Annotated in this window: 104 protein-coding genes and 7 tRNA genes (2 of these 111 cut by a window edge); 83 read left to right on the top strand and 28 right to left on the bottom strand. The window is 73.0% G+C overall.

Annotation, left to right across the window (positions count from 1 at the left end; translation table 11 throughout):
- From ABT345_RS25295 to ABT345_RS25275, 5 genes are all read left to right on the top strand, one after another.
- Positions 1–305, top strand: partial view of a DUF488 domain-containing protein gene (locus tag ABT345_RS25295; protein ID WP_345092047.1) — the 3' portion only. The gene continues 88 nt to the left of window position 1, outside the view; 305 of the gene's 393 nt are visible here — the last part of the coding sequence; the start codon falls outside the window, past its left edge; its stop codon occupies positions 303–305.
- Between the two features lie 276 nt (positions 306–581).
- Positions 582–2009, top strand: a complete 1428-nt coding sequence (argH, locus tag ABT345_RS25290; RefSeq protein WP_345092044.1) for an argininosuccinate lyase — start codon at positions 582–584, stop codon at positions 2007–2009.
- Positions 2010–2147: 138 nt separating this feature from the next.
- Positions 2148–2699, top strand: coding sequence for a TetR/AcrR family transcriptional regulator (locus tag ABT345_RS25285; protein ID WP_345092041.1), 552 nt, complete (start codon positions 2148–2150; stop codon positions 2697–2699).
- Positions 2696–4282, top strand: a complete 1587-nt coding sequence (locus ABT345_RS25280) for an MFS transporter (protein WP_345092038.1) — start codon at positions 2696–2698, stop codon at positions 4280–4282. The genes ABT345_RS25285 and ABT345_RS25280 overlap by 4 nt, the downstream gene beginning before the upstream one ends.
- 543 nt (positions 4283–4825) lie before the next feature.
- Complete coding sequence (locus tag ABT345_RS25275; protein ID WP_345092035.1) at positions 4826–6787, top strand: bifunctional metallophosphatase/5'-nucleotidase; 1962 nt, start codon at positions 4826–4828, stop codon at positions 6785–6787.
- Positions 6788–6847: 60 nt separating this feature from the next.
- Here ABT345_RS25275 and ABT345_RS25270 read toward each other — a convergent pair whose 3' ends face one another.
- Positions 6848–7516, bottom strand: coding sequence for a lysophospholipid acyltransferase family protein (locus ABT345_RS25270; RefSeq protein WP_345092032.1), 669 nt, complete (start codon positions 7514–7516; stop codon positions 6848–6850).
- Positions 7517–7792: 276 nt separating this feature from the next.
- Here ABT345_RS25270 and ABT345_RS25265 point away from each other — a divergent pair, with 276 nt between their 5' ends.
- Both ABT345_RS25265 and ABT345_RS25260 read left to right on the top strand, forming a co-directional pair.
- Entirely contained in the window at positions 7793–8965 is a 1173-nt protein-coding gene (locus ABT345_RS25265) for a glycerophosphodiester phosphodiesterase (protein WP_345092029.1), read from the top strand.
- A gap of 377 nt (positions 8966–9342) precedes the next feature.
- Positions 9343–9846 carry a GNAT family N-acetyltransferase gene (locus ABT345_RS25260; RefSeq protein WP_345092026.1) on the top strand — a complete coding sequence of 168 codons (504 nt, stop codon included), beginning with the start codon at positions 9343–9345 and terminating at the stop codon, positions 9844–9846.
- Between the two features lie 57 nt (positions 9847–9903).
- On the opposite strand, the gene ABT345_RS25255 is transcribed toward ABT345_RS25260, so the two are convergent.
- Entirely contained in the window at positions 9904–10344 is a 441-nt protein-coding gene (locus ABT345_RS25255) for a hypothetical protein (protein WP_345092024.1), read from the bottom strand.
- A complete protein-coding gene (locus ABT345_RS25250; protein ID WP_345092021.1) occupies positions 10337–10705 on the bottom strand; it encodes a hypothetical protein in 369 nt (122 codons plus the stop codon). The genes ABT345_RS25255 and ABT345_RS25250 overlap by 8 nt, the downstream gene beginning before the upstream one ends.
- A gap of 677 nt (positions 10706–11382) precedes the next feature.
- Between ABT345_RS25250 and ABT345_RS25245 the strand changes: the two genes are divergently transcribed.
- The 8 genes from ABT345_RS25245 to ABT345_RS25210 all read left to right on the top strand — a co-directional run bounded on the left by ABT345_RS25245 (position 11383) and on the right by ABT345_RS25210 (position 23289).
- Entirely contained in the window at positions 11383–12453 is a 1071-nt protein-coding gene (locus ABT345_RS25245) for a methionine ABC transporter ATP-binding protein (protein ID WP_345092018.1), read from the top strand.
- Entirely contained in the window at positions 12450–13199 is a 750-nt protein-coding gene (locus ABT345_RS25240) for a methionine ABC transporter permease (RefSeq protein ID WP_345092015.1), read from the top strand. Before ABT345_RS25245 ends, ABT345_RS25240 begins: the two co-directional genes overlap by 4 nt.
- A 74-nt stretch (positions 13200–13273) precedes the next feature.
- Positions 13274–14128: a MetQ/NlpA family ABC transporter substrate-binding protein gene (locus ABT345_RS25235; protein ID WP_345092236.1), complete on the top strand. Its 855-nt coding sequence runs from the start codon at positions 13274–13276 to the stop codon at positions 14126–14128.
- A 176-nt stretch (positions 14129–14304) separates the two neighbouring features.
- Positions 14305–14937: a GNAT family N-acetyltransferase gene (locus ABT345_RS25230; RefSeq protein ID WP_345092012.1), complete on the top strand. Its 633-nt coding sequence runs from the start codon at positions 14305–14307 to the stop codon at positions 14935–14937.
- A 180-nt stretch (positions 14938–15117) separates the two neighbouring features.
- Entirely contained in the window at positions 15118–16344 is a 1227-nt protein-coding gene (gene cbiE, locus ABT345_RS25225; RefSeq protein ID WP_345092010.1) for a precorrin-6y C5,15-methyltransferase (decarboxylating) subunit CbiE, read from the top strand.
- Positions 16345–16594: 250 nt separating this feature from the next.
- Positions 16595–20764, top strand: coding sequence for a nicotinate-nucleotide--dimethylbenzimidazole phosphoribosyltransferase (gene cobT / locus ABT345_RS25220; protein ID WP_345092007.1), 4170 nt, complete (start codon positions 16595–16597; stop codon positions 20762–20764).
- Positions 20765–21155: 391 nt separating this feature from the next.
- Positions 21156–22391 carry a uroporphyrinogen-III C-methyltransferase gene (gene cobA, locus ABT345_RS25215; protein ID WP_345092004.1) on the top strand — a complete coding sequence of 412 codons (1236 nt, stop codon included), beginning with the start codon at positions 21156–21158 and terminating at the stop codon, positions 22389–22391.
- A gap of 52 nt (positions 22392–22443) precedes the next feature.
- Positions 22444–23289, top strand: a complete 846-nt coding sequence (locus ABT345_RS25210) for a TrmH family RNA methyltransferase (protein WP_345092001.1) — start codon at positions 22444–22446, stop codon at positions 23287–23289.
- Between the two features lie 136 nt (positions 23290–23425).
- Here the strand turns inward: ABT345_RS25210 and ABT345_RS25205 are convergent, their stop codons facing one another.
- Positions 23426–24259: an alpha/beta fold hydrolase gene (locus ABT345_RS25205; RefSeq protein WP_345091998.1), complete on the bottom strand. Its 834-nt coding sequence runs from the start codon at positions 24257–24259 to the stop codon at positions 23426–23428.
- Between the two features lie 204 nt (positions 24260–24463).
- A complete protein-coding gene (locus ABT345_RS25200) occupies positions 24464–24937 on the bottom strand; it encodes a hypothetical protein (protein WP_345091995.1) in 474 nt (157 codons plus the stop codon).
- A gap of 174 nt (positions 24938–25111) precedes the next feature.
- Between ABT345_RS25200 and ABT345_RS25195 the strand changes: the two genes are divergently transcribed.
- Together ABT345_RS25195 and ABT345_RS25190 are read left to right on the top strand one after the other, a co-directional pair.
- Positions 25112–25651 (top strand): CGNR zinc finger domain-containing protein, encoded by a 540-nt coding sequence (locus ABT345_RS25195; protein WP_345091992.1) that lies wholly within the window; start codon positions 25112–25114, stop codon positions 25649–25651.
- Positions 25652–25863: 212 nt separating this feature from the next.
- Positions 25864–27087, top strand: a complete 1224-nt coding sequence (locus ABT345_RS25190; RefSeq protein WP_345091990.1) for an IS701 family transposase — start codon at positions 25864–25866, stop codon at positions 27085–27087.
- On the opposite strand, the gene ABT345_RS25185 is transcribed toward ABT345_RS25190, so the two are convergent.
- Positions 27063–29018, bottom strand: a complete 1956-nt coding sequence (locus ABT345_RS25185; protein ID WP_345091987.1) for a helix-turn-helix domain-containing protein — start codon at positions 29016–29018, stop codon at positions 27063–27065. The two genes, ABT345_RS25190 and ABT345_RS25185, sit on opposite strands and share 25 nt — an antisense overlap.
- 95 nt (positions 29019–29113) lie before the next feature.
- Between ABT345_RS25185 and ABT345_RS25180 the strand changes: the two genes are divergently transcribed.
- Both ABT345_RS25180 and pabB read left to right on the top strand, forming a co-directional pair.
- Entirely contained in the window at positions 29114–30100 is a 987-nt protein-coding gene (locus tag ABT345_RS25180) for a methyltransferase domain-containing protein (protein WP_345091984.1), read from the top strand.
- A gap of 62 nt (positions 30101–30162) precedes the next feature.
- On the top strand, positions 30163–32331 hold the full coding sequence (gene pabB / locus ABT345_RS25175; protein WP_345091981.1) for an aminodeoxychorismate synthase component I: 2169 nt from the start codon (positions 30163–30165) through the stop codon (positions 32329–32331).
- A gap of 137 nt (positions 32332–32468) precedes the next feature.
- Here pabB and ABT345_RS25170 read toward each other — a convergent pair whose 3' ends face one another.
- The 5 genes from ABT345_RS25170 to ABT345_RS25150 form a co-directional block, all read right to left on the bottom strand.
- Positions 32469–33602, bottom strand: coding sequence for a transaldolase family protein (locus ABT345_RS25170; protein ID WP_345091978.1), 1134 nt, complete (start codon positions 33600–33602; stop codon positions 32469–32471).
- Positions 33603–33869: 267 nt separating this feature from the next.
- Complete coding sequence (gene metF, locus ABT345_RS25165) at positions 33870–34772, bottom strand: methylenetetrahydrofolate reductase [NAD(P)H] (protein ID WP_345092233.1); 903 nt, start codon at positions 34770–34772, stop codon at positions 33870–33872.
- A 41-nt stretch (positions 34773–34813) separates the two neighbouring features.
- The gene (gene metK, locus ABT345_RS25160) at positions 34814–36025 is read right to left on the bottom strand and encodes a methionine adenosyltransferase (protein WP_345091975.1); all 1212 of its coding nucleotides are present in this window, start codon (positions 36023–36025) and stop codon (positions 34814–34816) included.
- Positions 36026–36067: 42 nt separating this feature from the next.
- Positions 36068–37369: an MFS transporter gene (locus ABT345_RS25155; RefSeq protein ID WP_345091972.1), complete on the bottom strand. Its 1302-nt coding sequence runs from the start codon at positions 37367–37369 to the stop codon at positions 36068–36070.
- A gap of 147 nt (positions 37370–37516) precedes the next feature.
- Positions 37517–38341, bottom strand: coding sequence for an AfsR/SARP family transcriptional regulator (locus ABT345_RS25150; RefSeq protein WP_345091969.1), 825 nt, complete (start codon positions 38339–38341; stop codon positions 37517–37519).
- Between the two features lie 318 nt (positions 38342–38659).
- Between ABT345_RS25150 and ABT345_RS25145 the strand changes: the two genes are divergently transcribed.
- The 11 genes from ABT345_RS25145 (at position 38660) to ABT345_RS25095 (ending at position 49878) form a co-directional block, all read left to right on the top strand.
- The gene (locus ABT345_RS25145) at positions 38660–39340 is read left to right on the top strand and encodes an HAD family hydrolase (RefSeq protein WP_345091966.1); all 681 of its coding nucleotides are present in this window, start codon (positions 38660–38662) and stop codon (positions 39338–39340) included.
- Between the two features lie 96 nt (positions 39341–39436).
- Complete coding sequence (locus ABT345_RS25140; protein WP_345091963.1) at positions 39437–40663, top strand: transaldolase family protein; 1227 nt, start codon at positions 39437–39439, stop codon at positions 40661–40663.
- A 48-nt stretch (positions 40664–40711) separates the two neighbouring features.
- Positions 40712–41464 (top strand): sulfotransferase-like domain-containing protein, encoded by a 753-nt coding sequence (locus ABT345_RS25135; protein ID WP_345091960.1) that lies wholly within the window; start codon positions 40712–40714, stop codon positions 41462–41464.
- Positions 41461–42192 (top strand): SDR family NAD(P)-dependent oxidoreductase, encoded by a 732-nt coding sequence (locus ABT345_RS25130; RefSeq protein ID WP_345091957.1) that lies wholly within the window; start codon positions 41461–41463, stop codon positions 42190–42192. The genes ABT345_RS25135 and ABT345_RS25130 overlap by 4 nt, the downstream gene beginning before the upstream one ends.
- Positions 42193–42223: 31 nt before the next feature.
- Positions 42224–43366, top strand: a complete 1143-nt coding sequence (locus ABT345_RS25125) for a hypothetical protein (RefSeq protein ID WP_345091954.1) — start codon at positions 42224–42226, stop codon at positions 43364–43366.
- Positions 43367–43471: 105 nt separating this feature from the next.
- Entirely contained in the window at positions 43472–44242 is a 771-nt protein-coding gene (locus ABT345_RS25120) for a class I SAM-dependent methyltransferase (protein WP_345091952.1), read from the top strand.
- A gap of 51 nt (positions 44243–44293) precedes the next feature.
- Positions 44294–45601 (top strand): MFS transporter, encoded by a 1308-nt coding sequence (locus tag ABT345_RS25115; RefSeq protein ID WP_345091949.1) that lies wholly within the window; start codon positions 44294–44296, stop codon positions 45599–45601.
- 52 nt (positions 45602–45653) lie between these two features.
- Positions 45654–46214: an adenylyl-sulfate kinase gene (gene cysC / locus ABT345_RS25110; RefSeq protein ID WP_345092230.1), complete on the top strand. Its 561-nt coding sequence runs from the start codon at positions 45654–45656 to the stop codon at positions 46212–46214.
- On the top strand, positions 46211–47197 hold the full coding sequence (gene cysD, locus ABT345_RS25105; protein WP_345091946.1) for a sulfate adenylyltransferase subunit CysD: 987 nt from the start codon (positions 46211–46213) through the stop codon (positions 47195–47197). The genes cysC and cysD overlap by 4 nt, the downstream gene beginning before the upstream one ends.
- 2 nt (positions 47198–47199) lie before the next feature.
- Complete coding sequence (locus ABT345_RS25100) at positions 47200–48471, top strand: sulfate adenylyltransferase subunit 1 (protein ID WP_345091943.1); 1272 nt, start codon at positions 47200–47202, stop codon at positions 48469–48471.
- Positions 48472–48474: 3 nt separating this feature from the next.
- The gene (locus tag ABT345_RS25095) at positions 48475–49878 is read left to right on the top strand and encodes an FAD/NAD(P)-binding protein (RefSeq protein ID WP_345091940.1); all 1404 of its coding nucleotides are present in this window, start codon (positions 48475–48477) and stop codon (positions 49876–49878) included.
- Between the two features lie 91 nt (positions 49879–49969).
- On the opposite strand, the gene ABT345_RS25090 is transcribed toward ABT345_RS25095, so the two are convergent.
- Positions 49970–51349 (bottom strand): serine/threonine-protein kinase, encoded by a 1380-nt coding sequence (locus ABT345_RS25090; RefSeq protein ID WP_345092227.1) that lies wholly within the window; start codon positions 51347–51349, stop codon positions 49970–49972.
- A gap of 664 nt (positions 51350–52013) precedes the next feature.
- Here ABT345_RS25090 and ABT345_RS25085 point away from each other — a divergent pair.
- Positions 52014–52223: a hypothetical protein gene (locus tag ABT345_RS25085; RefSeq protein WP_345091938.1), complete on the top strand. Its 210-nt coding sequence runs from the start codon at positions 52014–52016 to the stop codon at positions 52221–52223.
- A gap of 266 nt (positions 52224–52489) precedes the next feature.
- Here ABT345_RS25085 and ABT345_RS25080 read toward each other — a convergent pair.
- From ABT345_RS25080 to ABT345_RS25060, 5 genes are all read right to left on the bottom strand, one after another.
- Positions 52490–52561, bottom strand: a tRNA-Val gene (locus ABT345_RS25080).
- A gap of 40 nt (positions 52562–52601) precedes the next feature.
- Positions 52602–52673: transfer RNA gene (locus tag ABT345_RS25075), tRNA-Val, on the bottom strand.
- Positions 52674–52698: 25 nt separating this feature from the next.
- Positions 52699–52770: transfer RNA gene (locus ABT345_RS25070), tRNA-Val, on the bottom strand.
- Position 52771: 1 nt separating this feature from the next.
- A tRNA-Cys gene (locus ABT345_RS25065) sits at positions 52772–52845 on the bottom strand.
- 35 nt (positions 52846–52880) lie between these two features.
- Positions 52881–52953 (bottom strand) — tRNA-Gly (locus tag ABT345_RS25060).
- A 177-nt stretch (positions 52954–53130) separates the two neighbouring features.
- Here ABT345_RS25060 and ABT345_RS25055 point away from each other — a divergent pair.
- The 3 genes from ABT345_RS25055 to ABT345_RS25045 are packed head-to-tail and all read left to right on the top strand — an operon-like array spanning position 53131 to position 55887.
- On the top strand, positions 53131–54201 hold the full coding sequence (locus ABT345_RS25055; protein WP_345091936.1) for a chorismate-binding protein: 1071 nt from the start codon (positions 53131–53133) through the stop codon (positions 54199–54201).
- Complete coding sequence (locus ABT345_RS25050) at positions 54198–55022, top strand: aminotransferase class IV (protein ID WP_345091934.1); 825 nt, start codon at positions 54198–54200, stop codon at positions 55020–55022. Before ABT345_RS25055 ends, ABT345_RS25050 begins: the two co-directional genes overlap by 4 nt.
- 34 nt (positions 55023–55056) lie before the next feature.
- Positions 55057–55887, top strand: coding sequence for a GNAT family N-acetyltransferase (locus ABT345_RS25045; RefSeq protein ID WP_345091932.1), 831 nt, complete (start codon positions 55057–55059; stop codon positions 55885–55887).
- A gap of 8 nt (positions 55888–55895) precedes the next feature.
- On the opposite strand, the gene ABT345_RS25040 is transcribed toward ABT345_RS25045, so the two are convergent.
- A complete protein-coding gene (locus ABT345_RS25040; protein WP_345091929.1) occupies positions 55896–56432 on the bottom strand; it encodes a DsbA family protein in 537 nt (178 codons plus the stop codon).
- 171 nt (positions 56433–56603) lie between these two features.
- Between ABT345_RS25040 and ABT345_RS25035 the strand changes: the two genes are divergently transcribed.
- On the top strand, positions 56604–57056 hold the full coding sequence (locus ABT345_RS25035) for a hypothetical protein (RefSeq protein WP_345091926.1): 453 nt from the start codon (positions 56604–56606) through the stop codon (positions 57054–57056).
- 68 nt (positions 57057–57124) lie between these two features.
- Complete coding sequence (locus ABT345_RS25030; RefSeq protein WP_345091924.1) at positions 57125–57280, top strand: hypothetical protein; 156 nt, start codon at positions 57125–57127, stop codon at positions 57278–57280.
- 24 nt (positions 57281–57304) lie between these two features.
- Here the strand turns inward: ABT345_RS25030 and ABT345_RS25025 are convergent, their stop codons facing one another.
- The gene (locus tag ABT345_RS25025) at positions 57305–57871 is read right to left on the bottom strand and encodes a CGNR zinc finger domain-containing protein (RefSeq protein WP_345091922.1); all 567 of its coding nucleotides are present in this window, start codon (positions 57869–57871) and stop codon (positions 57305–57307) included.
- 225 nt (positions 57872–58096) lie between these two features.
- Positions 58097–58510, bottom strand: a complete 414-nt coding sequence (locus tag ABT345_RS25020) for an SsgA family sporulation/cell division regulator (RefSeq protein ID WP_003959770.1) — start codon at positions 58508–58510, stop codon at positions 58097–58099.
- Between the two features lie 465 nt (positions 58511–58975).
- On the opposite strand from ABT345_RS25020, the gene ABT345_RS25015 reads away from it, so the two are divergent.
- From ABT345_RS25015 to ABT345_RS25005, 3 genes are all read left to right on the top strand, one after another.
- Positions 58976–59047, top strand: a tRNA-Val gene (locus ABT345_RS25015).
- Between the two features lie 85 nt (positions 59048–59132).
- Complete coding sequence (locus ABT345_RS25010; protein ID WP_345091919.1) at positions 59133–59594, top strand: SRPBCC family protein; 462 nt, start codon at positions 59133–59135, stop codon at positions 59592–59594.
- A 127-nt stretch (positions 59595–59721) separates the two neighbouring features.
- A tRNA-Val gene (locus ABT345_RS25005) sits at positions 59722–59793 on the top strand.
- Between the two features lie 101 nt (positions 59794–59894).
- Here ABT345_RS25005 and ABT345_RS25000 read toward each other — a convergent pair.
- The gene (locus ABT345_RS25000; RefSeq protein WP_345092225.1) at positions 59895–60620 is read right to left on the bottom strand and encodes a 3'-5' exonuclease family protein; all 726 of its coding nucleotides are present in this window, start codon (positions 60618–60620) and stop codon (positions 59895–59897) included.
- Between the two features lie 451 nt (positions 60621–61071).
- Here ABT345_RS25000 and ABT345_RS24995 point away from each other — a divergent pair, with 451 nt between their 5' ends.
- Both ABT345_RS24995 and thrS read left to right on the top strand, forming a co-directional pair.
- Complete coding sequence (locus tag ABT345_RS24995) at positions 61072–62217, top strand: hypothetical protein (protein WP_345091916.1); 1146 nt, start codon at positions 61072–61074, stop codon at positions 62215–62217.
- 216 nt (positions 62218–62433) lie between these two features.
- Positions 62434–64413 (top strand): threonine--tRNA ligase, encoded by a 1980-nt coding sequence (gene thrS / locus ABT345_RS24990; RefSeq protein ID WP_345091913.1) that lies wholly within the window; start codon positions 62434–62436, stop codon positions 64411–64413.
- 76 nt (positions 64414–64489) lie between these two features.
- Here the strand turns inward: thrS and ABT345_RS24985 are convergent, their stop codons facing one another.
- Positions 64490–65131, bottom strand: a complete 642-nt coding sequence (locus tag ABT345_RS24985) for an ion channel (protein ID WP_345091910.1) — start codon at positions 65129–65131, stop codon at positions 64490–64492.
- A gap of 67 nt (positions 65132–65198) precedes the next feature.
- Between ABT345_RS24985 and ABT345_RS24980 the strand changes: the two genes are divergently transcribed.
- From ABT345_RS24980 to ABT345_RS24970, 3 genes are all read left to right on the top strand, one after another.
- Entirely contained in the window at positions 65199–65756 is a 558-nt protein-coding gene (locus tag ABT345_RS24980; RefSeq protein ID WP_345091907.1) for an HIT family protein, read from the top strand.
- Positions 65757–65882: 126 nt separating this feature from the next.
- Complete coding sequence (locus tag ABT345_RS24975) at positions 65883–66644, top strand: polysaccharide deacetylase family protein (protein ID WP_425584434.1); 762 nt, start codon at positions 65883–65885, stop codon at positions 66642–66644.
- Positions 66644–67837, top strand: a complete 1194-nt coding sequence (locus tag ABT345_RS24970; protein ID WP_345091901.1) for a YncE family protein — start codon at positions 66644–66646, stop codon at positions 67835–67837. Before ABT345_RS24975 ends, ABT345_RS24970 begins: the two co-directional genes overlap by 1 nt.
- Positions 67838–67963: 126 nt before the next feature.
- Here ABT345_RS24970 and ABT345_RS24965 read toward each other — a convergent pair whose 3' ends face one another.
- Both ABT345_RS24965 and ABT345_RS24960 read right to left on the bottom strand, forming a co-directional pair.
- The gene (locus ABT345_RS24965; RefSeq protein WP_345092222.1) at positions 67964–69640 is read right to left on the bottom strand and encodes an AbeC-like domain-containing protein; all 1677 of its coding nucleotides are present in this window, start codon (positions 69638–69640) and stop codon (positions 67964–67966) included.
- Positions 69641–69761: 121 nt separating this feature from the next.
- Complete coding sequence (locus ABT345_RS24960; protein WP_345091898.1) at positions 69762–71939, bottom strand: elongation factor G-like protein EF-G2; 2178 nt, start codon at positions 71937–71939, stop codon at positions 69762–69764.
- Between the two features lie 216 nt (positions 71940–72155).
- Here ABT345_RS24960 and pgsA point away from each other — a divergent pair, with 216 nt between their 5' ends.
- The 15 genes from pgsA to ABT345_RS24885 all read left to right on the top strand — a co-directional run bounded on the left by pgsA (position 72156) and on the right by ABT345_RS24885 (position 87599).
- Positions 72156–72812 carry a phosphatidylinositol phosphate synthase gene (gene pgsA / locus ABT345_RS24955; protein WP_345091896.1) on the top strand — a complete coding sequence of 219 codons (657 nt, stop codon included), beginning with the start codon at positions 72156–72158 and terminating at the stop codon, positions 72810–72812.
- Positions 72809–73738: a phosphatidylinositol mannoside acyltransferase gene (locus ABT345_RS24950; RefSeq protein WP_345091893.1), complete on the top strand. Its 930-nt coding sequence runs from the start codon at positions 72809–72811 to the stop codon at positions 73736–73738. The genes pgsA and ABT345_RS24950 overlap by 4 nt, the downstream gene beginning before the upstream one ends.
- Complete coding sequence (locus ABT345_RS24945) at positions 73735–74907, top strand: glycosyltransferase family 4 protein (RefSeq protein WP_345091890.1); 1173 nt, start codon at positions 73735–73737, stop codon at positions 74905–74907. The genes ABT345_RS24950 and ABT345_RS24945 overlap by 4 nt, the downstream gene beginning before the upstream one ends.
- Positions 74908–74985: 78 nt before the next feature.
- A complete protein-coding gene (locus ABT345_RS24940) occupies positions 74986–75531 on the top strand; it encodes a LemA family protein (protein WP_345091887.1) in 546 nt (181 codons plus the stop codon).
- Between the two features lie 120 nt (positions 75532–75651).
- On the top strand, positions 75652–76563 hold the full coding sequence (gene pdxS, locus ABT345_RS24935) for a pyridoxal 5'-phosphate synthase lyase subunit PdxS (RefSeq protein ID WP_345091885.1): 912 nt from the start codon (positions 75652–75654) through the stop codon (positions 76561–76563).
- 8 nt (positions 76564–76571) lie between these two features.
- Entirely contained in the window at positions 76572–77162 is a 591-nt protein-coding gene (pdxT, locus tag ABT345_RS24930) for a pyridoxal 5'-phosphate synthase glutaminase subunit PdxT (protein WP_345091882.1), read from the top strand.
- Between the two features lie 61 nt (positions 77163–77223).
- Positions 77224–77976, top strand: coding sequence for a YebC/PmpR family DNA-binding transcriptional regulator (locus ABT345_RS24925; RefSeq protein WP_345091879.1), 753 nt, complete (start codon positions 77224–77226; stop codon positions 77974–77976).
- 193 nt (positions 77977–78169) lie between these two features.
- Positions 78170–78745, top strand: a complete 576-nt coding sequence (gene ruvC / locus ABT345_RS24920) for a crossover junction endodeoxyribonuclease RuvC (protein WP_345091876.1) — start codon at positions 78170–78172, stop codon at positions 78743–78745.
- Positions 78742–79356, top strand: a complete 615-nt coding sequence (ruvA, locus tag ABT345_RS24915; RefSeq protein WP_345091873.1) for a Holliday junction branch migration protein RuvA — start codon at positions 78742–78744, stop codon at positions 79354–79356. Before ruvC ends, ruvA begins: the two co-directional genes overlap by 4 nt.
- Positions 79357–79442: 86 nt before the next feature.
- Positions 79443–80531, top strand: a complete 1089-nt coding sequence (gene ruvB, locus ABT345_RS24910; protein WP_345091870.1) for a Holliday junction branch migration DNA helicase RuvB — start codon at positions 79443–79445, stop codon at positions 80529–80531.
- Between the two features lie 165 nt (positions 80532–80696).
- Positions 80697–81197 carry a preprotein translocase subunit YajC gene (yajC, locus tag ABT345_RS24905; RefSeq protein ID WP_345091867.1) on the top strand — a complete coding sequence of 167 codons (501 nt, stop codon included), beginning with the start codon at positions 80697–80699 and terminating at the stop codon, positions 81195–81197.
- A 148-nt stretch (positions 81198–81345) separates the two neighbouring features.
- Positions 81346–83136: a protein translocase subunit SecD gene (gene secD, locus ABT345_RS24900; RefSeq protein ID WP_345091864.1), complete on the top strand. Its 1791-nt coding sequence runs from the start codon at positions 81346–81348 to the stop codon at positions 83134–83136.
- A gap of 1 nt (position 83137) precedes the next feature.
- A complete protein-coding gene (gene secF, locus ABT345_RS24895; RefSeq protein ID WP_345091861.1) occupies positions 83138–84244 on the top strand; it encodes a protein translocase subunit SecF in 1107 nt (368 codons plus the stop codon).
- Positions 84241–84789, top strand: coding sequence for an adenine phosphoribosyltransferase (locus ABT345_RS24890; protein ID WP_345091858.1), 549 nt, complete (start codon positions 84241–84243; stop codon positions 84787–84789). Before secF ends, ABT345_RS24890 begins: the two co-directional genes overlap by 4 nt.
- Positions 84790–84974: 185 nt before the next feature.
- Positions 84975–87599: a RelA/SpoT family protein gene (locus ABT345_RS24885; protein ID WP_345091856.1), complete on the top strand. Its 2625-nt coding sequence runs from the start codon at positions 84975–84977 to the stop codon at positions 87597–87599.
- 79 nt (positions 87600–87678) lie between these two features.
- Here ABT345_RS24885 and ABT345_RS24880 read toward each other — a convergent pair whose 3' ends face one another.
- Both ABT345_RS24880 and ABT345_RS24875 read right to left on the bottom strand, forming a co-directional pair.
- Positions 87679–88908 carry a DUF349 domain-containing protein gene (locus ABT345_RS24880; RefSeq protein WP_345091854.1) on the bottom strand — a complete coding sequence of 410 codons (1230 nt, stop codon included), beginning with the start codon at positions 88906–88908 and terminating at the stop codon, positions 87679–87681.
- A 213-nt stretch (positions 88909–89121) separates the two neighbouring features.
- The gene (locus ABT345_RS24875) at positions 89122–89943 is read right to left on the bottom strand and encodes a peptidylprolyl isomerase (RefSeq protein ID WP_345091852.1); all 822 of its coding nucleotides are present in this window, start codon (positions 89941–89943) and stop codon (positions 89122–89124) included.
- Between the two features lie 269 nt (positions 89944–90212).
- Here ABT345_RS24875 and ABT345_RS24870 point away from each other — a divergent pair, with 269 nt between their 5' ends.
- The 4 genes from ABT345_RS24870 to ABT345_RS24855 all read left to right on the top strand — a co-directional run bounded on the left by ABT345_RS24870 (position 90213) and on the right by ABT345_RS24855 (position 94663).
- Complete coding sequence (locus ABT345_RS24870; RefSeq protein WP_345091849.1) at positions 90213–90926, top strand: MBL fold metallo-hydrolase; 714 nt, start codon at positions 90213–90215, stop codon at positions 90924–90926.
- 11 nt (positions 90927–90937) lie between these two features.
- Positions 90938–92200, top strand: coding sequence for a histidine--tRNA ligase (hisS, locus tag ABT345_RS24865; protein ID WP_345091846.1), 1263 nt, complete (start codon positions 90938–90940; stop codon positions 92198–92200).
- A 368-nt stretch (positions 92201–92568) separates the two neighbouring features.
- Complete coding sequence (locus tag ABT345_RS24860) at positions 92569–93210, top strand: vitamin K epoxide reductase family protein (protein ID WP_345091843.1); 642 nt, start codon at positions 92569–92571, stop codon at positions 93208–93210.
- Between the two features lie 91 nt (positions 93211–93301).
- Entirely contained in the window at positions 93302–94663 is a 1362-nt protein-coding gene (locus tag ABT345_RS24855; protein WP_345091841.1) for a replication-associated recombination protein A, read from the top strand.
- Positions 94664–94721: 58 nt separating this feature from the next.
- On the opposite strand, the gene ABT345_RS24850 is transcribed toward ABT345_RS24855, so the two are convergent.
- Positions 94722–95477, bottom strand: a complete 756-nt coding sequence (locus ABT345_RS24850; RefSeq protein ID WP_345091838.1) for a DUF2470 domain-containing protein — start codon at positions 95475–95477, stop codon at positions 94722–94724.
- Positions 95478–95659: 182 nt separating this feature from the next.
- On the opposite strand from ABT345_RS24850, the gene rpsD reads away from it, so the two are divergent.
- The 15 genes from rpsD to nusB all read left to right on the top strand — a co-directional run bounded on the left by rpsD (position 95660) and on the right by nusB (position 110222).
- Complete coding sequence (rpsD, locus tag ABT345_RS24845; protein WP_030278547.1) at positions 95660–96271, top strand: 30S ribosomal protein S4; 612 nt, start codon at positions 95660–95662, stop codon at positions 96269–96271.
- Positions 96272–96571: 300 nt separating this feature from the next.
- Complete coding sequence (locus tag ABT345_RS24840) at positions 96572–97006, top strand: DUF948 domain-containing protein (RefSeq protein ID WP_345091835.1); 435 nt, start codon at positions 96572–96574, stop codon at positions 97004–97006.
- Between the two features lie 8 nt (positions 97007–97014).
- Positions 97015–97362, top strand: a complete 348-nt coding sequence (locus tag ABT345_RS24835) for a DUF6167 family protein (RefSeq protein WP_345091832.1) — start codon at positions 97015–97017, stop codon at positions 97360–97362.
- Positions 97362–100031, top strand: coding sequence for an alanine--tRNA ligase (gene alaS, locus ABT345_RS24830; RefSeq protein WP_345091829.1), 2670 nt, complete (start codon positions 97362–97364; stop codon positions 100029–100031). The genes ABT345_RS24835 and alaS overlap by 1 nt, the downstream gene beginning before the upstream one ends.
- A gap of 14 nt (positions 100032–100045) precedes the next feature.
- Entirely contained in the window at positions 100046–100510 is a 465-nt protein-coding gene (gene ruvX, locus ABT345_RS24825; RefSeq protein WP_345092219.1) for a Holliday junction resolvase RuvX, read from the top strand.
- A 121-nt stretch (positions 100511–100631) separates the two neighbouring features.
- A complete protein-coding gene (gene mltG / locus ABT345_RS24820) occupies positions 100632–102443 on the top strand; it encodes an endolytic transglycosylase MltG (protein ID WP_345091826.1) in 1812 nt (603 codons plus the stop codon).
- Between the two features lie 10 nt (positions 102444–102453).
- On the top strand, positions 102454–103281 hold the full coding sequence (locus tag ABT345_RS24815; RefSeq protein WP_386459837.1) for a shikimate dehydrogenase: 828 nt from the start codon (positions 102454–102456) through the stop codon (positions 103279–103281).
- Between the two features lie 109 nt (positions 103282–103390).
- Positions 103391–104575, top strand: coding sequence for a chorismate synthase (gene aroC, locus ABT345_RS24810; protein WP_345091820.1), 1185 nt, complete (start codon positions 103391–103393; stop codon positions 104573–104575).
- The gene (locus ABT345_RS24805; protein WP_345091816.1) at positions 104572–105126 is read left to right on the top strand and encodes a shikimate kinase; all 555 of its coding nucleotides are present in this window, start codon (positions 104572–104574) and stop codon (positions 105124–105126) included. The genes aroC and ABT345_RS24805 overlap by 4 nt, the downstream gene beginning before the upstream one ends.
- Positions 105123–106214, top strand: coding sequence for a 3-dehydroquinate synthase (gene aroB / locus ABT345_RS24800; RefSeq protein ID WP_345091813.1), 1092 nt, complete (start codon positions 105123–105125; stop codon positions 106212–106214). The genes ABT345_RS24805 and aroB overlap by 4 nt, the downstream gene beginning before the upstream one ends.
- Positions 106215–106287: 73 nt before the next feature.
- A complete protein-coding gene (aroQ, locus tag ABT345_RS24795) occupies positions 106288–106728 on the top strand; it encodes a type II 3-dehydroquinate dehydratase (RefSeq protein ID WP_345091810.1) in 441 nt (146 codons plus the stop codon).
- Between the two features lie 275 nt (positions 106729–107003).
- A complete protein-coding gene (locus tag ABT345_RS24790) occupies positions 107004–107942 on the top strand; it encodes an AAA family ATPase (protein ID WP_345091807.1) in 939 nt (312 codons plus the stop codon).
- 103 nt (positions 107943–108045) lie between these two features.
- Positions 108046–109152, top strand: a complete 1107-nt coding sequence (locus ABT345_RS24785; RefSeq protein ID WP_345091804.1) for an aminopeptidase P family protein — start codon at positions 108046–108048, stop codon at positions 109150–109152.
- 66 nt (positions 109153–109218) lie between these two features.
- Entirely contained in the window at positions 109219–109785 is a 567-nt protein-coding gene (gene efp, locus ABT345_RS24780) for an elongation factor P (RefSeq protein ID WP_345091801.1), read from the top strand.
- A 2-nt stretch (positions 109786–109787) separates the two neighbouring features.
- Entirely contained in the window at positions 109788–110222 is a 435-nt protein-coding gene (nusB, locus tag ABT345_RS24775; protein ID WP_345091798.1) for a transcription antitermination factor NusB, read from the top strand.
- Between the two features lie 213 nt (positions 110223–110435).
- On the opposite strand, the gene bldD is transcribed toward nusB, so the two are convergent.
- Entirely contained in the window at positions 110436–110936 is a 501-nt protein-coding gene (gene bldD / locus ABT345_RS24770) for a transcriptional regulator BldD (RefSeq protein WP_030278578.1), read from the bottom strand.
- Between the two features lie 328 nt (positions 110937–111264).
- On the opposite strand from bldD, the gene pyrR reads away from it, so the two are divergent.
- The 5 genes from pyrR to carA all read left to right on the top strand — a co-directional run.
- Positions 111265–111807, top strand: coding sequence for a bifunctional pyr operon transcriptional regulator/uracil phosphoribosyltransferase PyrR (pyrR, locus tag ABT345_RS24765; RefSeq protein WP_386459905.1), 543 nt, complete (start codon positions 111265–111267; stop codon positions 111805–111807).
- Between the two features lie 98 nt (positions 111808–111905).
- Positions 111906–112889: an aspartate carbamoyltransferase catalytic subunit gene (locus tag ABT345_RS24760; protein ID WP_345091792.1), complete on the top strand. Its 984-nt coding sequence runs from the start codon at positions 111906–111908 to the stop codon at positions 112887–112889.
- A 2-nt stretch (positions 112890–112891) separates the two neighbouring features.
- Positions 112892–114178 (top strand): dihydroorotase, encoded by a 1287-nt coding sequence (locus ABT345_RS24755; RefSeq protein ID WP_345091790.1) that lies wholly within the window; start codon positions 112892–112894, stop codon positions 114176–114178.
- Positions 114175–114768 (top strand): PH-like domain-containing protein, encoded by a 594-nt coding sequence (locus ABT345_RS24750; RefSeq protein ID WP_345091787.1) that lies wholly within the window; start codon positions 114175–114177, stop codon positions 114766–114768. The genes ABT345_RS24755 and ABT345_RS24750 overlap by 4 nt, the downstream gene beginning before the upstream one ends.
- Positions 114765–115343 carry the 5' portion of a glutamine-hydrolyzing carbamoyl-phosphate synthase small subunit gene (carA, locus tag ABT345_RS24745; protein ID WP_345091784.1) on the top strand. It continues 561 nt past the right edge of the window, so 579 of the gene's 1140 nt are visible here — the first part of the coding sequence; its start codon is at positions 114765–114767; its stop codon lies beyond the right edge, outside the window. Before ABT345_RS24750 ends, carA begins: the two co-directional genes overlap by 4 nt.

The raw sequence follows: 115343 nt of genomic DNA, 5'->3' as shown, positions 1-115343 counted from the left end.
GGGTGCTGGTCGACCGGCTCTGGCCGCGGGGGCTCTCCAAGGAGGACGCGCAGCTCACCGAGTGGTGCAAGCGCGTCGCGCCCTCGACGGACCTGCGCCACTGGTACCGGCACGAACCCGAGCGGTTCGCGGAGTTCGCCGATCGCTACCGCGAGGAGCTGGCGCGGGACGCGGACGCGGGCGAGGCGCTGCACCATCTGCGCGAGCTGGCCGCCGAGGGCCCCATGACTCTGCTGACCGCCACGAAGGACCTCCCGCACGGCCATGTGCAGATCCTGCTGGAGGAGCTGCGCTCCGCCGGCTGACGCTCCGCGGCGCACCCGGGGCCCGGCGCCCCGCCACCCCTCCACATTGACGAATCATGCAGTCCACTGCATAATTATGCTCACCAGCGTAGGGATCGCGCAGAGCGAGCCGGGGCCGCGCGCCTCGTGCCCGCCCGCTCCGGCGGCCCGTCGCGGATGTGGCCGGGCGCGACCTCGTCCGGCCCGGCTCGTTACCCACTCGACCTTCGTACGACGGCCGTCCGCCCGCCCCGCGCGGGCGGACGGTGGTACCTCACCACCCTTCGAGGAGCAGCAGTGAGCAGCAACAGCGGTGACGTCCGGCTCTGGGGCGGACGGTTCGCCGACGGTCCCGCCGAGGCGCTGGCCCTCCTGTCCGCATCCGTCCACTTCGACTGGCGGCTGGCCCCCTACGACATCGCCGGCTCGCGCGCCCACGCCCGCGTGCTGCACAAGGCGGGACTGCTCACCGCCGACGAGCTGAAGCGCATGATCGCCGGACTCGACCAGCTGGAGGCGGACGTCGCCGACGGCTCGTTCACCGGCACCGTCGCCGACGAGGACGTTCACACCGCCCTGGAGCGCGGACTGCTGGAGCGGCTCGGTCCCGACCTCGGCGGCAAGCTGCGCGCCGGGCGCTCCCGCAACGACCAGGTCGCCACGCTCTTCCGGATGTACCTGCGCGACCACGCCCGGATCATCGGCGGGCTGCTCGCCGACCTCCAGGAGGCGCTGGTCGGCCTCGCCGAGGCGCACCCGGACGTCGCCATGCCGGGCCGCACCCACCTCCAGCACGCCCAGCCGGTGCTCTTCGCCCACCACGTGCTGGCCCACGTCCAGTCGCTGTCACGGGACGCCGAGCGGCTGCGGCAGTGGGACGAGCGGACCGCCGTCTCGCCGTACGGCTCCGGCGCGCTGGCGGGCTCCTCGCTCGGCCTCGACCCGGAGGCGGTCGCCGCCGACCTCGGCTTCGAGCGCGGCAGCGCCGGGAACTCCATCGACGGCACCGCCTCGCGGGACTTCGTCGCGGAGTTCGCGTTCATCACCGCGATGATCGGCGTCAACCTCTCCCGGATCGCCGAGGAGATCATCCTGTGGAACACGAAGGAGTTCTCCTTCGTCACCCTCCACGACGCCTTCTCCACCGGCTCGTCGATCATGCCGCAGAAGAAGAACCCGGACATCGCGGAGCTGGCGCGTGGCAAGTCCGGCCGGCTGATCGGCAACCTCACCGGGCTGCTGGCGACGCTCAAGGCGCTGCCGCTCGCGTACAACCGCGACCTCCAGGAGGACAAGGAGCCGGTCTTCGACTCCTGCGACCAGCTGGAGATCCTGCTTCCGGCGTTCACCGGCATGATGGCGACGCTCACCGTCAACCGCGAGCGGATGGCGGAGCTGGCGCCGGCGGGCTTCTCGCTCGCCACCGACATCGCCGAGTGGCTGGTCAAGCAGGGCGTGCCGTTCCGGGTGGCGCACGAGGTCGCCGGCGAGTGCGTGAAGGTCGCCGAGGCCGAGGGCAAGGAGCTGGACGAGCTGACGGACGAGCAGTTCGCGAAGATCTCCGCCGAGCTGACCCCCGAGGTCCGCACCGTCCTCAACGTCCCCGGCGCGCTCGCCTCCCGCAACGGCCGCGGCGGCACCGCCCCGTCCGCCGTCGCCGTCCAGCTCGCCGAGGTCAAGTCCGACCTCACCGTCCAGCAGCAGTGGGCCGCGGCCAAGCGCTGACCCTTCACCCGTACGTGTCGGCGGCGGCCCTTCCTGCGGGGAGGGCCGCCGACGCCGTTTCCGTGGGAAGGGGCGGCCGCGCGAGATACACAACGCCTGAATGAGACAATCACGTCTCATTCGGCTAAGGTGCGTCTCATGGCTGTGGACCGTTCCCATGTACTCACCGCCGCCGCGGCGCTGCTCGCGCGGCGGCCCACGTCCTCCATGGACGAGATCGCCCGCGCCGCCGGAATCGGCCGCGCCACGCTGCACCGCCACTTCGCCGGGCGCGACGCGCTAATCCGCGCGCTGGAGGAGCTGGGCATCGAGCAGCTCACCCGCGCCCTGGACGCCGCCCGGCTCGACGAGGACGACGCACCGGCCGCGCTCCGGCGGCTCGTCGCCGAGACCGAACAGGTCGCCGGCGTCCTCGCCTTCCTCTTCACCGAGAACCAGCTCTTCGAGGGCGCGGAGATCAACGAGGGCTGGGCCCGCCTGGACGCCCGGATCCACGCACTGTTCCGCCGCGGTCAGGAGGAGGGCGACTTCCGTATCGACCTCGGCGCGGCCTGGCTGACCGAGGCGCTCTACGGCCTGGTCGGCGCCGGTGCCTGGGCGGTTCACGACGGCCGGGTGGCCCGCAACGACTTCACCCACTCGATCGCCGAGCTGCTGCTCGGCGGCGCACGACGGAGCATGGAGAAATGACCGAGAGCGCACCGGTGGGCGCCGGTTCCGCCCATGAGGACCACCCCCGCCCGGGACGCTGGCTGGCGCTCACCGTCCTCGTGCTCGCGGTGCTGCTGGTCGGCGTCGACGCCACCGTCCTGGGGCTGGCCACCCCCTACCTCAGCGAGGACCTCCAGCCGTCCGGCACCCAACTGCTGTGGATCGGCGACATCTACTCGTTCGTCATCGCCGGTCTGCTGGTCTCGATGGGCAGCCTCGGCGACCGCATCGGCCGCAAACGGCTGCTGCTCATCGGCTCCGTGGCGTTCGGCGCGATGTCGGCGCTGTGCGCGTACGCGACCAGCCCGGAGATGATGATCGCGGCGCGGGCGCTGCTCGGCGTGGCCGGGGCGACGCTGATGCCGGCCACCCTCGCCCTGATCCGCAACCTCTTCCACGACCCCAGGGAGCGCAGCCTGGCGGTCGGTATCTGGGGCGCGATGGCCTCGGCGGGCACCGCCGTCGGCCCGGTCCTCGGCGGCTTCCTACTGGGCCACTTCTGGTGGGGCTCGGTCTTTTTGATCAACCTTCCCGTGATGGCGCTCCTCGTGGTCGTCGGCGCCCGGGTCATCCCCGAGTCGCGCAACCCCGAGCCGGGCCCGTGGGACCTGCCCAGCGTCGCGCTCTCCCTCGTCGGCATCGTCGCCGTGGTCTACGCGATCAAGGAGGCGGCGGTGGTCGGCTTCCGCTGGGACATCGCGGTGGCCGCGGTCGTCGGCGTCGCCGCGCTGGTGGTGTTCGTCCGCCGTCAGTACCGGCTCGACTCGCCGCTGCTGAACATGAAGCTCTTCCACCACCGGGGCTTCTCCGGCGCGGTCCTCGCCGATCTGCTGACCATCCTCGGCCTGTCCGGACTGGTCTTCTTCCTCTCGCAGTTCCTCCAGATGGTGCAGCTGCGGCCGCCGCTCAACGCCGGACTCGTCGAACTGCCCGCGGCGGTCGGCGCGGTGGGCGCGGGCCTGGCCGCGGGATATGTCGCCCGGCGGCTCTCCGTCCGCGTCGTGGTGGCGGGCGGGCTCGCCGTCGTGGGCCTCGCGCTCGCCGGGTGCACCGCCCTGCACGCCGACACCTCCACCCTCGCGCTGACCGTGATCCTCTTCGTCGTCGGCGTCGGCGCCGGGTTCGCCTTCACCGTCACCGCCGACGTCATCCTCTCCAGCGTCCCCAAGGAGGAGGCGGGTGCCGCCTCCGCGGTCTCCGAGACGGCCTACGAACTGGGCGCCGCGCTCGGCATCGCCCTGCTCGGCTCCATCGTGACCGGCATCTACCGCGGCTTCCCCGACCCGGCGGGCGTGCCGGGCGCCGCGTCCGCCGCGGCCCATGAGTCGCTGGGCGGCGCGGTGGAGGCGGCGCGGACGCTGCCGCCGGCGCAGTCCGACGCGCTGCTGCACTCCGCGCAGGACGCCTTCGTCGAGGGCCTGGACGTCGCGGCGGGCATCGGCGCCGCGCTGCTGCTGACCGCCTCGGTCGTCGCATGGTTCCTGCTGCGCGGCCAGAAGCTCGGCGACAACCCGGAGGAACCGGCCGCCGGCGGGCAGCGGGGCACGGGCGCGACGGCATAGCACGGGGCCGTACGGGCTCGCTGCCCGTACGGCCCGCCTCGGGCCCGCGCGGGTGGCTCCGTGGCCTGGATACGGGTCTGCGACCGTGCGGCGTTCGCCTCGGGCCCGCGCGGGTGGCGCACGGACCGGCAGCTGTCAGGGAGGCTTCCTGACAGCTGCCGGTCCGTTCCCGGGTCCGGGCACCTTTCAGGAAGGCTTCCTGAACCGTCCGGCCCGCCCGTCCTGTGCCCCCGTAGCCATCAGGAAGCCTTCCTGACCGCTGCCCGCCCCACCGCCTCCGCGTCCCCCGCGTCCGTACCTGCCCGGCCGTCCGGTTTGGGTGCGGATGGGGGACGCGGGGCGGGGCGGGGGCGTGTCGGCGCCGGGGCGTCGGCGGGGTGGCAACCATGATCAACATGGCGCGCCGGGCGTTCCGGCGGCCGACGGGCCGATGTCCGCCGCCCGTTCACGTCCGCGTCGCGTGGCGGAGATCGGGCGGCCCGCCCTGCCCGCTTGACTCTCCGTCCGTTCCCTTCCGCCCGGGACTCCCAGGAGAGTGACGCAGTGCGCGAGATCGGACGACGTTCCTTCCTCACCGCTGCCGGGGCGCTGGCCACCACCGGCGCCCTCGGCACCCCCACCTACGCCACCGGCCACGCCCGTGACGCGGCCACCGCCACCGAGTACGTCGACGTCCAACTCCTCAACATCACCGACCTGCACGGCTATCTCCAGGGCGCGCCCGGCGGAAACTCCGTCATCACCGGCGCGGGCGGCCGCAGATACACCGTCGGCGGCGTCCCCTACATGGCCGCGCACCTCAACGCGCTGCGCGCCGGACACGCCAACTCCGTCTTCTTCGCCCCCGGAGACCTCTTCTCCGGCTGGGAGTTCGACGTCGCGGCCTTCGCCGACGAGCCCACCGTCGAGGCGCTCAACGCCATGGGCCTGGACTTCGCGTCCGCCGGCAACCACGAGTTCGACAAGTCGGCGCGGTACCTCACCACCCACATGGTGGGCGGCCAGCCCTTCCCCGTCGTCGACCGCGACGACGCCTTCAAGGACTCCACCGGCAAACGCTTCAAGGGCGCCAACTTCCCCTACTACAGCGCCAACGTCACCTACGGCGCCAACGGGAAGACCGTGCTCGCGCCGTACAACGTCGTGCACGTCGACGCGGGCGGCGGCCGCACCCTGCCGATCGGCTTCATCCACCTCACCGCCATCGGCACCGAGGCGTTCCCCGGCTCCTACCAGCCCGGGCTGCGCACCCTCGACGAGCTGGAGACCGCCAACCGCTGCGCCGCCGAACTCAAGGCCCAAGGCGTCCGCGCCATCGTCCTGAGCATGCACGACGGCGCCGTCGCCGGCTCCGACTTCAACAGCGGCACCAACCCCTCGGGCCCCGCCTACGAACTCGCCCTGCGCGTCTCCTCCGACATCGACGCCATCGTCACCGGCCACTGGCACTGCGCCTTCTCCATGATGCTGCCGGACCCGTCGGGCCGGCCCCGCCCGTTCGTCGAGGCGGGCTGCTACGGCCAGCTGATCAACGAAATCACCCTGCGCCTCGACCCCGCCACCGGCGAGGTCGTCCGCGAGCTGACCACCACGACCAACCACCCCAACACCCGCGACATCACCCCCGATCCCGTCCTCCGCGAGATCGCCGACTACTGGGCCGGATACGCCGACCGCCGCGCCACCGCCCCGCTCGCCACCCAGACCGCGTCCTTCACCCGCACCCGCAAGGACACCGGCGAGAGCACCATGGGCAACCTCGTCGCCGACTGGGCGCTGTGGGCCGGACGCCAGCCCCTCGACCCGATGGCCGACCCGGGCGGCCCCGCCAACACCCCCGCCGACCTCGCCCTGATCGTCGTCGCGCCCCGCCAGGGCCAGTCCGTCATCGCCGCCGACCTGGTGCACGACGCGGAGAGCGGCGGCACCGTCACCTTCGGCGCCGCCTGGAACGCCGTCGGCTTCGGCGACCCCGTCATGACCGTCACCGTCACCGGGCGCCAACTCCACGACGCGCTGGAGGAGCAGTGGGCGCCGGTCCCCGGCGGCGGCCTCGGCTTCGCCCCGCTCGCCGTCTCCGGCAACGTCCGCTACACCTTCGACGCCACCGGCCCGGCCGGCAAACGCGTCGACCCCGCCGAGGTGTTCATCGACGGCGAGCCGCTCGACGAGAAGCGCACCTACCGCCTCGCCGCGCCCTCGTACACCCTCATCAACCAGGACGGCTTCAGCGCCTTCCTCGGCTTCACCGAACCGGTGCGCCACACCCGCGACTTCGAGAGCTTCATCGCCTTCGTCCGGCAGACGAAGAAGCTGTCCCCGGCGGCGACCGACCGGGTCCGGGTGAAGAACGCCACCGCGCCCGGCGCCCGCACCGGCACCGTCACGGAGCAGCCCCGCCCGCTCCTGTACGACGGCACCGCCGTGCCCCGCCCCGAGGCGGCCCTGATCAGCGCCCGCGGCAGGGGCCGGCGCGCCGCCGGCGGCTTCCGCATTCCCTGCTGAGCGCGCACACGACGACGGGCCGCACCCCCGGAGGGATGCGGCCCGTCGTGCGGCGTGCGGTCAGGCGGCGCGCGCCTTGGTGGCGTACACGTCCACGTACTCCTGGCCGGACAGCTCCATCACGTCGCTCATCACCTCGTCGGTGACGGCCCGCAGGACGTAGCGGTCGCGGTCCATGCCGTCGTAGCGGGAGAACTCCAGCGGCTCACCGAAGCGGACCGTCACCTTCGCGATGCGCGGCACGCCCTTGCCGCCGGGCTGCACCTTGTCCGTGCCGATCATCGCGAACGGGACGACAGGCGCGCCGGTCATCAGCGTCAGCCGGGCGATGCCGGTGCGGCCGCGGTAGAGACGGCCGTCGGGGGAGCGGGTGCCCTCCGGGTAGATGCCGAACGCGTGGCCCTCCTCCAGGACGCGGCGGCCGGTCATCAGCGCCGCGACCCCGCCGCGCCCGCCGTCGCGGTCCACCGGGATCATCCCGGAGCTGCGGAAGAACCACGCCATCAGCCGGCCCTTGAGCCCCTTGCCGGTGACGTAGGAGTCCTTGCCGATGAAGTACACCGGCCGCTTGACGACCAGGCTGAGGAAGAGCGAGTCGATGAACGTGACGTGATTGCCGGCCAGGATGACCGGGCCGGTCTCCGGGATGCGCTCCACGCCCTCGACCGTGGGGCGGTACAGGACACGCATGACGAATCCGAGAATCGCCTTCAGCACAATGCGGGACAACGGGCCCTCCGGGCGTGACGGGTCGGCGGTGGCGGGTGGGTGTACGGAACGCTGCGGCTCAGGACGATACTCGCGGGTCACCTGTGGTCGCACACCGGGTTCATCCGGTCGCTGCACGCAGTCGGGCGTGTCTTCCTCCCGTCGGTGTCATGTTCTCCACAAAACCCCCTGCCGTCTCCCCGAACTCCCTCGTTCGTGCATACGATCGACCGGCCGTCCGGTCCGTACCCGCGGTCCGGCGCGGCAGATCAGACGACCCAAGAGCAAGGAGCGGGGATGCACCAGGGCCAGCAGCCGGGACGGCGCAAGATACTGGGGGCCGCGGCCCTCGGCGCGGGCGCGGTGGTGTTCGGCGCCGCCGGGCAGGCCGCGGCGGCGGACCGCCCCGGCGCGGCGGCGAGCGGCCACGGCGGCCACGGCGGCGTGGGCGGCGAACTGCCCGTCCCGCTGATCGTCGGCCACCGCGGCGCCAGCGGCTACCGCCCCGAGCACACCCTCGGCTCCTACCAACTCGCCCTGGACATGGGCGCCGACGTCATCGAGCAGGACCTCGTCCCCACCAAGGACGGCCACCTCGTCTGCCGCCACGAGAACGACATCACGGCGACCACCGACGTCTCCGCGCACCCCGAGTTCGCCGGCCGCAAGACCACCAAGACCGTCGACGGCGTGAAGCTCACCGGCTGGTTCACCGAGGACTTCACGCTCGCCGAGCTGAAGACCCTCCGCGCCACGGAGCGCATCCCGCAGACCCGCCAGCACAACACGCTCTACGACGGCGTGTGGGAGGTGCCCACCTTCGACGAGGTGCTGCGCTGGGCCGACCGCGAGGGCCGCCGCCGGGGCCGCCGCGTCTGGCTGCACATCGAGACCAAGCACCCCACCTACTTCCGCAAGCTGGGCCTGGGCCTGGAGGAGCGGCTGGCGAAGGCGCTGCGCGCCTACGGGCGCCACCGCCGCACCTCCGCGAACTTCCTCCAGTCGTTCGAGCCGAGCAGCATCCAGCGGCTGGGCAAGCTGGGCCTCGAGTGCCCCAAGGTCGTCCTGCTGGACGCGCCCGACACCCGGCCGGCGGACTTCGTCGAGGCCGGCGACCCGCGGACCGTGGCCGACCTCATCGAGCCCAAGGGCCTGCGCTGGATCGCGGGCTTCGCCCAGGGCATCGGCCCGGCGCTGGACCAGATCATCCCCCGGGACGCGTCCGGCAAGTCCGGCGCGCCGACCTCGCTGGTCAAGGACGCGCACGCGGCCGGTCTGGTGCTGCACCCCTACACCGGGCGCAACGAGAACACCTTCCTGCCGACCGACTACCGCCGCGGCACCGACCCCAACGCCTACGGCGACGCCCGCGGTTACTTCCGCGCCTGCCTGGCGACCGGCCTGGACGGCATGTTCTCCGACAACCCGGACACCGCGCTGCTGGTGGCCGAGGAGTTCCGCAAGGCCTGATCCGCACGGCCTGACCGGACGGCCCGATCCGGTCGGCGCCGCGCGGACCGGCCGCCGCCCGCCCCGTCACCCCGGGGCGGGCGGCGTCGGGAATGTCACAGCGGGGCGCCGGTCCGTTCCGGTGGCGGCGGCGGGCCCGCAGAATGCGAGGGCCTGCCGTCACCCTCCCGTCGCGAGGCGGGCGGGAGCGTGCCGACGGGCCTCGGCGGCGTGATTGCCGCCGGTGCATTCCGGGGAGCCCTGGAGAACACCGGCGGCGGCCACGCCGGGAGCGGCGGTGCCTGCCGGGCGCCGCCGGTCAGGGCCATCGTTCCGGGAGCCGCCACCACCCTCATGGCGCCCGGACACCGCGAACCGAAAAGGGGAGGACAACGCGCATGGGCACCAGCGTGACCATCTCGGCGGCGACCGACCAGGACGCCGAGCAGATCCTCAAACTCCAGTACCTCTGCTACCAGCCCGAAGCGGCGCTCCACGACGACTACGGCATCGAACCGCTCACCCAGACCCTCGCCGGGCTCCGCGAGGAACTCGCCACCGGCTGCGTGGTGGTCGCCCGCCTCGGCGACGAGGTCGTCGGCTCGGCCCGCGGCACCGTCGACGCCGACGGCACCGCCCGGATCGGCAAGCTCATCGTCCACCCCCGGCTGCAACGGCACGGGCTCGGCGGCCGGTTGCTGGCCGCCGTCGAGGCGCGGCTGAGCGCCGAACGCGCCGCCACCCGCTACCGCCTCCACGCCGCCCGCCGCGGCGACGGCGGTCTGCGCCTCTACCGCAGCCACGGCTACGCACCCGTCCCCGCCGAGGAGAGCGGCCACCGCCTGGGCCGCATCACGCTGGAGAAGCCGGCGACGGCACAGGCGTACGCCACCGGAGCCTGACCGGACGCCGCGGGGCCGTACCGATCGGGCCCCGCGGCACGGCCGCACCCGCAGGCGTCAGGCCGTACGGGAGCGCCGCAGCCAGAGCAGACCGGTGACCGGCAGGATGACCGGGATGAAGAGATAGCCCATGCCGTAGTCCGACCAGACCGTGGCGTCGGGGAAGGCGGACGGGTCGGCCAGCGTCCAGGTGCCGATGCCGAGGACGCCCAGCAGCTCCAGCGCACAGCACACCAGCGCCACCAGGCGGGCGCCCTCACCGCCGCGCACCAGCGAGAAGGTGATGAAGCCGTAGACCACCGCGGAGACCGCGGAGAGCGTGTAGGCCAGCGGCGCCACATGGAACTGCGCGATCAGCTGGTACAGCGAGCGGGACGCGGCGGCCACGGTGAAGATGCCGTAGAGCGCCACCAGCAGCCGCCCGGGGCCGGTGCCCAGCGAGCGGCGGCCGTCCGCGGCGGCGGTGTCCGGTGCGTCGGTCTTCGCGGTCTCAGCCATTGCCGCCTCCCCAGATGTCGAACAGCCTGACCTCCAGCACCGCCAGCACCACGGCGCCCGCCGCGACGGTGGCCGAGCCCCAGCGGGTGCGCTCCGACAGCGACATGAAGCCGGTGCCCGGCACGCACGCCGCCGCGCCGATCAGATAGGCGAGGAAGAGCGCGGTGCCCTTGTCGGGGGCGTGTCCGGCCGCCAACTGCACGATGCCGACGACGAGTTGCACGATCCCGAGGAGGGAGACGACGGCCATGCCGATGAAGTGCCAGTCCTTCGTCGGCTCGTCGCGGTACGCGGCGAAGCCGCACCAGGCGGCCAGGGCGAGGGCGGTCGCACCGACCGCGATCGTCAGGGCGTCGATCACCGGGACCTCCGCGCGGCACGGCGGCTCACCGTGGGGTTGTGGGGCATGAGGCGATGCTAATCGGCCCGTACCGGACGATCGCGCGCGGGCCCGGCCCGGCGGGGGAGCGGCTGCGACCGGCCCGCCCGCCCGCGCTCGCGGGCCGCGCCCCGCCGCGCGCCCGCCCCGCCCGCCGTGGCGTTGGCCACACGGCCCGGGTCCGCACGGGGCGGCCGGGGTGCCCGCCCGGCTCCGTACGCGCACGTTCGCGCAGGCCGCGCGGGCGGGGAGCGGCGGGCGGGGCGGGCGCGCCCGGCCGGGGAGCCGTCCACGCTCCGACATTCGCCGTCCGCTATTCGGACGCGCTGGCTCGACTTGGACGCTTGTCTGGTTTACTTGCCGCCATGACCACGACGAGCAGCCGCACCCCTGCGACCGAGGCGATGACGACGCCCGGTGCTCGTTGCATGTGTCGAATGTGTGACCGCTGAGGGCCCCCGCCTGAGCCTCGCGCCCCGAAGCGAGACCTGCTGCCATGAGCCGAGAGCGTCCGCCCCCGCGGACCCGGCCACCCCGCGTCACCGGAACCCGAAGCCCGCTCTTCGGCGTCTTTCAGGTCCCCGGTTTCCCATGCCGCGAAAGAATGCCCCGTGTCCGGCGGGCGAGCCGCCGGGCACTCGACAGTGACGGAATTCCCTGTGATCACCACAACGGGCCTGACCAAGGTCTACCGCTCAGGAGACCGCGAAGTCACCGCGCTGGACGGCGTCGATCTGCACGTCCGCGAGGGTGAGGTCTACGGCGTCCTCGGCCAGAGCGGCGCCGGCAAGTCCACCCTGATCCGCTGCCTCAACCTCCTGGAGCGCCCCACCTCCGGCACGGTCACCGTCGCCGGGACGGACCTGACCGCGCTGGCCGGGCGCAAGGAGCGGGCGGGCGCCGCGCTGCGCGCCGCCCGCAGCCACATCGGCATGGTCTTCCAGCACTTCAACCTGCTGTCCTCGCGCACCGTCCAGGACAACGTCGAGCTGCCGCTGGAAATCCTCAAGGTCGACCGCCGCGAACGCGCCCGCAAGGCGCTCGAACTCCTCGACCTGGTGGGCCTCGCCGACAAGGCCAAGGCGTACCCGGCCCAGCTCTCCGGCGGCCAGAAGCAGCGCGTCGGCATCGCCCGCGCCCTGGCCGGCGACCCCAAGGTGCTCCTCTCCGACGAGGCCACCAGCGCCCTGGACCCGGAGACCACCCGCTCCATCCTCCAGCTGCTGCGCGACCTCAACCGGCAGCTCGGCCTGACCATCGTCCTCATCACCCACGAGATGGACGTCGTCAAGACGATCTGCGACTCCGCCGCACTGATGAAGGGCGGCCGGGTCGTCGAGTCCGGCACCGTCGCAGGTCTCCTCGCCACCCCCGGCTCCGAGCTGGCCCGCGAACTCTTCCCCGTGGGCGGCGAGCCCTCCGGGGACGGCCGCACCGTCGTCGACGTCACCTTCCACGGCTCCGCCGCCACCCGCCCGGTCATCTCCGAGCTGTCGCGCACCTACAACGTCGACATCTCGATCCTCGGCGCCGCGATGGACACCGTCGGCGGCAAGCAGGTCGGCCGGATGCGGATCGAACTGCCCGGCCCCTTCGAGGAGAACGTCGTCCCCATCGGCTTCCTCCGCGAACAGGGCCTTCAGGTCGACGTGGCGGACGCCGCGGACACCGACACACCCACCGGAGCCACCGCGCCCGCCCCCACGCTCCGGAAGGACGCTGCCAAGTGAGCTGGAACGACATGCAGCCGCTGCTGTACAACGCGTGCCTCGACACCTTCTTCATGGTGTGGTGGGCGACCGTCTGGGCGGTCATCGGCGGGCTGCCGCTCGGTGTGCTGCTGGTCCTCACCGAGCGCGGCGGCCAGCTCCGCAACGCCGCCGTCAACAAGGTCATCAGCGTCGTGGTGAACGTCGGGCGGTCGCTGCCCTTCATCATCCTGATGATCGCCCTGATCCCGTTCACCCGCTTCGTGATCGGCACCTCCATCGGCCCCAGCGCCGCGGTCGTCCCGCTCGCCATCGGCGCCATCCCGTTCTTCGCCCGCCTGGTGGAGACCGCGGTGCGCGAGGTGGACGGTGGGCTGGTCGAGGCCGTCCAGTCGATGGGCGGCGGCACCTGGACCATCGTCTTCAAGGTCCTGCTGCCGCAGGCGATGCCCTCGCTCGTGGCCGGTCTGACCAACACCGTCATCACCGTCATCAGCTACTCCGCGATGGCCGGCGCCCTCGGCGCGGGCGGTCTGGGCAGCGTGGCCATCACCTACGGCCAGCAGCGCTTCGACACCCGCTTCATGATCGTCACGGTGGTCCTGATCATCGTGATCGTCACCGCCGTCCAGCTCGTCGGCGACCTCGCGGTACGCGCCCTTTCCCGCCGCTCCTCGCGCGCCGACGCCCCCCGCGGTCTGCTGCGCCTGCCCCGCCCGCGCAAGGCGAGCGAGCAGATCCAGCGGGACGACGCACAGCTTCTGTGAACCCCGGTCCGGACCCTTTGCCGGACGGCCGAAGTCCCGCGCCCGCCGCGGGACCCATGAGAAAGGCACTCTTCGTGCGCAACGTCATCAAGCTCACCGGGGCGGTCGCGGCCGCCGCCGCCCTCACCCTGGGTCTCGGCGCCTGCAGCGCCCCCTCCGACCCGGAGACCACCAAGAAGGGTGACGCGAACGCGCCGCTCACCGTCGGCGCCACCTCCGTCCCCCAGGCCCAGATCCTCGACTTCGTCAAGAAGAACCTGGCGTCGAAGGAAGGGCTGAAGCTCAACGTCCGCACCTTCGAGGACTACACGCTCGTCGACCCCGCCACCGAGAACGGGGAGCTGGACGCCAACTACTTCCAGCACAAGGAATACCTGGACGAGTACAACAAGAAGGAGGGCGGCCACCTCGTTCCGGTGGTCAACGTCCACCTGGAGCCGATGGGCCTCTACTCCAAGAAGCACTCCAAGCTCTCCGAGCTGGGCTCCGGCAGCGTCATAGGCGTTCCCAACGACCCCAGCAACCAGGGCCGCGCCCTCAAGCTGCTCGCGTCCAAGGGCCTCATCACCCTCAAGGACAACAAGGCCGACAACCCCGGCCTCAACGACATCAAGGACACCAAGGGCATCAAGTTCCAGGAGGCCAAGGCCGAGACGCTGCCCTCCTCCCTCCCGGACTACGACGCCGCGGCGATCAACGGCAACTACGCCATCCCCGCCAAGCTCAAGCCCTCGAAGGACGCCCTCGCCATCGAGCCGGTCCAGGGCAACCCGTACGCCAACTTCCTCGCCGTCAAGAAGGGCAACGAGGACGACCCGCGCGTCAAGAAGCTCGCCAAGCTCCTCAACACCGACGCGGTGAAGAAGTACATCGAGAAGACGTACACCGACGGCTCCGCGCTGCCCTCCTTCGGCAAGCCCAAGAGCTGACCGCACCCCGGCACCGCCGGCGGCCCGTGCCCAGCCCCGCGCTGCGCACGGGCCGCCGTGCTTGGCGCATCCGCGCCGGAATGCTGCATGCTGGTGCACTCACGATGGTCGACAAGTGATCGAAAACGACCCGTAACTCCCCGGAGCCCTACGGTCGACAGCGTTGGAGCAGCGGCATGAACCCCACCTTTCCGGATATCTCCATCAGCACGGACCGGTTGGTGCTGCGCCCGTTGGACGAGGACGACATCCCCGCCCTCGCCGAGATGATGAACGACGAACTCGTCGCCGCCTGGACCGCCGTGCCGCAGCCCTACACCGAGGACCGCGCCCGCACCTGGGTCACCCGCCACGCACCGGACGAACGCACCGGCGGCCGCGGCATCGACCTCGCCGTCACCGAGTTCCTCACCCAGCGCCTGGTCGGCATCGTCCAGCTCGGCAACACCAACTGGCGGGTGCGCTCCTCCGAGATCTCCTACGTCATCGCCCCCTGGGCCCGCGGTGAGGGCTACGCCTGCGAAGCCGCCCTCGCCGTCGCCCGCTGGCTCTTCGGGGACCAGAAGTTCGAACGCCTGGAGCTGCGCACCGCGGCCGGGAACACCGCCTCCCAGCAGGTCGCCCAGAAGATCGGCTGCATCAGCGAGGGCGTGCTGCGCAACGCCTTCCTCGCCCGCTCCCGCACCGAGGACGGCGGCTGGGCGGACATCCGCACCGACCTCATCCTCTGGAGCCTGCTCCCCGAGGACCTCGACGTGCCCCGCCGGCGGGTCGACGCCAACGGCTTCGCCTACCCGGAGTGGAACTGACGGGCCGCCCGGCGCCGTTCCCCGCCCCCGGCAGGGCCGGTGCGGCCCGCGGCCGGACGGCGCGGGCCCGCCGTCCCCGGTCCGCGGCCCGGCCCCGCCAGGAGTAGTCTCGCGGTGCCGCCCCCGCACCGACCTGCGACGCGGCCCCGCCCCTCACCCGCGACAGGAGACTGACGAAGCATGGCCGACCGGGTCACGGTCATCGGATGGGACGGCTCGCCGCTCACCGCCGCCGCCCGCTCCGCGCTGGGCGCCGCGACCCTGGTGGCCGGCGCGGCGCACCATCTCGCCCTCCCCGAGGTACCGCCCGCCGCCGAACGCATCCGCCTGGGCAGCGTCCCGCTCGCCGCCCGCCGCATCGCCCGGCACCGCGGCACCGCCGTCGTCCTCGCCGACGGCGACCCCGGCTTCTTCGGCGTCGTCCGCACCCTGCGCGCCCCGCAGTACGGGCTGGAGGTCGAGGTCGTCCCGGCCGTCTCCGCCGTCGCCGCCGCGTTCGCCCGCGCCGGGATGCCCTGGGACGACGCCCAGATCGTCGTCGCCCACGGCCGCGACCTGCGCCGCGCCGTCAACGTCTGCCGCGCCCACCCCAAGGTCGCGGTCCTCACGGCCCCGGGCGCCGGCCCCGCCGAACTCGCCCTGCTGCTCGGCGGCGTGCTCCGGACGTTCGTCATCTGCGAGGCCCTGGGCACCGACCGCGAGCGGGTCACCGTCCTCACCTCCGACCGCGTCGCCGACCACGACTGGCGCGACCCCAACGTCGTCATCGTCGTCGGCGCCGCCCAGCGCACCGACGACACCGGCGACCGCGCCGGCGGCTGGATCGCCGGCCACGACGTCGGCCACCCGGTCGGCCCGCGCGGCTGGGGGCTGCCGCCCGGCGCGTACGGCGGCGTGTTCGGGGAGGGCGAGGCGGTGCAGCTGCGCACCGCCCAACTCGCCCGGCTCGGCCCCCGTCTGGGTGATCTGGTCTGGGACATCGGCTCCGGCAGCGGTGCCGCCGCGGTGGAGGCGGCCCGCTTCGGCGCCGCCGTCATCGCCGTCGACGCCGACCCGGACGCCTGCGGCCGCACCGCCGCCGTCGCCCGCCGCCACGGCGTCCAGCTCCAGGTGGTGCACGGCCGCGCCCCGCAGGTGCTGGAGGACCTGCCGGAGCCGGACGTGATCCGGATCGGCGGCGGGGGAGCGGCGGTCGTCACCGCCTGCGCGGACCGCCGCCCGGAGCGGATCGTCACCCACGCCTCGACCCGCGACGAGGCCGAGGCGCTCGGCCGCGCCCTGGCCGACGGCGGCTACGACGTCGAGTGCGCCCTGCTCCAATCGGTCGATCTGGACACCTCGGCCTGGGTCGAGCGGGAGCGCTCGGTGGTGTTCCTGCTGGGCGGCTATCGCGTTCCTCACCCGTGACCAGGACGGTCACCGGCGCGGGGTAGGCTGGCGGATCGTTGCGCCGCCTTTCGCGTTCGGCTTCGTATGTCAATATCCGGGACACGCCACGGTTTTGGCTGACCCTCCGGATATCCGGCTACGACGCCCGGAGGGCGGACGTGCCGCGAGGCGTGCCGTTCGTACCGCCCCACCGGGCAAAGGGCACGCCCTCCGCCACGCGCGCGCACGAGCGGTGGTAAGGAGCACTATCAATGGGCGAGGGGTACGCATGACCGACACCGGCCAGGTCCCGGGCGAGGGACAGCCGGAGCACGCAGGCGGGCAGGCCGGGCAGCCGGCCACCGCCTCCCCTGCCGGACCCGCAGCTGCCGAACAGCCGGGCACCGCGCAGGCGGACGCGTACGGCCACCCCGAGCCGTCCGGTGTCGTGGTCGATGACGACGATCTGCTCCTGATGCCGGCCGCGCAGGGCGCCTGGACCGAGCAGCCGGACCGCCGGGCCCGCCCCGCCGCCCCGCAGCCCGCGCCCGCCCGGCGTCCGCTGCACATGGGTCCGCCCGTGCCGGACGCCACCGGCGGCGTGGTCCGCTCCCTCGCCGACCGCGGCCCGGCGACCCCGCCGCAGCCGATGCCGGTACGGCAGCCCGGGCCGCCCACCGTCGGCCCCGAATACCTCGACGTGCCGGCGGCGGACGTACCGACGACGGACGTTCCGCAGGCTCCCGCCGCCCCCGGCGTGCAGGTGCCCGGCGGTGCGTCCGCCGTGGAGCCCGGCGTGCAGGTGCCCGGCGCGGAGGCCGGCCCGCAGCCGCAGGATCCGGCCGCGCCCGCCGCTCCGGTGGCGTACGCCGCTCCCGATGCCGCGCCGCTGCCCGGCCCGCAGCTCGGTGAGATCCCGCCGCAGGTGATGCCGTGGGGCGAGGCGTCCGCACAGGCGGCCGCCGCTCCGGTGGCCGACCCGCAGCAGGCCGTTCGGCCCGAGGCCGCACCGCTTCCCGCCGAGGCCGCGCAGACCGCCCCGGTCGCGCCGGCCCCCGAGGCCGTCCCGGCCACGCAGGCCCAGGACACCGTCCCGGCCGAGGCGCACCCCGAGGCGTCCGGGCAGCCCGTGGCCGCCCCCGCCGAGGCGGCGGATTCCGCCCCGCAGCAGGCGCCGGACCCCGAGGACGCGGCCCCGGCCGAGGCCGCCGTTCCGCAGGCGGCCCCCGCCCCGGAGGCCGCCCCCGCCGCGAACGCCCCGCAGCCCGCCGACGCTCCCGCCCCGGCCGCCGTCGCGCAGCCGGAGGCGGCCGAGGCGACCCCTGACGCGGCGCCGCAGCCCGCCGAGGCGGCCGACGCGGCCACCGCCGAGGTCCCGAGCGCCGACGCCGCGGATGCCGATGCCGCGGACGCCGCTGCCCCCCAGGCCGACTCCCCGGCCGGCGCCGAGGCTCCCGTGCCGGGCGCCGAGGTCGCGGACGGAGCCGTGCCGGCCGCCGCGGAGCAGCCCACGGCTCCGGAGCCCGCGGACGAGGCCCCCGAGGCGGACGCGGACGCGCCCGCCGAAGCCCAGGACGCCGGTTCCGGCGACGCCGCGCCCGAGGACGTCGCGGCCGATCCCGCCGAGGCAGCCGCGGACGGGACGGACCGGGACGAGGCCGCAGCGTCCGAGCCGCAGCCGGAGACCGCGCAGGTCCCCGCCGCCGACGCCGCCGAGGGCGTGGCGCCCGCGCAGCCCGAGCCCGTAGCCGAGGACGCGGCGGCCGCCCAGGCCCCCGTTCCCGAGGCGGCCGCCCAGGCCCCCGCGGAGGCTCAGGCCGCAGCCGCCCCGGAGGCCGACCCGCAGGCCCAGCCCCCGGAGGTCCAGGCCCCCGAGGACGAGGCCGCGGCTCAGGTCCCCGCGGCCGACGCCCGGGCCGAGGCCGCCGCGCCCGACGTTCCGCCCCAGACCCCCGAAGCCGTAGCTCAGGCCCCCGCGCAGCCCGCCCCCGCGGCGGACCCGGCGGCGGCCGATGCGGTCGCGCCGGAGGCGGCCGCCCCGCAGCCGTCCGACGTCCCCGACGCCGGGCCGCACCCCGAGGCCGCCGCGTCTCAGGAATCCCCGCAGAACCACCCCGCACCGGAGCAGACCGTTCAGGACCAGCCCGCCCAGGAACCGGCCGCCCAGGCCCCGTCGGCACCGGCCGACGGCGTCGCGGCCCCCGCCCCGCAGCCGAACGGCCCGGACACCGCCGAGGAGGCGCAGCCCACCGGGCCCGCCGCCGACGCCGGGCCCGCCGCCGTCCCGCAGTCCGGCCCGGCCGCCGCGGCAGCCGTCCCGCAGGCCGTCCCCGGGTTCGCGCCCGGCGGCCCGGTGCCCGCCCCGCTGCCCGCCACCGCGACCCCGGCCGCCGGCACCCCCATCGCGGGCTGGCCGCAGACCGTGCCCCCGGCCGCCCCCGAAGCCGTCCCGCACCCGCAGGACGCCACCGGGCCCGGCGCACCCGAAGCGCCCCAGGACCCGCAGGCCGAGACCCACCCCGAGGCGGCCCCCGCGCCGGCCCCCGCCCCGGAACAGCCGCAGCCCGCCGAGGCGCCCGAGGCGCCCGCACCGGCCGAGGCCCCCGCCGACGCCCCGGCCGCTCCCGAGGCCTCCGCCGACGCCCCGGCGGCTCCCGAGGCGCCCGCCGCCGAGGCCACCGACGCGGACGCCGCGGCCCCCGCCGCCGAGCAGGCCGCAACCGGCCCCGCGGCCCCCGGCTACGACGAATCCGAGCGCGCCGCCGTCCACCGCGTCATGCGCGAACGCCGCGACATCCGCAACGGCTTCCGCTCCGACCCGATCCCCAACGACGTGCTCCTGCGCGTCCTGGAGGCGGCGCACACCGCGCCGAGCGTCGGGCACTCGCAGCCGTGGGACTTCGTCGTCATCCGCTCCGGCGAGACCCGCGAGCGGATGCACCAGCTCGCCACCGAGCAGCGCAAGGCGTACGCCGCCTCGCTGCCGAAGGGCCGCGCCAAGCAGTTCCGTGAGCTGAAGATCGAGGCCATCCTCGACACTCCGGTCAACATCGTCGTCACCGCCGACCCCACCCGCGGCGGCCGCCACACCCTCGGCCGGCACACCCAGCCGCAGATGGCGCCGTACTCCTCCGCGCTCGCCGTCGAGAACCTCTGGCTCGCCGCCCGCGCCGAAGGCCTCGGCGTCGGCTGGGTCAGCTTCTTCGACGAGCGCCAGATGGTCACCGAACTCGGCCTGCCCGAGCACCTGGAGGTCGTCGCCTACCTCTGCATCGGCTACGTCGACGAGTTCCCCGAGGAACCGGAGCTGATGCAGGCCGGCTGGGCCGAGCGCCGTCCGCTGTCCTGGGTCGTCCACGAGGAGACCTACGGCCGCCGCGCCCTGCCCGGCGAGGACCCGCACGACCTCCTCCGGGAGACCCTGCACGGCATCCGCCCGCTCGACGCCAAGGCGCTCGGCGAGGCGTGGGAGCGGCAGAAGCGCATGACCAAGCCCGCCGGGGCGCTGGGCATGCTGGAGATCATCTCCGCGCAGCTGTGCGGCCTCTCCCGCAAGTGCCCGCCGCCGATCCCCGAGCCCGCCGCCGTCGCGATCTTCGCGGCCGACCACGGCGTGCACGCCCAGGGCGTGACCCCCTGGCCCCAGGAGGTCACCGGCCAGATGGTCGCCAACTTCCTGGGCGGCGGCGCGGTCTGCAACGCCTTCGCCACCCAGGTCGGCGCCGAGGTCTGCGTCGTCGACGTCGGCGTCGCCGCCGAACTCCCCTCCGCACCGGGCCTGCTGCCCCGTAAGGTCCGCGCCGGTACCGACGACTTCACCGCCGGGCCCGCCATGTCCCAGGAGGACGTGCTCAAGGCGATCGAGGCGGGCATCGAGACCGCCCGGGACCTCGTCGCGGCCGGGAACAAGGCGCTGCTCACCGGCGAGATGGGCATCGCCAACACCACCGCGTCGGCCGCCCTCATCAGCGTCTACACCGGCACCGACCCCGCCGAGATCACCGGCCGGGGCACCGGCATCAACGACGAGACGCACGCCCGCAAGGTCGATGTGGTGCGCCGCGCGCTGGAGCTGCACCGCCCCGACCCGGCCGACCCCATCGGCGTCCTCGCCGCGGTCGGCGGTCTGGAGCACGCCGCTCTCGTCGGTCTGATCCTCGGCGGCGCCTCGCTGCGCACGCCGGTGATCCTGGACGGTGTCAGCGTCGGCGCCGCGGCCCTGGTCGCCCACGCCATCGCCCCCGAGGCGCTGGCCGCCTGCATCGCCGGTCACCGCAGCGCCGAGCCGGGCCATGTCGCCGCCCTGACCAAGCTCGGCCTGCGCCCGCTGGTCGACCTCGACCTGCGCCTCGGCGAGGGCACCGGCGCCCTGCTCGCCCTGCCGCTGGTCCAGAGCGCCGCCCGGGCCATGCACGAGGTCGCCACCTTCGACACCGCGGGCGTGACCGAGAAGAGCTGACCGGGCCGTCCGCCCACGGGCCCGGCGCCCCGCCTGCCGACGGGGATGCCGGGCCCGGTCCGTCAGAAAGCTTTCCTGCGGGCGGCCGGGCCCGGTCCGTCAGGAACCTGCCCCGTGGGTGGCCGAGGCAGGGCTGATTCCTTCAGGAACCCTTCCTGTCCGTATCGGGGCGCGCCCGCTCCTTCAGAAGCCCTTCCTGCCGGTGGCCGGGGCGGTCCGTGCCTCCCGGGTCCCCGAAGCCCGGCGCCGCCTCCCCTATAGGCTGGGAGCCGGGCCGCCACCCGCGCCGGGGCCGGACCCGGTGGCGCCCCGTGGATGCCTCCCAGCCGTTCCACCGCCGTAGCGGCTGCGTCCCGCCGATCCCGCCTGACCTGCACAAGGAGCCGCACCCATGGCCGAGCACGCCGCCGAACACGCCGCCTACCCCGTCGGCCTGCGCCTGTCGGGCCGCCGCGTCGTCGTCCTCGGCGCCGGCCAGGTCGCCCAGCGCCGGCTCCCCGCTCTTCTCGCCGCCGGCGCCGACGTCCTGCTCGTCTCCCCGTCGGCCACCCCCTCCGTCGAGGCGATGGCCGACACCGGTGAACTCCGCTGGGAGCGCCGCCGCTACCGCCCCGGCGACCTCGAAGGCGCCTGGTACGCGCTGATCTCCACCGATGACCCCGAGGCCAACGCCGCCGCCTCCCGGGAGGCCGAGGAGCACCGGGTCTGGGCCGTCCGCTCCGACGACGCCGAGGCCGCCAGCGCCTGGACCCCGGCCACCGGCCAGAGCGAAGGCGTCACCGTCGCCGTCCTCACCGGCCGCGACCCCCGCCGCTCCGCAGCCGTCCGCGACGCCGTCGTCGAGGGCCTGCGCGACGGCTCCCTCGCCGCGCCCCACCACCGCGCCCGCACCAAGGGCGTCGCCCTCGTCGGCGGCGGCCCCGGCGACCCGGACCTGATCACCGTGCGCGGCCGCCGTCTGCTCGCCGAGGCCGACGTCGTCATCGCCGACCGCCTCGGCCCCCGCGACCTCCTCGCCGAACTCCCGCCGCACGTCGAGATCATCGACGCGGCGAAGATCCCCTACGGCCGCTTCATGGCGCAGGAGGCCATCAACCAGGCCCTCATCGACCACGCCAAGGCCGGCAAGGCCGTGGTCCGGCTCAAGGGCGGCGACCCCTTCGTCTTCGGCCGCGGCATGGAGGAGGCCCAGGCGCTCGCCGAGGCCGGCATCCCCTGCACCGTCGTCCCCGGCATCTCCAGCACCATCTCGGTGCCCGGCGCCGCCGGCATCCCCGTCACCCACCGCGGCGTCGCCCATGAGTTCACCGTGGTCAGCGGCCATGTCGCCCCCGACGACGAGCGCTCCCTCGTCGACTGGCCCGCCCTCGCCCGGCTGCGCGGCACCCTCGTCGTCCTGATGGGCGTCGGCAACAGCGCCGCCATCGCCGCCACGCTCATGGCCCACGGCCGCTCCGGCGACACCCCCGCCGCCGTCGTCCAGGAGGGCACCACCGCCGCCCAGCGCCGCGTCGACGCCACCCTCGCCACCCTCGGGGAGAAGGTCCGCACCGAGGGCGTACGCCCCCCGGCGGTCCTCGTCATCGGGGACGTCGTGGCCGTCACCCCCGGCAGCCGCGCCGAGTAGCCCTTCCGCACCCGGCATTGGCACCCCGACACCGACAAGGCACTATCTCCCCGTGGCAGAAATCATCACCGTCGACGACCCCGACGACCCCCGGCTGAGCGACTACACCGGCCTCACCGACGTCGCGCTGCGCCGCCGCCGGGAGCCCGCCGAGGGCCTGTTCATCGCCGAGGGCGAGAAGGTCATCCGCCGCGCCCGGCACGCCGGTTACGAGATGCGCTCGATGCTGCTCTCGGCCAAGTGGGTCGATGTCATGCGCGACGTCATCGACGAGGTCCCGGCGCCGGTCTACGCGGTCAGCCCCGCCCTCGCCGAGCAGGTCACCGGCTACCACGTCCACCGCGGCGCCCTCGCCTCCATGCAGCGCAAGCCGCTCCCGGACCCGGCGTCGCTGCTCGCGCCCGGCAGCGGCGCGGCGTCGCCCGTGGACCGGCAGGGGGGCGCGGGGCGGCGCGTCGCCATCTTCGAGGACATCGTCGATCACGCGAACATGGGAGCCGCCTTCCGCAACGCGGCCGCTCTGGGCGTGGACGCCGTCTTCCTCACGCCCCGCTGCGCCGACCCCCTCTACCGCCGGTCCGTGAAGGTGTCGATGGGCGCCGTCTTCCACGTGCCCTGGACCCGGCTGACCTCCTGGCCGGAGGAGATCGAACTCTTCCGCCGGGACGGCTTCGTGACGGCGGCCCTGTGCCTCAACGACAAGTCCGTCGCCATCGAGGAACTGGCCGCCCGCCGGTACGAGAAGCTGGCCCTCCTGCTCGGCACCGAGGGCGACGGCCTGTCGGTCGAGGCGCTGCGCGCGGCCGACGAATGGGTCCGGATCCCGATGGCCGCCGGGGTGGACTCCCTCAACGTCGCCGCGGCCTCCGCCGTGGCCTTCTACGCGACCCGGCGCTGACCGGCCGCTGCCGGAAGGGACCGGTGGCCGGCCGGCACCGGTCGCTCCCGGCCCGAGGCGTGCGCGCGGCTCGCGGGCGCCGGCCGCGCGGGGCGCCGCGGCGGAGGACCGTGCCCCGCCGGGACGGACCGCCCCGTCAGTTCTGCTGCCGCAGGAAGGCGCTGAGGGCGGAGGTGAGTTCGACGGGTGAATCCTCCTGGACGAGGTGACCCGCACCGGCGATGGGCTCGAACCGCGCCCCCGGGATGCGGGCGGCCAGCTCCTCGCCCTTCGCCAGGGGGATCCAGGCGTCGTCGTGGCCCCAGCACACCAGCGTCGGGATGGCGACCTCGCCGTACCGGCCTTGCACCTCGTCCGTGTGGAGCTGGTCGGCCTGGGCGATCTGACGGTAGAAGGCCGCCTGGCCGAGGTCGCCGAGCCAGGGCTCGACGAGCCGGTCGAGGACGTCCGGGCGCAGTCCGGGGCTGCTGGCGGAACTCACGTACTCGCGGACCAGGGCGCGGTGCAGTGCGGGCGGCAACTGCTCGAAGACCTGGGCGTGTTCGCCGACGAGCCGGAAGAACGGGGATCCCCACGGCGCCAGCGCCACCGGGTCGACCAGGGCGAGCGCGCGGTAGCGGGCGCCGTGCAGCAGATGCGCCCGCAGCGAGACGGCGCCGCCGAAGTCGTGGGCGACCACCAGCGGTTCGGCCAGCCCCCAGTGCGCCAGCAGCTCGGTGAAGACCTTGCTCTGGGCGGCCAGGGAGACGTCCTGGCCGGCGGACTTCTCCGACGCCCCGTAGCCCGGCATGTCCCACACGAACACCTCGTGGTGGCGGGCGAGTGCGCGGGCGACGGCACGCCAGACGTAGGAGGAGAAGGGCGTGCCGTGGAGGAGGACGACCGGATGCCCGCCGGGCTGTCCGAGACGGTCCCAGCGGACCTCGCCGGAGGTGCTGCGGAATGTCTCGCTCAACTGCCATGCGCTCACGTGCTGTTCCTCTCGGTTGTACCGTCGGCCAGGGAAATGATCATGCCTGATCCGGCAGGTACGAAATCGCCGGGAGCCGGCCACGCCGAGCCGTGGCGGCGCATCCCGGAGCGGCCGGTCACCCGGCGGGCGCCCGGCGGCGCTCCGCTCCCCGGCCCGCCCGCTGCCGCTTCCCGCCCGGCGGGCGCCGGGCCCGGGCGGAGGTTAGATGTGCGGGGACTCCGGGCCGATCGGGAAGGTCTGCAGCGGGAGCGGGCTGGCCGCGGCGATGAGCTGGCGGGCGGTGGCGTGGGCGGTGTCCGCGGCGTGGTCGACGGTGCCGAGGGCGTGGTTGGCGACGGCGCCCTCGTAGAGCAGCAGGAGCTGGTCGGTGAGCAGGTCCGGGTCGGGGGTGCCGGTGGTCTCGGCGAGGCCGAGCAGCTGCTTGCGGAGCGCCTGCTTGGCGGTGACGACGGTGGTGCGGATCGAGCTCTGCGGCCCGGACATCTCGGTGACCGCGTGGGTGAACGAGAAGCTCCGCAGGCCCTGCGGGGACACGGCGCAGGCGCGGAGGGCGTCGAAGACCGCCAGCAGCCGGGCGCGCGGGTCGGGGCCCGCCTCGTCCAGGCACTGATCGAACGTCAGGCGCCAGCGGACGTGGCGGCCGTCGAGGTAGGCGAGAACGTGGTCGGTGTTCACGGGGGACTCCTTCAGGGGCTCGGGGCGGCTCGCGGCCATCGAGAAGGGGCGCGGTGCGATGCGGTGAAGGGGCGGCAGTCGCCGGTGTAACGGGTATGTTGACTCTATAACGGTTACCCTAGCATGGAGTAAGGCTTGAAGATTCCTTTTTCAGATTACGCATGGGGGGCGGGAGTGGCGACCGACCTGGTCAACACCGCCCCGGTGGTCCGCAGAAGTACGGGAGAAGTGCTGGTCGAACCGCCCGATCTGGAGCGGTTCCTCACCGAGCACGAGGTCCGCCCCGACGCCCTGGCGCGGACCGGCACCCCCTCCGACGACGACCTGGAGGAGGTCCGCACCCTCCGGCAGGAGGCCCGCACCCTCCTCGAAGCCGCGGCCGAGGACGAACTCGTCGACGGCGCCACCGCGCTGATCCGGCGCGCGGGCGTCGGCCCCACGCTGCAACGCGACGGACAGGGCCGGTGGCAGTGGTACGTCACGACCGCGCCGGGCGCACCGCTCGCCGACGAACTGGCGGTCCTCCTGGGCACCGGACTGCTGGGCGCGCTGCGCACCCTGAGCCACGACCGCTTCCGGCACTGCGCCTCCCAGGAGTGCGACGGGATGTTCGTCGACACCAGCCGGGCCGGACGCCGCCGCTACTGCATGCCGGAGGTGTGCGGCAACCGCCAGAACGTCGCCAACTTCCGCGCGCGGCAGCAGCGGAGGTGAGGGGCGGGCGGCGGAGCCCGCCGCGGGGTGGTGGCGGGAGCACCGCACCGGGGGCGTCTCGGGGGTGTTCGTCGCCTGCCGGCGGCCGGGGATGGTGCTCCGGCCACCACCGGGAGGGGCAGCGGTGTGTCCGTTGCACCTCGCCGCCGGCGGGCGATGTGGCAAGTCTGGAGTGCGGGCCAGGAACACCCCGCGCATCAGGAGGCACCGTCATGGCCGACGACACATCCCTCGAAGCCGCCGTACCCGCCGCGCGCAGGGCGGTCCCTCCCGTCGTGCGGGACGACGGCGCCGCCACCGACCTCTGCGCCGCGCTCTTCGCGGAGTTCCGCCGCTACGACCAGCGCATCCGGGCCCGGCAGTACCTGGACGGACTGCTGTACGCCCGCGGGCGCAAGTCGATCGCCAACATCGCCGGCGCGGTGGGCGTGCCCGGCGACGCACAGCGGCTGCACCACTTCGTCAGCAGCTCGCACTGGGCCTGGAGCCCGGTGCGCCGGGCGCTGGCCGCCTTCCTGGAGGAGGACGGCGCGCCCGCCGCCTGGGTGGTCCTGCCGGTCTCCATCCCGAAGGCCGGCGAGCACAGCGTGGGGGTGTCCCGGCACCTGTCATCCGACGGCGGGCAGGTCGTCCACGGCCAGCAGGCGTACGGCATGTGGTACGCGTCGGAGCGGGTGGTCGCCCCGGTCAGCTGGCGCCTGCACATCCCCGACGCCTGGCTGCGCAACCGCCGTCGGCGGACCGGCACCGAAGCCGCCGACGAGCTCCACGCCGCCACCCCCGACGCGTGCGTCGCGGGCCTGTGCGGCGATGTGCGCCGGTGGGGCGACCCGGCCCGTCCGGTCGTGATGGACGCCCGGGGCGCGGGCCAGGAGCACCATCTGACCGGCCTGTTCGGCGCGGGGAGCCCGGCCGTCGTACGGATCGGCGGGCACACCCCGCTGCTCTCCGACGAGCCGGGCCGGTCCGGGCCGGGTGAGCAGCCGGCTGCCGCGGGGGCCCTGCTCGGCGCGGCCCGCCGGCTGCGCTGCGTCCTGCGGCGGCCGGGCCGTCCGGAGCCCGCGCGGGGCCGCCCGGTGGCCATGGCGACGGCGGCCGTGCGGCTGCCGCACCTGCGGGGCGCGGCGGGCGGCGCCCCCGGGGCCGCGGGCCGTCTCCAGCTTGTGGGGGTGTGGCACGACCTGAGGCGGCCCCCGGCCGAGGTGTGGCTGACCAACGCGGCGGATCTGCCGGCGGTATCGGTGCTACGCACCACACGTCTGATCGATGCGGTCCAGGGCGCCTGGCGGACCCGGGGCGAGGCCGTCGGACTGCGGGATTACGGCGGGCGTTCCTTCCAGGGCTGGCACCGTCACATGACGCTGGCGTCCTGCGCCTACGCGCTCTCGTCGCTGCGGTCCGCGGGGCCCGTTCATTGCCCGGAGCTGTCGGCGTGAGCCGCCGGGCGGCCGCCGTCCTTGTGCCGCAGCAGGGCGTGCGCGCGTTGCAGCCGCAGCGCCACCTGCACCTCAAGGGCCCGCTCCGGCTTCAGCCAGTCGGCACCGAGCAGGTCGGCGATTCGCTCCAGCCGGCGGGAGACGGTGTTGGGGTGGACGTGCAGGGCCTCCGCCGCATGGGTCGGGCTGCCGCCCGCGGCGAAGTAGGCGTCGAGGGTGCGGGTCAGCTCGGTCATCCGCTGGGCGTCGTAGTCCAGGATCGGCCCGATGGTGGCGGTGATGAAGCCGGCCGCGTCGCGGTTGTCGGACAGCAGCACGCCGAGGAAGCCCAGGTCCTCGGGGGAGGCGTAGGCGCCGACGCTGTCGAGCGAGACGAGCGCGTCGAGACAGCGCAGGGCCTCCTGATGGGCCTGCTGGACCAGCCCGGGGTCGGAGACCGGTCCGGCCGCGCCGACCGTCACCGGGTGCCCGAGCAGCGGGGTGAGCTCGGCGGAGACCGCGCGGGCCGAGGCGCTGGCATCGGTGGCCGGCAGCAGCAGGGCGATACAGCCGCTCTGAATGCTGCGGAACCCGTGCATCCGGCGGGCGTACGAGGCCGCCCAGCCGGCCGCCCGGCCCTGCGCCCCGCCTTCCGGGCGGATGACGACGACCACGTGCGGCCGCTCCAGGTCGATGCCGAGCCGCCGGGCGCGCTGGATGAACTGCTTGGTGGGGCGGTGCGGAGCCGCCAGCAGATCCTCGAACAGCTCGTCGCGGAAGGAACTCGCGGCGGCCTCCTCGCCGCGCTGCACCTGGAGCAGCACCGCGACGGACTGGGCCGCCATGCCCAGCAGCGGCGCCCCGGACTCGTCCAGCGGCTCGTCGGGGCGCAGGAGCAGGACGCCGAGTTCCTCGTTGCCCGCGGTGACCGGTACGACCCAGGTGCCGTCGGCGACGGCGACCGGCGTCCGCCGGGTGGCGGCGGTCTGGCAGGCGCGCAGCACCTCGGTGCCGTCGGCGGTCGGCACCGTGCCGTGCGCCGCGAGCGGCCGGTGCTCCACGTCCCGTACGAGCACGGCGCCCCCAAGGATCCCGGCCACCTCGGTGACCAGGGAGTTCAGGCTGTTCCCGGCGAGCGCGTGGTCCACCAGGGAGGTGTGCAGTTCGTTCAGCCGGCGGAACTCACCCAGCAGCGACGCGGTCTGTGAGCTGTCGGACCGCAGGCTGATGACGTCGGCGTGGCTGCGCTCCAGGGTGCGGGTCCGCTCGATGGCCACGGCGGCCAGAGCGCCCAGCGAACTCATCAACGAGACGTCGCCGACGGTGAAGTGCCGTATGTTGCGGCCGGCGGCGTACAGCACGCCGAAGGCGTCGTCGCCGAACAGCAGCGGCGCCGCGATGATCGCCCGCAGCCCCTCCGCCCGCACCACCTCGTCCAGCACGTCGCTGTGCCGCATCCGCTCGTCCGACAGGTAGTCGGGGGACCACACCGGTACGGAGCTGGTGATGGCCTCGTCACCGATGCCGGAGGAGTACGGGACGCGGTAGCCGACGGTGAGGGCCGACGCATGGCCGTCGGAGGTGCGCACGTAGCTGTCCCCGGCCGCGGCGTCGCGGAAGGTGATGTAGGACATGTCGAGGCCGAGCAGCGTGCGGGTGCGCCGGGTGATGGTGTTGAGGAGGGCGTCCAGGTCGTACGGGAGGGTCAGCTCGCGGGCGACGTCCACCAGAGCGGACAGTCCGGCCTCGCGCTGCTGGCGGCGGGATAACTGGGCGTGGACCCTGGACGCCAGATACTCCGCCCGCTCCAGGCGGGAGAGGGCGTCGGCCTCCAGTCCGGACGCGCGGGCGCGGCGGACCAGGTCCTCCAGCTCGGACGGCGGGGCCTCCGCCGCCAATAGTTCGAGAATGGCGAGTATTTCACCGATTTCTGCCCCTTCGGCTCTCTTCATCTATTCCTTTCCTTTCCTGTCGGGGCAGGCGTCGGCGGCACATGTGTGTACTGATCACCCACCTGTCTCAGCCTTACCTCCCCCAACCTCCGGCAATGTTGCCCAATGTGATGGGGGTCACGTACGGGGCGGTGTTCGCGTCACCGTCCATGCGGTCCGGCCTGTCACCGGATCACCTTCCGGGTCGCCCGAAAGACGACAACAGTGTGAGGCGGTGCAAACAGTGCCGCCGAGACTCGGGAGGATCAGTGTCCGAAGTGCGAAGCCACCTCAAGTCGCTGGAGCGCTGCAACCGGGCAATGACGGATCCGGGCCGCCCGCGCGCATTTTCGATGGCGGGCCGTGAGTGGGATCTGCTCGACGAGGTTTTCCCGCCGGTCTACTCGCCGTCGACCGGTATTGCCCTGGAATTCCTCGGACTCGCCGGACCGCAGGCGCACCGCCGTCCCGCGTCCCTGTTGGAGGTCGGCTGCGGCGCCGGGGTGATTGCCGTTCAGGCGGCGCTGGCCGGCGGTGCGGTGGTGGCCGTGGATATCAATGAAGAGGCGGTGGAAAATACCCGGCTGAACGCCCGGCGGCACGGGGTGGCCGACCGGGTGACGGCGGTGCACAGCGATTTGTTCGCGGCCGTCGGCCACGGAATGCGGTTCGACCGGATCTTCTGGAGCTCCAACTACGTGCTGGCGCCCGCGGACTACTCCTACCGCTCGGTCCGGGAGCGGGCGTACGTGGACCCCGGCTACCGGACGCACCGCAGGTACCTGACCGAGGCCGCGCAGTACGTGACCGAGGGGGGATCGGTCTTCCTGCACTTCTGCGACCGGGGTGACCTGGCGGGGCTCGAAGCGATCGCCGAGGAGTGCGGCCGCCGGTTGCGCGTGGTGCGCTCCCGCACCGTGCCGGAGGGCTCGGACCTGGTGGAACACATGCTGCTGGAGGTTCTTCCGGTGCCGTCGGAGGCGGACCGGCGGGCGTCGGGCAGGTGCACCGGGGAGCGCATCGTCGTCCGCGACGGCCGGCGCGCCGGCCACCGGGTCCGGGCGGAAGCCGTCGCGGAGGCGCGCCGATCGGCGCGTGTCTGACGCCCGTCCCGTCCCGAGCCGCCTGTCTTGCGCCGACTGCCTTGAGGGAGCTGCACCCACCGATGCGCACGCTGCTGGTCGACAATCACGACTCGTTCACCTACAACCTCTTCGACGCCCTCGCGCGGTTTTCCGGGCGGGAGCCGACCGTGGTCCGCAATGACGACCCGCACTGGCGGGCCGGGAATCTGGCCGAATTCGACCGGGTGGTGATCTCGCCGGGGCCGGGAAACCCCGCCCGCCCGGCCGACTTCGGAATATCGTCGGAGATTATCCGAACCGCGGAAATACCACTGCTCGGGGTGTGCCTCGGGCATCAGGGAATCGCCCTGGCGGGTGGCGGCTCGGTCGGCCTCGCACCGGAACCCCGGCATGGCCGGACCTCGCCCGTACGGCACGCCGGAACCGATGTTTTCGCCGGACTCCCGTCCCCCTTCGACGCCGTGCGATATCACTCCCTCGCCGTCACCCGGCTACCCGGCGACATGGTGGCCACGGCCTGGGCGCCCGACGGAGTGGTGATGGGCCTGCGCCACCGCGACCGGCCGCTGTTCGGTGTGCAATTCCATCCGGAATCGATCGGCACGGAATACGGCGGACAGCTCCTCGGAAATTTTCTGGAAATTCCCGGGAAGCGCGGCGGGACACCGCGGCGCCCCCGGAAGCGCCCGCTGCCCGAGGCGGCCGGACGGCCGGGAAAGACCGCGGAGAACCCGGACGCACCGCAACTACCCACGGCACAACGCCGGTTGAAGGTCTGTGCGCAGCGGCTGCCCACCGCATGGAACGAAGAGATCGTCTTCGAGCGGCTCTTCGCGGCCGACCGGCACGCCTTCTGGCTCGACAGCAGCCGGGCCGGCGGCGACCTCGGCCGCTTCTCCGTCATGGGCGACGCCTCCGGCCCGCTGGCCCGCATCGCCACGGCGGACGTCTCCAGCAGCACCGTCCAGGTCCGCTCGCGCACCGGCACCGAGATCGTCACCGGCCGCTTCCTGGACTGGCTCGACGAGGACCTGCGGAGCACGGCCACCACCGTGCCGCAGCTGCCGTGCGGTTTCGCGCTCGGCTGGGTCGGCTACCTGGGCTACGGGCTCAAGGCGGAGTGCGGGGGCACGACCGTGCACCGCGCGGAGGAACCGGACGCGGCCATGGTCTTCGCGGACCGCGCCGTGGTCTTCGACCACCAGCAGGGCATGACCTACCTCCTCGCCCTGGCGGAGGAGGACCCCGGCCCGTCCGGCCCCCGGGATGCCGGGGAGGACGCCGCGCGCTCCTGGCTGGCCCGGACGGCGGACCGGCTCACCGCGATGACCGGCGAGGAGCCCGGACCGGCCCCGGCGCCGCCCGCCACCGGCGCCCGGGTGGAGCTGCGCCACGACCGCCAGGAGTACCTCGGCCTGATCGAGGCCTGCCAGGACGAGCTGAAGGCCGGCGAGTCCTACGAGATCTGCCTCACCAACATGGCCGAGGTCCGGATGGACCTGGACCCCTGGCAGAGCTACCGGCGCCTGCGCCGGGTCGCCCCGGCACCCTTCGCCGCGCTGCTGCGCTTCGGTGACCTGTCGGTGCTCAGCAGTTCACCGGAGCGCTTCTTGCGGATCGGTGCGGACGGCACCGCGGAGTCCCGGCCGATCAAGGGCACCAGGCCCCGCGGCGCGACACCCGAGCAGGACGCCGCGCTGGTCGCGGAGTTGCGCACGGACGAGAAGGAGCGCGCGGAGAACCTGATGATCGTCGACCTCGTCCGCAACGACCTGGGCCGCTGCGCGCAGGTCGGCTCGGTCGCCGCCGACGACATCTTCCGGGTCGAGACGTACGCGACCGTCCACCAGCTCGTCAGCACCGTCACCGCGACCCTGCGCCCGGACAGCGGCGCGGCCCGCTGCGTCCAATCCGCCTTCCCCGGCGGTTCGATGACGGGCGCGCCCAAGGAGCGGACCCTGCGGATCATCGACCGGCTCGAAGGCGGCGCCCGCGGCATCTACGCGGGGGCGATCGGCTACTTCTCCCTCACCGGCGCCGCCGACCTGAGCATCGTCATCCGCACCGCGGTCCTCACCCCCGGCCGCGTCCGGTACGGCATCGGCGGCGCGATCACCGCACTGTCCGACGCGGACGCCGAGTTCGCGGAGACCGCCGTCAAGGCGCGCCCGCTGCTCGCCCTGACCGGCGGCACGTTCCCGGGCCACCGGCCGGCCACGGCGGTGGCCGCGGGCGACGCCGAGCGCTGACGCCCGGACCGCCCGTCCGCCCGCCGCGCCGCCCTGCCGGTGCGGGCCCGGCGCGGGCCGGCCCCGCACCGGCGACCGTCCGCAGGCCCCGCCTCCCGGCCCCGCCCGTACCGCTCCGGCGCAGGGCCGGGAGGCCGTCAGGCGCGCGGGCGCCCGCCCCACCGGTCCGCCAGCGTGTCGAGGAGTTCCACGTGGTCCCGCACGGCCTCCTGGAGGTCCGCCGCGGCCAGTTCCTCAGCGATCCGCCCGACGTCGATGCCCTGCCGCAGCAGGCCCGACAGCACCGCCTCCGCCTCCGCGGACGCACCCGACAAGGTGTCACCGCGCAGCTGCCCCCGACGGGCCACCGCGGCGAGCGTGCCCGCCGGCAGCGCATGGACGGTGCTCCACGCGACCAGCTCCTCCACCCGGCGCACCGCCGTCGCCTCCGGCCCCGGAGCGGGCGGCGCCGCCCAGACCAGACGCTGCGGCCGGGTCTTCGCCGACCGCAGCTTCCGCCAGCGCCCGGTGCCCAGACCGCTCTCGTAGACGGCGTAGGCCGCCCTGGCCAGGGCCGCCGCCGACCGTCCGCGCAACGGCGCCGCGGCCGCCTTCGGCACCGCGTCGAGCCGGGCCTCCACCGCGTCCTCCACCCGGGCGGCGCCGAGGGAGGCCACCGAGGCCCCGCCCGGGGCGCGCCCGGCGGCCGCCGCGCGCTCCAGGCCGTCGAAGTACGCCTCGACCACGTCGCCGTAGCGCCGCACCGCGTAGAGGTGCACGGCGTTCACGCCGATCCCCTCGGTCACACAGTCGCTGAGCACCTGGAGGCCGGCCGCGGTGGCGGGCACCTTCACCAGCAGGTTCGGCCGGTTGACCGCCTGTGCGACGGCCCGCGCCGCGGCGAGTGAGGCGGCGGCGTCGTCGGCCAGCCGCGGATCCAGCTCGGCGCTCGCCCAGCCGTCCTGTCCGCCCGTCGCGGTGAAGACCGGCCGCAGCACATCGCAGGCCCAGCGCACGTCGTAGGCGTGGAGCGCGCGCACCGCCGCCGCCACGCCGCTGCCCCGCTCGCGCAGCAGGGCGAGCTGTTCCTCGTACGCGGTGCCGTCCCGCACCTCGCGCACCAACTCCCGCCGCGACAGCACGGCTCCGGTGACGCAGGCGTCCGCGGCGTGGCGGCCCAGCGACCCGTCCGCCAGCGACCGGCGGCCCACCCCGTCGAGCCACACGGCCACCCCTTCGTGGCCCAGGTCCGTCAGCACGCTGCCGGCACGGGGGATCTCGTCCTCTCGCACGTCCTGTTCACTGCTCCTCTCGTTGCCGAGGCCGGCCCCACCCGTCGTCCGCGGTGGGGCCGGCCACGCTCTCGTGTCGGTGGTCATCGCTGGCCGCTCCCGGCGGACGGCGAGGAGGACGACGGGCACGGTGATGACGGCCGCCGGCGCCGCCCGGTGGCGGACCTTCCGGGGAAGGCCGCCGGACGGCCGGCGGCGGGGAAACCGGTGAGGGCGATACGCACGACATCTCCAGGAGCCGTTTGCGGTGGTCGGTGACGTGGCCGGTCAGGCGGGGACGCGGCGGCCGTGCGGGCCCGGCGAGCCCAGGAGGTCGCGGACCCCGTGGTGCACCGCGAAGGCGGCCGAGGAGCGGTTGAGCGTGATGTGGTGCAGGCCGGGGGCGCCTTCGGCCAGCAGCCGGCGCGCCATCGCCGTCGCGTGGCCGACGCCGATGCGGTACGCGGTGGCGGGGTCGTCGCGGGCGGCTTCGAGCCGGTGCGCCAGGTCCTCGGGGAAGGCCGCGCCGCTCAGCTCGGCGAAGCGGCCGATCTGCCGGACGTCGGTGGCCGGCATGATCTCCGGGATGATCGGGATGTCGCAGCCGGCCGCGGCCACCCGGTCGCGCAGCCGCAGGTAGTCGTCGACGTCGAAGAACATCTGGGTGACGGCGTAGTCGGCGCCGGCCCGGCACTTGGCGACGAAGTGCCGGATGTCGCCGTCCCAGTCCGCCGAGCGCGGGTGGCGCTCCGGGAAGGCGGCCACGCCGATGCTGAAGTCACCGAGCGAGCGCACCAGTTCCACGAGTTCGTAGGCGTACGTGAAGCCCTGCGGATGCGGGGTCCACGGGCCCCTGGGGTTGCCCGGCGGGTCGCCGCGCAGCACCAGGATGTCCCGGATGCCCGCGTCCGCGTACTGGCCGATGATCCGCCGCAGTTCGGCCACCGAGTGACCGACCGCGGTGAGATGCGCGACCGGGCGCAGCGTCGTCTCGGCCGCGATGTTCCGGGTGATCTCGATGGTGCGGTCCCGCGACGAGCCGCCGGCGCCGTAGGTCACCGAGACGAACGAGGGGGAGAGGGCCTCGGCCCGGCGGATGACCTGCCACAGCTTGGCCTCGCCCGCCGGGGTTTTCGGCGGGAAGAACTCGAAGGAGAAGCAGGGGGCGGTGGCGCGCACGGCGGCGCGCAGCGCCTGCCCCGCGGCCGGGGCGCCGTGCGGTCCGGACACGGTCACCGCCCCACGGCGGCACGGAGGGCGTCCGTGCGGTCGGTGCGTTCCCAGGTGAAGTCCGCCAGTTCGCGGCCGAAGTGGCCGTAGGCGGCGGTGGGGGAGTAGATCGGGCGGAGCAGGTCGAGGTCGCGGATGATGGCGGCGGGGCGGAGGTCGAAGACCTCGGAGACGGCCCGTTCGATCGCGGCGTTCTCGACGGTGTTGGTGCCGAAGGACTCGATGAACAGGCCGACGGGTTCTGCCTTGCCGATGGCGTAGGCGACCTGGACCTCGCAACGGGCCGCGAGACCCGCCGCGACGACGTTCTTGGCGACCCAGCGCATCGCGTACGCCGCGGAGCGGTCCACCTTCGACGGGTCCTTGCCGGAGAAGGCGCCGCCACCGTGGCGGGCCATGCCACCGTACGTATCGATGATGATCTTGCGGCCGGTCAGCCCGGCGTCGCCCATCGGGCCGCCGATCTCGAAGCGGCCGGTCGGGTTCACCAGCAGGCGGTAGCCGTCGGTCTCCAGGGCGATGCCCTCCTCGGCCAGCTCCTTGAGCACCGCCTCGACCACGTGCTGCCGCACGTCCGGGGTCAGCAGCGAGTCCAGGGCGATGCCGGGGGCGTGCTGCGAGGAGACCACGACGGTGTCGAGCCGGACCGGCCGGTCGCCGTCGTACTCGACGGTGACCTGGGTCTTCCCGTCGGGGCGGAGGTAGGGGAGCGTGCCGTCCTTGCGGACCTGGGTCAGCCGGCGGGAGAGCCGGTGGGCCAGGTGGAGGGGGAGCGGCATCAGCGCGGGCGTCTCGTCGCACGCGTAGCCGAACATCAGGCCCTGGTCGCCGGCGCCCTGCCGGTTCAGCTCGTCGTCCGCGAATTCCCCGCTCCGTTGCTCGTACGCGGTGTCGACGCCCTGCGCGATGTCGGGGGACTGCGCGCCGATCGAGACCGACACCCCGCACGACGCCCCGTCGAAGCCCTTCGACGACGCGTCGTAGCCGATCTCCAGGACCGTCTTGCGGACCAGGCTGGGGATGTCGGCGTACGCCGTCGTCGTCACCTCGCCGGCCACATGGACCTGGCCGGTGGTGATCAGCGTCTCGACGGCGACCCGCGAGGCGGGGTCCTGCGCCAGCAGTGCGTCGAGGACGGCGTCGCTGATCTGGTCGGCGATCTTGTCGGGGTGGCCCTCGGTCACGGACTCCGAGGTGAACAGGCGGCGGGACATGACACTCCTAGGGACGGGTGCGGGCAAGAACCCCGGGGCCGGTCAGACGGACCGCGAGGGGGCGGGAAGGGGGCTGGTGCGGGCCGGTTCCAGATCGCCGGGCTCCGGGGCCCAGGCGATCGAGACCAGCGCGCCGGCCAGGGAGAGCGCGCAGCCGAGCACCATGACCGCACCGACACCCCAGGCCGCCAGGCCCATCGGTACGAGGAAGGTGCCGACGGCCGCTCCGACGCGGCTGACCGCGGCGGCGAAACCGATGCCGGTGGCCCGGATCTCGGTGGGGAAGACCTCGCTGGGATAGACCGCCTGCAGCACGCTGGAGGCGGAGTGGAACAGGGCGAAGACGGCGAAGCAGACGGCGACGGCCCACTGGGGGCCGTGCGGCCACAGCCCGAGGACGAGCAGGGCGCCGGCGGTGACCAGGAACGGCCGGATCAGCAGCTTGCGGCGGCCCACCCGGTTGATCACCGCCGTCCCGGCCAGGCAGCCCACCAGCAGGAAGGCGTTGAGCAGCAGCTCACCGACCTCGCCGTCGCGGGCCCCCAGCGAGCCCAGCACCTGGGGCGCGAAGGTGGAGATCGCGAAGAACGGCGTCACCTGGCAGAGCCAGAAGATGCTGGCGAACAGCGTCCGCCGGACGTAGGCGCGGGAGAACAGCGCGGCATGGCCGGTGGCCGCCGGCGCGGCGGCGGGCTCGACGGGCCGGAGCCGGCGGCCCAGCCAGCGCTCGCTGATCGCCTCCGCCTCCGCGACGCGGCCCTTGCTCAGCAGCCAGCTCGGCGATTCCGGTGTGCCCAGCCGGGCCAGCAGGACCACCAGCGAGGGCAGCGCGCTGCTGGCGAGGATCCAGCGCCACAGGGCGGGGTCGTCGCTCCACGACGTCAGCGCGATGCCGAGGCCGGTCGCGAGCGTGTAGCCGACGTACCAGAAGACGATGAGGGAGGCCAGCAGCCGCCCCCGGCGCCTGGGCGGTGCGAACTCCGCCACCAGGGCGCCGGCGATGGCGTAGTCCGCGCCCACCGCGGCACCCATCACCAGCCGTACGACCAGCAGCTGCGCCGCGTCCTGGACCACCAGCTGCAGCAGCGAGCCGATCAGGAACACCAGCAGGTCGATGAGGTACATCTTCTGCCGGCCGAGCCGGTCGGTGAGCCGGCCGAAGACCAGCCCCCCGAAGAACAGGCCCGCCAACGAGGCCGCGCCGATGAGCCCGGCGCCCATCGGGGACAGCCCGAGATCGGCGCGGGCGAGCGGCAGCGCGGCGCCGACCACGCCGAGCACCCATCCGTCGCAGACCTCGCCGCCGCCGGCGCAGACCGCGACCCGGGTCTCGAACCGGCGCACGCGCCGGAGATCAAGGCCGGCGGGACCGGGCGCCGGGCGCACATCCGTGGCTGTCACAGCCCTCTCCTCCTCTGCTGGTGGTGCCGGACGGGGCCAGGGGGTGCCTTGCCGGTCTTCGTGGGGCCGTGAAGACCGGCAAGACACCCCCTAGCGGCTCGCCATGAGGCCGAGCGACAGGCTCATCCGGTCCGGCGGCGCGACATCGAGTTCGGTGCTCTCGGTCAACATGGCCGTCTGCAGCTTCCGGATGCGCTGCGACGGGGCGATGCCCAGCTCCTCGGTGAGCGTTTTATGGAGCCGGTGATAGGCCTCCAGGGACTGCGCGGTGCGGCCCGACCGGTACAGTGCGATCATGTATTGGGCATGCAGGTTTTCCTGCACCGGATAACGGGAGACGAGCGCACCGAGTTCGGAGAGCAGCTGATGGTGCAGGCCCAGCCGCAATTCCGCGTCGATGCACTGTTCCAGCACGGTCATCCGCAGATCCTCCAGGCCCGTGACATACGCATGGACATGCGGACCGTGACGTACGTCGGACAGGGTCTGGCCGCGCCACAGGCCGAGCGCCGAACGCAGGGCGGAAGAGGCCAGGAGATCGTCCTTGCGTGCCTGTGCCTGCCGGAATTCCGCCAGATAGCGGTCGAGGAAATGGGTATCGAGCGCACCGTCCTCGACCCGTAACTTATATCCCTGGTGGCAGGTCTCCAGAATTCTCTTGCTCTCTTCCGGGGTCCGGCCGAAAGGCCCGTGGGAGAGGGCCTGGCGTATCTGGAAGACCCGGGTGTGCACGCTCTGCACCGCGCTGCGCGGCGCCGCCTCGTCCCACAGCTCCTGGACACAGACGTCCAGCGACACCGGGGAACCCGCGTTGAGCAGCAGGAGAGCCAGCAGCTGACGGGTCTTCGGGGCGGACGGCAGCGGGGAGGCGCCCCCCTCCGTCAGCAGCAGCGGGCCGAGAACTCCGAACTTCATGGGACTCCCTCTCGTGCGGACGTCTGGCCGAGATTCCGGCGGAAGAAGGCGGGGGACAGGAAGGGGAACGCGATGCCCAACGCCGTTCGTCCTGCGCTCGGAGAACAAGCTAGCTACACCGTGAAGGCCTGGCCAGGCAATGCCTGGGACTCTGTCACGCGTGCCCGGATTACCCCCTTTTGCTGCCTGTCGTCGCTCCCTCGTTAGTAAGCGATGAGTGAATCGATAGAACGCCCTGCTTTGCTGTTCACATCCCGCCGGCGGACGTTGACGGGACCGCCATCGAAATCCATTCGCAGGACAATGGAGGGATCCCCCGTGACGAAACGTCTGGTCATATTCGACTGCGACGGAGTTCTCGTCGACAGTGAGACGCTCAGCTCACGCGTCATGCGGGAAATGGCGGCCGCCGAAGGGCTTGACTTCACACCGGAGCAGGCGCTCGAATTGATCCGGGGCCGCAAGGTCGCCGAATGGGTCGGACAGCTGGAGGGATGGCTCGGCAGGGCGCTGCCCGCCGAATTCGTCCCGCAGTTCCGGCAGCGGACGGCGGAGCGGTTCACCACCGAACTCCGGGCCGTCCTCCACGTCCGGCAGGTCATCGAGGAGCTCGAACTCCCCTTCTGCACGGCCTCCAGCGCGCCCCGCGACAAGATCCACCACACCCTGGGCCTGACCGGCCTGCTGCCCTTCTTCCAAGGCCGCATCTACAGCGCCTACGAGGTCGGCGCCTGGAAGCCGGATCCCGGACTGTTCCTGCACACCGCGGCCGACCTCGGCGTACCGCCCGAGCACTGCGTGGTCGTCGAGGACAGCCCGGTCGGCGTCCGGGCCGGCGTCGCCGCCGGCATGACCGTCCTCGGCTACGCACCGCCGGAGAGCGGAACGCGGGACGCCCTGGCCGCCGAAGGGGCCCGGACCTTCGGCTCGATGACGGAACTGCCCGGACTGCTGGACCGGTGGCGCGCAGCGCTCCCGGCCGGATCCGCCGCCGGCTGACACCCCCCACGTACGGCACGGCGGCAGCGCCCGCCGCACTCGCCCCTCAGCACGCCATCCCCCCCGGAGAGACCGAGACGGAAAGGTTCCATTCCCATGCCACGTGTTCTCGAAGAGCTCCAGCGCGTCGGTAAGTCCGCCGAGATCTGGTGGGATTCCTCGCCGCTCGACTTCCCCCGGTGGCGTGCGGGCCAACTGGCCACCGCGCCCGACCCCGAGACCAAGGAGCGCTGGCAGGAGCAGCTCGACCGCTTCCTGTGTCCCGCCGAGCCCGACCGCTCCCTGGTACGGGGCATCACCACCAACCCCTCGCTGGTCGCACAGTCCGTCCTGGCCTCCCCGGAGAGCTGGCGCCACGACATCCAGGAGCTCATCCGCTACCAGCTGGACCCCGACGTGGAGAGCACCTTCGCCCTCGTCTACGAGGACGCGCTGGGCCGCGCGGCACGCGAGATGCTGCCCATGTGGCGGGCGACCGGCGGCCGGTACGGCTGGGTCTCGGGACAGCTGGACCCGCGCATCATGTTCCGCGCCGACCTCATGCTGGAACAGGCGCTGCGCATCGCGCGGATCTCCCCCAACCTCATGGTGAAGGTGCCCGGCACACAGGCCGGCTACCAGGTCATCCGGCAGCTCGTCGCCCGCGGCATCTCCATCAACTCCACGCTGTCCTACACCGTCCCGCAGTTCGTCGCCTGCGCCGAAGCGGTCGAGTCCGGGCTGAAGCAGGCCCATGACCGGGGCATCGACACCAGCCGGTGGCGCGCGGTCTTCACCCACATGATCGGACGCTTCGGCTCCAACAAGGACCTCCACCACGAAGCGGCCGTCCGCGAGATCGACCTCTCCCAGACCGACATCCGCTGGGCCGAGGTCGCCATCCTCAAGCGCATCCACGCCCTCATCGCGAAGAACGGCCACCCGGTCAAGCCGCTGCTCTCCAGCCTGGAGGTGGACGACCCGGCCAAGGGCTCCACCACCCTGAGCATGCACCTGGAGCAGACCGCGGGCGGCGCCATCGCCTACACCTGCAAGCCCCAGTTCATCGGCGACGTCCTGCGCCGGGAGGCCGAACTGCCCGCCTTCGACGAGCACGCCGTCGAGCAGGAGGTCCCGGAGGACGTCCTGGAGAAGCTGATGTGGCTGCCGTCCTTCCACCGCGCCTACGACCCGGCCGGCATGAGCCCCGAGGAGTTCGCCCACTACGGCGCGTTCATCACCACCTACGCCGAGGTGACGGCGAACACCCGCAAGCTCATCGACTTCGTCGCCCACCAGTTCCAGACCGTCACGGCCTCCGCGCAGCCGCTGCTGCTCTCCTGAACCGGCCCTCCGGCCCACGATTCCCCCACCCCCTCAAGGAGGTGTTCCATGCATCGTTCCCTGGCGCTCTGGAGCCACCCCCGGTCGATGTCGACCGCGTTGGAGCGCTCGTTCATCGAACGGGGCGACTTCAAGGTCTTCCACGAGGCCTTCGCCTACGTCTTCTTCATGCACGAGGAGCGGGCCGCCATCCCGCACAAGAACGCCGACCCCGACCACCCGCTGACCTACCCCGACGTCAAGCGGATGATGGAGTCGGCGCGACGCGACCAGCCGGTGTTCCACAAGGACTTCCCGTACCACTGTCTGGACCACCTGCTCGACGACCCCGCGTACCTGCTCGGCCAGGTCAACACCTTCCTGATCCGGGACCCCGAGGAGGCCGTGCTCTCGCACGCCACCGTGCACCCGGAACTCACCCGCGAGGTCCTCGGCTACGAACAGCTCGCCAAGACCTTCGACTTCGTCCGCGAGCTGACCGGCACCGTGCCGCTGGTCATCAACGCGGCGGACCTCGCCGCCCGCCCCGAAGCCACCATCGAGGCCTACTGCAAGCACGCCGGGATCCCCTTCCTGCCCGAGGCCCTGAACTGGTCGGAGGGCGAGCAGCCCGAGTGGACCACCTGGAGCGGCTGGCACACCGACGTCGCCGCCAGCAGCGGCCTGCGGGCACCGCAACGCAACTACCGCTTCAGCTACGAAACCCGCCCCGACCTGCGGGAGTTCGAGCGCTACTGCCGTCCCTTCTACGAGCACCTTGACCAGTACCGGCTGCGGCCGGCCGAGGAGGTAGTCATATGAGCGTCAACACCGTCATCGTCACCGGCGGGGCCAGCGGCGTCGGACGCGCCCTGGTGGGCCGTCTGCTGGACGCCGGCAAGACCGTCATCACCTGCGACATCGACGAGACCGGCCTGAAGTCGCTGGCCGCCGAGCACGAGGGCCGCCCGCTGGAGACCCACGTCGCCGACGTCGCCTCGCACGAGGACTGCGACGCCTTCATGGACCAGGTCCTCGCCGCCCATCCCGACGTCAACGGGCTGGTCAACAACGCCGGCCTCTACCTCGGGCAGCCGGTCTGGGAGTACGACGACGCCACCATCGAGCGCGTGATCGCCGTCAACATCAAGGGCCCGGTGTGGCTCTCCCGGCGCTTCGCCGACCACCTGCTGCCCGCCAAGCGGCGCGGCGCCATCGTCAACCTGGCCTCGGTCGCCGGCGAGGTCGGCAGCTCCGACGCCCTGTACGGCACCGTCAAGGCCGGCGTCATCGGCCTGACGAAGTCCAACGCGATGAACTTCGCCCCCTACATCCGGGTCAACGTCGTCTCGCCCGGCCTGATCGTCAACACCGCGATCGCCGACCGGATCCCGGACTACCGCTACGCCGAGTACAAGCGCCAGGAGCAGCTGGACGGCGACATCCTCCCCGAGTACGTCGCCGACGTCTGCACCTACCTGCTCGGCGACGGCTCCCGCACCCTGACCGGCGCCCTGCTCCGCGCCGACAACGGTTCCTACCCGCGCTGAGCCGCTCCCGTACGCCCCGGAGGCGAATTCCGTGACTTCCCCCCATGACGGCCCCCGCAAGCCGCTGATCATGCTCATCGGCATGGGCGACCTGTCGGCCAAGGTCCTCACCATGCTGCTGAGCGACCCGGCCACCAACCGGGTCGTGCTCGCCGGACGCGACACCGAATCCATCCGCCGGCGCGGCAACCTCGCGCTCTTCACCGCCACCAACCTCGGCCACCACGGCACGGTCGACACCGTCCACGTCGATCTGCGCGACATCGACGCCACGGCGCAGACCCTCGCCACCGTCCGGCCCGACCTCATCTTCATGGGCGGCTCGCTGCAGTCCTGGCGGGTCATCACCGCCCTGCCCAAGGAGACCTTCGAGGAGCTGGACGAGGCCCAGTTCGGCCCCTGGCTGCCGATGCACCTCACGCTCAACCACCTGCTGATGCAGGCGGTCCGGGACTCGGGCATCGACACCAAGGTCGTCAACGCCGCGTTCCCCGACGCCGTCGGCCCCGTCCTCGACAAGGTCGGCCTGGCGCCCACGACCGGCGTCGGCAACGTCGCCAACATCGTGCCGGCCCTCACCCTGGGCGCCGCGCACCTGCTGGACGCGCACCCCGCCGACGTGGCGCTGCGGCTCACCTCCCAGCACTACTTCAGCCACTACGTGCCGCGCTTCGGCGACGCCGGCCGCGGCGCCTACCACCTCGACGTGCAGGTGGCAGGCCGGCCGGCCGAGGTGGACCATGCCGCGCTCTTCGCCCAGCTCGACAACCGGCTCAAGCGGCTCGGCGGCATCGACGGCCAGCTGCTGACCGCCTCCTCCGCCGTGCGGGTGCTGCGCGGCATGGCCGCGGACAGCGGCGTCCTCGCCCACGCCCCGGCGCCCGGCGGCCTGCCCGGCGGCTACCCGGTCCGCGTCCACCGGGACGGCCCCGTCCTCGACCTGCCCGACGGCCTCGGGCCCGACGAGGCGGTCCGGATCAACGAGGAGTGCCAGCGCGCCGACGGCATCGACCGCATCGACGACGACGGCACGGTGCACTTCGCCGCACCCGAGATGGCGATCATGAAGCGGCTGCTCGGCTACGAGTGCCAGAGCATGAAGCTCGGCGACGCCGCCGAGTGGGCCGGCGAACTGGACGCGAAGTACCGGGCGTTCGCCGCCCGCTTCGCCTGATCCGTACGCCGGACGCGCCTGTCCGACCGCCGCGCCGGCCGGGGCGCCACGCCCCGGCCGGCCGCTCACCCACCCATTGCCCGCACGGAGAGCCGGAGGACCATCATGACCACACCCGCCCCCCTCGCAGCGGCGCCCGCCGAGGACTTCGAGGGCCAGTACGTCCGCCCCCTCGTCGACCGCTGGGACCAGCTGATCGACTGGGACCGCCGCCGGGCGAGCGAGCAGGACTTCTTCGTCGAGCTGCTGCGCGGGGCCGAGGCCCACCGCGTGCTCGACGTCGCGGCCGGCACCGGCTACCACTCCATCACCCTGGCCCAGCAGGGCTTCGACGTCACCGCCGCGGACGGCAGCGCGGAGATGATCGAACGGACCCGGCGCAACGCCGAGGCCCACGGCCAGTCCTTCCGCGTGCTCCAGGCCGACTGGCGCACCCTGCGGCAGCACCTCGACGGGCGGTACGACGCCATCGTCTGTCTGGGCAGCTCCCTCCCGCACCTCTTCCAGGAGGACGACCGGCGGGCCGTCCTCGCGGAGTTCCACGAGGCGCTCAACCCCGGCGGCGTCCTCATCGTCGACCACCGCAACTTCGACGCCATCCGCCGGCACCGGTACCAGAGCAGCGGCAACTACTACTACTGCGGCACCGGGGCGACCGTGACCGTGGCGCACATCGACGCCCAGCTGTGCCGCTTCCGTTACGACTTCCCGGACGGCGGCCGCCACCACCTGGAGGTCTACCCGATCCTCTCGGCGGAGCTGTCGTCCCTGCTGCTCGACACGGGCTTCGACACCGTCCAGACCTTCGGTGACTTCCAGGAGGACTTCGACCTCGACGAGGTGGACTTCGTCATCCATGTCGCCCGGAAGTCCTGATCGATGAAGCAATCCGAGCAGTTGGCACAGCCAGAAAGGCCCACGACAGTGGTGAGTGAGAAGACGTCCGGCAACGCGCGGCGCAAGGCCGCGGTCGGACTCGTGGTGACGGTGTTGCTGACCAGTTTCGTGGCAGCCACCTACGGATTCGGTTTCTACCTCTTCGCGCAGATCGTCACCGACATGCGCAAGGACCTCGGCTTCGGGTACACGGTGGTCGGCACCATCACCGCGGCCGGCCAGCTCGGCTTCCTGCTGTTCGCCCTGCTGGGCACCTGGCTGTCCACCCGCATCGGCGGCGGCCAGGTCGTCATCGGCTCGGTGGGCCTGTGCGGACTGTGCCTGGTGTTGCTGCCGGTCACCGACAGCATCGTCGTCATCGGCATCCTGCTGGCCATCCTCGGCGGCACCGCCGCCTCCGTGTACGTACCGCTGGTCGAGATCGTCGGCCGGGTCATCGACTACCGCCACCGCGGCAAGGTCCTCGGCCTGGTCTCCAGCGGCACCAGCTACGGCGTCTTCGTCAACAGCCTGCTGGTCCCCTCCTTCGTCCAGCACGACAACTGGCGGGGCCTGTGGTACTCCGTCGGCGCCGGCACCCTCATGGTCACCGCGGTCGCCACCTTCACCTTCTTCCGGCTCGGCCTCTTCCGCAGCGAGGAGCCGGCCCCGGACCAGCCGGAGAGCGGCGCTCCCGCACGGAACACCAGCGCCCGGGCCGGCTGGCGCATGGTGCTGGTGCGCTGGGTGGTCATCATCTGGACGATGAAGTTCCTGAACGGCTTCGCCTGCATGCCGTTCCAGAACTACCTCTCGCCCTATCTGCGCGAGGGCCTGGGATTCCACATCGAATTCGCCGCCCAGGTCTGGGGCACCATCGGCGTCATCGGCATGTTCGCCGGCTTCGCGGTCGGCTGGCTCTCCGACCGCATCGGCGTCCGCGCCTCGCTGGTGATCTGCTACACGCTCTTCTTCACCTCCGCCGTGCTGCTCGTGGTCGCCCCGGTCGGCTTCCTCCCCATGGTCTCCGGAGTGCTCTTCGCCCTCGCCTTCTACCCGATCTACGGGCTGGTGCCGGCGTATGTGTCCAAGTCGGTCTCCGGCGCCGCGGCCACGGTCATCTTCGGTGTCACCAACGTCACCCAGGGCGTCGGCGGCATCCTCGGCAACTACACGGCGGGTCTCCTCAAGAACCTGACCGGCAGCTTCATGTGGTACTACGTCGTGATCGCCGTGGCCACCGTGGTCCTCGGCACACTGACCCTGCGGCTGCCCCGCGAAGGATCGCCGGAGAGCGCCATCGGCAAGGAAACCCCCACGCCCGACCTCCCCAAGGACGTCGCCCATGCCACCGGCTGACACCCGCCTCCACCCGATCCCGGACCACGCCACCGACGGCGGAAGGGACCCGATGACACCGCAAGGGATCTGCACCTGCTGGCCGGGTGCCACGGTCTGGCTGACCGGCCTGCCCAGCGCCGGCAAGACCACCCTCGCCCATGAACTCGCCGGCCGGCTGCGCGCCGAGGGCCGCCGCGTCGAGGTGCTCGACGGCGACGAGATCCGCACCTTCCTCTCCGCCGGGCTCGGCTTCAGCCGCGCCGACCGCGACACCAACGTCCAGCGCATCGGCCTGGTCGCCGAGGTCCTGGCACGCAACGGCGTCACCGTCCTGGTGCCGGTGATCGCCCCGTACGCGGACAGCCGGGAAGCCGTCCGCAAGCGGCACGAGGGCAGCCGCACCCCGTACCTGGAGGTGCACGTCGCCACCCCGGTCGAGGTCTGTTCCGAACGCGACGTCAAGGGGCTCTACGCCAAGCAGGCGGCCGGCCAGATCGCCGGCCTGACCGGCGTCGACGATCCGTACGAGGCACCGGAGAAACCGGACCTGCGGATCGAGACGCACCACCGGACCGTGCAGGAATCCGCGGCGGCACTCCATGCGCTGCTGACCGAAAGGGGACTGGCATGACGACGGCAACCGCCACGACCGGGGCCCTCCCGGAGAGGGGCGACCACCCCCGCGCCCAGGACACCGGCGACCGGCCCGACGCGCCCGGTTACGCGCTGTCGCACCTGGACGCCCTGGAGTCCGAGGCGGTCCACATCTTCCGCGAGGTGGCGGGGGAGTTCGAGCGGCCGGTGATCCTCTTCTCCGGCGGCAAGGACTCCATCGTCATGCTGCACCTGGCGCTCAAGGCGTTCGCGCCCGCCCCGGTGCCGTTCGCGCTGCTCCACGTCGACACCGGCCACAACTTCCCCGAGGTCCTCGACTACCGCGACCGCACGGTCGCCCGCCACGGCCTGCGGCTGCACGTCGCCTCGGTGCAGGACTACATCGACCGCGGTGAGCTGCGCGAACGCCCCGACGGCACCCGCAACCCGCTCCAGACCGTCCCGCTCACCGAGGCCATCAGGACGCTGCGCTTCGACGCGGTCTTCGGCGGCGGGCGCCGCGACGAGGAGAAGGCCCGCGCCAAGGAGCGCGTCTTCTCGCTGCGCGACGAGTTCTCGCAGTGGGACCCGCGCCGCCAGCGCCCCGAGCTGTGGCAGCTCTACAACGGCCGCCACTCCCCGGGCGAACACGTCCGCGTCTTCCCGCTGTCCAACTGGACCGAGCTGGACGTCTGGCAGTACATCGCCCGCGAGCAGATCGAACTGCCCGAGATCTACTTCGCCCATGAGCGCGAGGTGTTCGCCCGCAACGGCATGTGGCTGACCGCGGGCGACTGGGGCGGGCCCAAGGACGGTGAGCGGGTCGAGAAGCGGCAGGTGCGCTACCGCACCGTCGGCGACATGTCCTGCACCGGCGCCGTCGACTCCGACGCCGCCACGCTGGACGCCGTGATCGCCGAGATCTCCGTGTCCCGCCTCACCGAACGGGGCGCGACCCGGGCCGACGACAAGCTCTCCGAAGCCGCCATGGAAGACCGCAAGCGCGAAGGGTACTTCTAGAGATGACCATCGACACGCTGCGTTTCGCCACCGCCGGAAGCGTCGACGACGGGAAGTCGACGCTGGTCGGACGGCTCCTGTACGACTCCAAGTCGGTCCTCGCCGACCAGCTCGAAGCCGTCGAACGGGCCTCCCTGGGCCGCGGCCAGGAAGCGCCCGACCTGGCCCTGCTCACCGACGGCCTGCGCGCCGAACGCGAACAGGGCATCACCATCGACGTCGCCTACCGCTACTTCGCCACCCCCCGGCGCCGCTTCATCCTGGCCGACACCCCCGGCCATGTGCAGTACACCCGCAACATGGTCACCGGCGCCTCCACCGCCGAACTCGCCGTCGTCCTCGTCGACGCCCGCAACGGCGTCGTCGAACAGACCCGCCGCCACGCCGCCGTCGCCGCCCTCCTCCGCGTCCCCCACGTCGTCCTCGCCGTCAACAAGATGGACCTCGTCGGCTACCAGGAGTCCGTCTTCGACGCGATCGCCGAGGAGTTCACCGCCTACGCCACCGCACTGGGCGTCGGCCGGATCACCGCCATCCCGGTCTCCGCCCTCGCCGGCGACAACGTCGTGGACCCCTCCCGCAACATGGACTGGTACGGCGGCCCGACCGTCCTCGAACACCTGGAGACCGTCCCCGTCGGCCACCGCCCCGACAACGAGCCCGCCCGGATCCCGGTGCAGTACGTCATCCGCCCGCAGACCCCCGAACACCCCGACTACCGCGGCTACGCGGGCCAGATCGCCTCCGGCGCGCTGCACGTCGGCGAGCCGGTGACCGTCCTGCCGTCCGGCCGCACCAGCACCATCGAGGCCATCGACCGCCTCGGCGAGCCGGTGCGGACCGCCTGGGCCCCGCAGTCGGTGACGGTGCGCCTCGCCGACGGCATCGACGTCTCGCGCGGCGACCTGATCGCCCCGACCGCCCTGGCCCCCGCGCTCACCCAGGACGTCGAGGCCACCGTCTGCCACGTCGCCGACCGCCCGCTCACCATCGGCCAACGGGTGCTGCTCAAGCACACCACCCGCACCGTCAAGGCGATCGTCAAGGACATCCCCTCCCGGCTGTCCCTGACCGACGCCGACGGCGTGCTGGGCCTCACCCATGAGCCGGTCCCCGGCGAGCTGACCGCCAACGACATCGGCCGGATCACGGTGCGCACCGCCGAACCGCTGGCCCTGGACGCCTACGCCGACTCCCGCCGCACCGGCTCCTTCCTGCTGATCGATCCCGCCGACGGCACCACGCTCGCCGCCGGCATGGCCGACGGCGGGTGAGCCGTGCCGACGGACACCCTCAGGGTCGCGGTGGCCGGGGCGGGCGCGGCCGGCACGCTGGCCGCCGCCCGGCTCCTGGACACCGCGGCCCGCACCGGCCGCCGCACCGTCGTCGACCTCGTCGATCCCGCGCCGCACACCGGACGCGGTCTCGCCTACGGCACCGACGACCCGCGGCACCTGCTGAACGTGCCGGCCGGGCGGATGAGCGCCCGGCCGGACGCCGCCGGCGACTTCGTGCGCTGGCTGTCGGCCCGCACGGGCCACGAGGCCGACCCGGGCGCCTATGTGCCGCGCGCCCTGTTCGGCGACTACCTCGCCGCTGACCTGGACCGCTCGGCCGCGGCGGCCCGCGACGCCGCCACGGTCCGGCGCCACCACGACCGCGTCCTGGCCGTCGAGCAACTCCCCGACGGCGTCCGGCTACGCCTGCGGACCGGCGCGACGCTGGACGCCGACGCGGTGATCCTGGCCCTGGGCAACCTGGAGCCGGCCACCGCCTGGCTCCCGCCGGGCCTGGCGCGATCCCCGCGGTTCGTGGCCGACCCCTGGCGCCCCGGCGCCCTCGCGGACATCCCGGCCGATCAGGACGTGCTGCTCGTCGGCACCGGCCTGACCATGTGCGACACGGCCCGCACACTGGCCGCGCCGGGCCGCACGGTCCACGCGGTCTCCCGGCACGGCCTCCTGCCGCAGCCCCACGCCGCCCCCGGGGCAGCGGCAGCGCCCCCGGCCCGGCCGGGCGGCCGCAGCCCCCTGACCGCACCGCACGACCTCACCGGACTCAAGCGCCTCGTGCGGCACCGGGCGGCGCTCCACCGCAGACTCCACGGGGACTGGCGCCCCGCGGTCGACGAACTCCGGCCGCACATCCCGCTGCTCTGGCAGCAGCTCCCGCCGTCGGACCGGCAGCGCTTCCTCGCCACCGAACTGCGGGAGTGGGAGGTGCACCGGCACCGGTTGCCCCCCGCGACCGACCGGGCGCTGACCGCCGCCCGTCAGTCGGGCCTGCTCACCGTCCGCGCCGCGGAGGTCACCGGCGCCGACACGGCCGACGACGGGCGCACGGTCACCGTGCGGCTGTCCGACGGCCGGTCGCTGACCGTCGGCGCCGTCGTCAACTGCACCGGAACCGAAAGCCGGGTGGGGCAATTGGCCGACCCGCTCGTCCGCGGCCTGCTCGCCTCGGGAACCGCCGCCCCCGGACCGCACGGCCTCGGCTTCGACACCGCATCCGACGGCCGGCTGCTCGCGGCCGGCGGCCGTCCCGCGGCACCGGTGTGGACGCTCGGCCAACTGCGCCGCGGCAACCTCTGGGAGACCACGGCCATCCCCGAGATCCGCGTCCAGGCCGGCGAACTCGCCACCCGGATCCTCACCCGCACCCCGGCCCCGGCACCGGTCTGACCCGCACACCGCCGGACCGGGAAAACCGACAGCCGTACGTCCGGAGCCCGACAGGGCCCCGGACGTACGGCTGTGTGCACGGTGGCGCGGCTCAGCCCGCCGCGTCGTCGCCCGGCCGGCCGTCGGGGAAGTGCCCCGGCGGCGCCTCCACGGCGCTCTGCCCGACCGGCCCGGACCGCTCGCCGCCCAGTCCACGGGTCGGCCCCTGACAGCCCTGCGCCGCCGCGATCCCCAGCGCCACCAGCAGCGTCACCGTGACGAACACCAGGATCCGCTGCCGCATCAACCGCCGGTCGGGCCCGGGCCGGCGGCCGCCCGGGGCCGGACGCGACGGGGTGCGCGAGGTCTTGCGGCCCCCGCCGGGCCGGGCGGCCGGAATCCGCCCCGCGGGCCGCCCGCCGTTCGGCCGGCGGCCGGGGGACGAGACGGGCCCGGCGCCGCGCGCCCCCGCCTCACGCTGCGGAGCCCGGGGCGAGCCCCCGGCCGACGGATGCGGTGCGGGCGTCCCGGCCGCGCCCCGCTCGGTGCGTTGACGCGCGTAGGCATCGGCACGCCGCCCGGTGGGCCGCTCACCGGGCCGCCGGTCGCCGCGGACGGAACCGCCCGCCGCACCGCCGGGCGCACCGTCCTGCGGGGCGCCCGACAGCCCGTGCGCCTCCCGGGCGGCGATCTCCTTCAGCCGCAGCGACAGCGACAGCGTGCTGGGCCGGTCCGCCGGATCCTTCGCCAGACAGGCCGCGAGCAGCGGCGCCAGCGCGTCCGGCACCCCGGCGAGCTGCGCCTCCTCGTGCACCACGCGGTACAGCATCACCTCCGAACTGCCCTGCCCGAAGGGAGAGTCGGCGGTGCAGGCGTACGCGAGGGTGGCGCCCAGCGCGAAGATGTCCGTGGCCGGGGCCACCGCGGCGCCCCGCACCTGCTCGGGCGCGAGGAAACCGGGCGAGCCGACGGCCGTCCCGACGTGCGTGAGCGTGCTGGCGCCGGTCGCCCAGGCGATGCCGAAGTCGATGATCCGCGGCCCCTTGGGGGACAGCAGGATGTTGGACGGCTTGAGGTCGCGGTGGACCACGCCCGCGTCATGGACGGCGAGCAGCCCCTCGGACAGCGCCGCCCCGATGGAGGCGACCTGCGCGGGATCGAGCGGCCCCTCCTCGTTCACCTTGTCGTGCAGCGAGGGGCCGGGGACGTACTGGGTGGCGAACCACGGGCGGTCCGCGTCGAGGTCGGCGGCGACCAGCCGCGCCGTGCAGCCGCCGCGGATCCGCCGGGCCGCCGACACCTCCCGCGCGAACCGGGAACGGAACTCCTGGTCCTCCGCGAGATCCGGGCGGATCACCTTCAGCGCCACCCGCTGCCCGCGCTTGTCCGAGCCGAGGTAGACGACGCCCATCCCGCCCGCGCCGAGCCGCCGGTGCAGCCGGAAGGTCCCGACGACACGCGGGTCCTCGCGCCGGAGCCGCATCATCGCCATGTCCGTCCCCATACCTGCGGTGGGCAAGACCCACTCCGTGCCAACCGTCTGACGTGGCACAGCTTACGGATTGACGGCGCGGCGCGCTGAGAGGCCGCGCATGAGCCCGCAGCGGGCCCCGCCCCCGGCCCCCGGCGGACCCGCCCCACCCCGGGTTTTCCGCCCGCCCCGCAGCCCTCGCCCGCCCCCGCCGCCCCAACCCCCCGCCTCATCAGGGACATTGACCCGCCACCACACCTCCCTACGGCGACCCCGGCGGGCGGCCGGGAACGGCGCCCCCGCGGCCAAGTCGCGGCGCACCGGGCGGAATCCGGTCCGCACCCCGCCTCCCGCGGGCGGCATGGGCCGTGCCGGGAGTGAGAGAAGTCACCCGTTGGGGTATCTGTCCACCCGCGACCGGGATGCGCTCACAAGCCCCGGCCCGGACAACTCGCCCGGCCGAGGCCCCGGAACACCGCACGTCTCAGGGTCACCCCGGGGTCGGTTCTGCAACCAGCGGAGTACGCACCCCGCCCCGCCCTCCTCCTCCTGGACACCGCTCATCGGTACGACGGGCTGACGCCCGGCTCCGGCCGGTTGCCTACTGTGGAGAGCGAGCGGCGGGCGCCGTACTCGTCCCCCGAGGTCCCGTGCCCGCCGCCACCACCACACGACAGGAGCCGGGATGACGGACCCACAGGGGCGCACGGCGCCGCGGGCACGCCGGCGCGCACGCGTCGCCCCGCTCGGCGTCCGCCGCCCGTCGGGCACCCGCCATCCGCTGGTCGCGGTCGCCATGGTGCTGCCGTTCGCGGCCTTGCTCGGTGTGGTCTTCGGCGGCTGGGAGGCCGTCATGACTCAGGCGTCGTCCGTGGCCGTGTTGCTGGGGCGCTGAAACGGCGCTCCGGTCCCGGGAGAGCGGCCCGGGACGGGGGAAGCGTGGCCCAGCCCCGTGGGGACGGGGGTGTCACGGACGGCACGTGTGGCCGGGCATCTGGGGAGATGCCCGGCCACCGGGTTTTTCCGGCCCGCCCCGATCCGCCGCGGATCCGTACGCCAACTCCCCGCCCCCGCAGGCCCGCCGGCCGGAAAAGCCTGGACACACGACAACGCCGAAGGGCCGGAGCAACTGACGTCGCTCCGGCCCTTCGTTCTGCGATGTGGACGATACTGGGATTGAACCAGTGACCTCTTCCGTGTCAGGGAAGCGCTCTCCCGCTGAGCTAATCGTCCTCGGGACCACGGAGAACCGAAGCCCTCCATGGGTACTGCGTGCGCGATACTGGGATTGAACCAGTGACCTCTTCCGTGTCAGGGAAGCGCTCTCCCGCTGAGCTAATCGCGCGGGGCCCGTAAATCTTACCGGGCAGTGGACGATACTGGGATTGAACCAGTGACCTCTTCCGTGTCAGGGAAGCGCTCTCCCGCTGAGCTAATCGTCCTTGGAGGTGGAGACGGGATTTGAACCCGTGTAGACGGCTTTGCAGGCCGTTGCCTCGCCTCTCGGCCACTCCACCTGGAGCGTAGGGGTTCGGGATGATCCCCCACATCGAGCGGACGACGAGACTCGAACTCGCGACATCCACCTTGGCAAGGTGGTGCTCTACCAACTGAGCTACGTCCGCAGGTGACTCTCCCGGACCGTGTCCGGGAAGCTACCGGGCCTCCGGGGCGCTTGCGCTTCCCGGCGACGTGTTGAACTCTAGCGGATTCCTGGGCCAGTACAAAAACGCGTTTGTGCAGGTGCCGCGCTTCCGGCTCGCCCACGGCGCCCGACGGGCCCGCGACCTAGACTCGCTGACGTGCACGACCTCCCTCCTGTGGCCCGCTTCGGCGGCCTCCTCGCCACCGATCTTCGCGACGTCACCACCGACCCCGCAGCCCTGGACTCCACGGGCTGGTGGGCGGTGGTGGCCGGATTCGAGGGGGAGGTGATCTGCGCCCGCTTCGCCGACGTCCGGCCCGCCACCCCGGCCGACGCCCCCGACCCCCGCGCCTGGCACGGCCCCGCCCCCGGCGACTGGCGCAGCTCCCTGGACCGCGCCGCGTACACGGACGGGGTGCGCCGCATACGCGCGTACATAGGGACGGGCGACGTCTATCAGGTGAACCTCTGCCGGGTGCTGAGCGCGCCGCTGCCCGATCCGGACCGCAGCGACATCGACGCGCTCACCGCCGTACTGGCCCTCGGCAACCCCGCGCCGTACGCGGGCACCGTCCGGCTCCCGGCGCACGGCGTCGAGGTCGCCACCGCCTCGCCCGAGCTGTATCTGCGCCGCGACGGCCGCACCGTCGACTCCGGTCCCATCAAGGGGACCGGGCGCACCGCCGCGGATCTGACCGACAAGGACCGCGCGGAGAACGTGATGATCGTCGACCTGGTCCGCAACGACCTCGGCCGGGTCTGCGCCACCGGCAGCGTCACCGTCCCCGCGCTCTGCGCCGTCGAGGAGCACCCCGGCCTCGTCCACCTCGTCTCCACCGTCCGCGGCGAGATCGGCGAACGGCACGCCAAGAGCGGCTGGGCCGATCTCCTCACCGCCACCTTCCCGCCCGGTTCGGTCACCGGCGCGCCCAAGGAGAGCGCGCTGCGGATCATCGACGAGCTGGAGACGGCGCCCCGCGGTCCCTACTGCGGCGGCATCGGCTGGGTCGACGCCGACCGCGGCACCGGCGAGCTGGCCGTCGGCATCCGTACGTTCTGGATCGACCGCGCCGCGGCCGACGGCCCCGAGCTGCGGTTCGGCGCGGGCGCCGGGATCATCTGGGACTCCGACCCGGAGCGCGAGTGGGCGGAGACCGAGCTGAAGGCGCACCGGCTGCTCGCGGTAGCGTCGGGTGAGCACAACGTGAACGGAAGGACGGCACCATGAGGATCTGGCTGGACGGGGCACTGCAGGAGGCCGGCCGGGCCCGGGTGTCCGTCTTCGACCACGGACTGACGGTCGGCGACGGCGTTTTCGAGACGGTCAAGGCCGAGCGCGGCCGCGCCTTCGCCCTCACCCGCCACCTGGAGCGGCTCGCCCACTCCGCCCGCGGCCTGGGACTGCCCGAGCCGGACCTCGACGAGGTGCGCCGCGGCTGCGCCGCCGTCCTCGACGCCAACCCGATGCCGCTCGGCCGGCTGCGGATCACCTACACCGGCGGCGAATCACCCCTCGGCTCCGACCGCGGCGACGCCCCCGCGACCCTGGTCATCGCCGTCGGCGAGGCGACCCGCCGCCCCGACACCACCGCCGCCGTCACCGTCCCCTGGACGCGCAACGAACGCGGCGCGCTCAGCGGCCTGAAGACCACCTCGTACGGCGAGAACGTGGTCGCGCTCGCCCGCGCCCGGGAACGCGGCGCCTCCGAGGCGCTGTTCGGCAACACCGTCGGCTCGCTCTGCGAGGGCACCGGCTCCAACGTCTTCGTCGTCCTCGACGGCGAACTGCACACCCCGCCGCTGACCTCCGGCTGCCTGGCCGGCATCACCCGCGCGCTGACCGTCGCCTGGGCCGGCGCCAAGGAGACCGATCTGCCGCTGGACGCGCTGGAGCGCGCCGAGGAGATCTTCCTGACCTCCACGCTCCGCGACGTCCAGGCGGTGACGCGGCTCGACGGCCGCCAACTCGGCGACGTACCGGGCCCGGTGACCCGCGCCGCGATGTCCGCCTTCGACGCGGGCGCCGCCGCCGACTTCGACCCGCGGTGAGGTGAAGGGCCGCGGCGGCGGGTAGAAGGTCCCCGTGACCACCACGCTGCGTCCCGCGGGACCGGAGGACCGAGACGGCGAGGGCCACCGCGCCCGCCGCTACGACATCTGCGTCAACAGCCGCCGGGTGGGCGGCGTCCGGCTCACCACCGATCCGCTCACCGGCCCCGCCACGGGCCGGATCGAGGAGCTGGCGGTCGACGCCGCCGACCGCCGCCGCGGCCGGGCCACCGTCGCCGCCCTGGCCGCCGAGGAAGTGCTGCGCGGCTGGGGCTGCCGCCGTATCGCGCTGACCGTCCCGGCCGGCGCGGCGGCCGCGCTGCGCCTCGCGGCGGCCCTGGGGTACACCGAACGCGCCCACCACCTCGCCAAGGTGATCGTCGCCGCACCGCAGCCGCCGCCCGGCGCCGAGGACCGTCCGCTGCCCGCCGGCGGGTACCCGTCCTGGCGCGCCACCGCCGTGGCCGACCGCGCCCGCCTCCTCGCCGCGCCGGGCCTGACCCCGGAGGAAGCCGCCCGGGCGGCGGAGGCCGAGCACCGGGCGCTGCTCCCGGAGGGCGCCGGCAGTCCGCACCACGCGGTGCGGCTCCTCACCGTCCGCGGCACCGACGTCGGTCATGTCTGGATCGATCTGCGGCCGCCAGATCTGCCCGGCGGCCGCGTCCTCGACGTCCGCGTCGCCCCGGAGCACCGCGGCCACGGCCACGGCCGGGCCCTGCTCGGCATCGCGGAGCGGGAGTGCCTGGCCGCCGGGGTGCCCCTCATCGGCCTGACCGTCCGCACGGACGACGCCGCCGCCCGCGGCCTGGGTACGGCCCTGGGCTACCGCCCCACCGGCCTGCTCCTCGCCAAACCGCTCCTTTGAGCCGCGGCTCAGCCCTCGGCGAGCAGCCGGTCCGCGATCTCCTCGATCCGGGCGCGCAGCCCCTCCTGGCTCGCGCTGCCGTCCAGCAGCTCCCCGCCGATGACGTACGTGGGCGTGCCCCGCACGCCGATCGCCTTGCCCTCGGCGTGGTCGGCGTCGACGATCAGCAGATGGCGGCCGTCGATCAGCGCGGTGTCCAGTTCGTCGGAGTCCAGCCCCAGCTCGTCGGCGACCTCCAGCAGCAGCCGTTCACCGGAGCGGCCCAGCTCTTCGGTGCGGGCCAGCACCGCCTCGGTGAACTCCTCGCCCTTGCCCTGCTCGGCGGCCTCCTCGGCCGCCTGCGCCGCCGCGTAGGCGTACTTGTGCTTCTCCAGCGGGAAGTGGCGCAGCCGGATGTCCAGCCGGTCGCCGTAGCGCTCGCGCAGGGCGCGCAGATCGTCCTGGGCGGTGTGGCAGTCCGGGCACTGCAGCTCGCACCAGACGTCCAGGACGACGGGGGCGGCGGAGGCGGAGGGGGCGGCGCCGGAGGCGGGGGAGTCGTTCATGGGGCCAGTCTTCCAGTCCGCCGGGCGGCAGGGGCACCTGGACCTCGGGAGGAGCCCGACCCGGAGATCTCCCTGATCACCACGGCCGGGCATGGCCGCGAGGACGCCGGGCAGGGCAGGATGGAGGAAGGGGACGCAGGGTGCGCTCCCTCCCGCAGGCAGGAGGACCCGATGCTGACATCGACCGTATGCGCCGCGGTGTCGGCGGCGGGCCTGGCCGTCGCCGCGCTGACGGCCTACCGCAAGCGTTTCCTCGCCGCGATGCGCATCGCGGCGTTTGCCCTCATCCCGATCGGCCTGGCGATGACCGGCATCATCGACTGGATCACCGGGCTCGTCCTCAAGCCGACGGTCTGGGCCGGTTTCGGGCTGCTCGCGCTCTCGGTCGTGCTGTTCATGATCGGCCGCGCCGTGGAGCGCCGCCGGGGCGGCGCCGGCAGCCGCAAGGAGCGCCGGGCCGCCGCGGCCACCCGTGGCGCAGCGGTCTCCCCGGGGGCCTCCGCGCCGTCCCTCGGACCGGGCCGTACGGCCTCCGGTTCCGCCGGCGCGGCCAAGGGGAAAGCCGCCGCTCCTGAGGATGACTTCTCGGACATCGAAGCGATCCTCAAAAAACACGGGATCTGATGAACTCCCGCCACTGAGGGGGTAATTGGACATTCGCGCCCGATCGGCTGCGCCATGATCGTCGCGAAATGAACGATGAGTGCGCCCTGGCCCGGGATGAAGCCCCGGCCCCCGAACCGCGCGGATGTCTTTTCGCGCTGTCCCAGCCGCCCCTGATGCTCTTCCTCGCCTTCATCGGCCTGCTGCTGTTGATGGGCGCCGTCCACGACCTGTACCTCCAGTGAGGGCCGGGACGTGGCCGGTGCGGCTCAGCCCGCGGCCTCCCGCTGCCGCGCCCGGTAGGCGGCGACGTGCAGCCGGTTGCCGCAGGTCCGGCTGGAGCAGTAGCGCCGGGAGCGGTTCCGGGAGAGATCGACGAACGCGTTCCGGCAGCCCGGCGCCTCGCAGCGCCGCAGCCGCTCCCGCTCACCGGCCACCACCAGGAACGCCAGCGCCATCCCGCAGTCGGCCGCCAGATGGTGGGCGAGTGAGGCGCCCGGCGCGAAGTAGTGGATGTGCCAGTCGTAGCCGTCGTGGTCCGTCAGCTGCGGGGTGGTGCCCGCCGAGGCGATCAGCGTGTTCAGCAGCGCGGCGGCCCGGCGGTCGTCGGGTGCGGCGAAGACCTCCGCGAAGCGGGCGCGCAGCGCTCTCACGGCGGCCAGATCGGTGTCGTCGAGGGTGCCGACGCCGCTGATGTCGTGCCGCGCCGTGAACTCCCGCAGCGCGGCCGTGTCGGTCAGGGTGTCCGGGCCGCCGGCCGCCTCGCCCTTCGGAGCGGTGTTCAGCAGGCCGATGACTGCGTCCAGGGCGCACCGGGTGTCGTGCGTGATCATCACGGTTTCGCTCCCAGGCAGGGTGGGACGGCGCGTTCGCCGCCCCCGAGTCCTTGCGGAATGGTCGTCGACTCTAGCGCGTCGCCATGCCGCGGCGCCGTCGCCGCGGTGGGTCCGCGGCGACGGCGCCGGAGCGTGCCATATGAACTTGTCGGTCCCGCGGCGTCTCCCCGAGTCGGACGCCGCGGACGTGTGCGGGTGGGTTGCGGTGGGTGGCTGTGGTGCGTCTCAGCTCTCCGCGAGGATGTGGGAGAGCTCCGTGTCGAGATCGAAATGCCGATGCTCGGTACCGGGAGGTACTGCGGCGTCGGTCCTTTTGAGGAACGATTCGAGGGCCCGTGCGGGGGCCTCCAGGAGGGCCTCGCCTTCCGGGGAACTCAGGGCGATGCAGACCACGCCCTGTCCGTGACTCCGGGACGGCCAGACGCGGACGTCGCCGGTGCCGGTGGGCCGGTGCAGGCCCTCGGCGAGGAGATCGCGGGCGAAAACCCACTCGACGGTCTCCTCGGCTCCGGTGTGGAAGGTGGCATGCACGGCATAAGGATCGGCCGTGTCATACCGCAGGCCCGCCGGTACAGGCAGTGAGGACTCGCTCGACACAACGAGGCGCAGGTGCAGCTCGCAGCTGACCGTGGTGTTCATAAGCGCCAGGGCCTTTCGCTCAGTGTGCGCTCGGGGATTCGCACGTCGGCGAAATCGACATGCCACCTACGGTGCCGTTGTAAACCCCTCTGAGCGTTTTGGGTGGCTTCGGGTACCTCTGACGGCGGATTGAAAGATCGTCCCCCATGGATATTCGGGCGGAGCGGGATGGTTTACGTAAAGGTGACGTGAATACGGACGGTGACGGAGGGGGCGTTCTCGGTGGGGCGCGGGCGGTGCCGGTCGGGGCCGGTCCGGTGCGCGGGGTGCCGCCGGGTGCGTTGCTCCGGCTCCCGGCCGACCGGTGATCTTTGGGGGCGGCGCTCAGGGGGACGGGGTGAGGGCGGGTCCCGGTGGGTGCCGGACGGGTGCTCGGCTGCGGGTCCGGGCGGCGGTGACCTGCGCCGGCGGGCGTCCGGGTGGTCACGGAGCCCCTTCCGCGTGGGGTAATGTGTGCCGTGCGCCGGGCGATTAGCTCAGTGGGAGAGCGCTTCGTTCACACCGAAGAGGTCACTGGTTCGAACCCAGTATCGCCCACCCCGGCCGAAGGTCCGGAGGCTTCAAGCCTCCGGACCTTCGCGGTTGTTGGGCCCGGCCGCCCCCGGAGCGGCACACTGAACCCATGCCCTCCTGGTCGCGCGCACTCCACCGCTACCGCTTCCGCAGTGTGTGGCTGCTGCCCGACGCCCCGCCCGCGGTCGTCTACGCCGTCCTCGAACGCGTCGAGAGCTATCCGCTGTGGTGGCCCCAGATCCGCGCCGTCGACCGCAGCGGCGAATCCGGCGGGACGGCGCGCTTCCGCTCGTTCCTCCCCTACGACCTGGACGTCGTCGCAGGTGAGGGAGGGCGGGACCCGCGTGCCGGGGTGCTGGAGGTGACGCTTCGCGGCGATCTTGAGGGCTGGGTGCGCTGGACGGTCACGGCGCGCGGCGGCGGGACGCGCGTCCTCTTCGAGCAGGAGGTCGAGGTGCACAAGCCGCTGCTGCGGCGGCTGGCGCTGCCCGGGCGGCCGCTGTTCGTGCTCAACCACGCGCTGATGATGCGCTCCGGGCGGCGCGGTCTGGCGGCGTGGCTGGCCCGCTGACGGCGGCCGGCCGTCGCACCGGGTGACCGTACGGGGGTGCCGCACGGGCCCGGGGAAGGAATTTGTTGGAAAGCCGTGGCGGCCTGTATTGTTCAGGTCGTTCGCGAGGGAAACCCCGCCGACACCCGGGCGATTAGCTCAGTGGGAGAGCGCTTCGTTCACACCGAAGAGGTCACTGGTTCGAACCCAGTATCGCCCACCGGGATCGAGGTCCGGGCCGTCAACTGACGGCCCGGACCTTTTCGTTGCGGCGGAAATTCCCGAACTGCCCGCGCCATTGCGGACGGTGCGGAATTGCCCTCACTTCTCCGGGGGCGCCGGCCGCATCGGCCACTGGCAGTCGGCCGCGCCGCCGCGCGGGAACCACGTCTGCCGCTCGCGCAGCTGGGCCTCGAACCACGTCGTCTGGAGGGTGTGGAGTTCGTCCGGCCGCAGCCGGGCGAGGCGGGCGGCGAAGCGGCGGCCCAGCGCCCGGGTCACCTCCAGGACGGTGAGCGCCTCGTCGGCGGTGCGCCCGCCGCCGTGTCCGCCGTCGGACGGCTTGACGTCGTAGTGCGCGCAGAGGCCGGGCAGGGCGCGGTCGCCCTTGCGGTAGCGGTCCAGATGGGTGTCGAGGAGCAGCGGGTCGAGGACGTACAGCGGGTGGCTGCCCAGATAGCCGGTGAGGGACGTGGCGCGGTGGCGCGTCGCCTCGCGGTCCAGGAGCGTCAGGGTGAACGGGGCGTTCAGCACGGCCACCGGGCGGCCGGACGCCGCCTGCGAGGCCAGCGCCCGGGCGATCTCGTCGACCGCGGGCGCCGGCCAGCGGCCGCGGCGGGCGAGGTGCCCGGCGGTCAGGCCGTGCGCCGCCGTCGCCGCCTCGGGTATCTCCACACCGGGAGAGATCAGCCAGCGGGTGAGCGCCGGGGCGGCGCCCGGGGTCTCCTGGACCGCCAGCGCCGCCGCGACGACGCGGTCGGTCTCGGGATCGTCTCCGGTCGTTCCGACGCCGAACGCCGCCAGCGGACCGTCGTACCAACTCGGCACCATCGCCCCTCCTCGCACTCCGACACCACGGCGCGGGCGCCCGCCGCCGGCCGGCCGACGCCGTGCGCCGGGCTGCCGGGGACGACGCGACGGCCCGCGGCCCGAGCAGGTGATACCCGCCTCGTGGTGTCGCCGAACCGCTTTTGTTTGCGGGCCACTTGACGGGGAGACAAACCAGGAAGACGGGGCGCGGCGCACCTTTGGCCACGGACTCCCGTCGTACGAAGTCCTCCCGCGGGGACCCGCCCGCGCCCGGCACGGCCGCCCGTACGCCCGCGCCCGGCGGGCCGCCGTCCCCGCGCACCGCACCCGCCCCGCCGCTCACCCGGCGGCCCGGCCGCCCCGTACGGCCGCCACCGCACGACCCGGCCGGCCCCCCGGTGACCGGCCGCGGCTCTTCGACCACCGCGCCCCGCACCCCGGCGCGGACCGGGCCGGGAGGGAGACCGTGATGCACCGGCCGACCGACGAAACCGCCGCGCCGGGCCCGCCGCTGCCCGGCGCCGGTATCCCGCTGCCCGACCCGGCGGCCATCGACCCCGCGATCCTCGGCGCGCTGCTGGCCCGGCACGGCTGGCACCGCACCGGCGGCCCCGGCGGGCGGTACGCGCGCTGGACCCCGCCGGGCGGCGGCGCCGGGCTGCTGGTGCCGCAGGACCCGCGCTTCCCCGAGTGCGCCGATCTGCTCGCCGAGGCGCTGGCCACCCTCAGCGTCAGCCCGGCGCCGTACGCCCGGGAGGTGCTGCTGGGGATGGCGGCGCTCAGCGACGAGGTGCGCTGGGAGCGGCTGGCGCCGGGCACCGGGTCGGTGGTGGCGCGCTGGGTGGCGCAGGAGCAGCTGCGCGGCGCGGCGCGCGCGACGCTGGCCGCCGCGGCGCTCGGCAGCTGCGCCCGCGCCGGTTACTACGGCTCGCGCTACCGCGGCCACGTCGAGCGCTATCTGGCGGAGGCGCTGCTGGGGCCGGCGCCGGAGGGCCGCCGGCTCGCGGCGTTCATCCCGGTGTCGGTCGGCCGGGGCCCGGTGATCACCCTGCACCGGGCGCTGCGCGCCGCCCGCGACGCCACCGACCACCGGCGCGCCACCGGCGGCAGCGAGGCGTTCGACGCGGCGGTGGCGTTCGGCGTCTGCCACGAGCTGGTGCAGGCGCTGATCGCGCTGGTCCACGAGGGCGGTGGCATCCGGATCACGGTGGACTGGTCGCCCGGCGCCGGCCCGCCGCCCGGCTGCCCGGCCCGCCCCGGGCCCGTGGAGTTCACCACGGGCGATCTCCCGGCCCTGGCGGACGCCGCCCAGCGCTACGTCCGCGGCGAACCGTCGCTCCCGGTGCGGGTGACCGGCGCGGTGGTGCGGCTGCACCGGGAGCGGCCGGGCGGGGGAGTGGTGCGGCTGCGGGTGATCACCGGGGCGGACGTGGAGCAGGTGCGGGTCGCGCTCGGCGACGACGACTACCGCGTCGCGGGCCAGGCCCATCTGATGAACCTGCCGGTCCGGATCAGCGGCCGCCTGGAGAGCCGCGGCGGCTTCCGGCGCCTGACCGGGGCGCGCGGCGTCGTCCCGCTGCCGACGGGGGAGCCGGAGCCGGGGGAGCCGTCCTGAGGCGGCCCGGAGGAACCGCCGGGCCGCGGGGCGCGCGGGGAGCAGCCGTCCCCGGGGGCGCCCCGGGAAACCGGCGCCCCCGCAGGCCGCCCGCGGCTCCGCCCGCCCCCGGGCGGGCCGGCCCCGGCAAACCGTTTCGCGGTCCGGTCCGCGGGATCGGTACGATTTCCCTGCGCAGCAATCGCTGACGCGCAGCAGACATGACAGGAGAGACCGGTGTCAGACGTCCGTGTGACCGTCCAACGCGATTCCGAGCGGGAAGAACGCGTGGTGACCACGGGCACTACGGCCGCCGACCTCTTCCAGGGCGAGCGCGCCGTCGTCGCGGCGCGGGTGGCCGGGGAGCTGAAGGACCTGGCGTACGAGGTGGCCGACGGCGAGACCGTCGAGCCGGTCGAGATCACCTCCGAGGACGGCCTGAACATCCTGCGCCACTCCACCGCGCACGTGATGGCGCAGGCCGTGCAGGAGCTGTTCCCGGAGGCCAAGCTCGGCATCGGCCCGCCCATCAAGGACGGCTTCTACTACGACTTCGACGTCGAGAGCCCGTTCCACCCGGACGACCTCAAGCGCATCGAGAAGAAGATGCAGGAGATCCAGAAGCGCGGCCAGAAGTTCGCGCGCCGGGTCACCACCGACGAGGACGCCCGCGCCGAGCTGGCCGACGAGCCGTACAAGCTGGAGCTGATCGGCCTCAAGGGCAACGCCGCGGAGGCCGCCGAGGGCGCCGACGCCGAGGTGGGCGGCGGCGAGCTGACCATCTACGACAACCTCGACGCCAAGACCGGCGAGCTGTGCTGGAAGGACCTCTGCCGCGGTCCGCACCTGCCCAGCACCCGCGTCATCCCGGCCTTCAAGCTGATGCGCTCGGCCGCCGCCTACTGGCGCGGCAGCGAAAAGAACAAGCAGCTCCAGCGGATCTACGGCACCGCCTGGCCGACCAAGGACGAGCTCAAGGCCCACCTGGAGTTCCTCGCCGAGGCCGAGAAGCGCGACCACCGCAAGCTCGGCGCCGAGCTGGACCTCTTCTCCTTCCCGGAGGAGCTGGGCCCGGGCCTCGCGGTGTTCCACCCCAAGGGCGGCGTCATCCGCAAGGAGATGGAGACCTACTCCCGCAAGCGCCACGAGGTCTCCGGCTACGAGTTCGTGAACACCCCGCACCTCTCGAAGGAGAAGCTCTTCGAGATCTCGGGGCACCTGCCGCACTACGCGGAGGGCATGTTCCCGGCCATCGAGTTCGACGAGCAGAACTACCGCCTCAAGGCGATGAACTGCCCGATGCACAACCTCATCTTCAAGTCGCGCGGCCGCTCCTACCGCGAGCTGCCCCTGCGCCTCTTCGAGTTCGGCACGGTCTACCGCTACGAGAAGTCCGGCGTCGTGCACGGCCTGACCCGCTCGCGCGGCTTCACCCAGGACGACTCGCACATCTACTGCACCAAGGACCAGATGCCCGAGGAGCTGGACACGCTCCTCACCTTCGTGCTGGACCTGCTGCGCGACTACGGCCTGACCGAGTTCGAGCTGGAGCTGTCCACCCGCGACGACTCCGACAAGTTCATCGGCACCGACGAGGACTGGGCCGAGGCCACCGAGGCGCTGCGGCTGGCCGCCGAGAAGCAGGGCCTGCCGCTCGTCCCCGACCCGGGCGGCGCCGCGTACTACGGCCCGAAGATCTCCGTCCAGGCGAAGGACGCCATCGGCCGCTCCTGGCAGATGTCGACGATCCAGGTCGACTTCAACCAGCCCAAGCGGTTCAACCTGGAGTACACCGCGGCGGACGGCTCCAAGCAGCAGCCGGTCATGATCCACCGCGCGCTGTTCGGCTCCATCGAGCGGTTCTTCGGCGTGCTCCTGGAGCACTACGCGGGCGCCTTCCCCGTGTGGCTCGCCCCCGTCCAGGCCACCGGCATCCCGATCGGCGACACCCACGTCCCCTACCTCCAGGAGTTCGCCGCCGAGGCGCGCGCCCAGGGGCTGCGGATCGACGTCGACGCCTCGTCCGACCGGATGCAGAAGAAGATCCGCAACGCCCAGAAGAGCAAGGTGCCCTTCATGATCATCGCCGGTGACGAGGACGTCGCCAATGGCGCGGTCTCCTTCCGCTACCGCGACGGCTCGCAGAAGAACGGCATCCCGCGCGCCGAGGCGATCGCCGAGATCGTCGACGCCGTGGAGCGCCGCATCCAGGTGTGAGCCCGCGCTGAACGCCCGTCCGGGCCCCGGTGAGCAGCCGCTCGCCGGGGCCCGGACGCATTCCCCGCGCCCCGCCTCACTCCTCGCCCTCCTGCCGGAAGCGCCGCACCAGCCAGGAGGAGAACGCGCCGACCACCGCGCCGACCAGCGCCACCCCCACGAACATCAGCCCGGCGCCGACGGTGCGCCCGCGCGCGGTGACGGGCGCGGCATCGCCGTACCCCGTCGTCGTCAGCGCCGCCACGGCCCACCACGCCGCGTCCCCGAGGCCGCGGATGCCGCTGCCGGGCGCCGACCGCTCCACGTGCAGCACGGCCAGCGCCGCGGCGAACCCCAGCAGCAGCGCGGACAGCCCGGCGTACGCCATCACCCGGGCCTCCAGCGCCAGCCGCGGCCGTCGGTGGCGCAGCCGCAGCCGGTCGTGCGCCTCGACCAGCCGCAGCGGCCGCAGCAGCGGCAGCAGGACCACCAGCAGATCGAGCCACCGGGTGCGCACGAAACGCCGCCGGTCCGGGCTGAGCGCCAGCCGCGTCAGATATTCCGCGACGAAACACGCCCAGGTCACGGCGGTCACCGCACGCCAGAAGCCCCGCACGCCCGGCGACAGACCGGGCGCCAGGACCTGGACCGCGTACGCGAGCAGGAAGAGCAGCGAGGCGGCGAGCAGGCAGGGGCCGGCGCGCTTCTCCCACGCCGCCAGACGGTCGTTGCGGTCCATCGGCCCAGCATCGGGGAGCGTGCGCCGCGGTGCGCCCCGGCGACACGCCGCGGACGGCGGACGCCATATGCTGGCCGGTATGACGAGCGAGCCGGAGCAGCAGATCGGAGTCGGGACACAGGACGCCTTCCAGCGCCTGTGGACGCCCCACCGGATGGCGTACATCCAGGGGGAGAACAAGCCGAGCGGCCCGGGGGCCGACGACGGCTGTCCGTTCTGCTCGATCCCCGCCAAGTCCGACGAGGACGGTCTGGTGATCGCCCGCGGGGAGCACGTCTACGCGGTGCTCAACCTCTACCCGTACAACGGCGGCCACCTGATGGTGGTGCCGTTCCGGCACGTCGCCGACTACACCGAGCTGGACGCCTCGGAGACCGCGGAGCTGGCGGAGCTGACCAAGCGCGCGATGACCGCGCTGCGCACCGCGTCCGGGGCGCACGGCTTCAACATCGGCATGAACCAGGGCGCGGTGGCCGGCGCGGGCATCGCCGCCCACCTCCACCAGCACGTCGTCCCGCGCTGGGGCGGCGACACCAACTTCATGCCGGTGGTCGGCCACACCAAGGTGCTGCCGCAGCTCCTCGCCGACACCCGGCGGATGCTCGCGGACGCCTGGCCCGCATAACGCCACCGCCGCCCCGGGGACCCGCCTCCCCGGGGCGCGCCGCTCCTCCGAAGAGCCGAACAAAACACCCCCTTCCGGTCCGTCCCGCTCTGTAATGGAGTGGTGACTTCACCGGACCGCCGTTCCGTGCTACGCGCTGCCGCCGCGGTCGCCACCGGGGCCACCGCCACCGCCTGCACCCGCGGCCGCGCGGACCCCGCGGCCGCCCGCGCCACCGCCCCGGCCACCCCGCGCCCCGCCTCGCCGCGCCCGGCGCACGCCGCCCGGCCGCCCACCCGCGCACCGGGCCTGCCCGCACAGATCGCGCACGGCCCCCGGCGCGGCGACGCGGTCGCGCTCACCTTCCACGGGCAGGGCGACCCGAAGACCGCCACCGCGCTGCTCCACGAGGCCGAGCGGGCCGGCGCCCGCCTCACCGTGCTGGCCGTCGGCACCTGGCTCGACGAACAGCCCGCGATGGCCCGCCGCATCCTCGACGGCGGCCACGAACTGGGCAACCACACGCTGCACCACCGCACCATCTGCGCCCTGCCCGAGGACGAGGCGTACGCCGAGATCACCGGCTGCGCCGACCGGCTGCGGTCCCTCACCGGCACCATCGGCAGCTGGTTCCGTCCCTCGCGGACGCAGTACGCCACCGACCGGGTGGTCCGGCTGGCCCGCCGGGCCGGCTACCCGCACGTCCTCTCGTACGACCTCGACTCCCTCGACGCCGACGACCCCGGCGCGCCCGCCGTCCAGCGCACGGTGCTGGACGGGGTCCGGCCCGGCTCGGTCGTCAGCCTCCACCTCGGGCACCCCGGCACCGTCGCCGCGCTGCCCCCGATCCTCGACGGCCTGCACCGGCGCGGTCTGCGCGCGGTGACGACTACGGAGCTGGTGACCTGATGGCTGACCGGACCTCTGCCCTCCGCCGCACTCCGGGGAGGGCCGCCCTGCTGGCCGCCGCGTGCGCGCTGCTCGCCGCCGGCTGCGGGACCGACGACACCGCCGCCCGCGCCCCGCACTCCCCGCGCCCGGCGAGCCCGTCCCCGGCGGCGGCCGCCCGCCCCGGACTGCCCGGCATGCCGCCGCTGCTCGATCCGCACGACATCTACGCCGCGGACCGGCCCGGCAAGCTCGTCCCGCAGGTCAAGGACTATCCCTCGATGGTGTACGTCCCCAACACCATCTCCAACACGGTCAGCGTCATCGACCCGCGGACGTACAAGGTCGTGCGGACCATGCCGGTGGGCGTGCAGCCGCAGCACGTCGTGCCGTCCTGGGACCTCAAGACGCTCTGGGTCAACAACGACCGCGGCAACAGCCTCACCCCGATCGACCCGCGCACCGGCAAGGCCGGCAAGACCGTCGCGGTGCACGACCCGTACAACCTCTACTTCACGCCCGACGGCAAGTACGCGATCGTCATGGCGTCGATGGACAAGCAGCTGGTCTTCCGCGACCCGCACACCATGGAGGTCCGCAAGACCGTGCCGGTGACCTGCGCCGGCGTCAACCACGCCGACTTCTCCGCCGACGGCAAATACTTCATCGTCTCCTGCGAGTTCTCCGGCGAACTGCTCAAGGTCGACACCGCGAAGATGACGGTGACCGGCCAGCAGAAGCTGCCGCAGCACGGCGCCATGCCGCAGGACGTCAAGCTCTCCCCGGACGGGAAGACCTGGTACATCGCCGACATGACGTCCGACGGCGTATGGGTCCTCGACGGCGACCACTTCACCCGGCCCAAGCTGCTGCGCACCGGCAAGGGCGCCCACGGCCTCTACGTCAGCCGCGACTCGAAGCAGATGTACATCTCCAACCGCGGCGAGGGCACCGTCTCGCTGCTGGACTTCGCCACCGGCCGCCTCACCGGCAAATGGCACATCCGCGGCGGCGGCAGCCCCGACATGGGCGGCGTCTCCGCCGACGGCAAGGTCCTGTGGCTCTCCGGCCGCTACAACTCGGAGGTCTACGCCCTCGACACCCGTACGGGGAAGACGCTGGCGAAGATCCCGGTCGGCAACGGCCCGCACGGCCTCGCGGTCTACCCGCAGCCCGGCCGCTACTCCCTCGGCCACACCGGCATCTTCCGCTGATCGCGCCCACGGCCGCGCACAATGCACGACTCCCGTACAACGCACGACTCCCGTACAACGGACGACTCCCGTACGGGGCGGGCCCGTACGGGAGTCGGAGGCGGGGGAGCGGACGGCCGCCGCGGGTCAGGCGCTGTACTCGTCGGCCTTCCGCGGCTCGACGCCCTGGACCAGACCGCTGAGCACCATCGAACGGTTCTCGAAGCGCTCGGTGTCCACACCGTTCTCCTTGAGCACGCTCACCGCCGCGGTGTGCACCGCGCGCAGCACCGGCGTCGCCGCCCGCAGCGCGTCGTCGGCCATGAAGCGGTGCCGCCACGGTTTGTCCGCCCAGACGTGCCGCAGCCCGAACGGCTCGGGCAGTCCCAGCTTGCCGCCGAGGAAGTCCAGCACGGGCGGGAACCATGTCAGCGGGGCGCGGGCGGAGAGCCGGACGACCTCGGAGGCGTCGATCAGCGGCAGCGTCTGCTTCCGCGTCTCCCAGAACTTGACGACCTTGGCGACCTCTTTGGTCTTGGGCGACGGCTTGCTGGTGAACAGGGAGTTGACCGGGCCGAGCGCGTGACCGGTGACCTCGATGCGCAGCGTCTCGTGCAGCACCGTGACCGTGATCAGCAGCGTCAGCACCAACTGGCCGTCCCACAGCACGAACTGCACGCCCAGGTAGTGGCGGTTGCCGCTGCCGAACTGCTGCTCGTTGCAGATCCGCTCGACCTCGTGGCCGCGGATCTGGAAGGCGTCGGTGTCCGTGCCGTCCGGACGGCTGACCTCCTTGGCCTTCTCCCCGACCGGCGCGACGATCCAGTGGTTGACCTGCGGCGCCTGCTGGAAACCGCCGGTGTGCAGCGGGCTGCGCTCCAGCATCCGCAGCTTGTCGTGGATCGCCCGGACCACGTCCCAGCTGCGGAACGGGTGGATCTCCGTGCCCTCCTTCGCCGGCTTCAGCTCCTCGGCCAGATGCCAGCTGCCCCAGCGCGTGCCCATGCCGAGGATGCCGCGCGGACCGGCGTAGAAGACGACGTTGCTGCGCTGCTCCGCGGAGAGTTTGGCGAGATTGTGCCGCAGCGTCTCGGCCGCGATCTCCCCCGGATCGCCGGGCACCGCCTCGGGGATCTTCGCGCCGATTCCGCCGCCGTCCAGCAGCCCCTGCCACGCCTCGCGCAGCAGCACCGCCGTCCGCTCGCAGATCTGCTTGGCGAACCACCAGCCGATGACCGGGACGACGACCGCGGCCCGTGCGTACATCGGCCAGAAGTCCGTCGTCGGCAGCTTGATCAGGAGGATCACTGCGGCCACCGCGAGCGCGGCGAGCAGCGCCGAGCCGCCGAGGGATGTCTTGCCGTCCTTGGCGAGGTACTTCTTCAGCTGGAAGCCGCCCAGCCACAGCAGCACACCGGGCAGGAACACCAGCCCGCACAGCACCATGATGACCGTCAGCTTGGCGTCCCGCTGCTTGCGGATACGGGTGGCCGCCAGACAGTGCTCGACGATGACCTGCGGTTCGGTGCCGAAGGACTGGATGAGCGCCTTGCGGCCGCCGCCGAGCATCCGCGTCTGGATCGCCCGGGAGAACGCCTCGCCCAGATTCGGCTCGAAGAGCGAGATCTTGGGCTTCTTGATGTCGGAGGCACCGGAGTCCGAATCGGCCTTGGAAATATCGGCCAACGGACTGTCCCGGTACGCGGCGGAGGCCAACGCCTGGGTCGCCGCGGTCTGCCCCGCGCCCCCCAGGAGCGGAACCTGCGCCCCGGGACTGAAGTCGAAGCCGTCTGCTGCCACTGCCCGCCCCCAACGCCGCACCATCACTGCCGCGGCTCTTTACCCGTCCACCGCTCCTGGCACACCTGCCGAGCCCGTCCGGTCAGCGTACAGGCGGTGCCGGGCCCAAGGGAGTTGACGGCTCAGGCCGCCGGTCAATCGTTGACTATGCGCCGTTTTCCGGGCCCCGCCGCACCGCCGCGGCCAGCTGCTGCGGCATCGGTTCGTGGCGCAGATAGGTCCGGGTGAAGCGGCCCGTGCCGTGCGCGAGCGAGCGCAGATCGACGGCGTAGCGGGCGATCTCCGCCTCCGGCACCTCGGCCCGCACCCAGGTGCGCTCGCCGACCTCCTCCTGCTCGGTGCCGACCACCCGGCCGCGCCGCCCGGACAGATCGCTCATCACCGCACCGACGAACTCGTCCGGAATCAACACCGCGACCTCCGCGACCGGTTCGAGCAGCTCGATCCGCACCTGCCCGGCCGCGTCCCGCAGCGCCAGCGCCCCGGCCGCCTGGAACGCCGCGTCCGACGAGTCCACCGCGTGCGCCTTGCCGTCCCGCAGCGTGACCCGGACGTCGACGAGCGGATACCCGGCCGCCACCCCCTGCGCCGCCTGGGCGCGTACCCCTTTCTCCACCGACGCGATGAACTGCCGCGGCACCGCGCCGCCCACCACCGTGTCCACGAACTCGACGCCGGAGCCCGCGGGCAGCGGCTCCACGTCGATCTCGCAGATCGCGAACTGCCCGTGCCCGCCGGACTGTTTGACCTGCCGCCCCCGCCCGGACGCCGGGCCGCCGAACGTCTCCCGCAGCGGCACGCGGTACGCCACGGTGTCGACCCGGACGCCGTACCGGGTCCGCAGCCGCTCCAGCGCGACCTCCGCATGCGCCTCGCCCAGGCACCACAACACCACCTGGCCGGTGTGCGGATGCTGCTCCAGACGCATCGTCGGATCCTCCGCGACCAGCCGCGCCAGCCCGTGCGAGAGCTTGTCCTCGTCCGCCTTGCCGTGCGCCACGATCGCGACCGGCAGCTGCGGATCGGGCATCGCCCACGGCGCCATCAGCAGCGGCCGGCCGCACGACGACAGCGTGTCGCCGGTCTCCGCGCGGCCGAGCTTCGCCACGTACGCCACCTCCCCGGCCACCGCCTGCGCCAGCGGCCGCTGCTGCTTCCCGGACGGCACGGACAGCGCCCCCACCCGCTCCTGCACGTCGTGGTCGGCGTGGCCCCGGTCCTGAAGGCCGTGCCCCGAGACGTGCACCGCCTCGTCCGGCCGCAGCGTGCCGGAGAACACCCGCACCAGCGACAGCCGGCCGACGTACGGATCGGAGGTGGTCTTGACGACCTCCGCCGCCAGCGGGCCGGCCGGATCGCACGCCAGCGGCGGCCGCGGGGCGCCGTCGGGCGCGGTGACCTCCGGCGCCGTCCGCTCGTCCGGCGCCGGGAACCCCCGGACGAGGAGGTCCAGCAGCTCCACGGTGCCCAGGCCCTGCCGGGCGGCGCCGGTGGGCGGGGCCGCGGCGAGCACCGGGTGGAAGGTGCCGCGGGCCACCGCCGTCTCCAGGTCGGCGACGAGCGGGGCGACGTCCAGCTCCTCGCCGCCCAGATAGCGGTCCATCAGCGTCTCGTCCTCGCTCTCCGCGATGATCCCCTCGATCAGCCGGCCGCGCGCCTCGTCCAGCAGCGCCGGCTCCGCCCCGTCCGGCTCCCGCTCGGTGCGTTCGCCCGACGCGTATTCCGCGACCCGCCGCGTGAGCAGCCCGAGCAGCCCCGTCACCGGTGTGCGGCCGTCCGCGTCCGCCGGGCCGTACAGCGGGAGGTACAGGGGCAGCACGGCGTCCGGGTCGCCGTCGCCCAGCGCCTCGCCGCAGCCGCGCAGGACGGTGGCGACATCGGCGCGGGCGGCGTCGAGATGGGTGAGGACCAGCGCCCGCGGCATGCCGACCGCCGCGCACTCCTCCCACAGCGCGCGGGTCGCCCCGGCCACCTCCTCCGCGGCGGAGACGACGAAGAGGGCCGCGTCCGCCGCCCGCAGCCCGGCCCGCAGCTCCCCGACGAAATCGGCGTACCCGGGGGTGTCCAGCAGATTGATCCGGCAGCCGCGCCACTCCACGGGGACCAGCGACAGCTGGACCGAGCGCTGCCGGCGCTGCTCGATCGGGTCCTGGTCGGAGAGGGTGTCGCCGTCCTCGACCCGCCCGGCGCGGCCGGTCGCCCCGGCGGTCAGGGCCAGCGCCTCCACGAGGGTGGTCTTGCCCGCGCCGCTGTGGCCGACCAGGACCACGTTGCGGACCGCGGCGCGGCCGCCGGCCGCCCCCGCATCCGGCTTCTCGTTCATGCCCTCGCCTCCAGGTCGTCACCTTTGCGGTGATTCGAGCTTTCCACCGCGGTGGGGGCCCGTCCACAGGGGGCGGCGGGGGAGTGGCGGCCCGCGCGGACCGCCGGGCGTCCCCGGGCGGCGCGGTGGGTGCGCGGCGCCCGGGGAGCGCCTGGCTACGATGGGCCAGCCGGTGGCCCCTTGACCGCACGGCCCGTATCAACCTCCGGGAAGGCCATGCTGAACAAGTACGCGCGTGCGTTCTTCACGCGTGTTCTCACGCCGTTCGCCGCCCTGCTCATCCGCCTCGGCGTCAGCCCGGACGCGGTCACCCTCGTCGGTACGGGGGGCGTGGTCGCCGGCGCCCTGGCCTTCTACCCCCGCGGTGAATTCTTCTGGGGCACCGTCGTCATCACCCTCTTCGTCTTCTCCGACCTGGTCGACGGCAACATGGCGCGGCAGCTGGGACGCTCCAGCCGCTGGGGCGCCTTCCTGGACTCCACCCTCGACCGCGTCGCCGACTCCGCGATCTTCGGCGGCCTCGCCCTCTGGTACGCCGGCGGCGGCGACAGCATGATGCTCTGCGCCATCGCGATCTTCTGCCTCGCCAGCGGCCAGGTCGTCTCGTACACCAAGGCGCGCGGCGAGGCCATCGGGCTGCCGGTGAACGTCAACGGCCTGGTCGAACGCGCCGAGCGGCTGGTCATCTCCCTCGTCGCCTGCGGTCTGTCCGGACTGCACGCCTTCGGGGTGCCCGGCGTGCAGGTCCTGCTGCCGATCGCGCTGTGGATCGTCGCCGTCGGCAGCGCCGTCACCCTCGCCCAGCGCGTGGTGACGGTCCGCCGGGAGTCCGCCGAGGCGGACGCCGTCGCACACGGAGGGAACGGCGGATGAGCCGCATCGACACCGACAAGCTCACCGACGCCCTCTACGGGCTGGGCTGGAGCACCGTCAAGAAGCTGCCCGAGGGCGCGGCGGTACGCCTCGGCCGGACGATCGCCGACACCGCCTGGCGCCGCCGCGGCAAGGGCGTGCTGCGCCTGGAGGCCAACCTCGCCCGCGTCGTCCCGGACGCCACCGAGCAGCGGCTGACCGAGCTGTCCCGCGCCGGGATGCGCTCGTACATGCGCTACTGGATGGAGTCCTTCCGGCTGCCGGCCTGGAGCCGCGAGCGCATAGCGGCGGGCTTCGACGCGGAGGACGTCGACCGCCTCAAGGACGCGCTGGCGGACGACCGCGGCGTGATCCTCGCCCTGCCGCACATGGGCAACTACGACCTGGCCGGCGTCTGGGTGACCACCGCGCTCGGCGTCCCCTTCACCACCGTCGCCGAACGCCTCAAGCCGGAATCCCTCTACGACCGCTTCGTCGCCTACCGCGAGGGCCTGGGCATGGAGGTGCTGCCGCACACCGGCGGCGCCGCCTTCGGCACCCTCGCCCGGCGGCTGCGCGACGGCGGCCTGGTCTGCCTCGTCGCCGACCGCGATCTCTCCAGCTCCGGCATCGAGGTCGACTTCTTCGGCCACGCCGCGAAGATGCCCGCGGGACCCGCGATGCTCGCCGCCCGCACCGGCGCGATCCTGCTGCCGGTCACCCTCTGGTACGACCACACGCCGGTCATGCGCGGCCGGATCCACCCCGAGATCGAGGTCCCGGCGGAGGGCACCCGCGCACAGCAGGCCGCCGCCATGACCCAGGCGCTCGCCGACGCCTTCGCCTCCGGCATCGCCGACCACCCCGAGGACTGGCACATGCTGCAACGCCTCTGGCTCGACGACCTGGAGCCGCGCGACGCGGCCCGCGGAACGGAGACGCCGTGAGAATCGGCATCGTCTGCCCCTACGCCTGGGACGTCCCCGGCGGCGTCCAGTTCCACATCCGCGACCTCGCCGAACACCTCCTCTCCCTGGGCCACCACGTCTCCGTCCTGGCCCCCGCCGAGGACGGCACGCCGCTGCCGCCGTACGTCGTCTCCGCCGGCCGCGCCGTGCCGGTGCCGTACAACGGCTCCGTCGCCCGGCTGAACTTCGGCTTCCTCTCCGCCGCGCGCGTCCGCCGCTGGCTCCAGAACGGCGCCTTCGACGTCATCCACATCCACGAACCGGCCTCGCCCTCCCTCGGCCTGCTCTCCTGCTGGGCGGCGCGCGGACCGATCGTCGCGACGTTCCACACCTCCAACCCGCGCTCCCGGGCGATGATCGCCGCGTACCCGATCCTGCAGCCCGCGCTGGAGAAGATCAGCGCGCGCATCGCGGTCAGCGAGTACGCCCGCCGCACCCTCGTCGAACACCTCGGCGGCGACGCGGTGGTCATCCCCAACGGCGTGGACGTCGACTTCTTCGCCCGCGCCGAGCCCAAGGCCGCCTGGCGGTCCGGGGCCGGCGCCGCGGGGCAGGAGGCCGGCGCCACCATCGGCTTCATCGGCCGGATCGACGAACCCCGCAAGGGCCTGCCGGTCCTGATGCGCGCCCTGCCCGCGATCCTCGCCGAGGTCCCCGGCGCCCGGCTGCTGGTCGCCGGGCGCGGCGACGAGGAGGAGGCGGTCGCCGCGCTGCCGCCCGCACTCCGCTCGCACGTCGAATTCCTCGGCATGGTCAGCGACGAGGACAAGGCCCGCCTGCTGCGCAGCGTCGACCTGTACGTCGCCCCGAACACCGGCGGCGAGTCCTTCGGCATCATCCTCGTCGAGGCGCTGTCGGCCGGTGCGCCCGTCCTCGCCAGCGACCTCGACGCGTTCGCCCAGGTCCTCGACCAGGGCGGGGCCGGGGAACTCTTCGCCAACGAGGACGCCGACGCCCTCGCCGCCGCCGCCGTCCGCCTGCTGCGCGACCCCGCACGCCGCGCCGAACTGCGCGCCCGCGGCTCCCGGCACGTACGGCGCTTCGACTGGTCCACGGTCGGCGCCGACATCCTCGCGGTCTACGAAACGGTCACCGAGGGCGCGGAGCCCGGCCGGCCCGTCACCCCCGGACCCACCGGCCGGGACTGACCGTCCGCCACGGTCCGTGATCCCCGGCGCCGCCGGCGGCCCCGGGGCACGCCGTGCGGGCCGGTAGGGTGACGCCGCGTGACCACCTTCATCTGGATCGCGGCCGTCGTCGTCCTCATCGGCATCTACCTGAGCTGGACCGCGGGCCGCCTCGACCGGCTGCACGCCCGCATCGACGCGGCGCGCGCCGCCCTCGACGCGCAACTGCTGCGGCGCGCCTCGGTCGCCCAGGAGATCGGCACCTCCGGCGTCCTCGACCCCGCCGCCTCGATCGTCCTCTACCAGGCCGCACACACCGCCCGGCAGGCACCGGAGGACGGCCGCGAGGTCGCTGAGAGCGAGCTGACGCAGGCGCTCCGCGCCACCCTCGGCGAGCGCGAGCAGGTGGACGCGGTGCGCGCGGCGCCCGGCGGCGAGCAGACCCTCGCGGAGCTGACCGCCGCCGTCCGCCGCGTCCCCATGGCCCGCCGCTTCCACAACGACGCCGTACGGGCCGCCCGAGCGGTGCGCCGCCACCGGCTCGTGCGCTACTTCCGCCTCGCCGGACACGCGCCGTTCCCGCTCGCCTTCGAGATGGACGACGAGCCGCCGGCCGTCCTCGGGGACCCGCACACCCCCGCCTGACCTGCGGCGGCCGCCGGGACGGCACGAGCCACCGGCCTCCAATTGGCCCTTTTCGCGGCCCCCTCACCAACGGTTGTGTGGGTGAAGAAGCGCAACCACCCACATCGAGTGAGGTCAACCGTGTCCAGCACGCCCACCACGCCCCAGACCCCCGAGACCGGAACCGCCCGGGTCAAGCGCGGCATGGCCGAGCAGCTCAAGGGCGGCGTGATCATGGACGTCGTCACGCCCGAAGAGGCGAAGATCGCCGAGGACGCCGGCGCCGTCGCCGTCATGGCTCTGGAGCGGGTGCCCGCCGACATCCGCAAGGACGGCGGCGTCGCCCGGATGTCGGACCCGGACATGATCGACGGCATCATCGACGCCGTCTCCATCCCGGTCATGGCCAAGTCCCGCATCGGCCACTTCGTCGAGGCCCAGGTCCTGCAGTCCCTCGGCGTCGACTACATCGACGAGTCCGAGGTCCTCACCCCGGCCGACGAGGTCAACCACTCCGACAAGTGGGCCTTCACCACCCCCTTCGTCTGCGGCGCCACCAACCTCGGCGAGGCCCTGCGCCGCATCGCCGAGGGCGCGGCCATGATCCGCTCCAAGGGCGAGGCCGGCACCGGCAACGTCGTCGAGGCGGTCCGCCACCTCCGCCAGATCAAGGGCGAGATCGCCAAGCTGCGCGGCTGCGACAACAACGAGCTGTACGCCGCCGCCAAGGAGCTGCGCGCCCCCTTCGAGCTGGTCAAGGAGGTCGCCGAGCTGGGCAAGCTGCCGGTCGTCCTCTTCTCCGCCGGTGGCGTGGCCACCCCCGCCGACGCCGCGCTGATGCGCCAGCTCGGCGCCGAGGGCGTCTTCGTCGGCTCCGGCATCTTCAAGTCCGGCGACCCGGCCAAGCGCGCCGCCGCCATCGTGAAGGCCACCACCTTCTACGACGACCCGAGCGTCGTCGCGGACGTCTCCCGCAACCTGGGCGAGGCCATGGTCGGCATCAACTGCGACACCCTCCCCGAGGCCGAGCGGTACGCCAACCGCGGCTGGTGAAAACGGAGATGACCACCCCCACCATCGGAGTCCTGGCCCTCCAGGGCGACGTCCGCGAGCACCTGGTGGCGCTCGCCGCGGCGGACGCCCTGGCCCGGCCGGTGCGCCGCCCCGAGGAGTTGGACGGCCTCGACGGACTCGTCATCCCGGGCGGCGAGTCCACCACGATGTCCAAGCTCGCCGTCGTCTTCGGCATGCTGGAGCCGCTGCGCGACTTCGTCCGCTCCGGCCGCCCGGTCTACGGCACCTGCGCCGGCATGATCATGGTCGCCGGCAAGCTCCTGGACGCCCGCGCGGACCAGGAGACGCTCGGCGGCGTCGACATGATCGTCCGCCGTAACGCCTTCGGGCGGCAGAACGAGTCCTTCGAGGCGGCCGTCGACATGGCGGGCATCCCCGGCGGCCCCGTCCACGGCGTCTTCATCCGCGCGCCCTGGGTCGAGTCCACCGGCGCCGCCGCCGAGGTCCTCGCGCGCCACGACGGACACACGGTGGCCGTCCGGCAGGGTAACGTCCTCGCCACGTCGTTCCACCCGGAGCTGACCGGCGACCACCGTGTGCACGCCTTTTTCGTGGACATGGTGCGTACGGCGGCCTGATGCGCTCCCGGTAGGATCGACGCGTTGGTTTCTCAATGGGTTACGCGAAGGAGACAGGCGGATGTCCGGCCACTCTAAATGGGCTACGACGAAGCACAAGAAGGCCGTGATCGATGCCAAGCGCGGCAAGCTCTTCGCGAAGCTGATCAAGAACATCGAGGTCGCGGCCCGGACCGGCGGCGCCGACCCGGACGGCAACCCGACGCTCTTCGACGCCATCCAGAAGGCGAAGAAGCAGTCGGTTCCCAACAAGAACATCGACTCCGCGCTCAAGCGCGGCGCGGGTCTCGAAGCCGGTGGCGCCGACTACGAGACGATCATGTACGAGGGTTACGGCCCCAACGGTGTCGCGGTGCTCATCGAGTGCCTCACCGACAACCGCAACCGTGCCGCCTCCGACGTCCGCGTCGCGATGACCCGCAACGGCGGCTCGATGGCCGACCCGGGCTCGGTGTCGTACCTCTTCAACCGCAAGGGCGTCGTGATCGTCCCCAAGGCCGAGCTGTCCGAGGACGACGTCCTGGGCGCGGTCCTGGACGCGGGCGCCGAGGAGGTCAACGACCTCGGTGAGAACTTCGAGGTGCTCAGCGAGGCCACCGACCTGATCGCGGTCCGCACCGCCCTCCAGGAGGCCGGTATCGACTACGACTCGGCCGAGGCCAACTTCGTCCCGACCATGCAGGTCGAGCTGGAGGAAGAGGGCGCGCGCAAGATCTTCAAGCTGATCGACGCGCTGGAGGACAGCGACGACGTGCAGAACGTCTTCGCCAACTTCGACGTCTCCGACGAGACGATGGCCAAGATCGACGCCTGACGGGGCGTTCCTCCCGTACGACCGACAGCGGCCCGCCGGTGCGAACCGGCGGGCCGCTTCGGCTGACCGGCGCCGGGCGGGCCGCCCGCGGCGGCGCCGGCGGCCCTGACCCGACGCGTTGTCAGTGGCAGCCGATAGCCTGCACGAACAGGCCGGCGCTCCCGCACCGGCCGGCCGACCGAGGAGAGGCACCGTGCGCGTACTGGGCGTGGACCCCGGGCTCACCCGCTGCGGCGTCGGCGTCGTGGACGGCGCCGCCGGCCGCCCGCTGACCATGGCCGGCGTCGGTGTGATCCGCACCCCCGCCGACGCCGAGATCGCCGACCGCCTCGTCCTCGTCGAGCGCGGCATCGAGCAGTGGCTGGACGAGCACCGCCCCCAATACGTCGCCGTGGAGCGGGTGTTCAGCCAGCACAACGTCCGTACGGTCATGGGCACCGCCCAGGCCAGCGCGGTCGCCATGCTCTGCGCCGCCCGCCGCGGACTGCCGGTCGCCCTGCACACCCCCAGCGAGGTCAAGGCCGCGGTCACCGGCTCCGGCCGGGCCGGGAAGGAGCAGGTCGGCGCCATGGTGACGCGGCTGCTGCGGCTCGACGCCCCGCCGAAGCCCGCCGACGCCGCCGACGCGCTGGCGCTCGCCATATGCCACATCTGGCGCGCCCCCGCGGCCGGCCGCCTCCAGCAGGCACACGCCGCGGCCCGCCGCGCCGCACCCCCCGTCCGCACCCCCGGCGTCCGCCGGGCCGCTCCCCAGAAGGACATCCGATGATCGCCTTCGTCTCCGGGCCGGTCGCGGCCCTCGGACCGGACACCGCCGTCGTCGAGGTCGGCGGCGTCGGCATGGCCGTCCAGTGCACCCCGGACACCCTCTCCGGCCTGCGCATCGGCAAGCCCGCCCGGCTCGCCACCTCCCTCGTCGTCCGCGAGGACTCCCTGACCCTCTACGGCTTCGCCGACGACGACGAGCGCGCCACCTTCGAGCTGCTGCAGACCGCCAGCGGCGTCGGCCCGCGCCTGGCGCAGGCCATGCTCGCCGTGCATTCCCCCGACGCCCTGCGCCGCGCGGTCGCCACCGGCGACGAGAAGGCGCTCACCGCCGTGCCCGGCATCGGCAAGAAAGGCGCCCAGAAGCTGCTGCTGGAGCTGAAGGACCGCCTCGGCGCCCCGCTCGGCACCGGCGGCGCGCCCGCCCCGGTCACCACCGGCTGGAGCGATCAGCTGCACGCCGCGCTGATCGGCCTCGGCTACGCCACCCGCGAGGCCGACGAGGCGGTCGCCGCCGTCACCCCGCAGGCCGACGCCGCCGTCGCCGAGGGCGGCGCCCCGCAGATCCCGCAGCTCCTCAAGGCGGCGCTGCAGACCCTCAACCGCACCCGCTGAGGCATCCGGCCCGGCCCCCGCCGGGCCGCGCCCGACCCCACGCACCCCGGCGGCCCCGCCGCCCCGACCCCACGAGGCAATCCGCAGTGAACTGGGACGACACCGCACCGTCCGCCGCAACCGACCCGGCCCTGGCCGCCGACCGGCTGGTCGGCGCCGCCGCCGACGGCGAGGACACCGCGGTCGAGGCCGCGCTGCGCCCCAAGGACCTCGGGGAGTTCGTCGGCCAGGAGCGGGTGCGCGAACAGCTCGACCTGGTGCTGCGCGCCGCCCGCGCCCGCGGCGCCACCGCCGACCACGTCCTGCTCTCCGGCGCCCCTGGCCTCGGCAAGACCACCCTCTCGATGATCATCGCCGCCGAGATGGGCGCTCCGATCCGCATCACCTCGGGCCCCGCCATCCAGCACGCCGGCGACCTCGCGGCGATCCTCTCCTCCCTCCAGGAGGGCGAGGTCCTCTTCCTCGACGAGATCCACCGGATGTCGCGTCCCGCCGAGGAGATGCTCTACATGGCGATGGAGGACTTCCGCGTCGACGTCGTCGTCGGCAAGGGCCCCGGCGCCACCGCCATCCCCCTCGAACTCCCGCCGTTCACCCTGGTCGGCGCCACCACCCGGGCCGGTCTGCTGCCGCCCCCGCTCCGCGACCGCTTCGGCTTCACCGGCCACATGGAGTTCTACGCCCCGCCGGAGCTGGAGCGCGTCATCCACCGCTCCGCCGGGCTCCTCGACGTCGAGATCGACGCCGAGGGCGCCGCCGAGATCGCCGGCCGCTCCCGCGGCACCCCCCGTATCGCCAACCGCCTGCTGCGCCGCGTCCGCGACTACGCCCAGGTCAAGGCGGACGGCGTGATCACCCGCGCCACCGCCTCCCGCGCCCTCGACGTCTACGAGGTCGACGCCCGCGGCCTGGACCGCCTCGACCGCGCCGTCCTCACCGCCCTGCTGAAGCTCTTCGGCGGCGGCCCCGTCGGCCTGTCCACCCTCGCGGTCGCCGTGGGGGAGGAGCGCGAGACCGTCGAGGAGGTCGCCGAACCGTTCCTGGTGCGTGAGGGCCTGCTGGCCCGCACCCCCCGTGGCCGGATCGCGACCCCCGCGGCGTGGGCCCACCTCGGCCTGGTCCCGCCCCAGCAGCAAGCGGGCGGGGCGGGACAGCAGGGCCTGTTCGGGGCGTGACGGCGCGGAGACTCGCCCGGTCAGGAACTGCGGTGCGATGCTGGGCGTTGTTCCACCGGTGCGGACTGACTTAGACTCCGCCGATGCCGTCCCGGCAGGGGCCGGCATTCCCACCCCCGCTATACGAGACCGCGGCTCAGCGGTCGTGCGAAGGAATTCTGTCCCGTGAGTACCGTGACTCTCCTCCCCTTCATCGTCCTCATCGGGGCCATGTTCCTGATGACCCGGTCCGCCAAGAAGAAGCAGCAGGCGGCCCAGCAGATGCGCAACGAGATGCAGCCGGGCACCGGCGTCCGGACGATCGGGGGCATGTACGCGACCGTCAAGGAGATCCACGACGAGACGGTCCTCCTTGAGGTCGCCCCCGGCGTGAACGCCGTTTACGCGAAGAACGCCGTCGGCGCGGTCCTCGCCGACGAGGAGTACAACCGCATCATCGACGGCGCCGACCCGGTCGTGCCCGACGACATCTCCTCGCTGACCGGCGACGACGCCGCCACCGGTTCGGGTGAGAAGTCCGACAGGATCGACCTCGGCAAGGGTGACGCCGCGGCCGCCGACAAGCCCGCGGCCGACGAGAAGTCCGCCGACGAGGCCCCGGCCGCCGCTGCTGAGAAGGACGCGTCCGCCGAGGAGAAGAAGTCCGGCGACGCCGACGCGAAGTAGCCCCTTTCCACGGAACCGCGATGCGCCCCGCTGCGGGCGCCGCGGTTCCGTGACCGTCTAGGCTCCGGCGGGGGCACGTCCCCACAACACTTCGTGGCCGCTCGGCAGAGACTCCCCGCCGAGCGGTTGGACAGGGAGAAACGAGAAGGTGGCAGCACCGAAGAAGGGCCGCAGGGCGCCGGCCGGCCAAGGCAAGCCGGGGCGCACCCTGGTCCTCATCATGATCGCCATGGTGGCGCTGGTCGGCGGCATGTTCTACTCCGGCACCCTGGCGCCCCGGCTGGGAATCGACCTGGCGGGCGGCACCAGCTTCACGCTCCAGGCCCAGAACCAGCCGGGCAAGCCCAACGCGATCAACGAGACCAACATGAAGACCGCCGCCGACATCATGGAGCGGCGCGTCAACGGTCTGGGCGTCTCCGAGGCCGAGGTCCAGACCCAGGGCACCGACCACATCATCGTGAACATCCCCAAGGGGACGGACGCGGCCCAGTCCCGCCAGCAGGTCGGCACCACCGCCCAGCTCGGCTTCCGCCCGGTGCTCACCACCACCGCGGGCGGCAAGACCCCCGAGCAGCCGTCCGGTACCCCCTCGGCGGGCGGCAAGCAGGGCGGCAAGGACACCGGCGGCAAGAACGGGACCGACGGCAAGGCCACGGACGACAAGGCCGCCGACGGCAAGCAGGGCGACGACCCGAAGCCCGACGCGAGCGCCACCACCCGGGGCCGCGCCGTCACGGACGCCCTGAAGAAGGACCCCACACCAGGCGGCTCCGCCTCGCAGAAGCCGCAGACGCCCGCGACGCCGCCCGTCCCGGGCCAGGAGGGCATCCCGGCGGCGCTCCAGAAGCAGCTCGCCGCGCTGGACTGCTCCACCAAGCAAAATCGCGCGCTCGCCGGTGAGAAGGCCGCCGGCGCCAAGCCGAGCGACCCGGTCGTGGCCTGCAAGGACGACGGCTCGCAGAAGTACGTGCTCGGCCCGGTCGGCGTCGAGGGCACCGACGTCAAGGACGCCAAGGCCGTCTTCGACGGACAGACCGGCCAGGGCTGGATCGTCCAGATGGACTTCACCTCCGACGGCGGCAAGAAGTTCGCGGACATCACCGGCCAGCTGGCCACCAAGATGCAGCCGCAGAACCAGTTCGCGATCGTCCTGGACGGCGCGGTCGTCTCCGACCCGCGCGTCAGCCAGCGGCTCAACGGCGGCAGCGCCACCATCTCCGGCGGCTTCACCCAGCAGAGCGCCGAGGACCTCGGCAACATGCTGTCGTACGGCGCCCTGCCGCTCTCCTTCAAGATCGCCGACGAGACGACCGTCACCGCGGCGCTCGGCGGTGAGCAGCTGGACGCCGGTCTGGTCGCCGGTGCGATCGGCCTCGCGCTGGTCGTCGTCTACCTCGTCGCCTACTACCGCGGCCTGGCGCTGGTCGCCCTGGCCAGCCTCGGCGTCTCGGCGGTCCTGACGTACACGATCATGACGCTGCTCGGCCCCGCCATCGGCTTCGCGCTGAACCTCCCGGCGGTCTGCGGCGCCATCGTCGCCATCGGTATCACCGCCGACTCGTTCATCGTCTACTTCGAGCGCATCCGGGACGAGATCCGTGAGGGCCGCACGCTGCGACCGGCCGTCGAGCGCGGCTGGCCGCGGGCCCGCCGCACGATCCTGGTCTCCGACTTCGTGTCGTTCCTGGCCGCCGCGGTGCTCTTCGTCGTCACCGTCGGCAAGGTCCAGGGCTTCGCGTTCACCCTCGGTCTGACCACGCTCCTCGACGTCGTCGTGGTGTTCTTCTTCACCAAGCCGCTGATGACGCTGCTGGCCCGCCGCAAGTTCTTCGCCAACGGCCACCCCTGGTCCGGCCTCGACCCGCAGCGCCTGGGCGCCCGGCCCCCGCTGCGCCGCCGTCGTACCGCCGCCCCCACCCAGACGAAGGAGGCGTGAGATGTCCAAGCTCGGCAACCTCGGCGCCCGGCTCTACCGCGGTGAGGTCGGCTACGACTTCATCGGCAAGCGGAAGATCTGGTACGGCATCTCGATCCTCATCACCGTCGTGGCCATCGTCGGCCTGGCGGTGCGCGGCCTGAACATGGGCATCGAGTTCTCCGGCGGCGCGGTCCTCACCACGCCGAAGACCTCCGTCTCCGCCTCCGAGGCCCAGCACCTCGCCGAGTCCGCGTCCGGCGGTCACCAGGCCGTGGTGCAGAAGCTCGGCGGCGGCGCCCTGCGCATCCAGATCAGCGGTCTGGACACCCAGCAGGCGGTCCCGGTCCAGGAGAAGCTGGCCGCGGACCTGAAGGTCCCGGTCAAGGAGATCAACACCCAGCTCGTCGGCCCGAGCTGGGGCGAGGAGATCGCCAACAAGGCCTGGCTGGGTCTGGGGATCTTCATGGTCCTCGTGGTCATCTACCTCGCCATCGCCTTCGAGTGGCGGATGGCGCTCGCCGCCCTGATCGCGCTGATCCACGACCTGACGATCACCGTCGGCGTCTACGCCCTGATCGGCTTCGAGGTCACCCCGGGCACGGTGATCGGTCTGCTCACCATCCTCGGATACTCCCTCTACGACACGGTCGTCGTCTTCGACAGCCTCAAGGAAGCGTCCCAGGGCATCACCAAGCAGACCCGCTTCACCTACAGCGAGGTCGCCAACCGCTCGATCAACGGCACGCTGGTCCGCTCGATCAACACCACCGTCGTCGCGCTGCTGCCGGTCGCCGGTCTGCTGTTCGTCGGTGGCGGTGTGCTGGGCGCCGGGATGCTCAACGACATCTCGCTCGCCCTCTTCGTCGGCCTCGCCGCCGGTGCGTACTCCTCGATCTTCATCGCGACCCCGCTGGTCTCCGACCTGAAGAACACCGAGCCGCAGATGAAGGCGCTGGCCAAGCGGGTCCAGGCCAAGCGCGCCTCCGCCGCCGCCAAGGAGACGGAGCCGCAGGACGGCGACGCCGAGCGGGGCGACGACCCGGCCGCAGCCGGTCTCGTCGGCCCCCGCTCGCAGCCCGCCGCCCGCAGCCGCGGTCGCGGCCGTACGTCCGGAAAGCGCCGATGACCGCCCCGGCGGCTCTGCGGGAGCTGCTGCTCAGCCGGATCACCGACGTGCCCGATTACCCGGAGCCGGGCGTGGTGTTCAAGGACATCACCCCGCTGCTCGCGGACCCGGAAGCGTTCGGGCAGCTCACCGACGCCCTCGCCGAGCTGTGCGTACGCCACCGCGCGGACAAGATCGCCGGTCTGGAGGCGCGCGGCTTCATACTGGCCGCCCCCGCCGCCGTCCGCGCCGGCGTCGGCTTCGTCCCGGTCCGCAAGGCCGGCAAGCTGCCCGGTGCGACCCTGGGCCAGACGTACGACCTGGAGTACGGCCGGGCCGAGATCGAGATCCACGCCGATGCGCTGGAGCCGGGCGACCGGGTGCTGGTCATCGACGACGTGCTCGCCACCGGCGGCACCGCCGACGCCTCGCTCCAGCTGGTGCGGCGCGCGGGCGCGGAGGTCGCGGGCCTGGCGGTCCTGATGGAGCTGGGCTTCCTGGCGGGCCGCAAGCGGCTGGAGTCCACGCTGAAGGGCGCCCCGCTGGAGGCCCTGGTCACGGTCTGAGCCCGTCCGGCACCACCACGGCGCCGGGGCGTTCGGGGAACATCTCCCCGGGCGCCCCGGCGCCGCTGCTGTGTCCGCCGTCACGGTCGCAGGAGAGGACCGGCGGCCAGGCCGATACGATGGCATCCCGGCCCGGTCGTGGCGCGATCGTGGCCTTGTGGTCCGGAACCGCTTGAGGAGTGCTCTTGCCAGACGAGGCCCAGCCGCTCTCCCCCCGGCCGCATCCGGCGGGTGCCGCCGACGCGTCGGGGAACGAGCCGAAGCCGCGGGCCGCAGGCCCCGCGGGTGCGCAGCCCGAACGCCGGGACGCCGCCCGCGACGCAGCCGCGCCCGGGCCCGGTACGTCCCCCGCCGGTGGCGGAGCACGGCCGGACGCCCCCGAGCAGCAGCCGTCCGCCCGGCCGCAAGCCCCCGAACCGGCCACGCCGCGGCCCCCGGCCCCCGGGTCCGGGCCCCCGGCCGTCCGGCCGACGCCGACCTCGGTCGCCAAGCCGGCGCCGCCCGCGGCCGCCGGGCGCTCCGGCTCCTCCAGCCGCGTCCGCGCCCGTCTGGCCCGCCTCGGCGTGCAGCGCTCCAGCCCGTACAACCCGGTCCTGGAGCCGCTGCTGCGCGTGGTGCGGAGCAACGACCCCAAGATCGAGGCGGCCACGCTCCGGCAGATCGAGCGGGCCTACCAGGTCGCCGAGCGCTGGCACCGCGGCCAGAAGCGCAAGAGCGGCGATCCGTACATCACCCACCCGCTCGCGGTGACCACGATCCTCGCCGAGCTGGGCATGGATCCGGCCACCCTCATGGCCGGGCTGCTGCACGACACCGTCGAGGACACCGAGTACGGCCTCGACACCCTGCGCCGCGACTTCGGCGACCAGGTCGCGCTGCTCGTCGACGGCGTCACCAAGCTCGACCGGGTGAAGTTCGGCGAGGCGGCGCAGGCCGAGACCGTCCGCAAGATGGTCGTGGCGATGGCCAAGGACCCGCGCGTCCTCGTCATCAAGCTCGCCGACCGCCTGCACAACATGCGCACCATGCGCTACCTCAAGCGGGAGAAGCAGGAGAAGAAGGCCCGCGAGACGCTGGAGATCTACGCCCCGCTGGCGCACCGGCTGGGCATGAACACCATCAAGTGGGAGCTGGAGGACCTCGCCTTCGCGATCCTCTACCCCAAGATGTACGACGAGATCGTCCGCCTCGTCGCCGAGCGGGCCCCCAAGCGCGACGAGTACCTGGCCATAGTGACCGACGAGGTCCAGGCCGATCTGCGCGCCGCCCGCATCAAGGCCACCGTCACCGGCCGCCCCAAGCACTACTACAGCGTCTACCAGAAGATGATCGTCCGCGGCCGGGACTTCGCGGAGATCTACGACCTGGTCGGCATCCGCGTCCTCGTGGACACCGTCCGCGACTGCTACGCGGCGCTCGGCACCGTCCACGCGCGATGGAATCCGGTCCCCGGCCGGTTCAAGGACTACATCGCGATGCCGAAGTTCAACATGTACCAGTCGCTGCACACGACGGTCATCGGGCCCGCGGGCAAGCCCGTCGAGCTGCAGATCCGCACCTTCGACATGCACCGCCGCGCCGAGTACGGCATCGCCGCGCACTGGAAGTACAAGCAGGAGGCCGTCGCCGGTGCCTCCAAGGTGCGCACCGACGTCCCCAAGGGCGCGGGCGGCAAGGGCGACACCGTCAACGACATGGCCTGGCTGCGGCAGCTGCTCGACTGGCAGAAGGAGACCGAGGACCCGGGCGAGTTCCTGGAGTCGCTCCGCTTCGACCTCTCCCGCAACGAGGTCTTCGTCTTCACCCCGAAGGGCGACGTCATAGCGCTGCCCGCCGGCGCCACCCCCGTCGACTTCGCGTACGCCGTCCACACCGAGGTCGGCCACCGCACGATAGGCGCCCGCGTCAACGGGCGGCTGGTGCCGCTCGAATCGACGCTGGACAACGGCGATCTGGTGGAGGTCTTCACCTCCAAGGCGCCCGGCGCCGGCCCCTCGCGCGACTGGCTGAGCTTCGTCAAGTCCCCGCGCGCCCGCAACAAGATCCGTGCGTGGTTCTCCAAGGAGCGCCGCGACGAGGCGATCGAGCAGGGCAAGGACGCCATCGCCCGCGCCATGCGCAAGCAGAACCTCCCGATCCAGCGCATCCTGACCGGCGATTCGCTGGTCACCCTGGCGCACGAGATGCGCTACCCGGACATCTCCTCGCTCTACGCGGCGATCGGCGAGGGCCATGTCGCCGCCCAGAGCGTCGTCCAGAAGCTGGTGCAGGCGCTCGGCGGGCAGGAGGAGGCGACCGAGGACATCGCCGAGTCCACCCCGATCCGGCGCTCCAAGCGGCGCTCCAGCGCCGACCCCGGTGTGGTGGTCAAGGGCGTCGACGACGTCTGGGTGAAGCTGGCCCGCTGCTGCACCCCGGTGCCGGGCGACCCGATCATCGGGTTCGTCACGCGCGGCAGTGGCGTATCGGTTCACCGCGCCGACTGCGTCAACGTCGACTCCCTCTCCCGGCAGCCGGAGCGGATCCTGGAGGTCGAGTGGGCGCCCACCCAGTCCTCCGTCTTCCTCGTCGCCATCCAGGTGGAGGCGCTGGACCGCTCCCGGCTGCTGTCGGACGTCACCCGCGTCCTGTCCGACCAGCACGTCAACATCCTCTCCGCGGCCGTCCAGACCTCCCGCGACCGCGTCGCCACCTCCCGCTTCACCTTCGAGATGGGCGACCCCAAGCACCTGGGCCACGTCCTGAAGGCGGTCCGCGGTGTGGAGGGCGTCTACGACGTGTACCGGGTGACGTCCGCGCGACGGCCCTGAGGGCGGCACCGGCCCCGATACGAGAGAACCCCCGCCCGGACCCGTAGGCCCGAGCGGGGGTTCCCGCGTGTTCCGGGGCTCAGCCGCCGAACTCCTCCAGGCCCTTCAGCGCCTGGTCGAGCAGCGCCTTGCGGCCCGCCAGCTCCCGGCCGAGCTTGTCGGCCTTGGCGGTGTTACCGGCCGCGCGCGCGGTCTCGATCTGCTTCTCCAGCTTGTCGACCGCGTCCTGCAGCTGACCCGTCAGGCCCGCGGCCCGGGCCCGCGCCTCCGGGTTCGTCCGCCGCCACTCGGCCTCCTCGGCGTCCTGGATGGCGCGCTCGACGGCGTGCATCCGGCCCTCGATCTTCGGGCGGGCGTCCCGCGGGACGTGCCCGATGGCCTCCCACCGCTCGTTGACCGAACGGAACGCGGCCCGCGCCGCCTTGAGGTCGGTGACCGGCAGCAGCTTCTCCGCCTCGGCGGCCAGCTCCTCCTTGCGGGTCAGGTTCTCCCGCTGCTCGGCGTCGCGCTCGGCGAAGACCTCACTGCGCGCCTGGAAGAAGACGTCCTGCGCCCCGCGGAAGCGGTTCCACAGGTCGTCCTCGTGCTCGCGCTGGGCGCGGCCCGCGGCCTTCCACTCCGCCATCAGCTCGCGGTACCGGGCGGCGGTGGCCCCCCAGTCCGTCGAGTTCGACAGCGCCTGCGCCTCGGCGACCAGCTTCTCCTTGGCCTTGCGGGACTCCTCGCGCTGCGCGTCCAGCGACGCGAAGTGCGCCTTGCGCCGCTTGGAGAACGCCGAGCGGGCGTGCGAGAAGCGGTGCCACAGCTCGTCGTCCGCCTTGCGGTCCAGCCGCGGCAGGCCCTTCCAGGTGTCGACCAGCGCGCGCAGCCGCTCACCCGCCGCCCGCCACTGCTCACTGGCGGCCAGCTCCTCGGCCTCGGCGACCAGCTTCTCCTTGGCCAGCCGGGCCTCGTCGCTCTGCTTCGCCTTCTGCGCCTTGCGCTCCTCGCGCCGCGCGTCGACGGTGGCGACCAGCGCGTCGAGCCGCTTCCTCAGCGCTTCCAGGTCACCCACCGCGTGGTGCTCGTCGACCTGCTTGCGCAGATGGTCGATCGCGGCCGTCGCGTCCTTCGCCGACAGGTCGGTGGTCTTGACCCGGCGCTCCAGGAGGCCGATCTCGACGACCAGGCCCTCGTACTTGCGCTCGAAGTAGGCGAGAGCCTCCTCGGGGGTTCCCGCCTGCCACGATCCGACGACCTGCTCGCCATCGGCGGTACGCACGTACACGGTCCCCGTCTCATCGACGCGGCCCCATGGGTCGCTGCTCACAGCGCCTCCTCCACATGACACCGACGGGGCGTGCGGCCCCCCGGCGTCGTCCACAGTTTCTGTCCGCCGGGGCTGCGCCCCGGCCGGTCCGACGGGCTGTCTTGCGGGAGAGGGGCCGGCCGTCGGAGCAGGCACCCTCCACATACGCCAATCTAGGCGACCCGGCGGTCGGCTGTCCGCATCCAGCACGACCGAATTCCATCGGTCCCCAGCTCAGGAGGGAGTGACCGTCGCCTTGTTGATGACGACGGTGGCGTTGGGGGCGGTGTCGCCGGTCTCGGGATCGGGCGAGGAACCGGCGTCGGTGATCTTCTTCAGCACGTCGGTGCCGCCGGTGATCCGGCCGAACGGCGTGTAGTTCGGCGGCAGTTTGCTGTCCTGGTAGACGAGGAAGAACTGACTGCCGCCGGTGTTGCGGGTCTTGTCGTGCTTCCCGTCGTAGCGGTTGGCCATCGCGACCGTGCCCGCCGGGTAGACGTCGCCCTTCAGCCGCGGGTCCTTCAGATTCTCGTCCGGGATCGTGTAGCCGGGGGTGCCGCGGCCGGTGCCGGTCGGGTCGCCGCACTGCAGGACGTAGATGCCGGAGTCCACGAGCCGGTGGCAGCGGCTGTGGTCGAAGTAGCCCTGCTTCGCGAGGAAGGCGAAGGAGTTCACCGTGTGCGGCGCCTTGGCGGCGTCCAGCCGCAGATCGATCTCGCCGCAGGTGGTCCGCAGCTTCGCGGTGTACGTCGCGGAGGTGTCCACGGACATCTCCGGCTCCTTCTTCCACGTCTTCTTCGACGCCTCGCCCTTCCCGGGACGGGCGCACGGATCGGCCGGCTTCGTGGGGGCGGCGGCCACCGCGTCGTCCTGATCGCCGCCGGCCAGCCCGGCGGTGGCGTACGCGGCACCGCCCGCGGCGACGACCACGGCGAGGACGCCCGCGATGATGACGTTGCGGCGTTTGGCCTTCTGCCGGGCCTCGGCGCGGCGCTGCTGCTGGCGCGCGTACTTCTCCCTGGCGAGCTGCCGCCGTCGCTGATCGCTGCTGACCACCGGTCGTCTCCTGTCCTGCACTGCGTGCCGCGCTCGGTCGCCCCGGCGGCCGGAGGCTGTCCCGTGATCCCTGTCGTGCGCCCGCCAGGGGGACGGAACAGCCCTCGGCCGGGGGCAGAGGTCTCGGCGCCCCAGGTCGTGGGCCGTGGCCGTACCGTATACGGGTTCGCCGCCGCCACAGGTGCGCCGGTAGGCTCTGGAGCTGCCGAGTTGTTCCGGGAGCGGCCGCCTGCGCGAGGCGCCCGACCCCACGACCTTTAAGGACGAACGTGCTGATTGCCGGGTTCCCCGCCGGGGCCTGGGGGACCAACTGCTATCTGGTCGCCCCCGCCGCCGGCGAGGAGTGCGTGATCATCGACCCGGGCCACCGCGCCGCACAGGGCGTCGAGGAGGCGGTCGCCAAGCACCGCCTCAAGCCCGTCGCGGTCGTCCTCACCCACGGCCACATCGACCACGTCGCCTCGGTCGTCCCGGTGTGCGGTGCGCACGACGTACCCGCCTGGATCCACCCCGAGGACCGCTACATGATGAGCGACCCGGAGAAGGCGCTCGGCCGGGCCATCGGTGCCCCGCTCATGGGCGAGCTGACGGTGGGGGAGCCGGACGACGTCAAGGAGCTGACGGATGGCAGCACCCTGCAGCTGGCCGGGATGGAGTTCTCCGTCGCGCACGCACCGGGCCATACCAAGGGGTCGGTGACCTTCCGGATGCCCGAGCAGGCCGACATCCCGCCGGTCTTCTTCTCGGGCGACCTGCTGTTCGCCGGCTCCATCGGACGCACCGACCTGCCGGGCGGCGACCACGCCGAGATCCTGCGGTCGCTGGCACGCGTGTGCCTGCCGCTGGAGGACTCGACCGTCGTCCTGTCCGGCCACGGCCCCCAGACCACCATCGGCCGCGAGCGCGCCGGCAACCCCTATCTGCGGGAGCTGGCCGCCGGCCTCGGAGAGGGCACCACCGCCCCTCCGCGACGAGGAATGTGACGAGACTTTCCGTGAGCACCTTTCAGGCCCCCAAGGGCACGTACGACCTGCTTCCCCCGAACTCCGCGACCTATCTCGCGGTCCGCGAGGCGATCTCCGCACCGCTGCGCAACTCCGGCTACGGCTACATCGAGACGCCCGGCTTCGAGAACGTCGAGCTGTTCGCCCGCGGCGTCGGCGAGTCCACCGACATCGTGACCAAGGAGATGTACGCCTTCGAGACCAAGGGCGGCGACCGGCTGGCGCTGCGCCCCGAGGGCACCGCCTCCGTGCTGCGCGCGGCGCTGGAGGCCAACCTCCACAAGGGCGGCAACCTCCCCGTCAAGCTCTGGTACTCCGGCTCGTACTACCGCTACGAGCGTCCGCAAAAGGGCCGCTACCGCCACTTCTCGCAGGTCGGCGCGGAGGCCATCGGCGCGGAGGACCCGGCGCTCGACGCCGAGCTGATCATCCTCGCCGACCAGGCGTACCGCTCGCTGGGGCTGCGCGACTTCCGCATCCTGCTCAACTCGCTCGGCGACAAGGAGTGCCGCCCGGTCTACCGCGCCGCCCTCCAGGAGTTCCTGCGCGGCCTCGACCTGGACGACGACACCCGCCGCCGCGTCGACATCAACCCGCTGCGGGTCCTCGACGACAAGCGGGAGTCCGTCCGCAAGCAGCTGACCGGCGCCCCGGCGCTCGGCGACTACCTCTGCGAGGCGTGCAAGGCGTACCACGAGCAGGTCCGCGAGCTGCTGACCGCGGCGGGCGTCGCCTTCGAGGACGACGCCAACCTGGTGCGCGGTCTCGACTACTACACCCGCACCACCTTCGAGTTCGTCCACGACGGCCTCGGCTCGCAGTCCGCGGTGGGCGGCGGCGGCCGCTACGACGGCCTGTCCGAGATGATCGGCGGCCCGGCGCTGCCGTCCGTCGGCTGGGCGCTCGGCGTGGACCGCACGGTGCTGGCACTGGAGGCCGAGGGCGTCACGCTCGACATCCCGGCGGCCACCGCGGTCTACGCGGTCCCGCTCGGCGAGGAGGCCCGCCGGGTGCTGTTCGGCCAGGTCACCGCGTTGCGCAAGGCCGGGATCGCGACGGACTTCGCCTTCGGCGGCAAGGGCCTGAAGAACGCCATGAAGTCGGCCAACCGCTCCGGCGCCCGGCTGGCGCTGGTCGCCGGTGAGCGCGATCTGGCCGAGGGCGTCGTCCAGCTGAAGAACCTGGAGAGCGGCGAGCAGACCGCCGTGCCGCTGGACGCGGTGGTCGACGAGGTCCGCCGCACGCTGGGCTGACCTGCCGGGACGAGACTGCCGGCGGGGGCCGGGGCGGGCGCCTTCGGGCGGCCCGGCCCCGGCCCCCGTGCCGCTCCCGGGGCCGCCGCCCGCGTCAAGGCCGCGCCCGGCCGTTCACCCTCCGGGTCGGTTCCTCCGCTGCCCACGGCGGGCAGGCGCGGCGCGCGATGCGGCGACGGCGCGGTCCGGGGCGGTGGCACGGGCGGTGCCGGGGCGTGTACGGAGCGGTCGGCGCCTCCCCGCGGACGCTCCTCTTTATGTCCTTCGAACGGTGGCATGCGCGACGGGTGGGGCAGAATGTGGGCGCGGCCGCTGCCCGCGGGCCCGCTTGTCCACCCCACCCCACAAGGGATCGACGGAACCGCGATATGACGACGACAGCGCTTGACGACGTGTCCACCGACGACGACCGCGACGGCGACCGCGGAACCATCGGGGCGGGCCGCGGATTCTCCTGGTTGCTGGTGATCACCGGTGCGCTGGGCATCCTGGCGTCCTGGGTCATCACGACCGACAAGATCGAGCTGCTGAAGGACCCCAACTTCAAGCCCGCGTGCAGCTTCAACCCGATCATCTCCTGCGGCAGCGTGATGCAGAGCAATCAGGCCGAGGTCTTCGGGTTCCCGAACCCGATGGCCGGGATGATCGCCTTCCCCGTGGTCGTCGCGATCGGCGTCGGTCTCCTGGCGGGCGCCCGCTACCGCCGCTTCTACTGGATCGGCCTCAACATCGGCTCCCTGCTGGGCACGGTGTTCTGCATGTGGCTGATGACGCAGTCGCTCTACTCCATCAACGCCCTGTGCCTGTGGTGCACGCTCACCTGGTGCGCCACGCTCCTGATGTTCTGGTACACCACCGTCCACAACATCAAGCACCGGATCATCCCGGTGCCCGCCGGGGTACGCGGCGCGGTGCTGGAGTTCCACTGGGTGGTCCCGGTGCTCTGGTACGGCACCATCGCGCTGCTGATCCTCACCCGCTGGTGGTCGTACTGGTCCTCGCTGCTCTGACCTCCTCCGTGCCCGGGTCCGCCCGGCCGCCGGCCCCGTGCGGGCAGGCGGCCGGGCGGCGTTGTCAGTGGGGTGACATAGGCTCGTGAGCGTGGAGCCCGACCTGTTCACCGCCGCTGCCGAAGACCGTCAGGAGAAGGACCCCGCCGGGTCCCCGCTCGCCGTACGGATGCGCCCGCGCACCCTCGACGAGGTCGTGGGCCAACAGCATCTGCTCAAGCCCGGCTCGCCCCTGCGGCGGCTGGTGGGGGAAGGCAGCGGCGGGCCGGCCGGCCCGTCCTCGGTGTTCCTCTGGGGCCCGCCCGGCATCGGCAAGACCACCCTCGCGTACGTCGTCAGCCAGGCGACCAACAAGCGGTTCGTGGAGCTGTCGGCGATCACCGCGGGTGTCAAGGAAGTGCGGGCGGTCATCGACGGCGCGCGCCGCGCCGCGGGCGGCTTCGGCAAGGAGACCGTCCTCTTCCTCGACGAGATCCACCGCTTCAGCAAGGCCCAGCAGGACTCCCTGCTCCCCGCGGTGGAGAACCGCTGGGTCACCCTGATCGCCGCCACCACCGAGAACCCCTACTTCTCGGTGATCTCCCCGCTGCTCTCCCGCTCGCTGCTGCTCACCCTGGAGCCGCTCACCGACGACGACCTGCGGGGGCTGCTGCGCCGGGCGCTGACCGCCGAGCGCGGCCTGGGCGGCGCGGTGACGCTGCCCGAGGACACCGAGGCGCATCTGCTGCGGATCGCCGGCGGCGACGCCCGGCGCGCGCTGACGGCGCTGGAGGCGGGCGCGGGCTCGGCGCTGGCGAAGGGCGAGGCGGAGATCACCCTCCAGACGCTGGAGGAGTCCGTCGACCGCGCCGCCGTGAAGTACGACCGGGACGGCGATCAGCACTACGACGTCGCCAGCGCGCTGATCAAGTCCATCCGGGGCTCCGACGTCGACGCCGCGCTGCACTATCTGGCGCGCATGATCGAGGCGGGGGAGGATCCGCGGTTCATCGCCCGGCGGCTGATGATCTCGGCGAGCGAGGACATCGGGCTGGCCGATCCGTCCGCGCTGCAGACGGCGGTGGCCGCGGCGCAGGCGGTCGCCATGATCGGCTTCCCGGAGGCCCGGATCACGCTGAGCCAGGCCACCATCGCGCTCGCGCTGGCCCCCAAGTCCAATGCCGCCTACCTGGCGATAGATGCGGCGCTCGCCGACGTCCGCGCAGGTCAGGCCGGTCCCGTTCCAGCACATCTGCGCGATGGCCACTACAAGGGCGCCGAGAAGCTGGGCCACGGCAAGGGCTATCTGTACCCGCACGATCTGCCGGGCGGCATCGCGGCCCAGCAGTACGCCCCGGACGCGGTGCACGGCAAGCGGTACTACGCCCCGACCCGGCACGGCGCCGAGGCGCGGTACGCGGAGGTCGCCGACCGGGTCCGGGCGCGGCTGCGCGGCGGCGGCGCGGAGGGCTGAGCCCGGCGGGCCGCCGCGGGGATCCGGCGGCGGCCCGCGGCGCCGGGCCCCTGGGGCGTCACCCCTCCGCGGCCTCGAAGAGCGCGTGCATCGCGCGCCGCAGCTCGGCCACGTCGCGGACGGGCTCGGGGAAGTCGAAGCGCGCGTCGAAAGGCGCCTGCCCCTCGCCGGTGAAGCGCACCCGCAGCCCGAAGCGGTCCAGGGCCACCGGCGTGGCCTGGTCGCGGACGCCGCACACGGCGCCGCTCCGCTCGCCGAGCAGCCCGCACAACCCGCGGACCTGCGGTCCGTGCGCGGAGTGCAGATGCTGCAGCAGTTCGGCCTCGTGCCCGACGAGCGGATCGGGCACGGCCGCGGCGAACTCCTCCGGCTCGGCGCTCTCGGCGCCCCACAGGTCGTCCACCGCGCATTCGCCGACCTCCAGCCGGAGCATCATCCAGCCGGCCCGCCCGGGGATCCCGGGCGCCGGCTGCGGCTGGACGGCCTCACCGAACCCGAGGAGCTCGCCGACGGGGTGCCGCTCGGCGAGCAGCGCCGCGCAGCGGGCCCGGTCGGCGTTGCGTACGGGGGTGAGCCAGCCCGCCACCCAGGCGCGGCCGCGGACGCGATGGGGCACGGAAACCGGCGCGACATCGGTGATCTCCATCACGGCTGCCAGGTCGTCGTCCTGCGCGTATGCGGCGGCGCGGGCGGCCGCGCAGTCGCCAGGAGCCAGCAACAGCACGTCTCCCTCGGGTGTCACGGTCCGGCAGACCGGTGCCGAGAGCCCGCTCGGGTCGGGGTCCTCGACTCCGGGAATGCTCAGTGAACCCATACCATTGGACTCGACGAGGGTACGTACGCGCTCGGCCGCCGATGGCCGGGCGTCTTCCACGGGACGCGGCTGACCCGCCTCGGTGCCCTGAGCGGCATCGGGCAGGGGGATCCCAGGTCGAAACATGCGTTCTCCTCGCGCTAAGGTAAGCCTCACCTAACTTACACGGAGGTCCGTTCCGCGTGAACCAGTCGCGTCCCAAGGTCAAGAAGTCCCGCGCGCTCGGCATCGCCCTGACGCCGAAGGCCGTCAAGTACTTCGAGGCCCGTCCCTACCCGCCCGGCGAGCACGGCCGTGGCCGCAAGCAGAACAGTGACTACAAGGTCCGGCTGCTGGAGAAGCAGCGTCTGCGTGCGCAGTACGACATCAGCGAGCGCCAGATGGCGCGTGCCTACGACCGCGCTCGGAAGGTCGAAGGCAAGACGGGCGAAGCCCTCATCGTCGAGCTGGAGCGCCGTCTGGACGCGCTCGTCCTGCGTTCGGGCATCGCCCGCACGATCTACCAGGCGCGCCAGATGGTCGTCCACGGCCACATCGCCGTGAACGACCGCAAGGTCGACAAGCCCTCCTTCCGCGTCCGCCCCGGCGACGTCGTGATGGTCCGCGAGCGCAGCCGCGAGAAGCACCCCTTCCAGGTGGCGCGCGAGGGCGGCTACGCCCCCGACGGCGAGACCCCCCGCTACCTGGAGGTCAACCTCCAGGCGCTGGCGTTCCGCCTCGACCGGGACCCCAACCGCAAGGAGATCCCGGTGATCTGCGACGAGCAGCTCGTCGTCGAGTACTACGCCCGCTGATCAAGGCGTAGCCACCGGCACCTTCCGGCCCGCCGACCCTCCCCGCAGCTCGCGGGGACGGTGCGGCGGGCCGTTGCCGTTCCCGGAGGCGGGAGCAGGTGCCGACCGTGCGCGGGGCGGCCGCCGCCCGGACCGTACAATCGGCCGGTCGCCTTCCCTCCGGCCCCGTCCCCCGCCCGCAAATCCGGTCGGCCGCGCCGTTCCGGCGCGATAGGGTCAAGGGTGCCGTTCGAGCAGGACGGAAGCCGGAGCGGGACAGTGCGGATGCCCCGTCGGAGAGTCTCGGAGAGTGGTGCCAGCGTGACCGGTGGAGAGGTGGCGGGGATCCTGGTCGCCGTCTTCTGGGCGATCCTCGTGTCGTTCCTCGCCCTCGTGCTGGTGAGGCTCGCGCAGACCCTCAAGGCGACGACGAAGATGGTGGCCGAGGTCTGTGATCAGGCCGTTCCGCTGCTCGCCGACGCGTCCGCGACGGTCCGCTCGGCGCACACCCAGCTCGCCCGCGTCGACGCCATCGCCTCCGACGTGCAGGAGGTCACCGCCAACGCCTCCGCGCTCTCCTCGACCGTCTCCTCCGCCTTCGGCGGACCGCTGGTCAAGGTCGCCGCCTTCGGCTACGGCGTCCGCCGCGCGATCGGGAAGAAGGGCGCGCCGGAGCCCGAGCGCACCGTCGTCGTCGGCCGTACCCTCCCCGGCGCCCGCCGCGGCGCGCGCCGCAACCGTCGCTCCAAGGACTGATCACCGCGATGTTCCGCCGCGCATTCTGGTTCACCACCGGCGCCGCCGCCGGCGTCTGGGCCACCACCAAGGTCAACCGCAAGCTGCGCCGGCTGCAGCCCGACAGCCTCGCCGCCCAGGCCGCGGACAAGGCCGTCGAGACCGGCCACCGGCTGCGCCGCTTCGCGCTGGACGTCCGCGCGGGAATGGCGGACCGTGAGGAACAGTTGCACGAAGCGCTGGGCCTGACCGCGCCCGGTGACGCCCGCGAACTCCCCGCACCGCGCTCCCGCGCGGTGCTCGATACACCCCACCCCACCACGAGAGCGACCGGACCGTCCGGGATCGCCGGACCGACTGGAAATGAGGACCACTGATGGAGTCGGCTGAAATCCGCCGCCGCTGGCTGCGCTTCTTCGAGGAGCGCGGGCACACCGTCGTGCCGTCGGCGTCGCTCATCGCGGACGACCCGACGCTGCTGCTGGTCCCCGCGGGCATGGTGCCCTTCAAGCCGTACTTCCTCGGCGAGGTCAAGCCGCCGTGGCCGCGCGCCACCAGCGTGCAGAAGTGCGTGCGCACGCCCGACATCGAAGAGGTCGGCAAGACCACCCGCCACGGCACGTTCTTCCAGATGTGCGGCAACTTCTCCTTCGGCGACTACTTCAAGGAAGGCGCCATCAAGAACGCCTGGGAGCTGCTGACCAGCTCCCAGGAGGACGGCGGCTACGGCCTCGACCCGGAGAAGCTCTGGATCACCGTCTACCTCGACGACGACGAGGCCGAGCGCATCTGGCACGAGGTCGTCGGCGTGCCCAAGGAGCGCATCCAGCGCCTGGGCAAGAAGGAGAACTACTGGTCCATGGGCGTCCCCGGCCCCTGCGGACCGTGCTCCGAGATCAACTACGACCGCGGCCCGGAGTTCGGCGTCGAGGGCGGCCCGGCCGTCAACGACGAGCGGTACGTCGAGATCTGGAACCTCGTCTTCATGCAGTACGAGCGGGGCGAGGGCATCGGCAAGGAGGACTTCGAGATCCTCGGCGAGCTGCCCAGCAAGAACATCGACACCGGCCTCGGCCTGGAACGCCTGGCGATGATCCTCCAGGACGTCCGCAACATGTACGAGACCGACACCCTGCGCGTCGTCATCGACAAGGCCACCGAGCTGACCGGCGTCCGCTACGGCGCCACCACCGACACCGACGTCTCGCTCCGCGTCGTCGCCGACCACATGCGCACCTCCACGATGCTCATCGGTGACGGCGTCACCCCGGGCAACGAGGGCCGCGGCTACGTCCTGCGCCGCATCATGCGCCGCGCCATCCGCAACATGCGGCTGCTCGGCGCCACCGGCCCGGTCGTCGCCGAGCTGCTGGACACCGTCATCAAGACGATGGGCCAGCAGTACCCGGAGCTGCTGGAGGACCGCCGCCGCATCGAGACCGTCGCCCTCGCCGAGGAGGCCGCCTTCCTCAAGACGCTGAAGGCCGGCACCAACATCCTCGACACCGCGGTCACCGAGACCAAGCAGGCCGGTGGCACGGTCCTCGCCGGCGACAAGGCGTTCCTGCTCCACGACACCTGGGGCTTTCCGATCGACCTCACCCTGGAGATGGCCGCCGAGCAGGGCCTTTCCGTGGACGAGGACGGCTTCCGCCGCCTGATGAAGGAGCAGCGGGAGCGCGCCAAGGCCGACGCCCAGGCCAAGAAGCACGGCCACGCCGACCTCTCCGCCTACCGCGCCGTCGCCGACGCCTCCGGCGCCACCGAGTTCACCGGCTACCGCTCCACCGAGGGTGAGTCCACCGTCGTCGGCCTGCTGGTGAACGGCGTCTCGGCGCCCGCCGCCCACGAGGGTGACGAGGTCGAGATCGTCCTGGACCGCACCCCCTTCTACGCCGAGGGCGGCGGTCAGCTCGCCGACACCGGCCGGATCAAGCTGGAGTCCGGCGCCGTCGTCGAGGTCCGCGACGTCCAGAAGCCGGTGCCCGGTGTCGTGGTCCACAAGGGCGTCGTCCAGGTCGGCGAGGTCGTGGTCGGCTCCGGCGCCTACGCCGCGATCGACGTGACCCGCCGCCGGGCCATCGCCCGCGCCCACAGCGCCACTCACCTCACCCACCAGGCGCTGCGCGACGCCCTCGGCCCGACCGCCGCCCAGGCCGGTTCGGAGAACTCCCCGGGCCGCTTCCGCTTCGACTTCGGCTCGCCGACCGCCGTGCCCGGCGCCGTCCTCACCGACGTCGAGCAGAAGATCAACGAGGTGCTCTCGCGCGAGCTGGACGTGCACGCCGAGGTCATGAGCATGGAGGACGCCAAGAAGCAGGGCGCCATCGCCGAGTTCGGCGAGAAGTACGGCGACCGCGTGCGCGTCGTCACCATCGGCGACTTCTCCAAGGAGCTGTGCGGCGGCACGCACGTCCACAACACCGCCCAGCTGGGCCTGGTGAAGCTGCTGGGCGAGTCGTCGATCGGCTCCGGCGTCCGCCGGGTCGAGGCCCTCGTCGGCGTCGACGCCTACAAGTTCCTCGCCCGGGAGCACACGGTCGTCTCGCAGCTGACGGAGCTGGTCAAGGGCCGTCCGGACGAGCTGCCGGAGAAGATCTCCGGTGTTCTCGCCAAGCTGAAGGACGCCGAGAAGGAGATCGAGAAGTACCGCGCGGAGAAGGTCCTCCAGGCCGCCGCCGGTCTCGCCGCCGGCGCCAAGGACGTCCGCGGGGTCGCCCTCGCCGCCGCCCAGGTGCCCGACGGCACCTCCGCCGACGATCTGCGCAAGCTGGTCCTGGACGTCCGCGGCCGCATCCCCGGCGACCGCGCCGCCGTCGTGGCGCTGTTCTCGGTCGCCAACGGCCGCCCGGTCACGGTCATCGCCACCAACGACGCCGCCCGCGAGCGCGGCATCAAGGCCGGTGACCTGGTCCGTACGGCCGCCAAGACCCTCGGTGGCGGCGGTGGCGGCAAGCCGGACGTCGCCCAGGGCGGTGGCCAGAACGCCGCGGCCGTGCCCGAGGCGCTGGAAGCCGTCGAGCGGCTCGTCGCCGAGGTGGCCTGAGCGACGTGAGTGAGATTCGACGCGGTCGGCGCATCGCCGTGGACGTCGGGGACGCCCGGATCGGGGTCGCCTCGTGCGACCCCGACGGGGTCCTCGCCACCCCGGTCGAGACGGTCCCCGGACGGGACGTCCCGGCGGCGCACCGCCGCCTCAAGGCGATCGTCGAGGAGTACGAGCCGCTGGAGGTCGTCGTCGGGCTCCCGCGTTCCCTGAATGGGGGAGAGGGGCCCGCCGCGGCGAAGGTGCGGGCCTTCGCCCAGGTACTGGCCGCAAACATCGCCCCGATCGAGGTGCGGCTGGTCGACGAGCGGATGTCGACGGTGACCGCCGCACAAGGGCTGCGGGCCTCCGGGGTGCGCAGCAAGAAGGGCCGCTCGGTCGTCGATCAGGCGGCCGCGGTGGTGATCCTGCAGAGCGCGCTGGAGACGGAACGGACCTCGGGCCGGGCTCCGGGGGAATGCATCCGAGTGGTCATCTGATGGCAGTACGGTAACGTTCCGCGATGCGACGCGGCTGAGACAGGGCCGCGCAGGTAGAGGCGGGTCGGAACCACATCTGCGCCGGACAGGAGCGCGCCCGCCTCTCGGCTCAAGGGGATCGATGACCGAGTATGGCCGGGGCTATCGCTCCGAACCGTGGCATCCCGAGGACCCGCTCTACGGAGACCAGGGGTCCTACGGAGGGCACGCGCAGGGCTCCCCGTGGGGCGGCCGGGGCACCGCCCCGGCCCCTCCGCGGTACGAGGGCGGCTGGGACGGCGCCGCAGCAGGCGGTGCGCCGTACGACCCGTACGGCACCCCGCAGCCGCACGACCCGCTGACCGGCCCCTACACCGATCCGTACGCCGCACCCGCCGGCTACCCGGCTCCGCACGAGCCGCAGGGGTACGCCCATGGCCCGGGCGGTCCGTACGACCAGGGCCCGTACGAGCAGTACCCGCAGGACCGGCCCTACCCCCAGGAACCGTCGTACCCGCAGGGTCCCGGATATCCGCAGGACCAGGGATACGCAGGTCAGCCGGGGTATCCGCAGGATCAGCAGTACCCGTACGAGCCGCCGTACCCGCACGATCCGGCCTACGGTGAGCAGCCCCAGCAGTTCCAGCAGCCGTACCCGCCGCACGATCAGGGACCGGTCCCGCAGGCCGCGCCCCGTACGGACGGGCCGGCGGAGGACCGGCGGCCGGACGGCGGGCGGGAGCCCGACGCCGACCACGCGTTCTTCGCCGACGACCCGGCGGACGACCGGCCGGACGCCGACGACGAGGACGACCGCGCGCACGGCGACCGCTCCGGTCACGAGGGCCGCGGCAAGAAGACCAAGCGCCGCGGTGGCTGCGCCCGCGTCCTGATCGCCGTGGTGATCGCCGCCGGTGTCGGCGGAGCCGGATATGTCGGCTACCGCTTCTACGAAAGCCGTATCGCCAGCCCCCCCGACTTCGAGGGCGAGGGCACCGGTGCGCTTCAGGTGGAGATCCCGGACGGCGCCCCGCTCCAGCAAATGGGGCAGATCCTCAAGAAGGAAGGCGTCGTCAAGAGCGTCGATGCCTTCACCGCCGCGGCGGGCGAGAACCCGAAGGGTTCCGCGCTCCAGGCCGGCAGTTATTCGATGCGCCGGCAGATGTCGGCCGCGTCCGCCGTGGAGCTGATGCTGGACCCGAAGAGCCGTAACGGCCTGACGGTTCAGGAGGGATTGCGGGCCGGTGCGGTCTACGACCTCATAGACAAGAAGCTCCGGGTGAAGTCCGGCACCACGAAGGCGGCCGCCGAGAAGAATCTCAAGAGCCTCGGACTGCCTTCCTGGGCCAACGACTCCTCGGAGATAAAAGACCCGCTGGAAGGGTTCCTCTACCCCTCGACGTACAACGTGGGCGGCAAGGCCACCCCCACCGACGTGCTGAAACAGATGGTCTCGCGGGCCGATCAGGAATACGCGCGCTACGATCTCGCGGCCAATGCGAAGAAATTCCACCTCGATTCCCCGCTGCAGCTGCTGAGCGTCGCCAGTCTGACGCAGGCGGAGGGCATGACCCACGAGGACTTCCGCAAGATGGCCGCGGTCATCTACAACCGACTCGATCCGAGCAACGCGGGCGTCACCCCGAAGCTCGAATTCGACTCGACGTACAACTACCTGAAGAACCAGAGCAAGATCAATATCGGGATCGGTGAGATCAGGAGTTACAACGATCCCTACAACACCTATTTCTACAAGGGTCTCCCGCCGGGGCCGATCGGCAATCCCGGCGCCGATGCGCTGAAGGCGTCGATCAACCCGGACAACTCCCAGAAGTGGCTCTTCTTCATCTCCGTCGACGGCAAGAAGACCGACTTCACCACGAATCTCACGGACCACAACAAGCTCGTGGAGAAGTTCAACGAGCGGCAGCGGGCAGCGAAGCAGAATGGCTGAGGGAAAGACAGTGCCGGACAGCAAGCAGGCGGCGGTCCTGGGATCGCCCATCGCCCACTCCCTCTCCCCGGTCCTGCACCGCGCCGCCTACCGCGAACTGGGCCTGGACGACTGGGAGTACGGCCGCTTCGACATCGACGAGGCGGCGCTGCCCGCCTTCCTGGAGAAGCTGGACGCGAGCTGGGCCGGGCTCTCGCTGACCATGCCGCTCAAGCGCGCGGTCATCCCGCTGCTGGACAAGATCAGCGCCACCGCCGCCTCCGTCGAGGCGGTCAACACCGTCGTCCTCGGCGAGGACGGGCGCCGCACCGGCGACAACACCGACATCCCCGGCATGGTCGCGGCGCTGCGCGAACGCGGGGTGACCCGGGTCGAGCGCGCCGCCGTCCTCGGCGCCGGCGCCACCGCCTCCTCGGCGCTCGCCGCGCTCGCCCAGATCTGCACCGGCGAGGTCACCGCGTACGTCCGCAGCGCCCCGCGCGCCGCCGAGATGCGCGGCTGGGGCGAGCGCCTGGGCGTCGCGGTCACCACCGCGCCCTGGGCGGACGCCGCCGAGGCGTTCGGCGCCCCGCTGGTCATCGCCACCACCCCGGCGGGCACCACCGACGCGCTGGCCACCGCCGTCCCCGAGGCGCCCGGCACCCTCTTCGACGTGCTGTACGAGCCCTGGCCCACCGCGCTGGCGGCCGCCTGGTCGGCCCGCGGCGGCGCGGTCGTCGGCGGTCTCGACCTGCTGGTGCACCAGGCGGTCCTCCAGGTCGAGCTGATGACCGGGCGCGCCCCCGCGCCGCTGGCCGCGATGCGGGCGGCGGGCGAGCGGGCCCTCGGCGCCCGCTGACCGCTAGGGGGCCCGGTCCGCTCCCTGGACGCGGCGCGGTCCGCCCGCCGTGACGTGGGAGGATCGGGGGAGTAGACGTAGGCGCAGGAGCAGGACAAAAGGAGCACCGTTGAGCAGGTTGCGCTGGCTGACGGCGGGGGAGTCGCACGGCCCCGCACTGGTGGCGACGCTGGAGGGCCTCCCGGCCGGCGTCCCGATCACCACCGATCTGGTGGCGGACGCGCTGGCCAGGCGTCGGCTCGGCTATGGCCGCGGTGCCCGGATGAAGTTCGAGCGGGACGAGGTCACCTTCCTCGGCGGCGTCCGCCACGGCCTCTCGCTGGGCTCGCCCGTCGCCGTGATGGTCGGCAACACCGAGTGGCCCAAGTGGGAACAGGTCATGGCGGCCGACCCGGTGGACGAGGCGGAACTGGCCGACCTGGCCCGCAACGCCCCGCTGACCCGCCCGCGCCCCGGCCACGCCGACCTCGCCGGCATGCAGAAGTACGGCTTCGACGAGGCCCGCCCGATCCTGGAGCGCGCCTCGGCGCGGGAGACCGCCGCCCGTGTCGCGCTCGGCGCGGTGGCCCGCTCCTTCCTCAAGGAGACCGCCGGCATCGAGATCGTCTCGCACGTCGTCGAGCTGGCTGCCGCGAAGGCCCCGTACGGCGTCGTGCCGGTCCCCGCCGACGTCGAGAAGCTGGACGCGGACCCGGTGCGCTGCCTGGACGCGGACGCGAGCAAGGCGATGGTCGCGGAGATCGATCAGGCCCACAAGGACGGCGACACCCTCGGCGGCGTCGTCGAGGTCCTGGCGTACGGCGTGCCCGTCGGCCTCGGCTCGCACGTCCACTGGGACCGGCGGCTGGACGCCCGGCTCGCCGGTGCGCTCATGGGCATCCAGGCGATCAAGGGCGTCGAGGTCGGCGACGGCTTCGACCTGGCGCGGGTACCCGGCTCCCAGGCGCACGACGAGATCGTCGCCACCGCCGACGGCATCCGCCGCTCCTCCGGCCGCTCCGGCGGCACCGAGGGCGGCCTGACCACCGGCGAACTGCTGCGGGTGCGGGCCGCGATGAAGCCCATCGCGACGGTCCCGCGGGCGCTCGCGACGGTCGACGTCACCACCGGCGAGGCGACCAAGGCGCACCACCAGCGCTCGGACGTCTGCGCCGTGCCGGCCGCCGGCATCGTCGCCGAGGCGATGGTGGCGCTGGTCCTGGCGGACGCGGTGGTCGAGAAGTTCGGCGGCGACAGCGTGCCGGAGACCCGCCGCAACGTCCGCGCGTACCTCGACAACCTGGCGATCAAGTGACGCCGCGCGCCGTCCTCGTCGGCCCGCCCGGCGCGGGCAAGTCGACCGTGGGCGCCCTTCTCGCCGAACGGCTCGGCGTCGGCTACCGCGACACCGACGCCGACATCGTCGAGACGGCCGGCAAGCCGATCGCGGAGATCTTCATCGACGAGGGCGAGCCGCACTTCCGCGAGCTGGAGCGGCAGGCGGTCCGCGCCGCCGTCGCCGAGCACACCGGGGTGCTCTCCCTCGGCGGCGGCGCGATCATGGACGACTCGACGCGGGCGCTGCTGCGCGGGCTGCCGGTCGTCTTCCTGGACGTCGCGCTGGCCGACGCGGTCAAGCGGGTCGGCCTGGACGCCCCGCGGCCGCTGCTCGCGGTCAACCCGCGGCAGCGCTGGCGCGAGCTGATGGAGGCCCGCCGCCCCCTGTACACCGAGGTCGCGACCGCCGTGATCACCACCGGCGGCCGCACCCCCGAGGACGTCGCCGAGGCGGTCCTCGACGCACTGGAGTCCGGGCCGGCCGCGGGCGAGGACCCGCGCGCCGCCCGCAGGAAGGAAGAGGCATGACGGAGCAGGCCACCCGTATCCACGTCGGTGGTACGGCGGGCAGCGAACCGTACGACGTGCTCGTCGGGCGGCAGCTGCTCGGGGAGCTGCCCACCCTGATCGGGGACGGGGTCAAGCGCGTCGCCGTGCTGCACCCGGAGGCGCTGGCCGCCACCGGTGAGGCGCTGCGCGAGGACCTGGCGGCCCAGGGCTTCGAGGCCATCGCGATCCAGCTGCCGAACGCCGAGGAGGCCAAGACCGCCGAGGTCGCCGCGTACTGCTGGAAGGCGCTCGGCCAGACCGGCTTCACCCGCAGCGACGTCGTCGTCGGCGTCGGCGGCGGCGCCACCACGGACCTCGCGGGCTTCGTCGCGGCCACCTGGCTGCGCGGGGTGCGCTGGATCGCGGTGCCGACCACCGTCCTGGGCATGGTCGACGCGGCGGTCGGCGGCAAGACCGGCATCAACACCGCCGAGGGCAAGAACCTCGTCGGCGCGTTCCACCCGCCGGCCGGGGTCCTCTGCGACCTCGCGGCGCTGGACTCGCTGCCGGTGCACGACTACGTCTCCGGGCTCGCCGAGGTCATCAAGGCGGGGTTCATCGCCGACCCGGGCATCCTCGACCTGATCGAGGCCGACCCGGAGGCGGCCAAGCGCCCCGACGGGCCGCACACCCAGGAGCTGATCGAGCGGGCGATCCGGGTCAAGGCCGAGGTGGTCTCCGCGGACCTCAAGGAGTCCGGACTGCGGGAGATCCTCAACTACGGCCACACCCTGGCGCACGCCATCGAGAAGAACGAGCGGTACAACTGGCGCCACGGCGCGGCCGTCTCCGTCGGCATGGTCTTCGCCGCCGAACTCGGCCGGATCGCCGGCCGGCTGGACGACGCGACCGCCGACCGGCACCGCGCCGTCCTGGAGTCCGTCGGCCTGCCGCTGACCTACCGCGGCGACCAGTGGCCCAAGCTGCTGGAGACCATGAAGGTCGACAAGAAGTCCCGCGGCGACCGGCTGCGCTTCATCGTCCTGGACGGTCTGGCCCGGCCCACCGTCCTGGAGGGCCCGGACCCGGCGCTGCTGCTCGCCGCGCACGCGGAGATCGCCGCGTGAACGGGCGGAGCGGGAGCACCGCCAAGAGGGGCGCCCCCGGCGCGTGCCGGGCCGGGCGAAGCGAGGGATGGTCATGAGCCGCCGGGTGCTGGTCCTCAACGGCCCCAACCTCGGCCGCCTGGGCTCCCGCGAGCCGGACGTCTACGGCGCCACCTCCTACGCGGGCCTGGTCGAGGAGTGCGCCCGGCTCGGCAAGGAGCTGGGCCTCGCTCCCGAGGTGCGGGAGACCAACGACGAGGGCGAGCTGGTCCGCTGGCTGCACGAGGCCGCGGACGGCGCGATCCCGGTGGTCATCAACCCCGGTGCGTTCACGCACTACTCGTACGCCATGCGGGACGCGGCGGCGCAGCGCACCGCCCCGCTGGTCGAGGTGCACATCTCGAACCCGTACGCCCGCGAGGAGTTCCGCCACAACTCCGTCCTCGCGGCGGTGGCCAGCGGTACGGTCGCCGGTTTCGGCATCGGCTCGTACCGGCTGGCGCTGCGCGCGGTGGCCGAGGAGCTGACCGGCTGACCGCCGCCCGGCCGGTTCCGCACCGCCGCGGACCCGGCCCGGGCCGGGGTGTGTCCGGAAAGTCCCGGCCCGCCCCGAGGAGGCACCTTCCACCGCCCCCGGCCGTTCACACCGTGAGCGCCGGGGGCGGTACCGTTCGTCAGCAGTACCGCACGGACCGCGGCCACGGCGCCGCACCGGCCCGCCCGGCGGCGCCCGGTGTGCCGGCCGGCCGCCCGGCATCCGCGCACCGCACCCAGTCGATCCCATCGATCCCACGAGACGGAGACCACCGGATGCAGTACGCAGTGGGGGCTCCGCTGCCGCCCCGCCACCAGACGCAGGAGCAGGGGGCGACCCTGAGCTGGACCCCCGGCCCCGCCCGCCCCGTCCCGCCGGGCCCGCCGCCGGCCCCGTCCGCACCGCCCACCGGCCCGCATCCGGGCGCCGTACCTCCCGGGACGGGACACCCCGGCGCAGGTCAGCCGGGCGCCGCGCCTCCCGGGACCGGGCATCCGGGCGCCGCGCAGCCGGGGTGGAGCGCCCCGCCGCAGTCCGCGCCGCCCGCCGCGGACACCACGGGCACCGCCGGGTCCACCGGCCACATCCAGCTGCCGCCCGGCGCCCCCGTCGCGCTGCCCAGCCCCCCGCCCGGCACCGCGGCGCCCGACGCCGCGCACACCGCCGTCGCCGTGCTGCTCATAGGCCCGGCCGGGGCGGGCAAGACGAGCGTCGCCCGCCACTGGGCCGACTGCCGCCGGGTGCCCACCGCCCACATCAGCCTCGACGACGTCCGCGAATGGGTGCGCTCCGGCTTCGCCGATCCGCAGCAGGGCTGGAACGACCACTCCGAGGCGCAGTACCGCCTCGCCCGCCGCACCTGCGGCTTCGCCGCCCGCAACTTCCTCGCCAACGGCATCTCCTGCATCCTCGACGACGCCGTCTTCCCCGACCGCCCGGTCGTCGGCCTCGGCGGCTGGAAGCGCCATGTGGGCCCGGGCCTGCTGCCGATCGTGCTGCTGCCCGGCCTGGAGATCGTCCTGGAGCGCAACGCCCGCCGCACCGGCAACCGCCGCCTGACCGACGAGGAAGTGGCCCGGATACACGGCCGGATGGCGGGCTGGTACGGCTCCGGGCTGCCGATCATCGACAACTCCCAGCACGACGTCGCCACCACCGCGCGGATGCTCGACGACGTCCTCGCCCGCAGCCTCGCCTCCCCGCCGAGCTGGTGACGGCCCGGCGGCTCGGGAGGTCCGCGGCGGCCGGTCCGGCCCGGGTACCCCGCCCGGCGGCTCCCGACCGGCCCGCGGGGTGATTCGCCCGTAAGCTCGGGATATGTCCGAGCTGTACGCGGCCCGGCGCACGCGGCTGCGGGACCGCTGCGCGGCGACCGGAAGCACCGCCGCCCTGATCTCGCGCCCCGCCAATGTCCGCTATCTCACCGGGTGCGCGCCCGCCGGCGCCGCACTGCTGCTGGGCCCGGCCGCGGATGTGCTGCTCTGCGGTGCCCCGCTGACCGGCGATCCGTCCGAGGGGCGCCCCGCCGAGGACGTCCGCGTCACGGTGCTGCCCGCCCGCGAGGGCGATCCCGTGGTGGCCGGCGCCGATCTGGCGGCGAAGGCCGGGGCCACCACCCTCGCCGTCGAGGAACATCATCTGACCGTCGCCCGGCACCGGGCGCTCGGCCGTATCGCGCCGCGGCTGCGCCTGGCCGACGTGGCGTGCGCCGTCGAGGCGCAGCGGCTGATCAAGGACGACGACGAGATCTCCTGTCTGCGCATCGCCGCGGAGATCACCGATCAGGCCCTGGGTGAACTGCTGGAATCGATCCTGGTCGGCCGCACCGAACGGCATCTCGCCCTGGAGCTGGAGCGCCGCCTCGTCGACCACGGCGCGGACGGCCCGGCGTTCGCGACCTCGGTGGCGACCGGCCCGCACTCCGGCCGTCCCGGGCATCTGCCCACCGACCGCCGGGTCGAGGAGGGCGACTTCCTCAGCGTCGGCCTCGGCGCGAACTACCGCGGCTACCGCTGCGAGATCGGCCGCACCTTCGTCATCGGCACCACCCCCGCGGACTGGCAGATCGAGCTGTACGACCTTGTCTTCGCAGCCCAGCGGGCCGGCCGGGAGGCGCTGGCGCCGGGCGTGGAGTGCCGCGAAGTGGACCGGGTGACCCGTCATCTGCTGGAATCCGCAGGGCACGGGGAGCGGCTGGGACCGTGGACCGGACACGGTGTGGGGCTCGAAATCGATGAGGACCCTCAGTTGTCGCCTGCGGCCATGGGTAAACTGGACGCTTGCGTGCCGGTCACCGTCGAGCCAGGGGTCCACATCCCGGGCCGTGGGGGTGTCCGGATCGACGACACCCTCGTCGTCCGCCCCGAGGCGGACGGCGGACCCGAGCTACTCACGATCACTACCAAGGAGCTGCTCGCCCTGTGAGCCACCGGGCTCGCTGCGGGCGGTTTCTCGGTACCCACCACCTGCAGTCCAGGAGATTCCGCAACCGTGGCTTCCACGAACGACCTCAAGAACGGCATGGTGCTCAAGCTCGAAGGCGGCCAGCTCTGGTCCGTCGTCGAGTTCCAGCACGTCAAGCCCGGTAAGGGCCCGGCCTTCGTCCGCACCAAGCTCAAGAACGTTCTCTCCGGCAAGGTCGTGGACAAGACCTTCAACGCCGGCGTGAAGGTCGAGACGGCCAACGTCGACAAGCGCGGGATGCAGTTCTCGTACATGGACGGCGACTACTTCGTCTTCATGGACATGGACACCTACGACCAGCTGCACGTCGACCGCAAGGCCGTCGGCGATGCCGCGAACTTCCTCCTCGAGGGCTTCGAGGCCGTGGTGGCGCAGCACGAGGGCGAGGTGCTCTACGTCGAGCTGCCCGCCGCCGTCGAGCTGACCATCAAGCACACCGAGCCCGGCGTCCAGGGCGACCGCTCCACCGGCGGCTCCAAGCCCGCCGAGCTGGAGACCGGCTACTCGATCCAGGTGCCGCTCTTCATCACGACCGGTGAGAAGATCAAGGTCGACACCCGTTCCGGTGAGTACCTCGGCCGGGTGAACAGCTAACCGTGGCCGCCCGTAACAAGGCCCGTAAGCGCGCCTTCCAGATCCTCTTCGAGGCCGATCAGCGCGGGGCCGACGTGCAGTCCGTGCTCGCGGACTGGATGCGGCACGCCCGGACCGACCCGCGGCAGCCGCCGGTCAACGAGTTCACCCTGGAGCTTGTCGAGGGGTACGCGGACCACATCGCCCGCATCGACGAACTGCTCGACACCTACTCCGTCGACTGGCCGCTGGACCGGATGCCGGTCGTCGACCGCAACATCCTCCGGCTCGCCTCGTACGAGCTGATCTGGGTGGACGCGACGCCCGACGCGGTGGTGATCGACGAAGCGGTGCAGCTGGCCAAGGAGTTCTCCACGGACGACTCCCCGGCCTTCGTCAACGGTCTGCTGGGCCGGCTGAAGGATCTGAAGCCGAGCCTGCGGCGCGAGACGCGATAACCGCACGACCCGGGGCTCACCCGGTGGCACCCGTGAAAGGGCCCGGAGCGCACAGCACAGGCGCTCCGGGCCCTTCGCGCCTCCACGGGGCCCTGGCTCGCGAGCCCCGGTCCCGGACGCTCCACGGGCCGCCCGCGGCCCCGGGAGAACGACGAACCGCCGCCCCGGTGCTTCCGGGACGGCGGTTCGTCGTACGTACTGCTGCGGGACGGCTCAGAGGTCGTCGTGGGCGACCGCGCGGCGCGCGTCGGCGTCCAGCACACCCCAGCTGATCAGCTGCTCGGTCAGCACCGAGGGGGACTGGTCGTAGATCACCGCGAGGGTGCGCAGGTCGTCCTGGCGGATCGAGAGGACCTTGCCGTTGTAGTCGCCGCGCTGGCTCTGGATCGTGGCGGCGTAGCGCTGCAGCGGGCCGGCCTTCTCCTGCGGGACGTGGGCGAGGCGCTCCAGGTCCAGCACCAGCTTCGGCGGGGGCTCGGCCGCGCCGCCGGGCGTGGTGCCGGGCAGCAGCTCCTGCACCGGCACGCCGTAGAAGTCCGCAAGCTCGGCGAGGCGCTGCACCGTCACGGCACGGTCACCGCGCTCGTACGAGCCGACGACCACGGCCTTCCAGCGGCCCTGCGACTTCTCCTCGACACCGTGGAGCGAGAGGCCCTGCTGGGTGCGGATGGCGCGGAGCTTGGCCCCGAGCTGTTTGGCGTATTCGCTGGACATAAAGCTCCCCAGACACCTGAATCGAATCGATATGCGGCACCGCCGCGCGGCTGGTAACTCACTGTGAGGTTACGCAGCGTAATCCTCGTTCGTCAAGCCGGGGAAGTCCGCGGGGGCATCCCGGGGCCGCCCGGGGGTTCCCGCGCGGCCCTGCTAGCCTGTACGGCGGTACACCCGACGTCCTTTAAGGTCCGTCCCGTGAGGCGGAGAAGGAGGTCCGTTTCGCATGGACGCAAACCATTCCGACGTACGCGCATCCGCTCAAGGCTCCGGCCTCACCCCGCAGGCGCCCGCGCGCCCGGTGCTCGAAGGCCCCGATATCGCGCGGATGCTGACCCGTATCGCCCACGAGATCGTCGAACGCGCCAAGGGCGCCGACGACGTGGTGCTCCTGGGGATCCCGACCCGCGGCGTCTTCCTCGCCCGGCGGCTCGCCGCCAAGCTGGCGGAGATCACCGGCCGCACCATCCCGGTCGGCTCGCTCGACATCACCATGTACCGCGACGACCTGCGCCTGGGCCCCGCCCGTGCGCTCGCCCGCACCGAGATCCCCGGTGACGGCATCGAGGGCCGCGTCGTCCTCCTCGTCGACGACGTGCTCTTCTCCGGCCGCACCATCCGCGCCGCCCTGGACGCCCTGAACGACATCGGCCGGCCGCGCGCCGTCCAGCTCGCCGTTCTCGTCGACCGCGGCCACCGCGAGCTGCCGATCCGCGCCGACTACGTCGGCAAGAACCTCCCCACGTCGCTGCGGGAGACCGTCAAGGTCCAGCTCGCCGAGGAGGACGGCCGCGACGCCGTGCTGCTCGGCACGCGCTCCGCCGACGACGCCGCGACGACCGAGCGGCCCACCCGGACCGGCGAGCGCTAGCACAGCCATCCCACGGACCCGGCCTGCCCGGGGCCGCAGCGCTGCCTGCCCTCCCGACGGACATACCCGTACGCCTTTCCCACCCACGGAGAAACCGGATGAAGCGTCACCTCATCTCGGCCGCCGACCTCACGCGCGACGACGCCGTCCTGATCCTCGACACCGCCGAGGAGATGGCCCGGGTCGCCGACCGGCCGATCAAGAAACTTCCCACCCTGCGCGGGCGCACCGTCGTCAACCTCTTCTTCGAGGACTCGACCCGGACGCGGATCTCCTTCGAAGCCGCCGCCAAGCGCCTCTCCGCGGACGTCATCAACTTCTCCGCCAAGGGATCGTCGGTCTCCAAGGGGGAATCCCTCAAGGACACCGCCCTCACCCTGGAGGCGATGGGCGCCGACGCCGTCGTCATCCGCCACCACGACTCCGGCGCCCCGCACCGCCTGGCCACCTCCGGCTGGATCGGCGGCTCCGTCGTCAACGCCGGTGACGGCACCCACGAGCACCCCACCCAGGCGCTGCTGGACGCCTTCACCATGCGCCGCCGTCTGGTCGGCGCGGACGCCGGGCTCGGCAAGGACCTCTCCGGGCGCCGCATCACGGTCGTCGGCGACATCCTGCACAGCCGCGTCGCCCGCTCCAACGTCCACCTGCTCACCACGCTCGGCGCCGAGGTCACCCTCGTCGCGCCGCCCACGCTGGTGCCGATCGGCGTGGAGAGCTGGCCCTGCGAGGTGTCCTACGACCTCGACTCCGTCCTCGCGACGTCCGACGCCGTGATGATGCTGCGGGTGCAGCGTGAGCGGATGAACGCCGCCTTCTTCCCGACCGAGCGCGAGTACGCCCGCCGCTACGGGCTGGACGGCGAGCGCATGGCCCGGATGCCCGAGGACGCGATCGTGATGCACCCCGGCCCGATGAACCGCGGCATGGAGATCACCGCCGAGGTCGCCGACTCGCCGCGCTGCACCGCCGTGGAACAGGTCACCAACGGTGTCAGCATCCGGATGGCCGTCCTCTACCTGCTCCTGGGCGGCAACGAACCCGCCCTCACCACCACCGCCCGCACCGAGGAGAGCAAGTAACCATGAGCAAGACCCTGATCCGCGGGGCGAAGATCCTCGGTGGAGAGCCGCAGGACGTGCTGATCGACGGCGAGGTCATCGCCGGGATCGGCACCGGGCTGAGCGCCGAGGGCGCCCGCGTCGTCGAGGCCGGCGGCCAGATCCTGCTGCCGGGCCTCGTCGACCTCCACACCCATCTGCGCGAGCCGGGCCGCGAGGACTCCGAGACCGTGCTGACCGGCACCAAGGCGGCCGCGGCCGGCGGCTTCACCGCCGTCCACGCCATGGCCAACACCTTCCCCGTCGCCGACACCGCTGGTGTCGTCGAGCAGGTCTGGCGCCTGGGCCGGGAGTCCGGCTACTGCGACGTCCAGCCCATCGGCGCCGTCACCGTCGGCCTGGAGGGCAAGAAGCTCGCCGAGCTGGGCGCGATGCACGAGTCCCGCGCCGGGGTGCGGGTCTTCTCCGACGACGGCAAGTGCGTCGACGACGCGGTCATCATGCGCCGCGCCCTGGAGTACGTGAAGGCGTTCGACGGCGTCGTCGCCCAGCACGCCCAGGAGCCGCGGCTCACCGAGGGCGCCCAGATGAACGAGGGCCTGGTCTCCGCCGAGCTGGGCCTGGGCGGCTGGCCGGCCGTCGCCGAGGAGTCGATCATCGCCCGCGACGTGCTGCTCGCCGCGCACGTCGGCTCGCGCGTCCACATCTGCCACCTCTCCACCGCCGGCAGCGTCGAGATCGTCCGCTGGGCCAAGTCCAAGGGCTGGAACGTCACCGCCGAGGTCACCCCGCACCACCTCCTCCTCACCGACGAGCTGGTTCGCAGCTACAACCCGGTCTACAAGGTCAACCCGCCGCTGCGCACCGAGGCCGACGTGCTGGCGCTGCGCGAGGCGCTGGCCGACGGCACCATCGACTGCGTCGCCACCGACCACGCCCCGCACCCCCACGAGGACAAGGACTGCGAGTGGGGCGCGGCCGCCATGGGCATGGTCGGCCTGGAGACCGCGCTCTCCGTCGTCCAGCAGACGATGGTCGACAGCGGGCTGCTGGACTGGGCGGGCGTCGCCGACCGGATGTCGTTCCGCCCGGCGCACATCGGCCGCCTGACCGGCCACGGCCGCCCCGTCTCGGTCGGTGAGCCCGCCAACCTCACGCTGCACGATTCCGCTTACCGTGGAGTGGTGGACCCCGCGGGCTTCGCCTCCCGCAGCCGCAACACCCCCTACGAGGGCCGTGAGCTGCCGGGTCGCGTCACCCACACCTTCCTGCGGGGCCGGGCAACGGTCGTCGACGGGAAGCTGGCGTGACTCCTTACCTCCTCACCTCCGCAGCGGCACAGAAGTCCGCCGAGGTCACCGACTGGGCCGCGCGGATCGGCTGGGTCGTCGGACTCCTGCTGTTCATCGCGCTCGTCTACTGGCTGATGCGCCAGGGCTGGAAGTGGCGCGGCACGCTGCAGAACGGCCTGCCCGCGCTTCCGACCAGCCCCGATGACCTGGGCGAGGCCCTGCTGACGGCGTCCGGCCGCTACCACGGCTCGACCACCGCCGGGCAGTGGCTCGACCGGATCGTCGCGCAGGGTCTGGGCACCCGCAGCCGCGTCGAGCTGACCCTGACCGAGCAGGGCCTGGACGTCGTCCGGCCCGGCGCCTCCGACTTCTTCGTCCCGGTGGATGCCCTGCGCGGCGCCCGCCTCGACAAGGGCATCGCCGGCAAGGTCCTCCCCGAGGGCGGTCTGCTGATCGTCACCTGGACGCACGGCGGCACGGAGATCGATTCCGGTTTCCGCTCCGACCGGGCCGCCGACCACCCCTCCTGGGTCGAAGCGATCAACCGCCTCAGCCCCCACCACTCCACCAGCACCACCGAGCACACCGAAACGGAAGGCGCACGATGACGACCTCCACCAGGGGGATCAAAATCCCCGCCGTACTCGTCCTGGAGGACGGCCGCAGCTTCCGCGGTCGCGCCTACGGGGCCGTGGGGGAGACCTTCGGCGAAGCGGTGTTCTCCACCGGCATGACCGGCTACCAGGAGACGCTGACCGACCCCTCGTACCACCGCCAGGTCGTCGTCATGACCGCCCCGCACGTCGGCAACACCGGCGTCAACGACGAGGACGACGAGTCGCAGCGCATCTGGGTGGCGGGCTACGTCGTCCGCGACCCCGCCCGGGTGCCGTCCAACTGGCGCGCCAAGCGCTCCCTGGACGAGCAGCTCGTCGCCCAGGGCGTCGTCGGCATCAGCGGCATCGACACCCGCGCCCTCACCCGCCACCTGCGCGAGCGCGGTGCGATGCGGGTCGGCATCTTCTCCGGCGACGCGCTGCCCGACGAGGGCACCATGCTCGCCAAGGTCCGCCAGGCGCCCGAGATGGCCGGCGCCGACCTCAGCGCCCAGGTCGCCACCAAGGAGGCGTACGTCGTCCCGGCGGTCGGCGAGAAGCGCTTCACGGTCGCCGCCGTCGACCTC

Source organism: Streptomyces sp. NPDC000404, assembly GCF_040300365.1.
In the GTDB taxonomy this organism is placed as follows: Bacteria; Actinomycetota; Actinomycetes; order Streptomycetales; family Streptomycetaceae; genus Streptomyces; species Streptomyces ramulosus.
This window is presented reverse-complemented; position numbering and strand designations above follow the sequence as displayed.

Coding starts and splice junctions, on each gene's coding strand:
- ABT345_RS25040 (WP_345091929.1), bottom strand. CDS start 56,432: ATGAACGACTCCCCCGCCTCCGGCGCCGCCCCCTCCGCCTCCGCCGCC.
- pgsA (WP_345091896.1), top strand. CDS start 72,156: ATGCTGAACAAGTACGCGCGTGCGTTCTTCACGCGTGTTCTCACGCCG.
- ABT345_RS25255 (WP_345092024.1), bottom strand. CDS start 10,344: ATGGCTGAGACCGCGAAGACCGACGCACCGGACACCGCCGCCGCGGAC.
- ABT345_RS25140 (WP_345091963.1), top strand. CDS start 39,437: ATGCCACGTGTTCTCGAAGAGCTCCAGCGCGTCGGTAAGTCCGCCGAG.
- ABT345_RS24755 (WP_345091790.1), top strand. CDS start 112,892: ATGAGCAAGACCCTGATCCGCGGGGCGAAGATCCTCGGTGGAGAGCCG.
- cobA (WP_345092004.1), top strand. CDS start 21,156: ATGGCCGAGCACGCCGCCGAACACGCCGCCTACCCCGTCGGCCTGCGC.
- ruvA (WP_345091873.1), top strand. CDS start 78,742: ATGATCGCCTTCGTCTCCGGGCCGGTCGCGGCCCTCGGACCGGACACC.
- ABT345_RS25130 (WP_345091957.1), top strand. CDS start 41,461: ATGAGCGTCAACACCGTCATCGTCACCGGCGGGGCCAGCGGCGTCGGA.
- ABT345_RS25020 (WP_003959770.1), bottom strand. CDS start 58,510: ATGAACACCACGGTCAGCTGCGAGCTGCACCTGCGCCTCGTTGTGTCG.
- ABT345_RS25120 (WP_345091952.1), top strand. CDS start 43,472: ATGACCACACCCGCCCCCCTCGCAGCGGCGCCCGCCGAGGACTTCGAG.
- ABT345_RS25285 (WP_345092041.1), top strand. CDS start 2,148: ATGGCTGTGGACCGTTCCCATGTACTCACCGCCGCCGCGGCGCTGCTC.
- ABT345_RS24835 (WP_345091832.1), top strand. CDS start 97,015: ATGTTCCGCCGCGCATTCTGGTTCACCACCGGCGCCGCCGCCGGCGTC.
- ABT345_RS24890 (WP_345091858.1), top strand. CDS start 84,241: ATGACCGCCCCGGCGGCTCTGCGGGAGCTGCTGCTCAGCCGGATCACC.
- ABT345_RS25150 (WP_345091969.1), bottom strand. CDS start 38,341: ATGAAGTTCGGAGTTCTCGGCCCGCTGCTGCTGACGGAGGGGGGCGCC.
- ABT345_RS24790 (WP_345091807.1), top strand. CDS start 107,004: ATGCAGTACGCAGTGGGGGCTCCGCTGCCGCCCCGCCACCAGACGCAG.
- ABT345_RS25035 (WP_345091926.1), top strand. CDS start 56,604: ATGCTGACATCGACCGTATGCGCCGCGGTGTCGGCGGCGGGCCTGGCC.
- metK (WP_345091975.1), bottom strand. CDS start 36,025: ATGTCCCGCCGCCTGTTCACCTCGGAGTCCGTGACCGAGGGCCACCCC.
- aroQ (WP_345091810.1), top strand. CDS start 106,288: ATGAGCCGCCGGGTGCTGGTCCTCAACGGCCCCAACCTCGGCCGCCTG.
- ABT345_RS24995 (WP_345091916.1), top strand. CDS start 61,072: ATGCACCGGCCGACCGACGAAACCGCCGCGCCGGGCCCGCCGCTGCCC.
- bldD (WP_030278578.1), bottom strand. CDS start 110,936: ATGTCCAGCGAATACGCCAAACAGCTCGGGGCCAAGCTCCGCGCCATC.
- ABT345_RS25180 (WP_345091984.1), top strand. CDS start 29,114: ATGTTGCCCAATGTGATGGGGGTCACGTACGGGGCGGTGTTCGCGTCA.
- cbiE (WP_345092010.1), top strand. CDS start 15,118: ATGGCCGACCGGGTCACGGTCATCGGATGGGACGGCTCGCCGCTCACC.
- ABT345_RS24925 (WP_345091879.1), top strand. CDS start 77,224: ATGTCCGGCCACTCTAAATGGGCTACGACGAAGCACAAGAAGGCCGTG.
- ABT345_RS25265 (WP_345092029.1), top strand. CDS start 7,793: ATGCACCAGGGCCAGCAGCCGGGACGGCGCAAGATACTGGGGGCCGCG.
- pabB (WP_345091981.1), top strand. CDS start 30,163: ATGCGCACGCTGCTGGTCGACAATCACGACTCGTTCACCTACAACCTC.
- ABT345_RS24965 (WP_345092222.1), bottom strand. CDS start 69,640: ATGGTGCGGCGTTGGGGGCGGGCAGTGGCAGCAGACGGCTTCGACTTC.
- ABT345_RS24970 (WP_345091901.1), top strand. CDS start 66,644: ATGGCTGACCGGACCTCTGCCCTCCGCCGCACTCCGGGGAGGGCCGCC.
- ABT345_RS25085 (WP_345091938.1), top strand. CDS start 52,014: ATGACGGACCCACAGGGGCGCACGGCGCCGCGGGCACGCCGGCGCGCA.
- ABT345_RS24785 (WP_345091804.1), top strand. CDS start 108,046: ATGTCCGAGCTGTACGCGGCCCGGCGCACGCGGCTGCGGGACCGCTGC.
- ABT345_RS24860 (WP_345091843.1), top strand. CDS start 92,569: ATGACGACGACAGCGCTTGACGACGTGTCCACCGACGACGACCGCGAC.
- ABT345_RS25030 (WP_345091924.1), top strand. CDS start 57,125: ATGAACGATGAGTGCGCCCTGGCCCGGGATGAAGCCCCGGCCCCCGAA.
- aroB (WP_345091813.1), top strand. CDS start 105,123: ATGACGGAGCAGGCCACCCGTATCCACGTCGGTGGTACGGCGGGCAGC.
- mltG (WP_345091826.1), top strand. CDS start 100,632: ATGACCGAGTATGGCCGGGGCTATCGCTCCGAACCGTGGCATCCCGAG.
- ABT345_RS25135 (WP_345091960.1), top strand. CDS start 40,712: ATGCATCGTTCCCTGGCGCTCTGGAGCCACCCCCGGTCGATGTCGACC.
- ABT345_RS24980 (WP_345091907.1), top strand. CDS start 65,199: ATGCTGGCCGGTATGACGAGCGAGCCGGAGCAGCAGATCGGAGTCGGG.
- ABT345_RS24985 (WP_345091910.1), bottom strand. CDS start 65,131: ATGGACCGCAACGACCGTCTGGCGGCGTGGGAGAAGCGCGCCGGCCCC.
- ABT345_RS24960 (WP_345091898.1), bottom strand. CDS start 71,939: ATGAACGAGAAGCCGGATGCGGGGGCGGCCGGCGGCCGCGCCGCGGTC.
- ABT345_RS24950 (WP_345091893.1), top strand. CDS start 72,809: ATGAGCCGCATCGACACCGACAAGCTCACCGACGCCCTCTACGGGCTG.
- cysC (WP_345092230.1), top strand. CDS start 45,654: ATGACACCGCAAGGGATCTGCACCTGCTGGCCGGGTGCCACGGTCTGG.
- cobT (WP_345092007.1), top strand. CDS start 16,595: ATGACCGACACCGGCCAGGTCCCGGGCGAGGGACAGCCGGAGCACGCA.
- ABT345_RS24760 (WP_345091792.1), top strand. CDS start 111,906: ATGAAGCGTCACCTCATCTCGGCCGCCGACCTCACGCGCGACGACGCC.
- ABT345_RS25230 (WP_345092012.1), top strand. CDS start 14,305: ATGAACCCCACCTTTCCGGATATCTCCATCAGCACGGACCGGTTGGTG.
- ABT345_RS25010 (WP_345091919.1), top strand. CDS start 59,133: ATGCCCTCCTGGTCGCGCGCACTCCACCGCTACCGCTTCCGCAGTGTG.
- pdxT (WP_345091882.1), top strand. CDS start 76,572: ATGACCACCCCCACCATCGGAGTCCTGGCCCTCCAGGGCGACGTCCGC.
- secF (WP_345091861.1), top strand. CDS start 83,138: ATGTCCAAGCTCGGCAACCTCGGCGCCCGGCTCTACCGCGGTGAGGTC.
- ABT345_RS25100 (WP_345091943.1), top strand. CDS start 47,200: ATGACCATCGACACGCTGCGTTTCGCCACCGCCGGAAGCGTCGACGAC.
- ABT345_RS25260 (WP_345092026.1), top strand. CDS start 9,343: ATGGGCACCAGCGTGACCATCTCGGCGGCGACCGACCAGGACGCCGAG.
- ABT345_RS25190 (WP_345091990.1), top strand. CDS start 25,864: ATGGCCGACGACACATCCCTCGAAGCCGCCGTACCCGCCGCGCGCAGG.
- alaS (WP_345091829.1), top strand. CDS start 97,362: ATGGAGTCGGCTGAAATCCGCCGCCGCTGGCTGCGCTTCTTCGAGGAG.
- pyrR (WP_386459905.1), top strand. CDS start 111,265: ATGCTGACCCGTATCGCCCACGAGATCGTCGAACGCGCCAAGGGCGCC.
- ABT345_RS25280 (WP_345092038.1), top strand. CDS start 2,696: ATGACCGAGAGCGCACCGGTGGGCGCCGGTTCCGCCCATGAGGACCAC.
- cysD (WP_345091946.1), top strand. CDS start 46,211: ATGACGACGGCAACCGCCACGACCGGGGCCCTCCCGGAGAGGGGCGAC.
- ABT345_RS25090 (WP_345092227.1), bottom strand. CDS start 51,349: ATGGCGATGATGCGGCTCCGGCGCGAGGACCCGCGTGTCGTCGGGACC.
- ABT345_RS25050 (WP_345091934.1), top strand. CDS start 54,198: ATGAGGATCTGGCTGGACGGGGCACTGCAGGAGGCCGGCCGGGCCCGG.
- ABT345_RS24850 (WP_345091838.1), bottom strand. CDS start 95,477: ATGGGTTCACTGAGCATTCCCGGAGTCGAGGACCCCGACCCGAGCGGG.
- ABT345_RS25185 (WP_345091987.1), bottom strand. CDS start 29,018: ATGAAGAGAGCCGAAGGGGCAGAAATCGGTGAAATACTCGCCATTCTC.